At 44.7% G+C, this 115,343-nt stretch carries 98 protein-coding genes, 1 pseudogene and 3 riboswitches (1 of these 102 only partly in view); of the genes and pseudogenes, 79 read left to right on the top strand and 20 right to left on the bottom strand.

Annotated elements, in window-relative coordinates:
* The 3 genes in view from MKX34_RS22350 to MKX34_RS22340 are tightly spaced (at most 17 nt apart) and all read left to right on the top strand, a layout consistent with a single transcriptional unit that may run on beyond the window.
* Positions 1 to 43: the 3' portion of a hypothetical protein gene (locus tag MKX34_RS22350; protein WP_036676022.1), read on the top strand. It extends 188 nt beyond the left edge of the window; only the last 43 of its 231 coding nucleotides appear in the window; the start codon falls outside the window, past its left edge; it ends in the stop codon at positions 41 to 43.
* Between the two features lie 17 nt (positions 44 to 60).
* Positions 61 to 1,794: an ABC transporter ATP-binding protein gene (locus tag MKX34_RS22345; RefSeq protein WP_076297374.1), complete on the top strand. Its 1,734-nt coding sequence runs from the start codon at positions 61 to 63 to the stop codon at positions 1,792 to 1,794.
* Positions 1,775 to 3,634 (top strand): ABC transporter ATP-binding protein, encoded by a 1,860-nt coding sequence (locus MKX34_RS22340; protein WP_076297375.1) that lies wholly within the window; start codon positions 1,775 to 1,777, stop codon positions 3,632 to 3,634. Before MKX34_RS22345 ends, MKX34_RS22340 begins: the two co-directional genes overlap by 20 nt.
* A gap of 243 nt (positions 3,635 to 3,877) precedes the next feature.
* Here the strand turns inward: MKX34_RS22340 and MKX34_RS22335 are convergent, their stop codons facing one another.
* The gene (locus MKX34_RS22335; protein WP_038572486.1) at positions 3,878 to 4,183 is read right to left on the bottom strand and encodes a DUF2627 domain-containing protein; all 306 of its coding nucleotides are present in this window, start codon (positions 4,181 to 4,183) and stop codon (positions 3,878 to 3,880) included.
* Positions 4,184 to 4,350: 167 nt separating this feature from the next.
* Here MKX34_RS22335 and lpdA point away from each other — a divergent pair, with 167 nt between their 5' ends.
* From lpdA to lipB, 5 genes are all read left to right on the top strand, one after another.
* Positions 4,351 to 5,772 (top strand): dihydrolipoyl dehydrogenase, encoded by a 1,422-nt coding sequence (gene lpdA, locus MKX34_RS22330; protein ID WP_076273518.1) that lies wholly within the window; start codon positions 4,351 to 4,353, stop codon positions 5,770 to 5,772.
* Between the two features lie 141 nt (positions 5,773 to 5,913).
* Complete coding sequence (locus MKX34_RS22325) at positions 5,914 to 6,945, top strand: thiamine pyrophosphate-dependent dehydrogenase E1 component subunit alpha (protein ID WP_036676031.1); 1,032 nt, start codon at positions 5,914 to 5,916, stop codon at positions 6,943 to 6,945.
* Positions 6,946 to 6,948: 3 nt separating this feature from the next.
* Positions 6,949 to 7,935, top strand: a complete 987-nt coding sequence (locus MKX34_RS22320; RefSeq protein ID WP_036676034.1) for an alpha-ketoacid dehydrogenase subunit beta — start codon at positions 6,949 to 6,951, stop codon at positions 7,933 to 7,935.
* A gap of 145 nt (positions 7,936 to 8,080) precedes the next feature.
* Positions 8,081 to 9,451, top strand: a complete 1,371-nt coding sequence (locus tag MKX34_RS22315) for a dihydrolipoamide acetyltransferase family protein (RefSeq protein ID WP_076213641.1) — start codon at positions 8,081 to 8,083, stop codon at positions 9,449 to 9,451.
* Between the two features lie 54 nt (positions 9,452 to 9,505).
* Positions 9,506 to 10,225 (top strand): lipoyl(octanoyl) transferase LipB, encoded by a 720-nt coding sequence (lipB, locus tag MKX34_RS22310; RefSeq protein WP_076297376.1) that lies wholly within the window; start codon positions 9,506 to 9,508, stop codon positions 10,223 to 10,225.
* Between the two features lie 70 nt (positions 10,226 to 10,295).
* On the opposite strand, the gene prli42 is transcribed toward lipB, so the two are convergent.
* Positions 10,296 to 10,397, bottom strand: a complete 102-nt coding sequence (gene prli42 / locus MKX34_RS22305; RefSeq protein ID WP_094872112.1) for a stressosome-associated protein Prli42 — start codon at positions 10,395 to 10,397, stop codon at positions 10,296 to 10,298.
* A 94-nt stretch (positions 10,398 to 10,491) separates the two neighbouring features.
* On the opposite strand from prli42, the gene MKX34_RS22300 reads away from it, so the two are divergent.
* The gene (locus tag MKX34_RS22300) at positions 10,492 to 11,619 is read left to right on the top strand and encodes a tripeptidase T (protein ID WP_036676047.1); all 1,128 of its coding nucleotides are present in this window, start codon (positions 10,492 to 10,494) and stop codon (positions 11,617 to 11,619) included.
* A 1,223-nt stretch (positions 11,620 to 12,842) separates the two neighbouring features.
* Here MKX34_RS22300 and MKX34_RS22295 read toward each other — a convergent pair.
* Positions 12,843 to 13,016 (bottom strand): hypothetical protein, encoded by a 174-nt coding sequence (locus MKX34_RS22295; protein WP_155288161.1) that lies wholly within the window; start codon positions 13,014 to 13,016, stop codon positions 12,843 to 12,845.
* Positions 13,017 to 13,093: 77 nt separating this feature from the next.
* Between MKX34_RS22295 and MKX34_RS22290 the strand changes: the two genes are divergently transcribed.
* The 9 genes from MKX34_RS22290 to MKX34_RS22250 all read left to right on the top strand — a co-directional run bounded on the left by MKX34_RS22290 (position 13,094) and on the right by MKX34_RS22250 (position 21,375).
* Positions 13,094 to 13,666: an NUDIX hydrolase gene (locus MKX34_RS22290; RefSeq protein WP_036676048.1), complete on the top strand. Its 573-nt coding sequence runs from the start codon at positions 13,094 to 13,096 to the stop codon at positions 13,664 to 13,666.
* A complete protein-coding gene (locus tag MKX34_RS22285; protein ID WP_036676049.1) occupies positions 13,657 to 14,856 on the top strand; it encodes an endonuclease Q family protein in 1,200 nt (399 codons plus the stop codon). Before MKX34_RS22290 ends, MKX34_RS22285 begins: the two co-directional genes overlap by 10 nt.
* Positions 14,857 to 14,938: 82 nt before the next feature.
* A complete protein-coding gene (gene spoIIM, locus MKX34_RS22280; RefSeq protein ID WP_036676050.1) occupies positions 14,939 to 15,589 on the top strand; it encodes a stage II sporulation protein M in 651 nt (216 codons plus the stop codon).
* 90 nt (positions 15,590 to 15,679) lie between these two features.
* Positions 15,680 to 16,144: a Fur family transcriptional regulator gene (locus tag MKX34_RS22275; protein WP_036676051.1), complete on the top strand. Its 465-nt coding sequence runs from the start codon at positions 15,680 to 15,682 to the stop codon at positions 16,142 to 16,144.
* Between the two features lie 162 nt (positions 16,145 to 16,306).
* On the top strand, positions 16,307 to 16,540 hold the full coding sequence (locus MKX34_RS22270; RefSeq protein WP_036676052.1) for a DUF4227 family protein: 234 nt from the start codon (positions 16,307 to 16,309) through the stop codon (positions 16,538 to 16,540).
* Between the two features lie 159 nt (positions 16,541 to 16,699).
* Positions 16,700 to 17,593, top strand: coding sequence for a site-specific tyrosine recombinase XerD (xerD, locus tag MKX34_RS22265; RefSeq protein WP_076297377.1), 894 nt, complete (start codon positions 16,700 to 16,702; stop codon positions 17,591 to 17,593).
* 242 nt (positions 17,594 to 17,835) lie between these two features.
* Positions 17,836 to 19,014: a phosphopentomutase gene (deoB, locus tag MKX34_RS22260; RefSeq protein ID WP_036676054.1), complete on the top strand. Its 1,179-nt coding sequence runs from the start codon at positions 17,836 to 17,838 to the stop codon at positions 19,012 to 19,014.
* 49 nt (positions 19,015 to 19,063) lie between these two features.
* Positions 19,064 to 19,882 carry a purine-nucleoside phosphorylase gene (locus MKX34_RS22255; RefSeq protein ID WP_036676055.1) on the top strand — a complete coding sequence of 273 codons (819 nt, stop codon included), beginning with the start codon at positions 19,064 to 19,066 and terminating at the stop codon, positions 19,880 to 19,882.
* A 161-nt stretch (positions 19,883 to 20,043) separates the two neighbouring features.
* Positions 20,044 to 21,375, top strand: coding sequence for a pyrimidine-nucleoside phosphorylase (locus tag MKX34_RS22250; protein WP_076297378.1), 1,332 nt, complete (start codon positions 20,044 to 20,046; stop codon positions 21,373 to 21,375).
* Positions 21,376 to 21,484: 109 nt separating this feature from the next.
* Here the strand turns inward: MKX34_RS22250 and MKX34_RS22245 are convergent, their stop codons facing one another.
* Positions 21,485 to 22,498 (bottom strand): serine hydrolase, encoded by a 1,014-nt coding sequence (locus MKX34_RS22245; protein WP_051490898.1) that lies wholly within the window; start codon positions 22,496 to 22,498, stop codon positions 21,485 to 21,487.
* A gap of 373 nt (positions 22,499 to 22,871) precedes the next feature.
* Here MKX34_RS22245 and MKX34_RS22240 point away from each other — a divergent pair, with 373 nt between their 5' ends.
* The 13 genes from MKX34_RS22240 to MKX34_RS22180 all read left to right on the top strand — a co-directional run bounded on the left by MKX34_RS22240 (position 22,872) and on the right by MKX34_RS22180 (position 38,356).
* Entirely contained in the window at positions 22,872 to 24,008 is a 1,137-nt protein-coding gene (locus tag MKX34_RS22240; RefSeq protein WP_235219379.1) for a D-alanyl-D-alanine carboxypeptidase family protein, read from the top strand.
* 175 nt (positions 24,009 to 24,183) lie between these two features.
* Complete coding sequence (gene spoIIAA / locus MKX34_RS22235; RefSeq protein ID WP_036676057.1) at positions 24,184 to 24,537, top strand: anti-sigma F factor antagonist; 354 nt, start codon at positions 24,184 to 24,186, stop codon at positions 24,535 to 24,537.
* On the top strand, positions 24,534 to 24,989 hold the full coding sequence (gene spoIIAB, locus MKX34_RS22230) for an anti-sigma F factor (RefSeq protein WP_036676058.1): 456 nt from the start codon (positions 24,534 to 24,536) through the stop codon (positions 24,987 to 24,989). The genes spoIIAA and spoIIAB overlap by 4 nt, the downstream gene beginning before the upstream one ends.
* Before the next feature lie 11 nt (positions 24,990 to 25,000).
* Positions 25,001 to 25,756 (top strand): RNA polymerase sporulation sigma factor SigF, encoded by a 756-nt coding sequence (gene sigF, locus MKX34_RS22225; RefSeq protein ID WP_036676059.1) that lies wholly within the window; start codon positions 25,001 to 25,003, stop codon positions 25,754 to 25,756.
* Positions 25,757 to 25,852: 96 nt separating this feature from the next.
* Positions 25,853 to 28,783: a PAS domain S-box protein gene (locus MKX34_RS22220; protein WP_076297379.1), complete on the top strand. Its 2,931-nt coding sequence runs from the start codon at positions 25,853 to 25,855 to the stop codon at positions 28,781 to 28,783.
* 37 nt (positions 28,784 to 28,820) lie between these two features.
* Complete coding sequence (locus MKX34_RS22215) at positions 28,821 to 29,483, top strand: response regulator transcription factor (RefSeq protein ID WP_076104408.1); 663 nt, start codon at positions 28,821 to 28,823, stop codon at positions 29,481 to 29,483.
* Between the two features lie 208 nt (positions 29,484 to 29,691).
* Positions 29,692 to 31,290, top strand: coding sequence for a methyl-accepting chemotaxis protein (locus MKX34_RS22210; RefSeq protein ID WP_076104409.1), 1,599 nt, complete (start codon positions 29,692 to 29,694; stop codon positions 31,288 to 31,290).
* 41 nt (positions 31,291 to 31,331) lie between these two features.
* On the top strand, positions 31,332 to 32,435 hold the full coding sequence (cheB, locus tag MKX34_RS22205) for a chemotaxis-specific protein-glutamate methyltransferase CheB (RefSeq protein WP_038572469.1): 1,104 nt from the start codon (positions 31,332 to 31,334) through the stop codon (positions 32,433 to 32,435).
* A gap of 165 nt (positions 32,436 to 32,600) precedes the next feature.
* Positions 32,601 to 33,605, top strand: a complete 1,005-nt coding sequence (locus MKX34_RS22200; protein ID WP_076297380.1) for a helix-turn-helix domain-containing protein — start codon at positions 32,601 to 32,603, stop codon at positions 33,603 to 33,605.
* A gap of 199 nt (positions 33,606 to 33,804) precedes the next feature.
* Complete coding sequence (locus MKX34_RS22195; protein WP_076297381.1) at positions 33,805 to 35,220, top strand: MFS transporter; 1,416 nt, start codon at positions 33,805 to 33,807, stop codon at positions 35,218 to 35,220.
* 134 nt (positions 35,221 to 35,354) lie between these two features.
* Positions 35,355 to 36,122 (top strand): ABC transporter ATP-binding protein, encoded by a 768-nt coding sequence (locus tag MKX34_RS22190; RefSeq protein WP_076104412.1) that lies wholly within the window; start codon positions 35,355 to 35,357, stop codon positions 36,120 to 36,122.
* Positions 36,123 to 36,126: 4 nt separating this feature from the next.
* The gene (locus MKX34_RS22185) at positions 36,127 to 38,088 is read left to right on the top strand and encodes an ABC transporter permease (protein WP_339203422.1); all 1,962 of its coding nucleotides are present in this window, start codon (positions 36,127 to 36,129) and stop codon (positions 38,086 to 38,088) included.
* Between the two features lie 46 nt (positions 38,089 to 38,134).
* Complete coding sequence (locus MKX34_RS22180) at positions 38,135 to 38,356, top strand: hypothetical protein (RefSeq protein ID WP_042190339.1); 222 nt, start codon at positions 38,135 to 38,137, stop codon at positions 38,354 to 38,356.
* A gap of 88 nt (positions 38,357 to 38,444) precedes the next feature.
* On the opposite strand, the gene MKX34_RS22175 is transcribed toward MKX34_RS22180, so the two are convergent.
* A complete protein-coding gene (locus MKX34_RS22175; protein ID WP_036676075.1) occupies positions 38,445 to 39,452 on the bottom strand; it encodes an ABC transporter substrate-binding protein in 1,008 nt (335 codons plus the stop codon).
* A gap of 213 nt (positions 39,453 to 39,665) precedes the next feature.
* On the opposite strand from MKX34_RS22175, the gene MKX34_RS22170 reads away from it, so the two are divergent.
* The 9 genes from MKX34_RS22170 (at position 39,666) to MKX34_RS22130 (ending at position 51,537) form a co-directional block, all read left to right on the top strand.
* Positions 39,666 to 40,724, top strand: coding sequence for an iron ABC transporter permease (locus tag MKX34_RS22170; protein ID WP_036676077.1), 1,059 nt, complete (start codon positions 39,666 to 39,668; stop codon positions 40,722 to 40,724).
* Positions 40,724 to 41,761, top strand: coding sequence for an iron ABC transporter permease (locus MKX34_RS22165; protein WP_036676084.1), 1,038 nt, complete (start codon positions 40,724 to 40,726; stop codon positions 41,759 to 41,761). Before MKX34_RS22170 ends, MKX34_RS22165 begins: the two co-directional genes overlap by 1 nt.
* A gap of 42 nt (positions 41,762 to 41,803) precedes the next feature.
* Positions 41,804 to 43,519, top strand: coding sequence for an ABC transporter ATP-binding protein (locus MKX34_RS22160; RefSeq protein ID WP_076104415.1), 1,716 nt, complete (start codon positions 41,804 to 41,806; stop codon positions 43,517 to 43,519).
* A gap of 42 nt (positions 43,520 to 43,561) precedes the next feature.
* On the top strand, positions 43,562 to 44,602 hold the full coding sequence (locus tag MKX34_RS22155; RefSeq protein WP_036676089.1) for an NAD(P)/FAD-dependent oxidoreductase: 1,041 nt from the start codon (positions 43,562 to 43,564) through the stop codon (positions 44,600 to 44,602).
* Between the two features lie 144 nt (positions 44,603 to 44,746).
* The gene (locus MKX34_RS22150; RefSeq protein WP_076297383.1) at positions 44,747 to 46,372 is read left to right on the top strand and encodes a helix-turn-helix domain-containing protein; all 1,626 of its coding nucleotides are present in this window, start codon (positions 44,747 to 44,749) and stop codon (positions 46,370 to 46,372) included.
* 132 nt (positions 46,373 to 46,504) lie between these two features.
* Positions 46,505 to 47,530, top strand: a complete 1,026-nt coding sequence (locus MKX34_RS22145; RefSeq protein ID WP_256717662.1) for an iron-hydroxamate ABC transporter substrate-binding protein — start codon at positions 46,505 to 46,507, stop codon at positions 47,528 to 47,530.
* A 156-nt stretch (positions 47,531 to 47,686) separates the two neighbouring features.
* On the top strand, positions 47,687 to 49,201 hold the full coding sequence (locus MKX34_RS22140) for a spore germination protein (protein WP_094902289.1): 1,515 nt from the start codon (positions 47,687 to 47,689) through the stop codon (positions 49,199 to 49,201).
* Complete coding sequence (locus MKX34_RS22135; protein WP_038572463.1) at positions 49,198 to 50,403, top strand: Ger(x)C family spore germination protein; 1,206 nt, start codon at positions 49,198 to 49,200, stop codon at positions 50,401 to 50,403. The genes MKX34_RS22140 and MKX34_RS22135 overlap by 4 nt, the downstream gene beginning before the upstream one ends.
* 36 nt (positions 50,404 to 50,439) lie before the next feature.
* Positions 50,440 to 51,537 (top strand): GerAB/ArcD/ProY family transporter, encoded by a 1,098-nt coding sequence (locus MKX34_RS22130; protein WP_038572462.1) that lies wholly within the window; start codon positions 50,440 to 50,442, stop codon positions 51,535 to 51,537.
* 6 nt (positions 51,538 to 51,543) lie between these two features.
* Here the strand turns inward: MKX34_RS22130 and MKX34_RS22125 are convergent, their stop codons facing one another.
* From MKX34_RS22125 to MKX34_RS22115, 3 genes are all read right to left on the bottom strand, one after another.
* On the bottom strand, positions 51,544 to 51,774 hold the full coding sequence (locus tag MKX34_RS22125) for a hypothetical protein (RefSeq protein WP_036676096.1): 231 nt from the start codon (positions 51,772 to 51,774) through the stop codon (positions 51,544 to 51,546).
* Between the two features lie 143 nt (positions 51,775 to 51,917).
* The gene (locus MKX34_RS22120) at positions 51,918 to 52,934 is read right to left on the bottom strand and encodes an ABC transporter substrate-binding protein (RefSeq protein WP_038572461.1); all 1,017 of its coding nucleotides are present in this window, start codon (positions 52,932 to 52,934) and stop codon (positions 51,918 to 51,920) included.
* 103 nt (positions 52,935 to 53,037) lie between these two features.
* A complete protein-coding gene (locus MKX34_RS22115; protein WP_051490902.1) occupies positions 53,038 to 54,624 on the bottom strand; it encodes an AraC family transcriptional regulator in 1,587 nt (528 codons plus the stop codon).
* A 149-nt stretch (positions 54,625 to 54,773) separates the two neighbouring features.
* Between MKX34_RS22115 and MKX34_RS22110 the strand changes: the two genes are divergently transcribed.
* From MKX34_RS22110 to MKX34_RS22095, 4 genes are all read left to right on the top strand, one after another.
* A complete protein-coding gene (locus tag MKX34_RS22110; RefSeq protein WP_036676102.1) occupies positions 54,774 to 55,133 on the top strand; it encodes a (2Fe-2S) ferredoxin domain-containing protein in 360 nt (119 codons plus the stop codon).
* Positions 55,134 to 55,376: 243 nt separating this feature from the next.
* Positions 55,377 to 56,531: an AI-2E family transporter gene (locus MKX34_RS22105; protein ID WP_036676105.1), complete on the top strand. Its 1,155-nt coding sequence runs from the start codon at positions 55,377 to 55,379 to the stop codon at positions 56,529 to 56,531.
* Between the two features lie 19 nt (positions 56,532 to 56,550).
* A complete protein-coding gene (locus tag MKX34_RS22100; protein ID WP_076297384.1) occupies positions 56,551 to 58,023 on the top strand; it encodes a carboxylesterase/lipase family protein in 1,473 nt (490 codons plus the stop codon).
* 23 nt (positions 58,024 to 58,046) lie between these two features.
* Complete coding sequence (locus MKX34_RS22095) at positions 58,047 to 58,451, top strand: VOC family protein (protein WP_038572459.1); 405 nt, start codon at positions 58,047 to 58,049, stop codon at positions 58,449 to 58,451.
* Positions 58,452 to 58,499: 48 nt separating this feature from the next.
* Here MKX34_RS22095 and MKX34_RS22090 read toward each other — a convergent pair whose 3' ends face one another.
* Complete coding sequence (locus tag MKX34_RS22090) at positions 58,500 to 60,002, bottom strand: N-acetylmuramoyl-L-alanine amidase family protein (RefSeq protein WP_076297416.1); 1,503 nt, start codon at positions 60,000 to 60,002, stop codon at positions 58,500 to 58,502.
* 207 nt (positions 60,003 to 60,209) lie between these two features.
* The gene (locus MKX34_RS22085) at positions 60,210 to 61,382 is read right to left on the bottom strand and encodes a substrate-binding domain-containing protein (protein WP_076297385.1); all 1,173 of its coding nucleotides are present in this window, start codon (positions 61,380 to 61,382) and stop codon (positions 60,210 to 60,212) included.
* A 209-nt stretch (positions 61,383 to 61,591) separates the two neighbouring features.
* Positions 61,592 to 61,740, top strand: a riboswitch (FMN riboswitch).
* A gap of 126 nt (positions 61,741 to 61,866) precedes the next feature.
* On the opposite strand from MKX34_RS22085, the gene MKX34_RS22080 reads away from it, so the two are divergent.
* From MKX34_RS22080 to MKX34_RS22025, 12 genes and pseudogenes are all read left to right on the top strand, one after another.
* Positions 61,867 to 62,823: a DMT family transporter gene (locus tag MKX34_RS22080; RefSeq protein WP_076104422.1), complete on the top strand. Its 957-nt coding sequence runs from the start codon at positions 61,867 to 61,869 to the stop codon at positions 62,821 to 62,823.
* Between the two features lie 244 nt (positions 62,824 to 63,067).
* Positions 63,068 to 66,517: a glycosyl hydrolase 53 family protein gene (locus MKX34_RS22075; RefSeq protein ID WP_076297386.1), complete on the top strand. Its 3,450-nt coding sequence runs from the start codon at positions 63,068 to 63,070 to the stop codon at positions 66,515 to 66,517.
* A 139-nt stretch (positions 66,518 to 66,656) separates the two neighbouring features.
* A complete protein-coding gene (locus MKX34_RS22070) occupies positions 66,657 to 68,402 on the top strand; it encodes a histidine kinase (RefSeq protein WP_076297387.1) in 1,746 nt (581 codons plus the stop codon).
* An 18-nt stretch (positions 68,403 to 68,420) separates the two neighbouring features.
* On the top strand, positions 68,421 to 70,061 hold the full coding sequence (locus MKX34_RS22065; protein WP_036676122.1) for a response regulator: 1,641 nt from the start codon (positions 68,421 to 68,423) through the stop codon (positions 70,059 to 70,061).
* 107 nt (positions 70,062 to 70,168) lie between these two features.
* Positions 70,169 to 71,887, top strand: a complete 1,719-nt coding sequence (locus MKX34_RS22060; protein ID WP_038572454.1) for an extracellular solute-binding protein — start codon at positions 70,169 to 70,171, stop codon at positions 71,885 to 71,887.
* Positions 71,888 to 72,121: 234 nt separating this feature from the next.
* On the top strand, positions 72,122 to 73,012 hold the full coding sequence (locus tag MKX34_RS22055) for an ABC transporter permease subunit (protein WP_036676126.1): 891 nt from the start codon (positions 72,122 to 72,124) through the stop codon (positions 73,010 to 73,012).
* A gap of 27 nt (positions 73,013 to 73,039) precedes the next feature.
* Positions 73,040 to 73,918, top strand: a complete 879-nt coding sequence (locus tag MKX34_RS22050) for a carbohydrate ABC transporter permease (protein WP_076104427.1) — start codon at positions 73,040 to 73,042, stop codon at positions 73,916 to 73,918.
* Between the two features lie 318 nt (positions 73,919 to 74,236).
* Entirely contained in the window at positions 74,237 to 74,893 is a 657-nt protein-coding gene (locus MKX34_RS22045; protein ID WP_036676129.1) for a stage V sporulation protein AA, read from the top strand.
* A 2-nt stretch (positions 74,894 to 74,895) separates the two neighbouring features.
* Positions 74,896 to 75,321 carry a stage V sporulation protein AB gene (locus tag MKX34_RS22040; protein ID WP_036676132.1) on the top strand — a complete coding sequence of 142 codons (426 nt, stop codon included), beginning with the start codon at positions 74,896 to 74,898 and terminating at the stop codon, positions 75,319 to 75,321.
* Positions 75,322 to 76,017: 696 nt separating this feature from the next.
* Positions 76,018 to 77,556 (top strand): annotated as a pseudogene (locus tag MKX34_RS22035) (spore germination protein); the annotation flags it as partial.
* Positions 77,557 to 77,682: 126 nt separating this feature from the next.
* The gene (gene lysA, locus MKX34_RS22030) at positions 77,683 to 79,017 is read left to right on the top strand and encodes a diaminopimelate decarboxylase (protein ID WP_036676133.1); all 1,335 of its coding nucleotides are present in this window, start codon (positions 77,683 to 77,685) and stop codon (positions 79,015 to 79,017) included.
* Positions 79,018 to 79,162: 145 nt separating this feature from the next.
* On the top strand, positions 79,163 to 79,594 hold the full coding sequence (locus MKX34_RS22025) for a peptidylprolyl isomerase (protein WP_036676135.1): 432 nt from the start codon (positions 79,163 to 79,165) through the stop codon (positions 79,592 to 79,594).
* A 55-nt stretch (positions 79,595 to 79,649) separates the two neighbouring features.
* On the opposite strand, the gene MKX34_RS22020 is transcribed toward MKX34_RS22025, so the two are convergent.
* On the bottom strand, positions 79,650 to 80,405 hold the full coding sequence (locus MKX34_RS22020) for a TIGR02206 family membrane protein (protein WP_036676136.1): 756 nt from the start codon (positions 80,403 to 80,405) through the stop codon (positions 79,650 to 79,652).
* Between the two features lie 243 nt (positions 80,406 to 80,648).
* Between MKX34_RS22020 and MKX34_RS22015 the strand changes: the two genes are divergently transcribed.
* Positions 80,649 to 84,116: an LPXTG cell wall anchor domain-containing protein gene (locus tag MKX34_RS22015; protein WP_076297388.1), complete on the top strand. Its 3,468-nt coding sequence runs from the start codon at positions 80,649 to 80,651 to the stop codon at positions 84,114 to 84,116.
* Between the two features lie 428 nt (positions 84,117 to 84,544).
* On the opposite strand, the gene MKX34_RS22010 is transcribed toward MKX34_RS22015, so the two are convergent.
* A complete protein-coding gene (locus tag MKX34_RS22010; protein ID WP_076274152.1) occupies positions 84,545 to 85,648 on the bottom strand; it encodes a HAMP domain-containing sensor histidine kinase in 1,104 nt (367 codons plus the stop codon).
* Positions 85,645 to 86,355, bottom strand: a complete 711-nt coding sequence (locus MKX34_RS22005) for a response regulator transcription factor (protein WP_076297389.1) — start codon at positions 86,353 to 86,355, stop codon at positions 85,645 to 85,647. Before MKX34_RS22005 ends, MKX34_RS22010 begins: the two co-directional genes overlap by 4 nt.
* Positions 86,356 to 86,814: 459 nt before the next feature.
* Here MKX34_RS22005 and mscL point away from each other — a divergent pair, with 459 nt between their 5' ends.
* The 21 genes from mscL (at position 86,815) to MKX34_RS21900 (ending at position 105,937) form a co-directional block, all read left to right on the top strand.
* The gene (mscL, locus tag MKX34_RS22000; protein ID WP_036676141.1) at positions 86,815 to 87,210 is read left to right on the top strand and encodes a large-conductance mechanosensitive channel protein MscL; all 396 of its coding nucleotides are present in this window, start codon (positions 86,815 to 86,817) and stop codon (positions 87,208 to 87,210) included.
* A gap of 188 nt (positions 87,211 to 87,398) precedes the next feature.
* Positions 87,399 to 87,572, top strand: a riboswitch (FMN riboswitch).
* 219 nt (positions 87,573 to 87,791) lie between these two features.
* Positions 87,792 to 88,892 carry a bifunctional diaminohydroxyphosphoribosylaminopyrimidine deaminase/5-amino-6-(5-phosphoribosylamino)uracil reductase RibD gene (gene ribD / locus MKX34_RS21995; RefSeq protein WP_076297390.1) on the top strand — a complete coding sequence of 367 codons (1,101 nt, stop codon included), beginning with the start codon at positions 87,792 to 87,794 and terminating at the stop codon, positions 88,890 to 88,892.
* Between the two features lie 55 nt (positions 88,893 to 88,947).
* Positions 88,948 to 89,616 carry a riboflavin synthase gene (locus MKX34_RS21990; protein WP_076104433.1) on the top strand — a complete coding sequence of 223 codons (669 nt, stop codon included), beginning with the start codon at positions 88,948 to 88,950 and terminating at the stop codon, positions 89,614 to 89,616.
* 62 nt (positions 89,617 to 89,678) lie between these two features.
* Positions 89,679 to 90,932, top strand: a complete 1,254-nt coding sequence (locus tag MKX34_RS21985) for a bifunctional 3,4-dihydroxy-2-butanone-4-phosphate synthase/GTP cyclohydrolase II (protein ID WP_051490904.1) — start codon at positions 89,679 to 89,681, stop codon at positions 90,930 to 90,932.
* Positions 90,933 to 90,968: 36 nt separating this feature from the next.
* Complete coding sequence (ribE, locus tag MKX34_RS21980) at positions 90,969 to 91,436, top strand: 6,7-dimethyl-8-ribityllumazine synthase (protein ID WP_036676377.1); 468 nt, start codon at positions 90,969 to 90,971, stop codon at positions 91,434 to 91,436.
* A gap of 136 nt (positions 91,437 to 91,572) precedes the next feature.
* The gene (locus tag MKX34_RS21975; RefSeq protein WP_036676147.1) at positions 91,573 to 92,364 is read left to right on the top strand and encodes a segregation/condensation protein A; all 792 of its coding nucleotides are present in this window, start codon (positions 91,573 to 91,575) and stop codon (positions 92,362 to 92,364) included.
* A complete protein-coding gene (gene scpB / locus MKX34_RS21970; RefSeq protein WP_036676149.1) occupies positions 92,333 to 92,935 on the top strand; it encodes an SMC-Scp complex subunit ScpB in 603 nt (200 codons plus the stop codon). Before MKX34_RS21975 ends, scpB begins: the two co-directional genes overlap by 32 nt.
* 181 nt (positions 92,936 to 93,116) lie before the next feature.
* Positions 93,117 to 93,824, top strand: a complete 708-nt coding sequence (locus MKX34_RS21965; RefSeq protein ID WP_076297391.1) for a DUF2953 domain-containing protein — start codon at positions 93,117 to 93,119, stop codon at positions 93,822 to 93,824.
* 89 nt (positions 93,825 to 93,913) lie between these two features.
* On the top strand, positions 93,914 to 94,402 hold the full coding sequence (gene ytfJ / locus MKX34_RS21960; protein WP_036676154.1) for a GerW family sporulation protein: 489 nt from the start codon (positions 93,914 to 93,916) through the stop codon (positions 94,400 to 94,402).
* 250 nt (positions 94,403 to 94,652) lie between these two features.
* On the top strand, positions 94,653 to 95,852 hold the full coding sequence (locus MKX34_RS21955; RefSeq protein WP_178420405.1) for a D-alanyl-D-alanine carboxypeptidase family protein: 1,200 nt from the start codon (positions 94,653 to 94,655) through the stop codon (positions 95,850 to 95,852).
* A 36-nt stretch (positions 95,853 to 95,888) separates the two neighbouring features.
* Positions 95,889 to 96,554 carry a nucleoside recognition domain-containing protein gene (locus tag MKX34_RS21950; protein ID WP_036676157.1) on the top strand — a complete coding sequence of 222 codons (666 nt, stop codon included), beginning with the start codon at positions 95,889 to 95,891 and terminating at the stop codon, positions 96,552 to 96,554.
* 7 nt (positions 96,555 to 96,561) lie between these two features.
* Positions 96,562 to 97,095 carry a spore maturation protein gene (locus MKX34_RS21945; protein ID WP_036676158.1) on the top strand — a complete coding sequence of 178 codons (534 nt, stop codon included), beginning with the start codon at positions 96,562 to 96,564 and terminating at the stop codon, positions 97,093 to 97,095.
* A 60-nt stretch (positions 97,096 to 97,155) separates the two neighbouring features.
* Positions 97,156 to 97,500, top strand: coding sequence for an N-acetylmuramoyl-L-alanine amidase (locus MKX34_RS21940; protein ID WP_036676164.1), 345 nt, complete (start codon positions 97,156 to 97,158; stop codon positions 97,498 to 97,500).
* Between the two features lie 20 nt (positions 97,501 to 97,520).
* The gene (locus MKX34_RS21935; protein WP_036676166.1) at positions 97,521 to 98,279 is read left to right on the top strand and encodes a pseudouridine synthase; all 759 of its coding nucleotides are present in this window, start codon (positions 97,521 to 97,523) and stop codon (positions 98,277 to 98,279) included.
* A 120-nt stretch (positions 98,280 to 98,399) separates the two neighbouring features.
* Complete coding sequence (locus MKX34_RS21930) at positions 98,400 to 98,921, top strand: redoxin domain-containing protein (RefSeq protein WP_038572444.1); 522 nt, start codon at positions 98,400 to 98,402, stop codon at positions 98,919 to 98,921.
* On the top strand, positions 98,921 to 100,606 hold the full coding sequence (locus MKX34_RS21925) for a cytochrome c biogenesis protein ResB (RefSeq protein ID WP_038572442.1): 1,686 nt from the start codon (positions 98,921 to 98,923) through the stop codon (positions 100,604 to 100,606). Before MKX34_RS21930 ends, MKX34_RS21925 begins: the two co-directional genes overlap by 1 nt.
* The gene (ccsA, locus tag MKX34_RS21920; protein WP_036676173.1) at positions 100,603 to 101,865 is read left to right on the top strand and encodes a cytochrome c biogenesis protein CcsA; all 1,263 of its coding nucleotides are present in this window, start codon (positions 100,603 to 100,605) and stop codon (positions 101,863 to 101,865) included. The genes MKX34_RS21925 and ccsA overlap by 4 nt, the downstream gene beginning before the upstream one ends.
* Positions 101,866 to 101,941: 76 nt before the next feature.
* Positions 101,942 to 102,658: a response regulator transcription factor gene (locus MKX34_RS21915; protein WP_036676174.1), complete on the top strand. Its 717-nt coding sequence runs from the start codon at positions 101,942 to 101,944 to the stop codon at positions 102,656 to 102,658.
* A complete protein-coding gene (locus MKX34_RS21910) occupies positions 102,659 to 104,095 on the top strand; it encodes an ATP-binding protein (RefSeq protein ID WP_036676176.1) in 1,437 nt (478 codons plus the stop codon).
* A 118-nt stretch (positions 104,096 to 104,213) separates the two neighbouring features.
* Complete coding sequence (gene glpK / locus MKX34_RS21905; protein ID WP_076297392.1) at positions 104,214 to 105,707, top strand: glycerol kinase GlpK; 1,494 nt, start codon at positions 104,214 to 104,216, stop codon at positions 105,705 to 105,707.
* Between the two features lie 14 nt (positions 105,708 to 105,721).
* The gene (locus tag MKX34_RS21900; RefSeq protein WP_081384042.1) at positions 105,722 to 105,937 is read left to right on the top strand and encodes a DNA-binding protein; all 216 of its coding nucleotides are present in this window, start codon (positions 105,722 to 105,724) and stop codon (positions 105,935 to 105,937) included.
* Positions 105,938 to 106,013: 76 nt separating this feature from the next.
* Here MKX34_RS21900 and MKX34_RS21895 read toward each other — a convergent pair whose 3' ends face one another.
* The 6 genes from MKX34_RS21895 to MKX34_RS21870 all read right to left on the bottom strand — a co-directional run bounded on the left by MKX34_RS21895 (position 106,014) and on the right by MKX34_RS21870 (position 112,393).
* Positions 106,014 to 107,006 carry a ketoacyl-ACP synthase III gene (locus MKX34_RS21895; protein ID WP_076147335.1) on the bottom strand — a complete coding sequence of 331 codons (993 nt, stop codon included), beginning with the start codon at positions 107,004 to 107,006 and terminating at the stop codon, positions 106,014 to 106,016.
* 54 nt (positions 107,007 to 107,060) lie between these two features.
* Positions 107,061 to 107,516 (bottom strand): hypothetical protein, encoded by a 456-nt coding sequence (locus MKX34_RS21890; RefSeq protein WP_256717952.1) that lies wholly within the window; start codon positions 107,514 to 107,516, stop codon positions 107,061 to 107,063.
* Positions 107,517 to 107,618: 102 nt separating this feature from the next.
* Positions 107,619 to 107,987, bottom strand: a complete 369-nt coding sequence (locus MKX34_RS21885; RefSeq protein WP_036676184.1) for a carboxymuconolactone decarboxylase family protein — start codon at positions 107,985 to 107,987, stop codon at positions 107,619 to 107,621.
* A gap of 10 nt (positions 107,988 to 107,997) precedes the next feature.
* Positions 107,998 to 109,638: a thiamine pyrophosphate-binding protein gene (locus tag MKX34_RS21880; protein ID WP_094901695.1), complete on the bottom strand. Its 1,641-nt coding sequence runs from the start codon at positions 109,636 to 109,638 to the stop codon at positions 107,998 to 108,000.
* Positions 109,639 to 109,793: 155 nt separating this feature from the next.
* A riboswitch (cyclic di-GMP riboswitch) is annotated at positions 109,794 to 109,890 on the bottom strand.
* A 174-nt stretch (positions 109,891 to 110,064) separates the two neighbouring features.
* Positions 110,065 to 111,315 carry a HAMP domain-containing methyl-accepting chemotaxis protein gene (locus tag MKX34_RS21875; protein WP_036676188.1) on the bottom strand — a complete coding sequence of 417 codons (1,251 nt, stop codon included), beginning with the start codon at positions 111,313 to 111,315 and terminating at the stop codon, positions 110,065 to 110,067.
* 121 nt (positions 111,316 to 111,436) lie between these two features.
* The gene (locus MKX34_RS21870) at positions 111,437 to 112,393 is read right to left on the bottom strand and encodes a YafY family protein (protein WP_076297393.1); all 957 of its coding nucleotides are present in this window, start codon (positions 112,391 to 112,393) and stop codon (positions 111,437 to 111,439) included.
* A gap of 159 nt (positions 112,394 to 112,552) precedes the next feature.
* Here MKX34_RS21870 and MKX34_RS21865 point away from each other — a divergent pair, with 159 nt between their 5' ends.
* A complete protein-coding gene (locus MKX34_RS21865) occupies positions 112,553 to 113,386 on the top strand; it encodes an SDR family NAD(P)-dependent oxidoreductase (protein WP_076297394.1) in 834 nt (277 codons plus the stop codon).
* Positions 113,387 to 113,740: 354 nt separating this feature from the next.
* On the opposite strand, the gene serA is transcribed toward MKX34_RS21865, so the two are convergent.
* A complete protein-coding gene (gene serA, locus MKX34_RS21860) occupies positions 113,741 to 115,333 on the bottom strand; it encodes a phosphoglycerate dehydrogenase (RefSeq protein WP_076297395.1) in 1,593 nt (530 codons plus the stop codon).
* Positions 115,334 to 115,343 lie beyond the last annotated feature (10 nt).

Raw genomic sequence — 115,343 nt, 5'->3', positions numbered from 1 at the left:
TTCCACGATGTCAACTCGGTTAAGGGATGCACTGTACGAATAGAAAAAGAGGGTATGCGAATGGCTTTGATTTTCTCTTTTCTCAAAAAATATAAGGTAGCTGCAATAGCTGCCCTTGTAATGATGCTCATTGAATTGACGGTAGAATTATCACAGCCTTTGATCATTTCCAAAATCATTGACTTAGGGATCCGAGAAAAAGATACCTCTGTAGTATGGCTGTGGGGCAGTGTATTGATCGGCAGCGCGGTAGTTGCGTTTACAGCCGGGGTACTCAGTTCTTTTTTTGCTGCCCATGCAAGTCAGAGCTTTGCGTTCGATCTTAGGGACAAATTGTACGAAAAGGTACAGTCTTTTACGTATGAAGTATTCAATCGTTTTGCTACCTCTTCACTGATTACCCGTCTGACTGGTGATGTATCACAGCTGCAGGATACTATTTTTATGAGCTTGCGCTTTATGACACGGGTGCCACTTGTTGTGGTAGGCAGTGTGATTATGGCGTTAGTTGTTCATGTGAAGCTGGGATTACTGCTGACGGTGGCGTTACCTTTGTTGATTTTTTTCCTCTACTGGATTATGAGAAAAGCTTCCTTGTTATTTCGTACGGTCCAGCAGCGTTTAGACGGAGTTAATGGCGTGATTCAGGAGAATCTTACGGGTATTCGCTTGATCCGCGTATTTGTGCGTATGGGGTATGAGATTGAACGTTTCACGGTATTTAGCGGGAATTTGATGAGATCAACGGTGTCTGCCTTGCGTTTGACTGAGACGACGATGCCTTTTGTTATGCTTATTGTGAATGCGGCGATTTTGGCGATTTTATGGTTTGGACGGATAGCCATCTCCAATGGGGATGCTACTTTGGGTCAGACTGTTGCTGTTATTAATTACTCCTTGCGAACGATTGGAGCACTATCAGCTATATCTGGTCTTGTTGTAACGTTTTCCCGCGCTCGTGCCTCCTCTCAGCGTGTTTCAGAAGTTATGGAAGCGGGAGCTGGAGTTCGTGAAGGCGGGACTTTGCAAGGCGAGCCGATACAGGGCCACGTTAAATTTGAAGGCGTTTGCTTTAAGTATCCTAATAGTGATATCTCTGTCCTGGAGGACATTCATTTTGAAGTAGCTGCTGGTGAGCGAGTAGCGATTATGGGGGCCACTGGATCAGGAAAATCCTCACTCGTGAGTCTGATTCCGCGCTTGTATGAAGAGACAGACGGCACCATTTGGATTGACGGTGAAAAAAGTGCTGATATCGATATTTCCAGACTGCGGAGATCGATAGGTTATGTGCCTCAGGAATTGCAGCTTTTCAGCGGATCAATTCGCGATAATATTGCATGGGGCAATGAACACGCCACACTGGAACAAATCCAACAAGCAGCGGCGGCTGCACAAATTCACGAGACGGTAAAAGGGTTGCCGGATGGCTATGACACGATGCTTGGTCAACGAGGGGTTAATCTCTCCGGCGGACAAAAGCAGCGGTTAACGATTGCCCGTGCACTTGTTAGGAAACCGGCTATGTTGATCCTTGATGACAGCACCAGTGCACTTGATGCGGTTACGGAAGGGCTTTTGCTGGAGGCGCTAAAGGATATCTCCTGTACAACCTTTTTGATTACTCAGAAAATCAGTTCAACGGCATCAGCCGATTTGATCCTGTTGCTGGATGAGGGACGATTAATTGGCAAAGGCTCGCATAAGGAGCTTATGGCAAGCTCCGAGCTGTACCGCAAGATTTATGAATCACAGGTAGAGGAGGCGAAGCAGCATGTTCAAAGCATTAATTGAACCTTTTCGTCATCCTAAACCGAACTTTGAACTTGGCGTGGGACGAAGTCTAGGGACAGCATCTGGCGGCAAACCCAAAGCAACGGCGAAGGATTGGTCAGGGACGCTGATCCGGATCTGGAGTTATCTAGCTGAGCGTAAAGCCAAGCTTATTCTTGTACTGATCATGGTTGTCTTCAGCTCAGCGCTAGCGCTGCTGGGGCCATACATGATTGGCAGAGCGGTGGATAATTATCTGGAAGGTACCGGCGGGCGCTCATGGGTTGTTTTTCTGACAAGCCTTGCTTGTGTGTACATTTTTTATTCTCTGACTTCTTGGCTGCAAAACATATGGATGATCGAAATTGCTCAAGAAACTGTATTACGGATGCGTACGGAGCTATTCTCCCATTTACACCGTCTGCCCATTTCCTTTTTTAATCGGAGACAGCAGGGAGAAATTATGAGCCGTCTTACCAATGATATCGAGAACGTCAGCTCTACGTTGAATAGCTCGGCTATTCAGATATTTTCAAGTGTCTTAACCTTGCTGGGAACCGTAGGGGTTATGCTGTGGCTTAGTCCCTTGTTGACGCTGCTCACATTCCTCGTCGTGCCTTTGATGTTGTTAGGCATGCGCTGGATTACACGCCGTACAGGCCCACTATTTAAAGAACGTCAGCGCAATGTAGGGGAGCTTAACGGTTATATTGAGGAGACCTTATCCGGACAACGGATTATCAAGGCTTTTTCACAAGAGGAACGGGTCATCTCCGGTTTTCATGAACGCAACAAGCGAATTATGCTGTCAGGTTACTGGGCGCAGTCCATTTCTGGTTTCATCCCCAAGCTTATGAATGGTCTTAATAATCTCAGCTTCGCCATTGTTGCAGGAATTGGTGGTCTGCTTGCGATCCGTGGGTCGATTACAGTGGGTGTGATCATCGTATTCGTTGAATATACCCGCCAGTTTACTCGTCCGCTTAATGATTTAGCGAATCAGTGGAATACCTTGCTCTCAGCGGTGGCAGGGGCAGAACGGGTGTTTGAAGTGCTGGACGAAGAGACCGAGGCTAAAGATGAAGGTGCAGCCATATCACTTGAAACTGTACAGGGTGCGGTGAAGTTTGAAAATGTAGCTTTTTCTTATGATGGAGGTTCTAACACGCTGCAGGATATCAGCTTTGAAGCGAAGCCTGGTGAGATGATCGCTTTAGTTGGACCTACCGGTGCAGGCAAAACAACGCTAATAGGGCTGTTATCCCGTTTTTATGATCCTAATCAGGGGAAAATCACGCTGGATGGCTTAGATATCACTTCGATTCGGCGGGAAAGCTTGAGAAGTCATATGGCCTTTGTATTGCAGGATTCCTTTTTGTTCAAAGGGAGTATCCGCGATAACATCCGGTACGGGAGGCTGGATGCGTCCGATGAAGAGGTTGAAGAGGCGGCTAAGCTGGCCAATGCCCATTCTTTTATTATGCGAATGCCCGAAGGTTATGAACGGATGCTCTCGGCGGATGGCAGCGGTATAAGCCAAGGGCAGAAGCAGCTGCTCTCCATTGCGAGAGCGATTCTTGCTAACCCCTCTATGCTTGTGCTTGATGAAGCAACCAGCAGTATTGATACAGTGACCGAGATCAAGATTCAGGAAGGGCTGCAGGCGCTGATGAAAGGGCGAACGAGCTTCGTCATCGCTCATAGACTTGGCACGATTCGTGCGGCTGATCGAATTCTTGTGCTTCAGGGCGGCAGATTATTGCAGCAAGGCTCTCATGAAGAGCTGCTGAAGCAAGGCGGACTGTACAGTGAGTTGGTACAGGGGCGGCGGAACGAGGCACTTGATAAGGCTGGTATTTAAGAAAAAGGCGAGAATTTTCAGGGAGCGCAGATTGCGTCCTTGAAAGTTCTCGCCTTTATGTTATTTGTGATAGATAACGAGCACCAGATCGGGTGAGCTGGGAGGGTTTGAATGTGGGGAAATCTATTGTACAAATTACAATCAGCAGGGTAATAAGGCTTGATTGTGTGCGATTCGAGATTCATATGATCAGATGAACAAATGATGAGATGAAAATGCTGATTCTAAGTTTAGTATAGCATCTTAAGAGATCGTTTCCTGCGTTCCGGCTTGTTTCGCCTTTTGCTTCTCCTTGAACCTTGGACCTACGTAATTCTTCTTACGGTCCCTAGCCAGAATCCAGCCACCAAGGAAAGTCATGCCAGCTGCGAAGAGCAGCAATCCACCACCGAAATGCAGCCAAGCAAAGTGGGGCACAACGGTATCATCACCATGCATGGATATGTAATCAAAAATATCATCCTTCATCATGAGGAAGCCCTTCATTGCTATTAAGCCCGGAAACACAAGAATAAGGATGGCAATGAAGCGTGAAATTAACAGTTTCATAAGTGTCTCCTACCCCTCTTAGCCCTTTAGATTCACCCATATGATAACGCTTTAGCAAGAAAAAGTCCATTTGCATATGACGTTTATAAGTTTTGTAATAGAGCAAAAAGAGAGTACAATATACTAAGTAAAATGAACTTACGTGTAATGACTGGAGGATACATATCATGACAATTTCATGTGACGTGGCCATACTTGGCGGAGGTACTGGAGGGTATGTGGCGGCTATTCGCGCTGCACAGCTTGGAAAGTCCGTTGTCGTCATCGAAATGGACAAACTGGGAGGAACCTGTCTGCATCGGGGCTGCATTCCTAGTAAATCACTGCTCCGTAGTGCAGAGGTATATGCTGAAATCAATGAGAGTGAGAGCTATGGCATTGAGACAAGCGGTGTACAGCTGGTATTCCCAAAGGTACAGAAACGCAAAGAAGCTGTAGTTGAGCAACTTCATCAAGGCGTACAATATTTGATGCGCAAAAATAAAATACAAGTTGTCAAAGGTAAAGGGCGCGTAACGGGTCCTTCTATTTTTTCTCCGCGCAGCGGTGCTGTAGCTGTGGAACTGGAAGATGGGGAGATGGAAACAGTAGTTTCCAGCCATCTTATTATTGCTACGGGCTCACGCCCACGAGTATTGCCTGGTCTCGAACCAGACGGGAAAGTGATTCTTAGCAGTGATGAAGCGCTCATGCTCGAAGAGCTGCCATCTTCTATCATTATTGTGGGCGGCGGTGTAATTGGGGTCGAATGGGCTTCAATGCTGGCTGATTTTGGAGTGCAGGTGACTGTGGTTGAAGCGGCAGGTCAGTTACTGCCTCAAGAGGATGAAGAGGTAGCTAAGGAACTGCAACGGTTGTTGAAAAAGCGTGGTGTTAAGGTACTGACAGAAACTACAGTGGATGCTGCAACCTGCCAGGTAACGGAGGATGGAATTTCGATTGAAGCCCGTAAGGGAGAGCAAAGTCAAAGCCTGTCCGCAGAAAAATTGCTTGTATCCGTAGGCAGAGTGGCCAACATCGAGAATATTGGTCTGGAAAACACAGACATTCGCTTTGACAAAGGGATTATTGCTGTAAACGCTAGTATGCAGACGGCAGAACCGCATATTTATGCGATTGGCGACTGCATCGGCGGGCTTCAATTGGCTCATGCAGCCAGTCATGAAGGGATTATGGCGGTTAACCATCTATCTGGTGAGAAGCTACATCCTTATCATACACATTTAGTGCCACGTTGTGTCTATACTCGGCCTGAGGTAGCAAGTGTGGGTTACACCGAGAAGGAAGCTAAAGAGCTTGGACATGATGTAGTGATTGGCAAGTTCCCATTCTCGGCCATTGGTAAGGCAATTGTATATGGCCAGAAGGACGGATTTGTCAAAGTTGTAGCGGATCGTAGCAGTGGAGATATTCTTGGTGTGCAGATGATTGGTCCTCATGTGACGGATCTAATTGGAGAAGCGGCCTTGGCACAGCTTCTGGATGCAACACCTTGGGAGATTGGTGAAGCTATACATGCTCACCCTACCCTTTCGGAGATTATCGGAGAAGCAATGTTAGCTGTGGATGGAAGATCTATTGGATTTTAGTTTTTCTTAGCTTTTCTTTTTGGGTAGAAAGGGATTATAATATACTCAAGCCAAGTCTTAGTACCAGGTTTTAAGATCAGGGCACAATTGGTCTTAATTCCTGTAAGACTTCAGGCTTTATGAATAAGGAGGTATCTCTTTATGGAATCCCAAGGTACTGTAGAAACGATTAACAGACATAAGCAGCTTGGACTTAGTGACGGCCAGGTCATCGATATGTACAGATATATGTCGCTCGCTCGTAAATACGATGAGCGCAGTCTGCTGCTTCAGCGCGCTGGCAAGATCAACTTTCATGTCTCCGGCATAGGCCAGGAGGCGGGTCAGGTGGCGGCGGCGTTCGCGCTGGACCGGCAAAATGATTATTTTTTACCGTATTACCGCGATTATGCTTTCGTGCTCTCAGTGGGTATGACTACACGCGAACTTATGTTGTCCGTATTCGCAAAGGCAGAAGACCCAAACAGTGGTGGGCGGCAAATGCCGGGTCACTTTGGCAGCAAACGTCTGCGTATTGTGACAGGGTCAAGCCCTGTAACCACGCAGGTCCCTCATGCGGTTGGCTTTGCTCTGGCGGCCAAAATGCAGAAGAAGAAATTCGTCTCCTTTGTAACCTTCGGTGAAGGTTCCAGCAATCAGGGGGATTTTCATGAAGCTTGTAACTTTGCCGGAGTGAATAAGCTGCCGGTTATTATCATGTGCCAGAACAATCAGTACGCAATCTCTGTTCCTGTTCATAAACAGTTAGGCGGCAAGGTTAGCGACCGTGCGCTGGGTTATGGATTTCCTGGTGTGCGTGTAGACGGAAACGATCCGCTTGAGGTTTATCGTGTCGTTAAGGAAGCGCGGGAAAGAGCCCTCGCGGGTGAAGGTCCTACGCTGATTGAAGCGATGATGTACCGTTTGTCTCCACACTCCACCTCAGATAATGATCTGGCTTACCGGACCAAAGAAGAGGTTGATGAGAACTGGAAGAAGGACGGCGTAGCAGGATTCCGTAATTACTTGATCGGTCTGGGATTGTGGAGTGACGAGCAAGAACAAGATCTTGCTGCTGAATGCAATCTTGAGCTTAAAGCGGCTATCGAATATGCCGATAATGCTCCGTTCCCGAAACCGGAAGACACACTGCTGCATGTATACAGTGATTCCGACCTCAAAGGAGGGGCATAAACCATGGCTATAATGGAATATATCGATGCCATCAGGCTCGCGATGAAGGAAGAAATGGAGCGCGATGATTCCGTGTTCGTGCTTGGTGAGGACGTTGGTCTCAAAGGCGGCGTATTTACCACAACTAAAGGTCTACAGGAACAGTTTGGCGAAGAGCGGGTTATGGATACACCCCTCGCTGAATCAGCGATTGCTGGTGTAGCCATCGGAGCAGCTATGTACGGAATGAAACCAATTGCTGAAATGCAATACTCCGACTTTATGCTTCCAGCGACGAATCAAATCATTAGTGAAGCGGCTAAAATCCGTTATCGTTCAAATAACGATTGGAGTTGCCCGGTTGTCATTCGTGCCCCTATTGGCGGCGGGGTGTTCGGCGGTTTGTATCATTCACAGTGTCCAGAATCGATTTTCTTTGGTACACCTGGATTGAAGATTGTAGCGCCTTACTCCGCTTATGATGCTAAAGGTTTGTTGAAGGCAGCCGTACGTGATCCTGATCCGGTTCTTTTCTTTGAGAACAAAAAGTGTTACAAGCTGATCAAGGAAGAAGTGCCGGAAGGGGATTACACCGTTCCAATTGGCGAAGCTAATCTGTTGCGTGAGGGAACGGATATTACGGTGATTGGCTACAGTCTTCCGCTGCATTTTGCTATGCAGGCTGCGGAAGAATTGGAACGCGAGGAAGGAATTACAGCACATATTCTTGATCTGCGTACCTTGCAACCGCTGGATCGTGATGCGATTATTGCTGCTGCCCGTCAGACCGGTAAGGTATTGATTGTGCATGAAGATAATAAAACAGGCGGAATTGGCGGCGAAGTGGCGGCCATTATCGCTGAGCATTGTCTGTTCGAGCTGGATGCACCGATCTTCCGTCTCTGTGGTCCCGATGTTCCGGCGATGCCAATCAGCCCGCCAATGGAGAAGTTTTTCATGCTAAGTAAAGAAAAAGTGAAGGCGGAAATGCTCCGGCTAGCACAATATTAATTTGTTAAGTAGATGCGAAGCTTCCTAAAACTCAGGTGATGCTTACGAAGCTTCGTAAAACTTTAAGAATATGCTTACGAAGCAAGTTTTACTATGTAGTCTTTCTAAGAGTCAATGCTTCGTAAAACTTTTAAGGAGTGAAAAGATGTCTGACAACCAAAAGTTGACTGACGTGATCATGCCGCAGCTGGCGGAATCGCTAGTATCGGCGACGATCGGCAAATGGCTGAAGAAACCGGGCGATCCGGTAGAGCAATACGAACCAATATGTGAGCTTATCACTGATAAAGTAAATGCGGAATTGCCTTCGACTGTAGATGGAGTTATGGGTGAGCTTTTGGCGGAAGAAGGTCAGGTTGTTAATGTCGGCGAAGTGATTTGCCGTATTGCAGTTCCTGTGGCTGCCTCTGCTGCTGCTCCAAGTACGAATCAGACGACAATTGCATCGAATGCTTCTAATGATGTTGCAGGGCAGAAGTCCACTGCAAATGCTGGCGATTCGATGCGTGCTCGTTATTCTCCTGCAGTACAGACACTGGCTGCTGAGCATAACATTGATCTATCGTTGGTTACTGGTACAGGTATGGGTGGCAGAATTACCCGTAAAGATGTGCTAACCTTCTTAGAAAAAGGTGGAGCTACATCCGCAGCTTCAACTCCTGCTAGTCAGCCTGCCCCGTCTGTATCACAACCACCAGCTCCACAGTTTGTTCAAACCGAAGTGAAGAAAGCGGAAGAGCCTCTTCGCCATTCCGGGCTACATTTGAGCGAATCTCCGCGTATTCCAACGATAGAGGTTGAGGGTGGACGAGGAAGCAGTTCGGAATATCTGATTGATGTAACACCAATCCGAAACACAATTGCTACAAGAATGCGCCAGAGTGTCTCGGAGATTCCACATGCTTGGACGATGATTGAGGTGGACGTGACTAATCTGGTAGCGCTGCGCAATAAACATAAGGAAGAATTCAAGCGCAAGGAAGGCATCAATCTAACCTATCTGGCTTTCATGATGAAGGCTGTTGTGAGTGCGATTAAGGATTACCCGATTATGAACTCTGTCTGGGCTGTAGACAAAATTATTGTCAAACGTGATATCAATATCTCGTTAGCGGTAGGTACAGAAGATTCGGTTATCACTCCTGTGATTAAGAAGGCTGATCAGAAAAATGTCGCTGGGTTGGCTCGTGAGATTGATGAATTGGCACAAAAAACACGCGAAGGCAAACTTAGTCTGGAAGATTTGCAGGGAGGGACTTTCACTGTAAATAATACAGGCTCGTTTGGCTCCATTCTTTCTTATCCAATCATTAACTATCCACAAGCAGCGATTCTGACCTTTGAATCGATTGTGAAAAAGCCTGTGGTCATCAATGATATGATCGCTGTTCGCTCAATGGCTAATATTTGTCTGTCCCTGGATCACCGGATTCTGGACGGAGTCATTTGTGGCCGTTTCTTGCAACGCGTCAAGGATAATATAGAAGGATATACACCGGACACTAAGCTCTATTAATGAATAACTAGCCAAACTGTGCAGGCAGGAGACTGGAAAAGGGGACCTGACGGTATGAAAAATACGGATTTTCGTAAGCTGCAGATTTCATATGACCCCATTATGGAGTATGGGACTGCCTGGGAGCTGCAAAAAGAAAGTGTGCATGCCATTGATTCTGGCGAGCAGCCGGAGCGACTTATTCTTTTGCAGCATCCGCCTACCTATACTATCGGTTCACAAAATCATCCTGAACATCTTCTCTTGGATCAAGAGCAGCTCGAAGAAAAAGGAATCGCGCTGTTTGAAATCGATCGCGGAGGAGATATTACATATCACGGACCAGGTCAGCTTGTAGGTTATCCGATCCTTAAGCTCGGAGAGGATGGCAAAGTGGATTTGCATGGGTACTTGCGCAGTCTGGAGGCTGTTATTATTGATTATTTGGCATCCTACGGAATTGTCGGAGATCGTAAACCGGAGTATACCGGAGTATGGGTTGGCGATGAGAAGATCTGTGCTATTGGTGTGAAGTTTAATAAGAGTAAATTTCGAAGAGGTTTTATTACCAGTCATGGTTTTGCTTTTAACATTTCTGAGGGGATTGCGGCGCGCGGGTTTCAAGGGATTATTCCATGCGGGATCACCGATTTTGGAATAACTTCTCTAGAGGAATGTGCAGGTCGTCGATTTGAGCTTCAAGAGGTGGCTAGAGAGCTGGTCCCATATTTCTTGAAACATTTTCCATATGAAGAGCTGATGGATACTTTCTGTGATATAGCAAAGGCTGATTAAGAACAAACGTGCAGGCCAAATAGCGGCAAGGTGTTCCTAGCCGCTATTATTAATGCTTCCTGAGCAATGTTTAACCTGCAAGGAACGGCTCGATAACCATAAATAGCGTAGAGGCAATCATGGCAAACAACATGACGTAGATGAAGATCTTGAACCATTTATTACGTTGCATGGGTAACTCCTTTAGATTTAGTTTAAGTTATTAACATGAAGATGGTAATGCCGTACAACCATTGTACCGTATTCACGAAAGAGAGGGAAGTCCAGTGATTTCACAAGACCGATTGATTCAGGAGTTTATGGAACTTGTCCAAGTTGATAGCGAAACAAGAAATGAACGGCAGATTGCCGATGTCCTTAAGAGTAAGTTTAACGCACTGGGTTTAGAAGTGCTCGAAGACGATTCCCAGGAAAGAACCGGACATGGAGCAGGTAATCTATTCATTACCTGGCCAGCTGAGAATGGAGGAGCTGCTCCAAAGCTTCTGTTCACTTGCCATATGGATACGGTTGTTCCCGGACAAAATATCAAGCCTACACTTGGTTCAGATGGATGGATTACAAGTGATGGCACTACGATTCTTGGAGCCGATGACAAAGCAGGGCTTGCTGCGTTGTTCGAAGCCATTCGTGTTATCCAAGAGCAAAAGCTTCCGCATGGTCAGATTCAATTCGTGATTACAGCGGGTGAAGAATCTGGATTGCTGGGCGCACGTTCGATGGATCCAAGTAACTTGGATGCTGACTTCGGCTTTGCACTTGATTCCAATGGTGAAGTTGGAGCGATTGCGGTGGCAGCACCGACACAGGCTAAAATCACGATGCAAATCTTTGGGAAATCGGCTCATGCTGGCGTGAACCCTGAGGACGGCATCAGCGCAATTCAAGTCGCTAGCAAAGCGATTGCAGCCATGAAGCTGGGTCGTATTGATAATGAAACCACAGCGAATATTGGAAAGTTCGCTGGCGGCGGCCCAACGAATGTAGTGTGTGATCACGTTCAGTTGGATGCAGAAGCACGCAGTATTGTGCAGGAGAAGGTAGGCGATCAAATCGCTTCGATGCGCGAAGCACTCGAGACAACTGTGCGGGAATACGGCGCAGAATGCGAATTCCGCAGTGAAATCATCTACCCTGCTTTTAGCTTTAATGAGCATGATGCAGTAGTGCAGCTTGCACAGCGGGCCATTACTTCTATGGGGCTTACTCCACGTCTGTTCCACTCTGGCGGAGGTAGTGACGCTAATGTATTCAACGGTCTAGATGTTCCGACTGTTAACCTTGCAGTGGGTTATGAACATATCCATACTACCAAGGAACGGATTAAAGCCGAAGATATCGTTAAAGTGGCTGAACTCGTTGTGAATATTGTAAAAGAGAGCGCAAAGGGCTAATTGCCTTATAAAACAGCAGAGCAGCGATCTTACCGTAACGGAGGATTGCTGCTCTGCATTTTTTTATGGGGAGTTTAGTGTAGCAATATCAAGGTAAATCCAAAAAAAGTCATGCGACCTCTAACGCCGCTTTTGGCGAGTCTCGAAGTAGAAATTTTCGGAATGCTCCGATGAAGTCTTCATGCCAGTAGCGACACTGGGGTCCATAGGCATATCCATGTGCAGAGAGCGATAGCGTCAAGTCACCACCCTCTCTTGAGGCTAAAGGACCCAGATGACGCTATAAGCAAAATTATCGCCATTTGAGCAGAATTTCGGACACCAGTGCAGCTATTCCTTAGGAAGAGGAGCATATAGTGTGTTTTTCATGCTGATAGCGGCAATGGAGTCCGATAGCATAGCAAAAGGGGAAAAGGTGTGTTTAAGGGCAGCTGTGTCCGATAGCGTCAAGTCCGTCCCCTCTCTTGAGGCAAAAGGACCCAGATGACGCTATAAGCAATATTATCGCCATTTGAGCAGAGTTTCGGACACCAGCGCAGCTAATCCTTAAAAAGAGGAGTATATAGTGTGTTTTTTGTGCTGATAGCTGCACTGGGGTCCGATAGCATCGCAAAAGTACGAGAAAGGTGTGTTTAAGGTCAACTGAGTCCGATAGCACGAGTCACATCCGATAGTGCGAGACACATCCGACAGCGCGAGTCACATCACATAGTGCCGAGACACATCACACAGCAACGAGTCACATTCGATAGCACCGAGACACAACAGATAGCGTCAAGTCCGCCCTCTCTCTTGAGACTAAAGGACCCAGATGACGCTATAAGCAATATTATCGCCATTTGAGCAGAATTTCGGACACCAGTGCAGCTATTCCTTAGGAAGAGGAACATATAGTGTGTTTTTCATGCTGATAGCGGCAATGGGGTCCGACAGCATAGCAAGTGGGGAAAACGTGTGTTTAAGGTCAACTGAGTCCGATAGCGTACAAAGATAGGCGCAATAGCGATCTAATCAAACAAGTTGTGCTAGATATCAACATCGTAAGCGCGATAGTCGCTTAATCAAACAACTTGTGCCCAATACCAGCATCGTAAGCACAAAAGTCCCTCTAATCGGGGAGGACGCAAAAAGACTGGGGTGCCCCAGCAGCCATTTCATGGCTTTTGAGACACCCCTATAGTTGTGTGAACATGTATGGCTAAGTCCCAAAGGAGAGGATGAATTCATCCTGCCTTGGACGGAAGGATTGTAGATTGATCGTGCAGGGAAAGAATGTATGCCAGGGGCATATCGCGCCCATACTGCTGGATCCATCCAGCCAAGATGGCCTTTATTTCCTCCGGCTTACCTACCATCATAACTGCGGATGAGCTTGTACGGCTGAAGATTTCGTTCATCTGAAATTCCTTCTTTCCCTTTAAGTTTGCTATAATACACCGTATGCACAATAGAGAAAAAGGAGACCAGAAACTTTATGGGAGAACAACATTTGCACAGCAAACCCGAGCTTGATGAAGTGACATTGTCTACACAGCCTGTTTTTGATGGGAAGATTATATCTTTGCAGGTGGACACAGTGAGACTGCCTGATGGAAATACTGCGACACGTGAAGTTGTGAAGCATCCTGGCGCCGTAGCGGTGCTTGCTTTAAACAACAACAAAATGCTTGTTGTAGAGCAATACCGTCAGCCCATGCAACGCACTGAGGTAGAAATTCCGGCTGGGAAGCTGGATAAAGGTGAAGATCCATTAGTTGCGGCTGGTCGTGAACTTCAGGAAGAGACTGGATTTCACAGTGGAGATCTGAAATTGCTTAAATCCTTCTATACTTCTCCCGGCTTCGCCGATGAGATTATTCATTTGTATGTGACTACTAACGCTCAACCAGGGGATATGTCACTGGACGAGGATGAATTTCTAGAGGTTTCGGAGCTTACCCTGGAGGAAGCGTATCAATATATGGCTGACGGGCGCATCGCGGATGCAAAAACGATGATGGCAGTGTACGCTTGGCATCTATACACGCTGACAGGCCAATGGAATTAACAACTGAACTGAAGAGTTTCTATTGCGATTTGCATGTTCATATTGGACGAACGTCGGAAGGTCAGGCTGTCAAAATTAGCGGCAGCCGCGAGCTTACCTTTGCGGGCATTGCCAAAGAAGCTGCAGAGCGCAAGGGACTAGAAATGATCGGTATTATAGACAGTCATTCACCTGGCGTACTGCGGGATATTCAGCGCTCTTTGGAATCTGGAGAGATGACGTTAGCTGAAGGTGGAGGGATTGCTTACCGAGGGACTACGATCATTCTGGGGACAGAGATTGAAATCCGCGAGCCTGGGCGAAAAGAGTGCCATGTGCTCGCTTACATGCCGGACGTGGAACGCATGACCGACTTTAGTGCGTGGATGAGCCGCTATATGCGGAATGTGAATCTAAGTTCCCAGCGCCTGTATGCTCCGGCTAGGGAGCTTCAGGATGAGATTTACGGGCGGGGAGGCATTCTTATCCCTGCACATATTTTTACGCCTCACAAGGGCTTGTACGGCTGTGCAGCCGAGCGTATGGCGGACATCTTTGATCTGGGACGCATAGCTGCGGTTGAACTTGGGCTGAGTGCAGATTCCGAAATGGCTGGATATCTCTCTGAACTGGATGATTTCACGTTTCTAACCAACTCAGATGCGCATTCACTGGGTAAGTTAGGGCGTGAGTATAATGTGATGGAGCTGGCACGGCCTTCGTTCGCTGAACTGCGGCTTGCACTGGAACGTAAAAATGGGCGGAAGGTAAGTGCTAATTTCGGACTTAATCCGCGGCTTGGCAAATACCACCGGAGCTATTGCGGGGGCTGCGGCAGTATTATTGATGAGGCTTATGTCAACGCGGATCGTTGCCAATATTGCGGCAGTCTTAAGCTGGTTAGAGGTGTCTTCGACCGGATCCTAGATATTGCTGACCGCAAGACGCCGTTAGTGCCTGCTGACCGTCCACCCTATCATTATCAGGTTCCGCTTGAATTTATCCCGGGGTTAGGGAAGGCGAAGATGAACGCGTTACTGCAAGCATTTGGAACTGAGATGAACATTTTACATGGTTGTGGTGAAGCGGAAATTGCCAGCGTTGTAGGTGCGGATCTGGCGTCGATGATCGTCCAGGCCCGCTCTGGCATTTTGGAGCTATCAGCAGGCGGTGGCGGGACGTACGGTAAAGTGGTACAGCCCAGAAAGTAGAGTCATTACCTAAAGGACAAGTCATATCGCGGGACGTTTTCTCATATGGTGTAACATGTAACCGGAAAGGGGAACGTCCCAAATGCGTAATTTACGGCTGATGATGAAGGAACAGACGCCTCTGTATATTTTTGTCGGCGTATTATTTCTGGTAGGTGTTGTATTTGGAGCTCTTATCGTTAGTGCGCTTACGATGGATCAGCAGCAGGAGCTGGGGGATTATCTGGGGAATTTCTTTGTTACGGTTGATCAGCAAGGTCTGCCAGCCGCACCTGATTCGTACTGGAGTATAGCAGCCTTGAATCTGAAATGGATCGGACTGATCTGGATTCTTGGGTTGTCGGTCATTGGGCTGCCAGGAATTTTGATTCTTGATTTTTTAAAAGGGGTACTGATCGGTTTTACGGTTGGCTGTCTGGTCAGTCAATATTCTTGGCATGGGATGTTGTTCGCGTTAGTTTCTGTGGCTCCACATAATCTGGTGCTGATCCCTGTGCTGCTGGTTAGCAGTGCAGCTGCGATAGCTTTTTCCTTGCAGATGATCCGCAGCCGGGTGATGGGACAACGCCGGACGCCAGTGACTCGTCCTTTTACCATGTACACTATATTGTCATTTGTGATGGCGCTTTTGATCCTGGGTATTTCATGTTTTGAGACCTGGGTTACACCAACCATGATGCGTTGGGTCACGCCTTCACTTGTACAAGCGGTGACGACCTTGACTGTGCAGTAAAAGCGTTTGACTTCTGAAAGCGACACCCCCTATAATGGAAGAAGTGGTTTGAAGACCGGTGCGGTAATTATCCAAGGGGGAGGGAGACAGGTGGAAGCACGGATAGACAAGATTAAGCAACAGTTACAATCCCAAGGATACAAGCTTACACCCCAACGGGAAGCGACCTTAAGAGTGCTGCTGGAGAATGAGGAAGATCATCTTAGCGCGGAAGACGTATTTATGCTCGTGAAGGAGAAAGCTCCCGAGATCGGTCTTGCGACTGTGTATCGTACCCTCGAACTTCTCAGTGAGCTACATGTCGTAGAAAAGATCAATTTCGGCGACGGTGTAGCCCGGTATGATTTGCGAACAGATACTGCGAAGCATCATCATCATCACTTAATTTGTGTGCAATGCGGCAGTATGGATGAGATTCGCGAGGATTGGCTCGGTCCGCTGGAAGAGCGACTGGAGAAAGAGTTTAATTTCACAGTGCTTGATCATAGACTTGATTTCCATGGGATTTGCTACCGCTGTACTGATAAGAACAATACAGACGGAAATCCATCCTAAGTTATCTTATATTAAGAATTAACTTCACAAGTCCTCCCCGGTTCCTATACCGGAGGGGGCTTTTTAAATGATTAGTCTATTAGAGCCATACATATCAGCCTTTTTTGGAGCATAAAATGAAGGACGAGCAGAATTCATTTATATGTAATAGGAGGCGTCCTTATGATTGTTTCTGTGCCCAAAACAGTGCGCAAGCTGTATTTTATGATCATGTTTGTGGCTCTAAGCTATTTACTCTACTATGCTATGAGCTGGCTAGGGGAATGGCTTAGTCCGATAGAGAACTATGGAATTCCTGAAGGCACTGCTGTTCGGGCATTTGATCACGCCGAGGTTGGTGATGATGGTCTGGATGCAAGGCAGCGCTTACGTTTCTATTACTGGTTCGGAGAATGAAAGCTCCGCAGGAAGCAGGAACAAGCGAGAAGAATGTCGAAGAAAGCTAGGGTGGATTTATGCAGAGTAAGAGTTGTGTACACATCTGCTGAAGCCTCATGCTGAATGTGCTGCAGGAAGACACTAAGAGTAGCTGCGCCAGGACAGGAGCGTGAAATAATGAAGTCACACTTGCAGCCTTTTTTACATTATTTGTCCGGAGATAAAGGCTTGTCCCCGAATACACTGGAATCTTACGGTAGGGATGTATCGCAGTTTCTAGAGTTTGCTGAAGAGCGGGGGGCTGAACAGCCTGAAGAAATCCGAAGAGCTCATGTGATGTTATATCTTGGCTCCTTACGCGGAGCGGGAAGAGCCACTGCAACGCTCAACAGAAACGCGGTGTCCCTGCGGGCCTTTTTTCATTATTTGTTGAAGGAACGTTTAATTGAGCAGGATCCAACACTGGACATGGAAACCATGAAGCCTGATAAGAAGCCACCTATGGTGCTTGCGGTTTCGGAGGTTGAGCGGCTGCTGGCTGCTCCAGATGTGAGTACAGCACAAGGGATGCGCGATAAGGCAATGCTGGAATTGCTCTACGCAACGGGGATAAAGGTTTCTGAATTGATTTCTCTTAACGTAGACGATGTGCATACGGACATGAAGTTTGCGCGCTGTACAGGGACTTCGGGCAAGGAACGAGTGGTTCCCATTGGAACCATTGCTGCTGAGAGTGTAGCAGCTTACACTTCTCTTATGCGGGACAAGCTGCTTCGTGATCATCAGGAGGAGCCGGCCATGTTCCTGAATAGCCTAGGTGGGCGATTAACCCGCCAGGGGTTCTGGAAAATCATAAAAAAATACGCACGGGAAGCAAACATTGAGCAGGATATTACACCGCATACGCTTAGGCATTCCTTCGCCGCCCATTTACTGGAAGGTGGAGCGGATTTGCGTTCCGTACAACAAATGCTGGGTCATGCTGATATTTCGACGACTCAGATTTATAACGGTATCGCCCGTAAGAATATGAAGGAAGTATATGAGAGCCATCATCCCAGAGCTCGCTGATCATGCTTCAAAGATGCTTTTTGTGAGTAAGATAGTTATGATGGAATCATACTTATAGGATAGACTGGGGAATGGGTAATTTTCCACAGGTTATCCTTTGGCAGAAACGGATACCTGACAGGCGATACATTGTATCGCTAGCTACGGAAGCATCTGACTTCCGGGAGAAGGTACAGCCGTTTCTTCTTGTTGGTGCAAACGAATGAACTAACGATCTATATTAAAAAAGGAGTGAAGACAATATGTCCTCATTTAAACGAATTGGTTTTATTGTTCTGGATAGTGTAGGTATCGGAGAAGCTCCAGATGCTGCGAATTTTGGTGATGCGGGTTCACATACGCTTGGTCATATTTTGAACCGTGTTCCCGGATTGAAACTCCCTAACCTACAGCAGTTAGGATTAGCTAATATTGCTCCGCTGCCGCCGCTTGAACCTGTAGCTTCACCAACAGGATATTATGGCAAGATGCAGGAAGTATCTGTCGGTAAGGATACGATGACCGGGCACTGGGAGCTGATGGGGCTGAAGATCGAGGTTCCATTCAATACGTATCCGGATGGATTTCCGGCAGAATTGATTGAGAAATTCGAAGCAGCAACTGGTCGGAAAGTGATCGGTAATAAACCAGCTTCCGGTACGGAAATTCTAGTTGAATATGGCGAAGAGCAGATGAAGACCGGAGCTTGGATTGTCTACACCTCTGCGGACAGTGTATTCCAGCTTGCGGCACATGAAGATATCATTCCACTGGAAGAGCTATACAGCGCATGTAAAATCGCCCGTGAGCTAACTATGGCTCCAGAATTCTCCGTAGGGCGTGTTATTGCTCGTCCATATGTTGGCGAACCAGGAAAGTTCGTACGGACCTCAAATCGCCATGATTATGCCGTGAAACCACCGGAACCAACGGTAATGAACGCGCTGGCTGATATCGGAAAAGATGTTATCGCGGTAGGAAAGATCAACGATATTTTCACAGGTGAAGGGGTTACAGCTTCTTACCCTACGAAGAGCAATGAACATGGTATCGAAGTCACCATTGAGCAACTTCGCCAACCGTTCAATGGCTTGCTGTTCACGAATCTGGTGGATTTTGACTCTTTATATGGACACCGTCGCGATCCGGAAGGATATGGTCATGCACTGGAAGTATTCGATCAGGCGCTGCCTGAAATTCTATCCACGCTTGGTGAAGATGACCTGTTGATTATTTCAGCAGATCATGGGAATGATCCAATCCATAGCGGAACAGATCATACTCGTGAATATGTGCCACTGCTTATTTACAGCCCACGCCTTAAGCATCCAGATAGCTTAGGTATTCGTGAGACCTTCTCGGATGTTGCCGCAACCATTGCTGATAATTTCGGTGCGAAGGCGCCGCAGTATGGGACAAGCTTTTTAGCGAAACTGCAATAAAAGGATGTGGGTTGCGCCACAACATTCATTAAGGAGGATCATCCATAGCATGTTAACTCAAAAAGAAATTCAAGAAGCAGCCATTTATATAAAAGACAAATGTCCGGTGGCTCCGGAAATTGGATTGATCCTTGGTTCAGGACTCGGTGTGCTGGCAGACCTGATCACCGATGGAATCAGCATTCCATATGATGAGATTCCTCACTTCCCTGTGTCCACTGTAGAAGGGCATGAGGGAGAACTGCTGATCGGTATGATTGAAGGACGCCGTGTCGTGATGATGAAGGGCCGCTTTCATATGTATGAGGGATATGGACCGGAGGTAACGGCATTCCCTGTTCGGGTTATGAAAGAACTTGGTATAGCCAGCCTATTAGTAACTAATGCTGCTGGTGGAGTGAACACAGATTTCACGCCGGGCGATCTTATGCTCCTTACGGATCATCTTAATATGACGGGGCGGAACCCGTTAATAGGACCTAATGATCCTGCACTGGGCGTGCGCTTCCCGGATATGTCAACCGCTTATAGTCGCCGCCTAATCAAGGTAGCGAAGGAAACGGCAGCGCAGCAGAATTTCGAATTCAAAGAAGGCGTATATGCAGGTCTGCTGGGACCTTGCTACGAAACACCTGCTGAAATCGTAATGCTTCGTCATCTAGGGGCTGACGCTGTGGGCATGTCTACTGTGTCGGAAACCATTGTTGCCCGTCATGCAGGTATCGAGGTATTGGGTATCTCCTGTATTACTAACATGGCTGCGGGAATTCTGGATCAACCTCTCAACCATGAAGAGGTTATGGAAACTGCAGACCGTGTGCGTGAGCGTTTCCTGAAGCTGGTGTTGGGCTTTATTCCGAAAATGTAATTTCGGGTACTGCATTTTGAATTTTTGGGAGGTCCAATCTATGACACAAGTGAATGAACTTGAGCCATTGACGTTTGAACAGATAATGAAGGTAACTAATTTGACTAGACCAAAATTTATCGGACTTGCTCGCGCAATTGTCCGTGAAGTGCAGGTGTAATATGAGAGCTGTCGATATTATTCAGAAAAAAAGAGATGGTGGAGAGCTGAGTCGTGAGGAAATTTCCTTTCTAATTCAGGGCTACAGTAAAGGTGAAGTGCCTGATTATCAGCTCTCTGCTTGGGCAATGGCTGTTTATTTTCAAGGCATGAACGCGCGGGAAACCGGCGATCTAACGATGGAAATGGCGATGTCCGGCGATCAAGTAGATCTTAGCCCAATCGCAGGTATTAAAGTCGATAAACACTCCACAGGCGGAGTGGGCGATAAAACAACTGTAGTATTGGCACCCTTGGTAGCTTCTGCTGGAGTACCGGTAGCGAAGATGTCCGGTCGTGGACTTGGGCACACTGGAGGCACGCTCGATAAGCTGGAGTCCATCAGTGGTTTCTCTATCGAGATGGCTCATGAGCGTTTCTTTGACCAAGTAGGAGAGATCGGGGCTGCCGTGATCGGTCAGTCGGGCAACATTACACCCGCAGACAAAAAGCTGTATGCCCTTCGGGATGTAACTGCAACAGTTGAATCCATCCCCCTTATTGCAAGCTCTGTGATGAGCAAGAAGATTGCGGCAGGTGCGGATGCGATCGTGTTGGATGTCAAAACAGGCAGCGGTGCTTTTATGAAGACGCTGGATGATTCTATAGCACTCGCTCAGGCGATGGTTGACATTGGAACGCATCTGGGTCGCAATACCGTTGCAATCATCAGTGATATGGACCAGCCGCTTGGTTACGGGATCGGAAATGCGTTGGAAATTAAGGAAGGAATCGAGACCTTGAAGGGTCATGGTCCAAAGGATCTACAGGAGGTCTGTCTTATTCTGGGCAGCCAGATGCTTGTTCTTGGCGGCAAAGCCAAGGATGAAGCGGAGGCACGTTCGATTCTTATGACGCATATTGAAGATGGCAGTGCGCTAGAGAAGTTCAAACAAATCGTGAAGGCACAAGGTGGAGATGTATCGCAAATTGATTCTCCGGAGAAGCTCCCTACTGCTAAGCGATTCATTGAAGTGAAGGCGAAAACGAAGGGGTTCATAGAAGGTATTCAGGCCGAGGAAATTGGCGTTGCGGCTATGCTGCTTGGAGCTGGACGTGAAACTAAGGAATCCGTAATCGATCTGGCTGTGGGGATTCAACTCTCCAAAAAGGTTGGAGATGCTGTAGAGATCGGCGAGACGCTTGCAGTCTTGCATATCAACGATGCCAGTGAGAAGAAAGTTGAGGAAGCTGAAGGTAAGGTGTTAGAAGCCTACCGTATCACTTCTGAACCTGTTCCTGCCCAACCTTTGGTATTTGCACTTGTTACTAAAGATGGGGTAACACGGTACTAGTCAAGGTAATATAATTATTGTCATGGCTAAGGCCGAAAATAGACAGTAAGCAGCGATCCTCCCATAACGGGAAGATCGCTGCTTTGCGTTTTGTTCAATGGGTACATATTTATAACTGGTTATTGATCTTATTGAAAATCTGCGAAGCCCCGCTGCTTGTATTACATAATACGACCACAGTCTCGCCACTAGCTGGATAGATAGCCGACCGGAAGGAAACACCGGGATCATAGCCCATAATATGAAATTTGAACACTTTTTCTTCGCGGAGGGTAATCCATACACCATAACCATAATAGCCTTCGCCATCCACATGTACATGAGGAGTAAGCAATAATGAAGTGAGTACTGGACTCAATAATGTATGGTTCATTAACCCGCTCCAGAATAGCTGCATGTCGGGGGCAGTGACAAAAGCTCCACCGTCAGCGCCTCCTTTTACCGGGATTGAATAGATGTTGGTTCTCCAGTTCCCGTTCTCTTCCTCTATGTATCCTAGTGCACAGTTGGCAGGTAAGGCATCTAACGTAAAGTAACCGGATTGCTCCATTCCGCAAGGCTTAAAGATGTGATGCTCTATATAATCGGAAAAAGACATTTCACTCAGTTCCTCTACCAGAAGGCCTAGCAAGATATAGCCGGCATTGTTGTAGTGGAAACGTTCGCCAGGGGTCCACATCATGGGAAGGGTTCGGAACATCGGCACAAAATCCTCAAGCTGTCGCAAGGTGTACATAGGCCGTGCCTTCCACAGGTCCTCGAAATCATCCATAATTGTTTCATCAAAATAATCCGGAATACCAGAGCTATGCGTAAGTAGCTGATGAATGGTGATGTCAGGACTAAAGAGAGGGAACTCTACCTTTTTAAGATAATCTATTAGTCTACTTTCAAAAGAAATCAATCCCTGATCGACCAGCTGGCAGACAGCAATCGCGGTAAATATTTTACATCCGGAAGCAATGCCGAACCGGGTATGAATATTGTTTTCGCGCTTATCCGACTTATTGGCATAACCGTAACAGCTGCTGCTGACTTCTTTATCATGTTGTTGTACCAGCACTACACCAGAGAAATTGTTCTGTGTAGCTTCTGCTTCAATACAATCTGCAAGGTGGTTCATCTGTATATTCACTCCTCTATAAGCAGTTAAGTTCTTAAATAGCATTCGTTAAAATCTTCCATTTTCCTTTAAAGTGGATCAAATGAATACGAAAAAATTGGAAATACTTAAAATTTGAAATATTTTTTGATCTCCCCTATAATAAAAATGCTCTGCAACTACTGCTGGGCTTTTTTTAATTGACAACAACATTACTTCTTGGGATAAATTATTATAGTTATTTACTTAGAAATGGAATAATTTCCACCCTTTCTGACGAAACTGGAACACAGTACCTGTGATATGAAGGTTAACGTTCAGGAGGGGAACCATTGTGAGAAAAATGCGTTTTGCTGTGCTTGTGCTCTGTATCGTTGTGTCGGTTCTAGGACCGATGTCAGGTGCTTATGCTGAGGAAAAAAGCAAGGATTCTGGCAGTAATGCTGCCGCTGTAGATCTTGCGCCTGGTGCGCGTTCTGCGATTTTGATGGATGCAGGCACCGGCACTATTATTTATGAAAAGAACAGCCATGATAAGCTGCCTCCCGCAAGTATTACGAAGATTATGACGATGCTGCTTACGGTGGAAGCACTGGATGAAGGAAGACTGCAACTGACGGATAAGGTGCGCACGAGTGAATATGCCGCATCGATGGGCGGATCGCAAATTTTCCTGGAGCCTGGTGAAGAAATGTCGGTGGATGAGATGCTCAAAGGCATCGCTATGGCCTCCGGTAATGATGCATCTGTGGCGATGGCAGAGAAAATAGCGGGTTCGGAGAGCGCTTTTGTCGATCTGATGAATAAAAGAGCGGAAGAGCTGGGTCTGAAAGATACCCACTTTGCCAATTGCAACGGTCTTCCAGCTGCTAATCACTATTCCTCAGCCTACGATATTGCGGTAATTAGCCGGGAGCTTTTAAAGCATGATAGAATTATCAAATATACCGGTTCCTATCAGGATTATCTGCGTAAGGATTCCACCAAACCATTCTGGTTGGTAAACACGAACAAGCTTGTACGTTTCTATACAGGCGCTGATGGACTGAAAACAGGATATACCGCTGAAGCAAAATTCTGCTTATCCGCTACGGCTGCAAGAGACGGTCTGCGTGCTGTTGCTGTTGTGCTGGGTGAGCCGAACACGAAGACACGTAACAGTGAAGTGTCGGGCATGTTTGACTATCTCTTTTCGCAATATAAGATCCACACTATTCACAAAGAAGGGGACGCTATTGGTACCCTTAAGATTGAGAAGGGTGTGAAGTCCGAGCTGCCGATTACGGCGAAAGAGACGTATAGTGTTCTTTTGAAAAAAGGTGTGACGCAAGAAGGCATTCGTCACGAACTAGTACTTCCAGAAAGCGTGAAGGCACCAGTGGCTGAAGGCCAGTCCATAGGCAAGCTGGTTGTCTACCAAGGAACCCAAGTGATTAAAGAGTATGAACTTAAAGCAGGGGAAGCTGTGGCAAAAGCAGGCTGGTGGAAGCTCTTTAAACGTACAACAGGCTCGATGTTCGGCATGGATTAAAAAGAGCTTTTTTGTAGATTGCGCCCATGTGCTTTGTAGATTCATAGGGGTTTTCTTCTAGTTTTGTCGTGAGGCAGGATTCCTGATTTGCCACGTAGAAACCTTGTCCTTGAAGAGAATGGGTACTGTCTCTTAAGGCCAAGTTTTCAAAGCAACGAAGAGGAGAGTGGCAAGCATGAATTCTAATGTGGAAATGGAGCATCACAGGGGTGTGCTGATTGTCCGTTTATCTGGGGAACTCGATCATCATGCCGCCGATTTTGTAAGAATGGATATGGATGAAGCGATTATGCGGGGTCAGGTATCGCATTTGATCCTTAGTCTTAAGCATCTGCAGTTTATGGACAGTTCGGGTCTCGGCGTAATTCTGGGAAGGTATAAACTGATCCATAGTAAAGGCGGCAAAATGGTGGTGTGTGATGCAACGGCACCTGTGAAGCGACTTCTGGAAATGTCAGGCCTGTTCAAGATCATGCCCCTATATGACGACGAGAGCACTGCACTCTCGGATTTGGAGGTTGCGTTATGACAAATGGTAAGGCTGGTAACTTCATGAACGTGCAGTTCGCTGCACTCTCGGAGAACGAATCATTCGCGCGTGTAGTTGTAGCGGCGTTCGTTTCTAGGCTTGATCCTACAATGGACGAGCTGAATGATCTGAAGACAGTCGTGTCGGAGGCGGTCACCAATTGTATTATTCATGGGTATGATAGTGATCCGGAAGGTATTGTGACTATTTCAGCTTCGCTGGACAACGAAACGGTACATTTAACCATTGAGGATCAGGGACGGGGCATTGAGGATTTGGAGCTGGCACAACAGCCGCTATATACCTCAAAGCCAGAGCTGGAGCGGTCGGGCATGGGCTTTACCATTATGGAGAATTTCATGGATGAATTTGAAGTCACTAGTGAACCGGGACACGGCACTTCGATCTCAATGAAGAAAACCATCGTTTCGAAAAAAGCTTTATACAATTAGGGGTTGGAGCCATGGATGCAGAGTCAAAAAAAGCTCCGCCGACCTATTTGGACGATGCGGAGGTCAAACGTCTTATCGCGCTCAGTCAGGCCGGAGATAATCTTGCCCGGGACACACTAGTTAGCTGCAATATCCGGTTGGTCTGGTCGGTAGTGCAGCGGTTTATGAACCGCGGGTATGAACCTGACGATTTGTTCCAGATCGGTTGCATCGGGCTCTTGAAGTCCGTTGATAAGTTCGACCTCAGCTATGAGGTCAAATTCTCCACTTATGCCGTGCCGATGATCATTGGCGAGATTCAGCGTTTCCTTCGCGACGATGGAACCTTGAAAGTTAGCCGTTCTCTTAAGGAGATGGCTAATAAGGTCCGCAAGATGAAGGATGAAATGTCTAAGACGCTGGACCGTCTGCCTACCATCGGTGAAGTTGCTGAGGCACTGGGAGTTACGCCTGAAGAAGTGGTATTTGCTCAGGAAGCTAACAAGCCACCGACCTCGATTCATGAGACTGTGTTCGAGAATGATGGCGACCCGATCACGCTGATTGATCAAATCGCTGACGAATCACAGGAACGCTGGTTTGATAAGCTGGCACTGAATGAGGCTATCGGAGGTCTCAGCGAGCGTGAACGGCTGATTGTTTATCTTCGATATTACCGTGACCAAACGCAGTCAGAGGTTGCTAGTCGCCTTGGGATTTCTCAAGTGCAGGTATCCCGGCTGGAGAAGAAAATATTGCAGAATATCCGCGAGCAGATTGCTCAGTAGATAATGGCTAAAATGTAAAGACGCTTGCGAAATAGCGAATAGGAAGAAAAAGCCGCCCCGAAAAGGGGGGGCTTTTTATGTGGAGGGAATCTCAATATGCATTCACTTGGCGACAAGGATATGACCTCATGGTCTATTGACATGGAAGCAAATTTGCTGACAATGTCGAATGTTTTGGAGAATTGGGTGGACTGTTCAGATCATGCTTTACCGCATAACCCCAATTTTTTACGTGAATATGTGTACAGTGAGGATCTTGAACGGTTTGATGCGTATATAGATAAATTATACTCTGGTCACCTATGTAATCTTGAGTATCGTATGCAGTTACCTGCAAAAGCGCTGAAGTGGGTTCAAAGTATAGGCACGCCCGTTTTTAATCAAGAGCATAAGGTTTGTAGAATAGATGGCGTAATCATAGATATCACGGAACAAAAAAATGCTCAAGCCCAGTTAGAGAGTAGCTTTTCTCTGTATCAGCAGATGTTTGCTACGATCGATGTGGCGATTTGGTCTTACGATTACGTATCACGGAAAATGTTATTCATATCGGATGCCATTTTCAATATCACGGGATATTCACCAGAACAGGCGAAGGAAGATGACTTTTGGCTAAGAATTGCTCCTAAAGAAGAGCGGCCTTTAATTCAGAAGATTATAACTACAGTGGGGCAAGGAATAAGCAATCTTAGTGAATATCGGATCATCCATGCCAGCGGTGAACTCCGATGGGTCCAAGTCAGGATCATTCCCAGTATGGATGAGACAGGGGCAGTGGTACGGCTCAATGGGATCTTAATCGACCATACGGAAAAAAAGCAGATGCAAGAGGTTCTATTAAAAAGCGAGCAGCGCTACAAATCCCTGTTTGACCATAACCCAGATATCGTGTGTGAATTGGATCTGCAGGGCAGCATTGTAGCTATCAATCCAGCGGCAGATCAAATTACTGGAGAAGCTTTTAATAGATTCGGAGAAAACTTATCCATTGTGAATTTATTTGGTGCAGAGAATTCGCATATGATGTCTGATTATTTTGAGAAAACGGTTGGCGGAGTTCTGCAGCATTACACGGTTACTTCTGTCCGCGAGAATGGATTAGTTAACCATTGGTCGATGAAAAACATCCCTGTACATGAAAACAATCAAATTGTGGGTACCTTTGTTATCGCAAGAGATATCACTGCATCTGTGGAGGTGGAAAAGCGGCTGGCTCAGCGGGAGGCGGAGTACAGGCTTATTACAGAGAATATGGAGGATATGATTGGGGTTCTGGATCAGCAAGGGAACTTCATTATTGCTTCGTCCTCTTGTGAGAAAATTATTGGTCTTCCTGTTGGTTCAATAAAGAACACAACCATTTTGGAGTATATTCATCCTGATGAACAAGAAGTGTTGCGGGAACAGATCTTGGATATTTTTCGGACAAAAGTATGTAAGATGTTTTACAATCGGTTTATTCACATCAAAGGTCACATTATAGATCTGGAATGCTTGGGTACACCTGTTCTTGGTGAGGATGGAGAAGTAGTTAGTATTGTGATTGTAGCGAGAGACATTACAAAAAGGGTCCAGATGGAGAGTGAACTTAGAGAAAGCGAGGAACTCAATCGGCTGCTTATTGATATGTCACCTGAAGCGGTAGTACTCCATAGTGAATATAAATTCCTTTATGTGAATTTTTCCTGTTTAGGATTGTTTGGAGTTTGCAGTGAGGATCAATTGATTGGCACCTCTATTTTTAATTGGGCCCACCCAGACTATATAACGCTGGCTAGAGATCGGATGCGTGAAATCTATTATGGACCCAATCGGATATTAGCTCCTATTGAACAAAAGGTCGTGCGGTCAGATGGATCTATTATCGATGTAGAAGTAACAGCTAGCTCAATTCTATATAAGGGTAAGGTTGCATGTATCTCTATCTTTAGGGATATCAGTGATCGGAAAAAAATTGAGGTGGAAAGACAGCTTACAGAGCAGATCATTCGGAACAGCGAGGAAAGGTATTTCAACTTACAGATGAGTCTTGATCAATTCTCGCAAGATTTGTTTGGTGCGATGAAGATCAGTCACATGGAACAACGATTACTAAAAGAAGTTAGAGAGGTCTTGCGGGTTACCAATATTTGTATGGTTGAAGTTGAAGATAACCATGATAAAATATGCGAGATTATTGAGACCGAGCAGGGCTATTCACTTAAGATCGGAGAGTTCCGAAGAAAAAGCTATATTCTATCCATTAATGAGAAGTCTATTTTATTAGAAATAAGTTCTGTTCGAGTGTGGCTGAAGACGATTACCCGTTATGTTAGTGTGTTATTTGATAATTTTTTGCTCATAGAAGATCTAACTAAGGACCTTGAGTTAGCGGCTTCCGAGCAAGCTCCGACATGGTTACTACGCTTTATGTTTAATTTATCCGAGAATGAACGCAAACGGCTTGCTCAAGATTTACATGATTCAGCACTTCAAGAACAGATCATCTGGTATCGTAAGCTTGATAATTTTTTAAGTGATAAATCCGTTACGGGGGAACTAAAGGAGCAGTTAGAACAGATCACAGAAGGTTTACTCGATGTTATCTATGAACTGCGGATTATCTGCAATGAGCTTAGACCACCAGCATTAATCAATGAGGGGCTTGCTTCCTCACTTGAGACATTGTTTGAATTTGCTCAGTTGCGGAACGACTATCAGATTTATTTTGAGTCAAACGCTTTCAGGCATAAGTTAAAAGACGAGATTCTAATAGGTCTGTACCGTATTGTGCAGGAACTTTTGGCTAATGCAGCTAAACATTCCTGTGCCACAGAAGTACGTATCTCCTTAGCTAGTGAAGGGCAACAGGTGCTTTTGGATTATGAAGATAACGGAATTGGAATGAGCCTTTTAGGAGAGGATTCTATTAAGAGTATGGGGATTTATGGGATGAAAGAAAGGGTTCGCAGTATGGATGGGACCATACGATTTCTTTCGCCAGAGAATAAGGGATTAGCTGTCTTTATATCCATACCTGCAGATTAATCATGGGGCATAATAAGGGGATAGGGGTGTATTAGGCATGATTCAAATTTTGTTAGTGGACGACCATCCCTCTGTCATGGAAGGGACTAAGATGATACTGGAACAAGAGGGAGATATGGAGGTTACCCTAGCCAATTCAGCCCATGAGGCGCTTAACATGGTGGGTAGCCATACGTTTGACGTAATGTTATTTGATCTTCATATCGCTGATGGAAATGGGATTGATTTGGCGAAGGAAGTCTTAAATATAAGCGCAGATGCGATTATCTTAATCTACACCGGATACGAAATTACTAACAAATTTAACTTGATGATCGAATCGGGTTTGTTTGGATTTATTTCAAAAACGACCAATAGAGAGCAGTTGGTTGCAGCAGTGCGTTGTGCTTTAAGGGGAGATGTCATTTTGCCTCATGCCCTAGTTAAACAGTTAAGAAAAGTATCACCTAAAGGAATGGAGATTAATGTTGACCAAGCAAATCCGAAGATCAGTAAAAAAGAGCATGAAATGCTGACAGAGATTGCAAAAGGAAAAAGCAACAAAGAAATAGCAGAGATTGTACTTATGAGTCAACGATCGCTGGAATACAGTTTAACGAGTCTGTTCCAAAAGCTAAATGTGAAATCGAGAATTGAAGCGGCAATAAAAGCTAAACGTCTGGGCATATTGAAGGAGTCCGATTTCAACAATTCACTATGAAAATTCGTAACAAACAAATAGATCAAAATCCCGTTCACGGTTCTGTGAGGCGGGATTTTTTGGTCTGCGCTTTTTTTGCGGGATGACGCAATATTTTTGCGTGGTCGCGCTATTTTTTTTCGGTTACCTTAATCTGCTTACCGTATATGATGAAATAGTTCCTAAGAATTACTAAAAAATGACTAACGCCAATGAGGGGCTGAGGAAAATGAAGTGGTTTTATAATTTAAGAACAGCAGTGAAGTTAATCTCCGCATTTCTGTTAGTATCCGCAATATTGTGCTTTGTAGGATTCTATGGAATTACGAATTTGAGTAAGTTGGACCGGTCTATCGTGGACATGTACGAAAACCGCTTAACACCTATAGCTTATTTAGGAGAAGCGAATGAACTATTTTTAACAAATAGAATCAATATCCGTGACATAAACACGATGGCTAAAACAGTGGCAGAAAAGAAAGAATACGAAGATAAAATACATAAAAACGTTCAAAGTATTGAAGAGATCATGGGTAAATATAGCAAGACTGCGTTGAGAGCTGAAGAATTAGCCATAATGAAGGATTATCCTGAGATCTGGAAACGGTATATCACAAGCCTGGATGAGGCTATTGAATTAAATAATACAAATATTAGTAATGAGAAATATACAAATTTTTTGCTTGTAAGTGATTTGCAAACAGCTACAACAGAGCTGACTGACTTTCTGCAAAATTTAATAGACATCAATATGAAGCAGGCTCAAGGTTCGATTGTTAGCGCCAATGAACTCTATCAGTCCTCTCGTTTGATTACGTTTAGCGTTACTATTGTTGCGCTGCTCATCAGTATTGGTCTGGGTCTTCTAATATCGCAGATCATAGCACGGCCTCTAAATCAAGTAATGCGCTTGCTAGGTAAAGTGGCAAACGGTGATTTAAGCGAAACGTCGAATCTGGAATCCAAGGACGAGATTGGAATGCTAGCTCTTTCCGTTAATGAGATGGTTCTGAACCTAAGACGTACTGTGAGCGGCATTTCGTCTTCTGCGGAAAGTGTCTCAGCTGCTGCGCAGCAAATCTCAGCAAGTACAGAGGAAGTAGCTAGTGGAAGTATGAGTCAAGCTAGTGCAGCGCAAACGATGAATGAGTTGTTCCGAGAATTATCTGCGGCGATTAATTCAGTAGCCCAGAGTGCTGAACAGGCCTCTGAGCTGTCAGATCAAACGATGCGTATCGCTCAAGATGGAGGGATCGTGGTTAAGAACTCCGTACAAGGAATGGCAGTACTGGATACTCAAATGTCTAGACTTGCGGAAGATTCCGATAAGATTGGTGAGATTATTGCGGTGATTGAAGATATTGCCCAACAGACAAATCTGCTAGCCCTGAACGCAGCGATAGAAGCGGCCCGCGCAGGTGAACAAGGTCGAGGTTTTGCCGTTGTTGCGAATGAAGTAAGAAAGTTAGCTGAGCGGAGCAGTGGGGCTACGAAACAAATCACGGGCATTATCAAAGAAATGCAGAAGAATACGCAGCATAGTGTAAATGCCGTAGTAGAAGGAGTAGCTTTTTCACAAAAAAATGGAGAAGCCTTTGAACATATCCTTACGATGGTGAACGATACCGCTCATAAAGTAACAGAAATTGCGGCTGCCAGTGAAGAACAGGCTGCACAATCGTCTGAGGTGATGTTCTCAATTGAGAGCATATCCGCCGCAACTGAAGAAATGGCGGCAAGCAGCAGTGAAACGGCAACGACGGCCAATGCTTTGGCTCAGCTAGCAGAAGAGTTAAATAGTCTGGTATCAATTTTTAAAGTTAAATAAACAGTGTCAGGGGTATTATCATTGATAGGAGAGGAGAAGTAGTGCAAAAAATAAAGGTGCTCGTTGTAGCTGCTTCAGTAACCATGCGTAAACAGATCTCGAACCTAATTTCGGAGGATTCAACCCTCGAGGTCATTGGAGTAGCACGAAATGCATCCGAAGCGATCAGCATGGTTCAAAAACTCAGGCCCGATGTCGTGGCTATAGATATAGAAATGCCGGAATTGAACGGTTTGGTAGCACTCACAAGCATAATGTCACAGCGGCCAACACCTATACTTATCCTGAGCTCAGCTACAAAGGAAGGTATAACTGCAACCATTACTGCTCTACAAAATGGTGCAGTGGATTTCATCTCCAAGCCAGCTCAATCTTATGGACCTGGTCTATACAGCATAAAAGATGAGTTATTATTCAAAATTAAGAAAGCCGCTGAAATTCCTTTAAGAACTCTTATTCTTAACAATATAAACATCTCCAAAGTGAAAGCTCGACAAGAGAAACAAAAAAACGATAAGAGTGGATGTACAGAAGTCATTGAGCAGATCGTGGGAATTGGATGTGGAGTAGGAGGGCCGAAGGCATTAGAAATCTTAATTACCTCACTTCCAGCGAGCTTCCCGTATCCCCTGCTAATTGTGCAACATATGCCGCCTAAGTACACAAAAGCATTGGCGGAACGACTGAATCGGTTCTCAAGTGTACGGGTGGTGGAAGCCAAGGACAAGCAATCGGTGCTCGGGGGAACCGTCTATATCGCTCCAGGTAATTTTCATATGACCATCATTCAGGAGGGGCAAGATCTCAGAATAAAACTTATGAAAAAGCCTGCAGTGAATGGGCACTGTCCTTCGGTCGATGTCTTGTTTGGGTCTATATCTGCATTAACTGGTCTACAGCAGCATTTAATCCTAATGACCGGAATGGGAAATGATGGCGCTAAAGGGATGCTGGCTGCCAAACATGCTGGTGCCCAATCAACGCTTGTAGAATCGCAAGAAACTTCTATTGAAAGTGAAATGCCTGAAGCAGCGGCGAAGCTGGGTTGTGTGGATTACGAGCTGCCCTCGCATTTGTTAGCCTCGAAGATTATGGAGGTTACGGGGGAGCTGAGATACCGAAGGGACACATTTCCATCAGTTTGAACGGTCTTATTTTACTTCTGAAAAAGCGTTGGCAGGATAAAATCCGCCAATGCTTTTTTGTATTTCAGGTTGACACTTTCAAGTGATAACAATTATCATTTACGGAGCTAGAGTAGAGATTATGTAACTCATCGTATACAAGGAGCGAAGAAGGAGAGGTTTGCGATGACTTTAAATATATTGAATATGGAAATTCATGATCTTTTTGATCAATTTACAGAACGGTTAGAGGGGCATGTTGAGCATAACCAATGGGAACAACGGCTTACTATCCCTTCACATATTGGCAAGGGAAGTGTCACCCGTACACGGATTCGTCCAGGTATGGAGATTATGTATACGGACATAACTTACGAACAAGATATGAAGCTCTACATTCAAGAAGCTTGTCCGTTGTTTGAACTAAGCTATAATCTAAGCGGAGAAATCTATTGCGAATGGAACGGCAAGGAAAGTTACACGGATAAACAAATGGGCAATGTCCTTTTTCTAGAGGATGTTCAGGTGTATGAAGAGAAAAAAGCAGGTGTCCCCAATCAATTGCTGGAAATACGGTTAGCTCCTAGTGAACTGCTGAATTACGCCGGAGATTTATCGGAGACACAGCAAATGGAAACCTGGCTTAGACATCATCGTGGCAATATTGATCGTTATCCAGATACTGCGGCAATCCGAAAATGTGTCTCCGAAATAATCCACTGTACCTATCATGGAACATTGAGACGTTTATATATGGAGAGCAAAGCCCTTGAATTTATTGCTTTGTTTGGTGAGTCTGATGGTTACGGTTCTATTAGCGATAGTATGACACTGCGGCATGATGATATTACTAATCTGAAGCGGGTACATGAATTGGTGCAAATCCATTTCGAACAACCGTTATCTATACGTGAGTTGGCTAAGCGGGTAGGTATCAACGAATTCAAGCTAAAAAAAGGCTTCCGCGAATTATTTGGCATGACGATCTTCGAGCTAGTACGTATAAAAAGGATGGAGAAAGCGCTCTGGTATATGGAGGTTGAAGGTTTGAATATAGGGAAAACAGCTGTTTCGGTCGGATATAGCAATGTCAGCAATTTCACGACGACCTTTCGTAAGCATTATGGCTGCAATCCAAGCGAATACTTAAAACGTATCGAACAACAGAGTTTGGAACGAAACAGGCTGTAGGAAGATTTGTAAATGCAGAAAGCTTAAAGCTTCAAGTGTTAGAACATAGGGTTCGGAATCGAACGTTATTTTCTGTCTGCTTGAGGTTTTTTTGTGTTTGCTCCCTTATCAAGGAGTGAACCTCCCTTAACAGGTAGAGAAAAAGACCACTCTAAATGATAATAATTACATAGATTGCAGATAAAAAGGTGGTTATACAATGGAACAACAACAAGTAGATTCGCGCCGGTGGTATGCGCTGGGGGTTATTTTACTGCCAACATTACTTATTTCATTAAATACTTATATGATTCAAGTTGCGCTTCCATCTATGCAATATAGCTTGAACGCAAGCTTTTCGGAAGCACAGCTTATCGTTACCGGATTTTCGCTAGGATTAGCTGTGGCGTTGATTATTAGTGGAAAGCTTGGAGATATATACGGCAGGAAACGGATGTTGCTGATCGGGGTGAGCGGGTTTACGGTCATGGCAGTATTGGGCGGATTGACCTCAGATCCGGCTCTTCTGATTGTTATTCGGATTGTGCAGGGATTGGCTGCGGCGCTTATTCAACCTCAGGTTCTATCTACGCTGCAGGTCAGCTTTCTGCCAAAGGAAAAAGGGCTTGTTTTCGGCATTTACGGCGCCATGATTGGTTTTGGATTTGCATTCGGATGCATCCTCGGAGGCACTATTGTGAATTGGAATCCGTTCGATCTCGGTTGGCGGACGGTGTTTTTTTTCAATGTGCCATTTGGACTTCTCGTCCTGCTGTTAATGCCGATTGTACCTGAAACACGGGCTGAGCAGGCGCACAGTATTGATTGGACTGGAAGCTTCCTTCTGCTGATCGGTTTGTTCCTGCTGATCTATCCGTTGTCAGAGGGACAAAAACAAGGGTGGCCGTTGTGGATTTTTGGCTGTCTAATTTTAGCTCTTTTCGTGTTGTTTACTTTTATCTGGGTTGAAAATCGAAAGGGAAAGCAGGGGGCGTTACCGTTAGTCGATCTGTCTATTTTCAGAGATCGAACATTTAGCGCTGGTCTGGCAACCGTTCTTGTCCTTTATCTAAGTATGTTCTCTTTCTTTTTTATTTTGAGCTATTATATGCAATTTGGTTTGCACTATAGTGTTCAAGATACGAGTATGGTTTTCTTGCCTATAGGGATAGGCTTTTTTCTGACTTCCTTAATCTCGTCTCGAATGGTCAAAAGATGGGGGATGAGTGTTCTTAAGATAGGAGCGCTGATGATGGGTAGCTGTAGCCTGCTGCTTATGTTAGAGCTAAATGTGGACGTTACGCAGCTGCTGGACCCTCGTAATATCCTAATATTATTGATATATGGTTTCGGTCTCGGAATGGCTACTACGCCCCTAGTTAACGTCACGCTTAGTTCAGTACCCACAAAGATCACGGGCACGGGTTCAGGCTTGATCACTACCTTTATGTATTTTGCGAATTCGTTAGGAGTGGCGTTAATCGGTATTTTATTCTCCGCTTCGCTAAAGCATTCTCTTTTGGAAGCAGATCTGGCGGATTATGTAAGGGCGTTTTCCTTCTCATTAGCAGCAATCGGAGGACTTGCTTTTACTGGTTTTCTTTGCCTTTGTTTTTTGCGGGAGCGGAAATTATAGAGGAGGTATCCTGCTTTTTTTGCGCTGTGAGCAATCTAACAAACGAACGCCCTTCTTAGCTTTATAGTAATACCGAGTGATTGAATTCCATTTAATGTAACTCAATCCAAACCTATCAATGAGAAGGTGCTAGGATGTCCATACTGCAAGTAGAGAATCTCTCAAAAGAATACAAAGGAAAAGGCAAAACGAATCGGTATCGAGCGCTGAACGGGATTAGTCTTAGTGTGGATAGCGGCGAGTTTGTGGCGATTATGGGACCCTCGGGGAGCGGAAAAACGACACTTTTAAATATACTAAGCGGAATCGACACGGAGTATAGTGGGGTTGTAAGAATTGCAGAGACTAGTATAAATGAGATGTCCAAGAACGAGCTTGCGCTTTTTCGCCGGCAGCGTATGGGATTCGTTTTTCAGGATTACAATCTGCTGGATAGTCTGACCCTACGGGAAAATATCATGGTGCCCATGGTGCTGGATGATCAAGAGGTAGAAGATATCAATGCCAAGACAGATGAGACGTTATCGCTATTTGATCTGGATGAGGTGAAGGACAAATATCCTTATATGGTTTCAGGGGGGCAACAGCAGCGGACGGCGATCAGCAGGGCGATTATTAATCATCCAGATGTGATTTTTGCGGACGAGCCGACAGGGAATTTGGATTCTAAATCCTCGAGTACGGTGATGAAGACCTTCGACAAGCTCAACACTCTAAAAGGAGCAACGATAGTGATGGTCACACATGATCCTTTTGCGGCCAGCTATTGTAATCGCGTGCTTTTTATCAAAGATGGGAAGGCTCTACTAGAGATTGCTAGAGAGAATAAAGAGCGCAGAGCATTTTTTGATCTGATTCTGGAGAACCTGGCCTTTATTGGAGGGGGAGAAGATGACCTTTAGGAGAATGGCATTTCAGATATTTAAGGCGAATCTTAGAAGATATTTGTTGTTTTTCTTATGCAGCAGCTTTACAGTCATGATCTTTTTTACATTTTATTCGCTGTACAGTAATCCTGATTTTAATGACCCTTATCAAGTGAATGGGATGGTGTCAGGTAATTTATATGCTCCTTTTTTGGTGATAAGAGTGTTTGCTGTTCTGTTTATTGTATATGCGCAGATGGCCTTTTTGAAATTCAGAAAAAGCGACTTTGGGCTATTAATGGTACTTGGAATGACAAGCCACAATATCCGCAAAATCATTTTGTTCGAGAATAGCATGATCGCTTTAGCCTCGATTCTCACTGGTTTAGGTGCAGGGACGGTTTTCTCCGGTATTTTTTTCTTCATTGTTTCGCTGTTAGTTAATATTGGGGACAGTGCTTTTATACTGACGCTGGATAGTTATCTGTATACCATTAAATTCTTCGCGGTGATTTACATAGTTGTGATTGCAATCAATTTGCTATTCACTTTGAGATACAGCATTTTACGTCTTTTAAAAGAATCCAGAACCGCAGAACGCAACCTGATTCATGGGAAAATCACCGGAGTCATCGGAGTTTTACTGTTGGGAATCTCCGTTTATAATATGCTCACTCATTACAACCCTTCCGATGCTCGCATGATGTTAATAAATCTGGGAATTAGTATGTTGGGCGTTTATTTGCTGCTGTCAGGACTTGGGGACTGGATGAAACTTTTTATATCGCGATCAAGCAGAGCATATCACAAGCACCTGCTGTTTAGTTCCAATTTGATCTATACCCTTGGTCGCTCCAAAGTAGTGCTTTCTCTCATCACCTTTCTCGTCTTCATCACGATTTCTCTAAGCGGGATTATTTTTTATTTGACCTGGAATGCTGAGGAAATTCCGGTTGCAAACAATCCATATGATATTGCCTATTCAGAAGTATTCGGAAAAAATAGCATCTCACCAAAAATACTAAGTGAGATCACGGATCATGGCGCTACGCCGCTGCTTTCACACCAAAAGCTGGAGTATATCGACTTGTTTAATTTTAAAATATTTCTGGACCAGAATATAAACGCATTAATCGGCTCTGATTATCATGTGGAGAAAGATCACTTTCTAAATCTGGCCACAGTTGCACAAGGAGAAGAGTGGAAGAATCAAAGACCGGAAATGCCCACCTTTGACCTGACGCTTGCTTCCGGGAAGCATACGCTGTATTCACAAGGTATCCTATTTAACATGGTATTTAACCCTGTGCCGAATTTAATGAATGGTCTTCATATCATTGTAAACGAAGAGGATTATATGGCGCTGAAAGCGGAAAATAAAAAAGCGATCGGTATCCTTCAGCTCCTGAATTTTAAGGATTGGAAAAAAACTGCGGATATAGATGCTAAGTTAAATGCCGCTTTAGCCAAATATAACAAAGACAATACAGAGTCCTGGTATGGCAATGAGCGGCAAGAGGCCCTCGTATTTTCTACGAAGTCTAGAATAAGTGACTATCTACAGTTACAGGAGTCTGGCCGATTTGGAATCTTCGTAATTTCATTTGTTGGTTTAATATTTTTCGGCGCCTCCGGGATAGTGCTGCATTTCAGTATTCAGACCGATTTAGAGCGTGAGCGGATCAAATTCAGGAAGCTGAACAAGATTGGAATTACTACTAAGGACGTGGCTCGTATTATAGGCGGCCCTTTAAAAGTGCTGTTTTTTCTCCCTTATGCATTAGGTATTGCATTGTCTTCTTTTTATGTTGTTGGTTCTTCCAGGGTTGAAATGTCTACAGCTCTGGAGCCGATGTGGTTTTGTTTGTTAGTAGGCGGAGCGTATCTTTTATTTCAAGTCCTTTTTTATCGTATATACACCAAAATATACACTCACAATATGCTGGCACATATTAAGCTACTCGATATTCCCTTAATAGAACAAAATGAGATTTCAATTTAATCCCAAATATGATAATATTGGTGCACAAAACGTGGGGGGATTCCATTTGAAAAAGATTTTTTCCAGAATTGCAGTCGCATTAATGATCTTGACCCTTGTTGCGATAGTCACTTGCTTTTATATTGGTGAATTCACCTATGCGTATGGATTAATTTTGGTGCTGTTTTTCGTATTTGCGGGGATGGGGCAGCTCTATAAGCTTAAAAATGATGAGTATATGTACAAAAAATTAAATAACACCGATGAGTATAATGAATATACTAGATGATATAAATTTAACAGAAGCTTATTATGTATAGCCAAACACCCCACTTTAGACAGTGCCTAAAGTAGGGTGTTTTTGTATGTGCCTATGTTTATTTCTTACCGTTGCGTTCAAGAATCATATCTACGAACAGATCAATCTGTGCGGTAATCGCAATCGGATCATAGCGGTAGTAGGTATCAAAATCATTGTAGAATAGATGATCGTTCTTCGCAGCATCAAGTCCGTTCCAAACTGGAGATTCCTTCAGTTCTTTCAGCTTATCTCCTTTTTTGTCAGGATCATAAGTGGTGAGGAACATGTAGTCAGCTGCATATTCTGGCAATAGCTCCATGGACAGCTGCAACGTTTGGTTGTCATTGCTGTTCTTAGTAGGCATTTTTAGCTTAAGTGCGTTATAAAGGGCTTGTCCACCCCGGCCAGCATTATTTCCGAAGGTCCATAGCTCACCTTTATCAGTCAGCTCATAGATTCCAAAAGTATCATTTTCATTTACGACACCTTTAAGCTTCTCGCGGCCTTCAGCAGCCTTTTTCTCAAAGTCAGCAATAAATTGTTCAGCTTTGTCAGGCACACCTACAATGTCACCGAACAGTTTAACAGTTTCATAGATATTTGTAGCAGTTCCGTATGGAATATGAATGGTTGGAGCAATTTTGGATAAAGCATCGTAGTTATCATCATACATAACGACGATTAGATCAGGTGTAAGTTCCAGAGCTTTCTCGGCGTTAACTGGAGCACCGACATCTTGTGTGTTTGTGAGCAGGTCTTTCAAGAAGGGATTATCAAAGGTACTAGGTTCGACACCTACAACATTTGCTCCTACGGAGAGCAACTCCCCACCATAATAATCTGTAATAATCCGCTGTGGTTTTACAGGTATTTGCACAGTACCTTTAGTGGTTTCATAGCTACGCATTTCAGCAGCTGAAGCCTCAGGAGCAGTCGTTGGCTCTGTGCTCGGTGCTGTAGTTGCTTCTGTTGTTTCTGTTGGTTTATTAGATGAAGCATTGTTTGTTCCCCCGCAAGCTGTCACAAATACAGACAATAACATTATGAGTGCCAGGATGGGGAAGAGGGTCTTTCTTTTTAGCATGATAAACCTCCCTATATATGTGTACCAACAAATAATAATGAGAATCATTATCATTATTATTTTCAATTTGAACTTTATCAAATCCTAGAATTCCTGTCAATGCAATAAAATAAATGCCTCCTATTAAATCTATCTATTGCCAAACCTAGGAAGGCTCATTTACAATAGCATAGTGATAATGAGAATCAATTTCATAGAAATAGGGTGGCATTCATGAATCAACAGATATCTTCCAAGATTAGACCTAATAAAGGGTCAGCCATACAAGAGTTCCGTTCACGTCCTTGGGCTGCCACGTTAATCTTGGTTGGCGGTCTGGTACTATTAGCACTAGGTATCGCTGTTTCAGTCTCCTTTGGAGCGGCTGATATTAAACTTTCTGTGGTGTGGGCAGCTGTGTTTCACTTTGATCCGGAGATCATGGATCATCAGATTATTAGAGAATTACGATTACCCCGTGTACTTGGCGGGGCAATGATAGGGGCCAGCTTTGCAGTTGCGGGTGCCATTATGCAGGGAATGACCCGAAATCCACTCGCAGATTCAGGTTTGATGGGCATCAACTCAGGCGCAGGATTTGCGCTGGCGCTTTGTTTTGCATTTTTCCCGAATCTATCGTTTATGTATTTAATCCTATATTCCTTCATTGGTGCCGGAGTAGGGGCTGGGGTTGTGTATGGGGTCGGATCATTGGCCAAGGGAGGGCTGACTCCTGCTCGTCTGGTGCTGGCAGGTGCTGCTTTTAGTGCACTGCTGTCAGCGCTGAGTGAAGGGGTAGCTTTATATTTTCACATTGGGCAAGATTTGGCTTTCTGGTATGCGGGAGGCGTGGCTGGGACGAAATGGATTCAGCTTAAAGTCATGTTCCCTTGGATAGGAGCAGCGTTAATTGGGGCTATGGTAATATCCCGATCGATTACAATGCTCAGCCTAGGTGACGATGTTGCTAAAGGGCTAGGCCAGCGCACAGGGCTTGTTAAGCTGGCAGGGACTTTAATCGTATTGATTCTGGCTGGATCATCAGTTGCAGTAGTAGGAGCCGTTGGGTTCATTGGACTAATTATTCCCCATTTGACCCGTTTTTTTGTAGGTGTGGATTACAGATGGATCATTCCATGTTCAGCTATTCTTGGCAGTCTGCTTGCAGTATTTGCAGATTTAACAGCACGGATGATTAATCCCCCTAATGAAACGCCGCTTGGAGCAATTATTGCACTGATCGGTGTACCTTTCTTCCTTTATCTTGCACGTAAAGAAAGGAGGGAACTGTAATGATAGAGAAAACTTCATTCGATTCCTTCCAAGCCGCCAAAAATAAACGTGGCTTAGTTATAATGATTATTTTAGCTGTACTGATTGTTATTGCTTTTATTATTAGTATGAATACAGGATACATACGTTTGACACCTATGGAGCTGCTTAATACGTTATTCGGTAAAGGGACGGATAAGCAAGAGTTAATCTTGTTTCAATTTCGGCTACCGCGTATTGTGATCTCCGTTCTGATAGGCGCAGGTTTGGCTGTATCCGGAGCTGTGATGCAGGGCGTCTTTCGTAATGCTTTGGCCGACCCCGGCATCTTAGGGATTAACGCTGGTGCAGGAATTATGGTTATGCTGTTAATATCTTTTTATCCGACGGCAACCGCGGCTCCGGTGTATCTGCTGCCTATGGTGGCGTTTGTTGGTGCGGGAATTACTGCTGCCTTGATCTATGTCTTAGCTTATAAACGGCATGAAGGAATAAAACCCATGCGACTGTTGCTGACCGGTGTAGCGGTTGCAGCTGGAATGAGTGCAGCGATGATCGTGCTGACTCTTCGGCTGGATCCGGAGAAGTATCAGTTTGTGGCTACTTGGCTTGCGGGAAGTATTTGGGGCACAAGCTGGAAGTTTGTACTTTCTTTACTACCGTGGATCGTAATTCTCGTGCCGTATGTCATCTATAAAGCAAGGGTAATGAACGTCCTTAATTTGGGTGAACAGACAGCTGTAGGACTTGGGGCTGCTGTAACGAAAGAACAATTCCGGCTTCTTGCGGCTGCGGTTGGTCTAGCTGCGGCAAGTGTTGCTGTGAGTGGTGGGATTGGCTTTGTCGGTCTTGTCGGCCCCCATTTGGCGAGACGACTAGTTGGACCCAAACATCAGCTCATGCTGCCAACCTCAGCGCTGCTCGGCTCACTGCTAGTCATTATAGCGGATACCATTGGGCGCTGGATCTTACAGCCATCTGAGATCCCCACTGGAATTGTTGTTGCTGTAATTGGAGCGCCATACTTTTTGTATTTGCTAGCCCGTACTAAATCTTGATGAAAGAGGATGGTCAATCACCGGAAGGAGCGAATTTTTACAATGTTGCGTCGTTTTTTTGCTTACTATAGACCCTATAAGGGATTGTTTATTCTTGATTTCTCCTGTGCTATTGCTGCTGCACTGCTGGAACTAGTCTTCCCGCTGGCGGTTAACCGGGTAGTGGATGATATGCTGCCAAGTGGGAATTGGAAATGGATTCTCTATTCTTGCCTCGGTTTGCTGGGGATATATATCGTCAGCGCCTTTATGCATTTTGTCGTTACTTATTGGGGGCATAAGCTGGGGATCAATATCGAGAGTGATATGAGAAAAAAGCTATTTGATCGTGTGCAGAAGCTCTCTTTCAACTTCTTCGATAATAACAAAACAGGCCATTTGGTCTCGCGGATGACAAATGATCTGATGGACATCGGTGAGATTGCCCACCATGGTCCTGAAGATTTATTCATAGCAGTGATGACGCTGCTTGGTGTATTCGGTATCATGCTTAGCATCAATTGGCAATTAGCTATTCTAACCTTTGTAATTGTCCCGCTGATGATTTATTTATCCATGTACTTCAGTCGCAAAATGTCCAAAGCGTTCCACATCATGTTCGCGGACATTGCTGACTATAACGCACGCGTAGAAAACAATGTAAGTGGGATCCGTGTTGTGCAAGCTTTTGCTAATGAGAATCATGAAATTTCCCGTTTTGCAGTTAATAACGAACGCTTCCGTATTACGAAGCTTATGACCTATCGAATTATGGCTTGGAATTCATCCTTTAGCTTTGTGCTTATGAAACTGGTCTCATTATTCGTACTCGTGTGCGGAACCTACTTTGTAATCCAGAAGCAAATGACTTACGGTGAATTTATTGCTTTTGTGATGTTGTCTAATGTCTTCTTAGGACCTTTGCAACAGATTAACTCGGTCATTGAGACCTATCCTAAAGGGATCGCTGGTTTCAAACGTTATCTTGAACTGCTGGAGACGGAGCCAGATGTTGATGACGCAAAAGACGCTAAGCCAGTGTCTCATCTGTCAGGGAATATAACCTTCCAGGATGTAGCTTTTGCTTATAGTGATAAAGAAAAGGTGCTAACCAATGTGAACTTATCGATTTCGGCAGGAGAGACGGTTGCACTTGTGGGTCCATCCGGTGCTGGTAAGACAACACTTTGCAGCTTGCTGCCACGCTTTTACGATGTAAGCGAAGGCAACATCTCTATTGATGGAATAGATATTCGCTCCATGACGTTAGAATCACTTCGTTCCCATATCGGGATTGTACAACAAGATGTATTCCTGTTTGACGGAACCATCCGTGAGAACATTGCTTACGGCAGATTGGGAGCTTCCGATGAAGAAATCTGGGAGGCTGCGGGACGCGCTCAGCTGGAAGAACTGATCAAATCTCAGCCTGCTGGGCTGGATACAATGATTGGTGAGAGAGGCGTCAAGCTTTCTGGCGGCCAGAAGCAGAGGTTGTCCATCGCCCGGATGTTCTTGAAGAATCCGACGATTCTCATTTTGGACGAAGCAACCTCTGCATTGGATACTGAAACGGAGTCCGCTATACAAGAGGCCCTCGCCGAGTTGTCTGAAGGACGCACAACACTTGTTATTGCTCATCGCCTTGCAACGATTAGAAATGCGGACCGTATTGTTGTCGTTGCGGAAGGCGGCATCGCAGAACAAGGTAAGCATGAGGAACTGCTGCAGACTGCCGGAATATACAGCCGATTGCATGAAGCGCAGTTTGGAGCTTAAGTAGCTGAAGGGATCACTAGAATATAATTTTGGAGGGACACGATGAATAAACAACTGGAATTATACGATGTAACCATTATTGGTGGCGGACCTGCTGGGATGTATACAGCTTTTTATAGTGGAATGAGAGACTTGAAGACAAAGTTAATTGAAGCGAAGGATGAGCTCGGAGGAAGAATGCTTATTTATCCCGAAAAAATGATCTGGGATGTAGGAGGCGTAACCCCAACTCTTTGCCATCAACTGATCGGTCAGCTCAAGGAGCAGGCTCAAACCTTCGATCCGACTATTGTGCTGGGTCAGCAAATTATGAATCAAGAGAGACAAGAAGATGGGACGTACATCTTGACCTCTTCTACTGGGGAACAACATTGGACCCGCACAGTCATTTTGGCAATTGGTTACGGAATTCTACAGATGGCAAAGCTTGAAATTGAAGGTGCAGATCGTTATGAGGTGACGAATCTTCATTATACCGTTCAAGAGCTGGAGCCGTTCCGCGGTAAAAGAGTGCTAATCTCCGGTGGAGGCAACTCCGCAGTAGATTGGGCGAATGAATTGGAGCCCATCGCTGCAAGTGTGACGATTGCGCATCGCCGCGAACAGTTTGGCGGACATGAGAAAAACATTGTGCGGATGAAGGAATCCTCAGTCAATGTCCGTGCGCCATATGCAGTAAGCCAATTACACAGCAGTAATGGTGAAACGATAGATCAGGTTACGATCAGCCATATAGAGACAGGTGAAACAGAGCAGTTTGAAGTGGATGCTGTCATTGTGAATCATGGTCTGAAGAGCGATTTTGGTCCGTTAAAAGAATGGGGCCTTGATATGGGCGAGTGGTGTGCGAATGTAACTGATAAGCTGGAGACCAATCTTCCGGGTATATTCGCAGCAGGTGACTTTGTGGATTATGCGAGCAAGGTTCGTTTGATCGCAGGCGCTTTCACTGATGCGGCTCTGGCGCTTAATAGCGCAAAGCTGTACATTGACCCGACCGCGGCCAAAGTCGCTTACGTATCTTCTCACAATGAACGGTTCAAAGAGAAGAATAAAGCGCTTGGAGTCGTTGACGACCACTAAGGATAGAGGCTTCTCAAACCATAAAATCTGAAGTTTTATATAAAGCGTATAGGGGATCTTATCCATTTCGAGCGGAGAGAACCCTTATACGCTTGCTTTCTATTTTATGGGTTATTAAGTCTAGCAGTCTGGAAGGGAGCAGGAATGAAGCTATCAAATAATAACCCGGTTCATAGAATTTATCTGTTAAAAGAGGCAGGGAAACGCCAATGCGGCGGCGGTCACATCAATAAACCCCAGATTGCCCAGTCCCCACTCTTCCTGACACCAATAGAAGCTATCGTTCAAATAACCATAGAAGGAGAGACAGTAGCTCTGAAAAATGGTGAAATTCTTTTTCTAAGCGCAGGTGCGACTTATCAAATTAATGCTCCATTAGAGACTGTTATCTCTGTTCTAGCAATTTCCTATGAGGTATATGGGCTAAGCAATAGCACGGAGCAAGAATTGGTCTATGGACTTTGCCGTGAAATTTTTCCGGTCAATGGGATTTCACCTATACGTACGACGAATAAAATAACCCGCTTATTCAGCGAATTGGAAGATGTTGCTGCCAATAATTTAGAAGCACAGGCAGATAGAATTCAATCCTTGCTGTATCAGCTACATCAACTGGTCGTAGAGGCTGACGCTGAAGCAGACATTACGGATAGTTCATATTTCAGAATGCTCTCTTATATCCACCAGAATTTTCAAAGGGAGATTACGCGGGAGATGATGTCTCGAATGATGGGCTTCAATCCTCGTTATTTCTCAGTATGGTTCCGCAAGCAGACGGGTTGGAGCTTCACCGAATATGTAACTCATTTAAGAGTAAATAAAGCGAAAAAACACTTGATGTCCAGCAAAGCAACAATACAGGAAATTTCGCAAAAAGTTGGCTATACAGATGGACTATATCTGAGCCGCAAATTCAAGCAAGTCACCGGGATGACCCCAACAGAATTCCGTTTACGTCCCAAACCGAAGCGGATAGTAGCGTTACAATTTTTAGGGGATTTACTTGCGCTGGGAGTGAAGCCTGTCGCGGTTGAAGAAGATGTGATGAACTACTCATTGCTTTTGCTGCCGGAACTGGCGGGTGTGCGATCATTTGAGTTGCAGGGATGTCCGGCGGAAGCGGACTGGTCTGGGCTAGAAGCCGATCTAGTTATTGCACCGACCTATCTGAGCCCTCGTCAGCTTAAATGCATGGAAAAGTTGGGTCCACTAGTTACTGTGGAGTGTGATAAAATGGACCGCCTGGAACAGATTCGTTTATTCGGCAGACTGCTGGGAGAAGAGGAGCGGGCAGAGGCATGGATAAGGCACTATCATTTGAAAATAGATTTGGCTAAGCAGCGCTTGTCCTCATTAATTGAATCTGGTGAAACGGTAGCGGTGTATGAGATTAGGCAAGATAACAGTATTTATATCTGGAATTATACAGCCCGAGGGGTGTACAATCTGTATCCAATGCTGGGGTTAACTCCACCGGACAAGGTAAGGTCAGATGTTCTGGAGCGGGATGATCATTTATGCATCTCACTGTCGGAATTGCCAATATACGCGGCTGACCATATGTTTGTGGTTGTATCAGGACAAGAGGACTGGATGTCGAGAACACGTAAACGGATTAGTAAAAGCGCGGTTTGGCGCAATCTTTCAGCATTCAGGAATGAATGCATATATTACCTGAAGCTTGAGGAATTTTGGGGCAGCGAAGGGCTTGCGCTCGAACGCCAGCTGGAGATACAGACAGATCTGTTAACCGGCCATAAATTAAGCTGACAATCGTCCATAGCTAAATTGATGTATTAGCGTGTATATATGTTTTCCCGCGGAGACGGTATATTAAACAAAGATCTTAATGATATTGATTATCAATATCATAATAATATAAAGTCTCAAGGGGGATTTACATTGTACAGAATTATATCGTTAGGAAAAACAAGCATGATAGCTGTTATGCTTACGCTGGTGCTGCTGTTGAGCGCATGCGGACAAGCTGCTAATCAGGGGAATGCTCCAGCTAGCACGTCGGCTGAAGTGGCTAAAAGCACTAATGATTCTGTAGTTGCCAGCACGGAGCCGGCTGCTGATACAGAGTATTGGACATACGAAAGCGACAAAGGCCCGGTGCAGATCCCACGCAATCCACAAAGAGTTGTGATTCCGGTACAAGACTTTATTGGTGATCTTCTGACGCTTGGCGTGACGCCCATTGCCGTTGCCGGGAATGACATCTTGAACCATCCATATTTCAAAGAGGCGCTGACAGGTGTAGAAGTAGTAGGCGATGACATGACGGTGTCCCTGGAGAAAATAACGAGCCTCGAACCGGACTTGATTATCACTTATCAGGAAGATACCTATGAGCAAATCTCTAAGATTGCTCCGACTGTCTTTATTCCTTGGGGCAAATACGACTATAAGGAACGATTGATCGAGATCGGGAAAATCTTGAACAAGGAGCAGCAGGCTGTAAAGTGGGTGGCGGATTTCAATCAGAAGCTGGAAGCGAAAAAAGCGGAATTGGCTGATCTGATCGCAGCTGACAAAAAGGTGGCGATCTTTGAAATTGCCGGTAAAGAGCTGTATTTATACGGTTCGTCATATGGGCGCGGTGGAGAGATTATATATAACGGATTGGGGCTGCATGCACCTGATCTTGTCCAAGAGGCAGCCTTTAAAGAAGGCTGGGCTTCCCTCTCACTTGAAGCGTTGCCCGAGTACTTAGGTGAAGCTGATTATATCTTCCAAGGCTTCAGCCGTGGTGTGGAGCAGGATAAGCTGGACATTCTGGACAGTGTCTTCTGGCAGAACCTACCTGCTGTCAAGTCGGGTCATGTATTCACCTACGATCTAAAAACTTATTATCTATCCGATGCTTATGCGCTGGACAAGCAGCTGGACGAGATAGTTACGTTGCTGAAGTCTCTTCAATAAGTTAATTTCAAAAGAGTAAAAGGGGATGTTCGCTGAGCTATAGTAGTTCAAGGACATCCCTTTTGCGTATTTATATTCCAAGTTAAGGGAGGTTATAGATTCCATTTGTTGCATAAAAAAGCGGTGTAGAACAAATAGTATGAGCAGGAGGTGTTAATGATGGACCCCTTTAACTCTACTATTTTGGACGATAATCTTAAAGAGCTTCAAGAAAGGCTTGGCCATAGCCCTGATATTGTTATTCGTAGAATTAAATCCACTACCACACAGGTTGAGGTAGCTGCCGTATATATTGAGGGATTAATAGAAAAATTAATGGTCAACGAGTTTGTGGAGCATGCGATGTCGTTCGATAAGCTAAGTGAAGAAAACCCGGTGGTAACATCCGCTGAAGATATCTTTTTGTATATGAAAGAAGTGGCGAGAGGGATCGGAGAAGAACAGACACTTGAAGATTGGGATGTGCTTTTTGAGGCTTTATTCTCTGGTGATACCATTCTTTGGGTCAACGGGATAAGGGCAGCTATCAGAGGGAATACAAGCGGCGGTGAGGTTAGAGCGGTATCGGACGCTACAACTCAAGTAGCCATTCGTGGCTCCAAGGAAGGCTTCACAGAATCTATTGGGACGAATATCTCTCTGGTGCGCAGGAAAATAAAAAGCCCTAATCTCTGGGTGGAGTCGATGAAGATAGGTGACGTCACGCAAACGAATGTATCTATTATGTATATTCATGGAATCGTCAATGATAATACCTTAAAGGAGCTCAGAACTAAGCTGCAAAGCATTGATATAGACGGGATTCTGGAATCTGGATACATTGAGCAATTTTTAGAAGATACTCCCTTTTCTCCATTCCCAACATTATATAATACGGAACGTCCTGACAGTGTTGCAGGAAATCTTTTAGAAGGTCGAGTTGCTATTTTTGTGGACGGGACCCCGTTTGTGCTGATTGCACCTACAACCTTTTTTATGTTTTTACATGCCGTAGAAGATTATTACCAGCGTTATGATATCACGACTTTGATCCGATTATTGAGATTTATTTGCCTTGTTATTTCGTTATTTGGCCCAGCGTTATTTATTGCAATTCTAAACTTTCATCAAGAAATGATCCCAACGGCCTTACTTATTAATTTTGCTTCACAAAGGGAGGGGGTTCCATTTCCGGCTTTTATTGAGGCTATGCTGATGGAATTTACCTTTGAGATTATACGTGAAGCAGGAATTCGTATGCCATCCCCTATAGGCCAAACTGTGTCGATCATTGGGGGCTTAGTGTTAGGACAGGCAGCCGTACAAGCCGGTATTGTCTCTCCTGCAATGGTTATTGTAGTTTCACTTACAGGAATATCCAGCTTTGCTACTCCCGCTTTTAATATGGCTCTTTCCATACGTATCTTGCGTTTCATCATTATGTTTATCGCAGCCTTTATGGGGCTTTATGGAATAACGATCTTTACTTTTATTTTGGTTGCTCATATGTGTAGCTTGAAATCGTTGGGTTTTCCGTATATGTCTCCATTTGGTCCTTTTATCGCTGAGAATCAGAAGGACTCGATCTTGCGTGTGCCCTTGAAATATATGAAAACTCGGCCGCGTCTTGTTAGCCAAAAAAATAATACTCGACTTAAGGTGAATGATGGGAAGCCGGGGAGTGGCAAATGAAGGTCGGATGGATGATGCGTTCATTTATTTGTATATGCTGCTTAATGTTGCTGACAAGCTGCTGGAACAGTCGGGAATTAAACAATTTAGGCATTGTGACTGGTATAGGTGTGGATAAGGTGCCGAATAAAGAGGAATATCATGTTACTTTTCAGATTGTGAATCCATCCTCAACAGCCACAAGTGCAGGAGCTAGCACCGGACAACCCACGGTCACTATTTATTCTTCTACGGACCGTACGATCTTTGGCGCTTTTCGCAAGACTTCAAAAAAGGCGGCAAGACAGATGTTTTTTGCACACACGCAGCTATTAGTTTTAGGCGAATCTACAGTGAAGAGCGGTATTGATGGGATTTTTGACATCTTTGAAAGGTCCCATGAGCTGCGGCTCAACACGAATGTTATTGTAGCCAGAGATACGGAAGCATCCTCTATTCTGAAACTATTGCTTCCCGTAGAAAGCCTGCCTGCAATTGGGATTATTAAAAAGAGTAAAAATACCGCTAGAATATATGGAGAAAGCCGGGATATCAATGTTTTTGAGCTAATTAATGGTCTCAGTGGAGAAGGGTCAGTGGTGATATCCGGAGCCAGAATTCTTGGAGACGCTGAAGAAGGAACTAAAAAATCCGGGATGGAGCAAACTAAAGTAAAAGCACTTGTCACAATGAGCGGGCTTAGCGTATTGAAAAAAGGGGTTTTTCAGGGGTGGCTGGATGGCCCTCTTGCTCGGGGGGCACTATGGGTACAGAACGAGATTAATGAAACCAGTATTAATGTAGATTCAAATGAGGTTAAAGATTCGATAGCCGTTAACATTAATTATTCAAAAACAAAAATTAAGATTGAACTCCGCAATAAAGTACCCGTCATTCATGTAAATGTTGTGGAAGAGGGGACGCTTAGTGAGGCACAGAGTTATATTGAGCTAAGTGATAGAGAGGTAATCGTTCAGTTGGAACAACAAGTGGCTCTTAAAACTAAACAGGAAATAACCCAAGCCTTACAGGCTGCTCAAACTATGAAATGCGATATTTTCAATTTCGGGAATGAACTGAAGCGCACAAATCCAAAAGCATGGGAGACTGTTAAGGACGATTGGGAGTCAGTGTTCGCGGAAGCGGAAGTGGATGTTTCTGTAGAAGCCTATATTCGCAGTGTTGGAATGAGATTAGAGCCGAAATTGTTAAAGGAAAAATGAAAGTGTTCAGTGAGAAAGGTGGGAGAAGGCCACTTTATGAAAAAAGAAACCATCAGCGCGAGTCAATTATTTGCTTTGATTTTTTTGTTTGAATTGGGAACGGCCCTTGTGGTACCGATTGGACTTGAAAGTGGCCATGCTGTCTGGATTGCTATTCTGTTAGCTTTGCCTGGTGGACTTCTTTTGTATTTGATTTATGTTTATTTATACCGGCAATATCCGGGCATGATTATTAGCGGGTATACAAGAAAGATACTGGGCAATGTTATAGGCTGGCCGTTAAGCTTAACATATATTCCAATCCTTCTCTTCAATGGCTCCCGAAATCTGCATGAATCAGGTGAGTTGTTAATAGCTGCTTCTTACGACAGAACACCCGTGTTCATCATTTATGCAATGATGGTTGTTGCGGTAATTTACATCTTAAATAAGGGGATTGAGGTGTTTGCGCGGGCGGCTGAGATTTATATGCTGATTATAATATTATTGGGCTTGACCAGTTGCTTTTTGGTTATTGCCGCCGGACTTGTAAAACTAGATAACTTGTTTCCGTTACAGGCCTCGGATTGGAAGAATGCATTGAAATCAGCCTATCTAAATATATGGCTATTTCCGTTCGGGGAGATGGTATGTTTCACTACGATTTTACCTCATATCAAAAAAACCAAGGTAGCAAAAAGAACCGGAATCATCGCAATTACTTTATGCGGATTATTACTCAGTTTTACCCATGCCATCGAAATATCCGTTCTAGGAACAGAAATCTACAGTAGAGCCAATTTTCCGATGTTCACTACGATAACGTTAGTAAACCTGGCCAATTTCATTCAACGTTTGGACGCGCTTGTGCTCTTAACCTTAATCATTGGAGTCTTTTTTAAAATGTCAGTATATTGCTACGCTGCAATGGTAGTCACCGCGGATCTATTCAAGGTGCAAGACAGCAGAAAGCTCGCCGTTCCCGTTGGTATTGTTGTTTTGTTCGGGGCTTTTATTAGTTCAGCGAATTATCCGATACATATGGACGAAGGAAGGATATTTCTGAAATATATTTTGCCGTATTTCTGTGCCGCTGTACCTATTCTCTTGTGCATCGTTCATTACATCCGCAGAAAATTAGGGAGCATAGGTTAGTTTATTTTATTTGATGGATTTATTGCTTCTATTTCGGATAGAGGATGTAATTGTAATAACAAAAGGTAAGGAGATAAAAACGAGCATAGTTATTGATTCCTGTATGCTTGTAGCTGCAAAGGAGTCATAGATCGTCCGCATTGAAGCGGTGAGGTTTTCTCCTGATAAAAGGTCGATGATTACTGCCATCAGCAACCCCATAAAAGCAAGCATGAAATATAGTAATAGTAATTTCATATTGATCAACTCCATTTGCTAGATTAACCTTAGGCTAAATGTATTATTACCTCTTGAGTGTGTTTGTAGTCAAAAGAAAATAACAAATCCCCTATTGCTCCAACGTTGTTGGAAGCAGTAGGGGATTCTAATTTAAGCGAATTTTATTGTGTAAGCCAAGCAGCCAGCTCTTCGGTCTGGGATAACACGGCAATTGGATCATAGTACCAGGACCGTTCTTCTTTCCATACATAGAGATGGCCATTTTTTACAGCGGGTAGGCTACTCCAGATTGGATCAGCTTTGTAATCAGCTTCTGTACGGTTATTGGAAGTTAAGATAATATAATCTCCTGCGTATTTAGCGAGTGCCTCTGTAGAGATTTCCGCCCATTGCTTCTCCATAATTTCTGCGGCCACAGCTGTAGGGGGCTTACGACCCAGCGCCTGATAGACAGGCTGTCCGCCTCGGCCAAAGTTATCGCCATAGGCCCAAATGGATTTTCCGCCGTCTTCCATGATGGAAAATGTTGCATCTGCAGGGATTACTTTGTCTACTTTGGCTTTAGCTTCAGCTATCCGTTTGTCGTAATCTGCAAGCCAGCTTTTGGCTGCCTCTTCCTTACCAAGGAGTTCTCCGAAATAGGTTAATTCGGCATGAGCATCTTTCAGATCACCATATGGCACAACGATGGTTGGAGCAATTTTGCTTAGTGCTTCATAGCTTTCAGCTTGTCCAGAAATAATCAAATCAGGATTAAGTGCGATGATTTTTTCAGGTGACATTTTGCCGTAAGTTCCAGTGTCTGCAACTCCAGTAAGTGCCTCCTTAAAATACATATTCTCCAGTGTTAATCCGGGAGCACCAACAGGAATGGTATCTAGCGCAATCAGACTGCCCAGATATTCCTCAGCGACAATCCTTTTAGGTTGAACAGGGATTTCAATATCACCATTTATAGTAGTGACCTTTTTAAGAGCAGCTGTTTCCGTAGTTTCTGTTGGTTGACTAGTTTCGGTAGGTACTGCAGTTGCCGATGATGTGTTGCTGGTGTTACTGCCTGTATTCCCCACAGAATTATTGGAATTCCCGCAAGCTGATATGACTAGAATTAATGCCAGCATGAAGGGAAAAAGAAGCCAATGGGTTTGTTTGGAGCTATTTTTTCCTGGATTATGCAATTTGTTGTTCCCCCTATGTATATTGATTATCATTCTCAATAAGAACTTTACAAGCTTCACCGGGTATTTACTATGGACGGATATGATCTCAGCTTATGCAAATTTATGATGTCATTACCCGTAGCAATTCTTGAAGCTGTGCCTGTGAGGACAGTGGGTCAAATCCGTAGAACATATCAGCCTGGTTCAGAATATATACCCGTCCGTTTCGGACTGCATCTAATTGCTTCCAAGCTTTAGAATGTAGTAGGCGAGTAAAACGTTGTCTTCCCTCAGATGATGAAGGGATGCTAGTGATAATAATATGGTCAGCAGGAAACGATACGATATCCTCAATAGATGCCTCTAAGTACCCGGAATCTGTGATCCCTTTTTCAATAATTACGGAGGGGGGCTTGAAGCCAAGATCACCGTATAGAATTTGGCAACCTCTGCCGAAGCTGCTACTGAAACAGTAGGCGGATCGGGAGCTAACCTCCCACACGATAGCCGTACCTCTCTCCATTCCTATTGCATGGTTTAATAACCCGTTGGCGGTAAGACAAAGTCTGTCATAATGACTTAGCCACTGTTCAGCACGCTGTCGTCGATTCACAACCTCGGCAATCAGAGCAAATTGCTCTCGCCAACTCATTTGCATAAAGGGCAGCTCAATAACCGGAGCAACAGGAGTCAGAATCTTATTGTCGGGTAGACTGTAGCCGATAATGACATCTGGTTTTACCGCAGCTACTGAGTCATAGAGTAATGAAAATTTACCTTCGCTCATTTGAAGCTGTTTGGAAGCGGGAACTTGTTCCAAGCTATGTTGCCATTCGGAATAAACCCCGAGTTGAGGCATGATTTCCAGTACTCGCAGGCTAGCGGTGTGATTATAGTTCAGGGCAACGACCCGTTTATTCTTATTCTGGTAGGCTGTAGGTGAAACGCCAACAAGCTGCTTGAATTTTCGGCTCAAATAAGTTCCCTCTTCGTAACCAACCTCATGTGCCAATGTAGTTAGATTAGGAGAACTGGTGAGGATTCGTTGCTGGGCTTTACGGATTCTTAGTAGTGTAATATAAGCACTGAAGGATAGACCTATTGATTTGCGAAAGGTTCGCGAAAAGTGCTCGGGGCTCACTTCAGCTAAAGCAGCCATTTGATCCCGCGTGATATCTTCATTGTAATGAGCTTCTATATACTCAGTCACCCGTTCCATCCAACTGCTTGATCTTTCTTTATGGGATGTCAGTTCACCATGAAGCTCCACGATGAACTGGGTGAATAGCTGCTGGACCCTAAACGGCTTTTGTTTATCAGCGTCTATCCAGGCACTGTAAAGCTCACCTGCCAAGGCTATCAAACGAGTGGAGGCATGGTGGACAGGGGAGTTGTCATTTATAAAAATGTCCTCATTTTTACTCTGGGGTATACAGGAATACTCAATCCATATCCCCTTTAACTGTAATTCAGGTTCCATCTTCAATAAAGAAGAACTACTAAGGGCTATTAAGCTTCCGGCCATGACCTTGTGTATCTTACCGTCTATTTCAAGAAAACCTTTCCCATCCCAGATCATCATAAGGCTGGAATTAGTAGAAGAAATGTTTGAGGCTGAGTAGTTGGTTATTCCCGATAAGCTGATGACCCGAAGGGGCATATAAAAAGGATGGGATGGATAAGGCATCCCGTCAGATTGGATCTGCATGTAGTAATCCCCTTCTTTTCATTGATAATCATTCTCATTTATAGTATAACAGTCTTTCTTACTATTGACTATAATGATGCTTATGATAGTGTTTAAAATAATCCACGAACGGAATAGGGTTAGCTGATAAGAAGGGGTTGAAGTCATCCATGACGACCTGGAATTTACAAGGAACTGTAAGTCACTTATTAATATGTAACGGTAGCAGCTGCAAGAAACACAAAGGTGAAGAGGTAGCTGAAGCGATAGAAGACGAGATTGAGAAGCAGGGCGCACAAAGTCTTATACATACGACTGTGACCCGTTGTAATGGAAGATGTTCAGATGCTTGTGTGGTGATCGCTTATCCCGAAGGTGTGTGGTACAAAGAGATTACACCTAAGCTGGCGAAATCATTAGTGCGGAAACATTTGCAGGGGGAGAAGCTTGAAGATCACTTGTTATACACCTATGATGGACAATTGATTGCTTCAAATGAAAAGGGCGCTAAAGGGAAAAAGAAAAAATAGCAAGGCTTGTAAGTACCTTTTAGTTGCGGTTCTAACCCTGTACAGAGGAATATCTCGTGCAGGGTTATTTATTTATAAACAGGGGAGGATTATGATTGAATTGGATTATAACCAGACTCGTAATAGGACTGTGTGCTTAATTAAGGACATCAAATTTGACTTGCAGGGCTAACGTTGACTATGCTATTAAAAAGTGAATGAAATAACACAGTATATATGATGGTTTATAGGGGAGAGGGTACGATGGAGAGGCTGCAGGTGTGGCCAGAGAAGTTCAAAAAATTTTTTCTGAATAATAAATTTGTAGTAGTGCTGCTCATTATGCTGCTGGTTGGAATTAATATTCTGGTATTCTCCAAAATACCGTTTATTTTTAAGCCGATATCAGTATTGCTGCACACCGTGGCCGCACCATTATTACTGGCAGGTATAGCTTATTATTTGCTGAATCCGTTGGTAGATCGGATGGAGAAAAGATCCCGAATAAAACGTGTATATGCAATAATCATCCTATATTTGTTGATTGCTGGTCTCATCACGCTGGTTTTGTTTATGGTCATTCCAATTATACGGACTCAGCTATCAGGTTTGATCGACAATTTTCCAAGGTATAGTGAATTAATTCAAGAACGGTTTATGGATTTGACCGGAACGGAGTTCTTTGGGCAAGTTCAAGATAGTATCGGAACGAACCTTAGTGAGATAACATCTAAGATTACGGCGTGGGGCAGTTCTTTTCTGAATAATGCCTTGACGGGTGTTGGCAGCTTTGTAGGAGCCCTTACAGAGATTGTCTTGGCGGTTGTAACGACGCCATTTATTTTGTTCTACTTGCTTCGCGATGGAAAAAAATTGCCGGATTATATTCTGAAGTTTGTACCTACTTCTCTGCAGCCGCAGACTCGTATGGTCATGTCGGAGATGAACAGTCAGGTATCCTCTTACATACGCGGGCAAATTATTGTCAGCTGCTGTATTGGTCTGCTGCTCTATATTGGCTATTTAATCATTGGTTTGGAATACTCTCTCGTTCTGGCTATTGCTGCTGCTTGTACAGCAGTTGTTCCTTATCTGGGCCCGGCAATCGCGATTACACCTGCCCTAATTGTGGCGATGGTCACTTCTCCATTTATGTTGTTGAAGATGATTATCGTGTGGACAGCTGTTCAGCTGATTGAAGGGAAATTTATCTCACCACAGATCATGGGCAAGACGTTGAAGATTCATCCGATAACCATTATTTTTGTAATTATATTCGCAGGTAAAATGTTTGGAATTCTGGGGATTATCCTTGCAGTTCCGGGTTATGCGGTACTTAAGGTGGTATTTACACATCTTTTTGAATGGTTCCGGTTTCGATCCGGCTTATATAAACAGATTGAAGAGAATAAGGAATAATGTGGAAGGGTGAAATGTAATGGGAGCACCAATAGCAGTAACCTCTTATGGTAAGCTTCAAGGAATACAGGAGGGCGATGTGAACATTTGGCGTGGGGTCCCTTTTGCAGCTCCACCTGTTGGAGAACTTCGGTTTCGTGCACCACAGCCACCAGAAGCCTGGGATGGGGTTAGAGATGCTTCTGAATTTGGTCCAGTTAGTCATCAGCCAGCGGATACGAGAGGTACTCGGTTCGGTGGCAAGACGCCGCTTCATTCCGAGGATTGTCTGTATTTAAATATTTGGGCGCCAGCAGTTCATGATGAGCCCCTGCCGGTTATGTTCTGGATTCACGGGGGGACGTTTGTGACCGGGGCTGGAAGTCAGCCGCAGTTTGACGGCACAAGCTTCGCTGAGCGTGGCAAAGTAATTTTAGTGACCATTAACTATCGGCTGGGTCCATTTGGATTCATGAATTTGTCTCCATTTGGTCATGGGCTTGCTTCTAATCAAGGATTATTGGATCAAATCGCCGCGCTGGAATGGGTAAAGCTGAATATTGCTGCTTTTGGCGGGGATCCGCAGCGGGTAACTGTATTCGGAGAGTCAGCAGGGAGTATGAGTATCGCAGCCCTTTTGGCCATGCCAGCAGCGAAGGGGTTGTTCGCTGGTGCGATTATGCAAAGCGGGGCTGCTCAGACGCTGCCTTCCGAGCAGGGGAAGTACATTGCAGCTGCACTACTAGCTGAATTAGGGATTGTTCCAGATGGAGATGCCAGTCTTCTGCAAACATTTTCTTCTGAACAAATTATCGATGCAGCCGCAAGAATGACTAAAAAGTTAACGGGTGGCTCAGTAGGTATGTTATTTCAGCCTGTCATTGATGGGGATACACTTCCTGTAGAACCTGCACAGGCTGTGGCAGAAGGATCGGCACAGGGTATTCCGCTATTGATCGGAACCAATCGTGATGAGGGCAACTTGTTCTTCAGAGAAGAATCGCCTGAGGCAGACTTTGACGATTCACTAAAGGCGCTGGAGCAGATGATGGGTACTGGGAGTCTGAAGGAGATTGCGAACCATTATTCATCCTCATGGGAGGGACAAGCCGAAATTCTAACGGATCTTTACTTCTGGGGAACCTCGGTGTCCCTGGCAGAGAACCAACTGAAATATGCACCTGTCTGGATGTACCGTTTTGACGGCACGATCCCAGGTCATCCATTGTTAAATAAAGCTGTGCATAGTGCAGAAATCGTCTATGCCTTTAATAATCTATCTCATCTAACCCATCTTAGGGCAGAAATTAATCCAACGATGCAGAAGTTGGCTGAAGTTATGCATGATGCTTGGATTGCTTTCGCTCATCAAGGAAATCCGGCTACAGCAGAGAGGTTATGGCCGAAATACAATCTGGAGGAACGGGCTACCTTGATCTTTGATGAAGATACGCATGTAGCTTATGATCCTGAGTCAGAGAAACGCAAAAGAATTGTCACTATGCTGGCTTAAGAAGATTGAGAGGCTGAATAAAGATGCAGGTAGAAGGCTTTAACCATGTGACCGTAAATGTCAGTAATTTAGCGAATTCCCTGAATTTCTACACAGGAGTTCTGGGCCTTCAGCTAGTTCATAGAGGTAAAACTGATGCTTATCTGGAATGGGGAAGTGCCTGGATATGTCTTCTTGAAAAGCCTGATTATATGGCGATTGCAGATAAAGTAGTTGGGGTAGACCATATCGCTTTTAGTATTGCAGAGGAACATTTTGAGGAAGCCGTCCAAGTATTGCAAACCCAGAATGTGCCCATAATTAGAGGGCCAATCAAACGGGGAATAGGCTGGACGGTCAATTTTCTAGATCCGGATGGTATACAGCTAGAGCTACATACCTCGAATCTGCGGGAACGAATGAGTGTTTGGAACACAACTACCGAATAAAAGATGGGTGTCCTATCAGCCTGCATGGCTAATGGGACACCCATTTTTTTAACGACCTAAATATTCTTTGATTCCTAAAACTACTGCTTCGGCTATTTTATTCTGGATGTCCGGGGTAAAGAGTAATGCTTCATCCTTGGTATTGCTTAAGTAACCACATTCTAATAATATTGCAGGCATTTTGGTTTCTCTTGTTACATGATAGTTAGCTTGACGAACCCCTCGGTCCTGCAGTCCTGTAGCAACTGCGAGGTATTTGTGAACGGTTTGAGCGAATAATAAGCTATCATTACGTGTGTAATAGGTCTCTGTGCCACTAGGATTACTTTTACTGCCCGCCGGAATACTATTGGCATGAACAGAGATAAATAGATCGGCTTTTACATTGTTGGCGAGGTTAGATCTGTCCTGTAGAGTTGGGTATGTATCGCCACTGCGCGTGAGTATAACCTCGATATTTGGTTCTTTCTTTAGTAATTCTGCAATTTTCAGTGCTGTCGGCAAGGTGAAATCTTTCTCTTTAAGCTTGTTAACACTTGAACTCCCTGGATCTTTCCCTCCATGTCCTGCATCAATGACGATTATCTTCTTGTCTGTGTTGCCGGTAGAAGGTGGAGGAGTTATAACCGGTACTTCTGGTAAGGTGGGTTCAGGAAGCGTAACGCTAGTCCCATTAAGATCCACAATAATAAGTCCATCATTAGCATTTATCAGACTGTAGCTATTAGCGCTGTTTAGATCAATGACGATCCGAATGGTCGATGGGGAACTGCTGAACAATGAATAGCGAACGGCAGAGACATTAGGATAGTCGGTAACCGTTAACTGTCCGCTTTGGTTCTTTCCTACGGAAAGATTCTGATGGAAGTCGGTTCCAAAGCCAGTATTCGGTAAATCCACGACAATTCGGTCTTTGTCTGTCATAGTGAACACGGTAGGTTTTATACTGCCGTTCACTGCAATAACCAGCTGGTTATTGATGAAGCTAAGATTGGTGACTGCAGCCACTGAGCTATTCCCTTCAGTTGCTGTATTCCCGGTTGATCCGCTCTCCGAAGGTGCTGTTGGAGTGGGTTCTGGAACCGTAACTTCCGGATCGCTTCCCCCAACCTCAGGCACTGGAGAGGTTAAATATACGGTTTTGGTTACATTGTCCCAACCGACAGTAGTTCCTGTCTGTTCCCCAACAAATCTTAAAGGAACAAGGGTTGTGCTGCCACTGAGAAACGGAGGGTTGTCCAGTTTGACTTGTTTCCCTGAAGCTTCTGCCATCGTATTATCCACGATCAGTTTTAAAGTAGTTCCCTTTTGCTCAATGATCGCTGTCTTGGCCACATTATCCCATTTCACGGTATAACCAAGCTGTTCCGCAACAACGCGAAGAGGAACCATTACACTGCCATTTACAATTTGTACCTGTGCTTCTTTGGAAATCTTAAGATCGTTGCCGTCTAGGTTGATGTGTGTTTCCGTAGAGCCGGCATAACCAGTTCCTGGATGAACCAGCACCAACAAAAGCAGCAGTAACGCCAAAAAACCAAACTTTTTCATCTGCAATCCCTACCATCCCCGTTTATTGGTCTCTAGCAATTCTTACTTTTTCTTCCTTTGATGCCGTTTAAGGCTCGTATAAAGTATAAACGACAATAGTTTCCAAAAGTTGCGCTCTACAAGCGATAAAAAGGAAAATTTTCGGTATAAAAATAGAAAAAGAGCCTTCCCAAACATTTGGGATAGCTCTCATTCGCTAGAAATATGTTATTTTAACGATGTATAACCTGTTTTCTCTACCAATTTCTGACCTTGAGAAGATTGAATCCAATCCAGAAAGGATTGAATATTAGGGTTGTCGCTTCCCGCGGTCACTGCATAAAATTCTGTTGCCAATGGGTACTGTCCACTACGAATACTTTCCTTATCTGGTTGGATACCATCGATGGCCAGCAGGGCTATTTCCCCGTTCCGATTCATTTCTGAGGCGTAAAATAAGAAGCTGTAGCCCAGTGCATTTTTATAGTTTCGATAGCTGGAGGTTTGTTGAATGATACCGCTCATAATATCCGCTACGTCTTCTTGAGGCGGCTTCATGAGTGGAGTGTCCTTCATAAACTTTTGCAACATCGTCTGGCTTCCACTATCTTCAGGCCGTTGAAAAGCACGGATTCGGTTATTAGCTCCGCCTACATCTTTCCAATTTGTGATCTTGCCTGCGTAAATATCTTTAAGTTGAGCGGTGGAAAGTCCGGTTACGTCGTTTCGTTTGTTTACAAAAAATACGAAGGCCTCGCGGCCGATCGGCGTAAGCTTCAGTTCGACACCTTTGCGCTTAGCTTCTTTTTGTTGTGCGATTGACGGAGCCGCTACAAATATAATATCGGTTTCTCCTTCAATTAATCTCTTGTAAGCTTCAGGTGTGCTGCTGCAAATTACTTGACTTGTTTGAAAATCATACGGATTATAATAACCCTCAGGATAAGTAGTTTGAACGAAAGCTGAATACAGTGGATAAAGTGCGGTTGCACCGTCCAATCTTGGAAGATTGCTAGCGATATGATAGGAAGAAGGTTCATCCAGATTCACTGCTTTGGTCTTCTCAGCAAAGGGTTCATATTGTAGCAGATTAACCTCCCGATCATCGACCATGGCAATTCTGTTGACGTACGCTTGCTTGATCTCATATCCTGCGGTCGCGAGCAGACTAAGTCCGAGGATAGATAACAATACAATATAGCTTGTTTTTCGTGACAACACATTAAATATGATAAGTACAACATAGATGGCTAATACGATCGCTAAGATTGCCACAAGTGGGGTATAAAACAGCAGTCCTCCGTAAAGCGCAGTAATTATAGCACCTATGAATCCTAAAAAAGCTATTCCTCCAACGGCAAAGATGGAGAACAATAACTTCGTCCAGAATGCTTCTTTCATAACAACCTCCTCGACATGATTACTAAACTATGGAAAAATCAACATATTTTCATTATACAGAAGTTTTTTGGATGAAGCAGTAGAACAATTACGAACAAACATGTAATAAAATGCTGCGAAACATGAAAGTAATGTGTACATTTTCATAAAGTACTGGACGAATGGCAAGAAGAGGTTTATTCTGAGATTGTGAAAAAAACAACGGAATACAAGATTCTCGGGGTAGGGTGAAATTCCCGACCGGCGGTAATGTTCAAAGTGAACTGAGCCCGCGACTCACTTGTTCTGCTTGCAGAGAAGTGACTGATCTGGTGTAAATCCAGAGCCGACGGTAAAGTCCGGATGGGAGAGGATCATAAGATAAAGACGCTAGGAGTCTATCCTTGTACGTCTTTATTGATAATGCCCCCGAGTTTACCTTTTTGGTAATTCGGGGGTTTTTGGTCTCTTATCGAGGGTTTGTATCGACAAGGAGAATGAAATTATGAGTAATGTTACAGCTTCATCATCAACTAAGGTTGGCAGTACATCAGCGCTACGCAGTGGATTTTGGCTCGTTGTGATTGGTGCAGCATTATGGGGCGTTGATCCGCTCTTTCGTATCATCCTGTTAAAATCTTTGACCTCCTCGCAAATTGTTCTTCTGGAGCATGTGGTGCTTTTCTTGGCTGCTTCACCTGTTCTTTGGCGTCACCGGGCGGAGCTTAAAGGAATTGGATTTCGCCAGATTGGTGCTTTATTGATTGTTTCATGGGGAGGTTCTGCCGGGGCGACAATCCTATTTACGATGGCACTTTCCAGTGGGGATTTGAATGCGGTGCTGTTACTGCAAAAGCTTCAGCCAATATTCGCGATCGGTCTCGCTGCTTTAATTCTTAAAGAACGTTTGCCTAAAAATTTCGGACCACTCATTGTGTTGGCACTGGTAGGAACCTATCTGCTGACCTTTGGCTGGAGTATCCCTTTCGGACATGTGAATAACTTTATTGGGGTTAGCAGTCTGATGGCCTTGGGAGCAGCTGCACTGTGGGGCGGATCGACAGTCATGGGACGTTATCTGCTCGGTTCTATGAAATATGAGACAGTGACTTCGCTGCGGTTTATCCTTGCGCTTCCTTTACTTTTCGTTATCACTACGCTAGAAGGTGCACCGTGGCAGATTCATGGCGGGTTTGGTGCATCGGCAGCCATTGCGGTTAATCTATTGCTGCAAGCTTTGCTGCCAGGACTTCTTAGTATGTTGTTGTATTACAAAGGGCTTAGCACGACCAAAGCTTCCTTCGCCACATTAGCTGAACTCAGCTTTCCTATGACGGGAGTAATCATCAACTGGATCGTGTTCCAACAGCTGGTCACTATCCCGCAGATTCTCGGATTTGCCTTGATCTGGGTCGCTTTATTCTTTTTATCTAATCAACAGTCCAAACCACAAACGCTCTGATCAGATTGAAGTGGAATGGTTCTACCTATATAAAGATGATTCGTAGCCGTATGGCTTTCGGATCATCTTTTTTTGTATGTGATTTTACTCCTTGCTTTGATCATATCGACTGCAAAAACTGCTGAAATGTTTCTAACGTAACATATAGCGGAATTAATAAAGCGTTTACAATAAGGAAGGGCACAAAATGACTGTGCCACTGAGTACATAATCCATTATTAAATTATTTAGGAGGAAACAGACATTGAAGAAATCATTTGTATTATTTATGATTCTGACCTTTCTTATTTCCCCTTTTACGTTTGGGCAGTCTGCTCAAGCGGCAGGAGATGAGAATATTGCCCTAGGTAAGCCTGCAATATCAGATAGTGAGCTTGCAGGGTATGAAGCGGGGAACGCAGTGGATTCCGATGAATGGAACACACATTGGACGGCGAATGACGGGAGTTTTCCTCATTGGCTGGAAGTAGATTTGCAAGGTGCATATGATTTGTCAGGTGCAACCGTCATCTGGAATGCATGGAGTTACATTAATCAATATACGATTGAAGTATCACGTGATCATAAGGTATGGACAACAGTTGTGGACAAAAGTCAGAGCAGCAGTGTAGAGCAGACTCAGTACAATGCTTTTAAGCTGCGGAATGTTTCTTATGTAAGGGTCAACCTGACCGGCATCAACGGCGGAAAATGGGCAGCCATTAATGATCTGAAGGTCTGGGGTGTTCCCGCAGACAGCGCGCCGCATGAGCCGGCACAGGGTGAAATACAAACTGTACTGCCAGTACGGTTGGACACGGAAAATGGGCAAGCCCCTGAGCTTCCAAGTGTTGTAACTGTGGTATATAGCAATTCTGACACGGAGGATGCTCAGGTTGCTTGGGATGTGATCCTGCCAGCAGAGTATTCCCGTCCCGGAACCTTTACAGTAAGCGGTTCTATCTCAGGTACTGTGCAGAAGGCAGTGGCGAAGGTAACAGTAGTAGGTGACAGCAGCACGCCTATTGTCGGATTTGAGAGCATAAATGTCAGCACAATTACGGATGTGCCTGCTTTATTGCCATCAGCGGTAACGGCTATATACGAAGATGGGTCAAGCAAACAGCTGCCTGTAACCTGGGATGACCTTATTGAGGCGGAGTACGCGGTTGAAGGAACTTACAGCGTAATGGGGAAAGTTGCAGGGACAGACCTACAACCCACAGCTGATATTCAGGTTACTCCGCTTGTGCTGCAATCCGGGTTCATAAAAGGTGCGGACATTTCCACACTGGAAGCGATTGAGGATGCCGGTGGAAAGTATTACGACAATGGAGTAGAAAAGGATTTGCTGGATATTCTTAAAAGCCGGGGTGTAAATTACATTCGGCTACGTTTATGGAATGATCCTCAGGAAGCTGGCGGCTATAATGACCGTGAGCATGTTGTGGAAATGGCGCAGCGCGTCAAAGCCAAAGGGTTTAAGCTGTTGCTTGATTTCCATTATTCTGATTTCTGGGCTGACCCCGGAAAGCAAAACAAGCCGGGAGCATGGGCGGATTACTCCTTTGATGAATTGAAGCAAGCGGTATATGACTATACCAAAGATGTTATGGATGAGCTAAAGGAAAAGGGAGCTTCACCCGATATGGTCCAAATCGGAAATGAGATTAATGGTGGCTTGTTATGGCCTGACGGCAAATCCTATGATCAAGAGAATGCTTTTGAGAAGGTTGTTCCGCTTCTAGAGAGTGGAGTGAAGGGAGTTAGAGACAGCCAGAGTGCAGGTCAGGATATCAAAATTATGATCCATCTTGCTGAAGGTGGCAAAAATGATATGTTTCGTTGGTTCTTTGACGAATTAACGAAGCGGAATCTTGATTATGACGTGATCGGCGCGTCCTTTTATCCGTATTGGAGCGGAACGATGGATAGCCTGCAGTTTAACTTGGACGATATCTCTAAACGATATGGTAAAGAAGTGATTGTGACGGAAACCGCATATCCTTACACGTTGCAGGACGGCGACAACTTTGAGAATAACATCGCTCGTCAGGATCAGCTAGACGGCAGTGGCTTCCCAGCTACGGTTGCAGGTCAAATGGCTGAGGTCAAAACAGTAATGAATGTATTGTCCAAAGTACCCGATGGTAAAGGAACAGGCTTGTTCTATTGGGAACCAGCTTGGATTCCAGTGCAAGGTGTAGGCTGGAAGGTAGGCGAAGGAAATGCTTGGGAGAATCAGGCAATGTTCGATTTTGCAGGGAATGCACTCTCTTCATTAAATGTCTTCAAAACCCCGGTGGCCGGTGAGGGGGGCGAAGAGGAACCGGGAACGGGAGGAAATCCCGGCACTGGTGGGGAACCCGGAACGGGAGGAAATCCCGGCACTGGCGAGGAACCCGGAACGGGAGGGAATCCCGGCACTGGTGAGGAACCCGGAACGGGAGGAAATCCTGACACTGGCGAGGAACCCGGAACGGGAGTTAATCCTGATCCTGTCATCACGGTCAGAGATTCAAGCGTTGTAAATTCAGCAAATAAAGCAGTGGTCGAACATACAGCGGCAGGACAACTTCAGGTGAAGGCACAAGCAGGAATTTCCGACATAGCTGATATCACGCTAGGTATAGAGGATATCAATAAGGCGCTGTCGACGCTTCCGGCGGATGAAAAACTGATTATTTCTGTTCTGCCATCGACGGGAGAGCTTAAGGGAGCAGTCGTTCATCTTCCGTTGAGTTCTATACTAGAGCAGGGCAAACATCCCCAAATAGTAATTGTATATGGTGCGGCATCTGTTACGGTTTCTACGGAAGCTAGTGCAGGAATTATAAAGACGGGAGCTAAGGAACTAACGCTCTCACTGGTTCAGGTAGCTACGCCAACCTTGCCTTCACCATTGGTAACTGGAGCAAAAGACTACCCGGCCTATAACATCCATGTGTCAGTAGACGGGACTTCTATCGATGTTTTCAAAAAAGGAGCAATATCGGTAGCCTTCCACTACAAGCTGAAGCTCGGGGAGCAGAGCCAGCGGATTGCTGTTTATTCGATACTTGCTGATGGAAAACTTGAAGTTATCAAAGCTGTGCGGTACAACCCAACCGCGGAACAGATTGTGTTTAATCCAAGTCATTTCAGCATTTATGCTGCGGGGTACGCAGAGGTGGGGTACACAGATTTAAAAGCAGCAGATTGGGCCACGTTAGCGATTGAATCCTTGACGGCTAAAGGGATCGTGCAAGGAATAGGAAACGGGATCTTTAATCCGCAAGGGGAGGTTACACGCGCTGAATTTGTCAGCATGCTGCTGTCCGCACTGGAGCTAAATACAGAAAGAGGAACAGGCAGTTTTAAAGATGTGAACCTTGATGCGTGGTATAGCTCTGTTGTGATTACTGCTGGGAAATTGGGTGTTGTACAAGGACATGCGGATGGCACTTTTGGCCCGAATGATAAATTGTCCCGTGAAGAAATGGCAGCTATTTCGTATCGTGCGCTTAAGTTGGTGGAGAAAGTGAACGATCAGACGGATGTGAACGTTATTTCTTTTAAAGATAAAGACCTGATCTCGATGTATGCCAGTGAAGGGATAACAGCGCTTGCGCAGACTGGGATTATCAATGGATTCGAAGATGGCAATTTCCGCCCGCAAGCCCATACAACACGCGCTGAAGCAGCTTACATCATACTCAATCTTTTGCAGCAATAATAGGCAGACAGGCAATAACTGTGCTCGAAAAGGCAGTTAGGGCCTGTCTTTACCACATTTTTTAGATATTTATCTTTTCGCAAGTAGGGATTGTTTGTACAATAGGGGCTATGACATTTGAGCCGGAGAGTGAAGGAACGTGTATAGATATAATTTATTTACCAAAATCGTGAGTATCATGGTCATTATGCTGATCCCGATAACCATCCTTTACTTCTATTCCAATAAAACGACCACGGATGTGCTGCGTACGGAGTTAAATACTTCGAATAATAATCAGCTTAGTTTTTTTCAGAATCAGGTAGAAAGTAATATGGAGTTATTGTCCTCGTGGCCGATTCTGCTGATCCATGATCCTGATATCCTCAGCCTTAAGGACACTTATCTGGAAAAAGGGCGTTTGAATCTGGATACGATAAACCTGATCAAACGGATTCAGACCAAAATCAGCATTCAAGAAAGCTCCTCCAATTGGAAAAGTAAGCTGTATTTATACTCCCCATCCATTCACCGTATGGTATCTGAAAATGATGCGAAGTTATACGAAGATGAGGATCTGAAGCGGGAAGTGAAGTCGGGCTGGCATGTGGAGAAGATTGAAGGGCAGGAGGGTGACCGCTTCGTATTCTCGTGGTTTTCTTTTACACCTTTTATGTCAGAATTCGCTCCGGAAAAAGTCAAAACGGTTATGAAGGTAGAGTTCGACAGCCGGAACATAGAAGATATGCTGGATAAATTCAAGAGTGATGGCAGAAGAGATCCTTTTTATTATAAGCAGGGAACAGGACTTATTTTTAACCGCAGTGCCGACAAGGTATTAGCCAAAGAATTGGTAGACAGGCTGGAAGAGACCCAGCTGAAGCCTAGTGAGAATCGCACGGTCAAAATAGAAGGTGAATCCTACAGTGTAAATATCGTCTATTCGGACAAAATGGGCTGGTATTTGATCGACTATATGCCGCTAAATGAAATCTTACATCCGATCCTGACCTCTAATCGTTTATTTTATTTTGCGATCAGTGCTTTGTTGTTAATGAGCTGTCTCGTAGCTTATCTGTTATATGTTCAAGTGCAGGTACCTATAAGGTTATTGGTTGGAGGCTTTCAACGGTTGAAGCAAGGGGACTATTCTACGCGAGTGGAGATTAAAGGGAAGAATGAATTCAGCTTCCTGTCCGGCCGGTTTAACAGTATGGTAGAACAGATTCAGATGCTGATCGAGAATGTGCTGATGGAGAAAATCCACGTTCGCGAAGCCCGCTTAAAGCAGCTTCAATCACAGATTAATCCACATTTTTTCTATAATTGCTTCTCCTTTATTACAAGTATGGCGAAGCTCGATAATATGGGTGCGGTCGTTGGAATGTCGCATAATTTGTCCCGATATTACAGATACACCACTCGTCAGGAACGTGATTTGGTTGCGCTGTCTGAAGAGGTGGAATTTGTGAATCATTATCTGGAGATCCAGAAGATGAGGATGAGCAGACTTCGTTATGAGATCAATATCCCACCGCAAATGCGCAAAAGAGAGCTTCCGCCGCTCGTACTGCAGCCTCTGGTGGAGAATGCGGTTATACATGGAATTGAGCCCATCGCCAAAGAGGGACTGGTGCGGATTACGGGTTCATGTGTAGGCAGAGAAATGACGCTTACGGTTGAGGACGATGGTCAGGGAATGACGACAGAGGGAATTATAGAACTGGAAAATAAACTAAGCAGGGCGATGGATGAAGAAATGGGCTGCGGTTTATGGAATGTGCATCAGAGAATGCGGCTGCGTTTTGGGGAGACGTCTGGTTTGCGCATCTCGCCTTCTCCACTCGGAGGGTTACAGGTGACACTGCAGTGGTTGCTGCCCTACACAGACAATGAAATGGAATGACATCTAGGAGGGGAAAGAATGATAGAGCTGTTGTTAGTTGATGATGAGCCCTATGTTACGGAAAGTTTAGCTCGTACTATTCCATGGGCTGAAATCGGGGTGAAGCAGGTGCATCAAGCGGCATCGGGTGCTGAAGCTCTGCAAATTATGGAACAGCAGGCTATAGATATTATGGTTACTGATATTTCAATGCCAGGAATGACTGGCCTGCAATTAATCGAAGCCGTAGGCGAGAAATGGCCAAATATTCGGTCCATTTTATTGACGGGTTATTCCGATTTTCAATATGCGAAAAAAGCTATTCAACTGCAGGCATTTGATTATATTTTGAAGCCGGTAAGTGATGATGAGTTTATCAAAAGCGTATCCGGTGCGATTGAATCTTTGAAAGATGAATGGGAAGCCCATGATAGATATCATTTGCTGCTGTATAATCGCAAAGCCGATTACAGTGTTTTGCGGGCTAATCTGATGCACGAATTGCTTCTCGGCAGGGTGCTGTCCGAGCGGACGCTGGCCATTAAGCTGAAGGAATATGAAATCTCCTTCCAGCCGGACGCTGAAGCAGCGATGCTGCTGATTCAGCTTGGTAAACATTATGCCGCCATGGATCACCATTCGGTTTCTCTAATGGAATATGCGATCGGTAACATTGCCGAGGAGCTTTTTAAGGAGCAGTTCCATGTCTGGTTCTGCAAAGCGCCGCATGATTGCTTGATTCTGCTTGTTGAATTAAAGCCGGCAGTTCAGCAGGGATTGGAGCAAATGGCTAACTATGAAGCTGCAAGGCAGCAAGTCCTAAAAGCGGTGATCGCGAATTTCCAAATTAGTGTAAGCAATTACCTCAAGGGTGAGATTTCACTGATTGTAACGGAGTGGTTCACCTTTCCAGAGGGGATGACGGCTGCCTATCGAAGCGGTCTTAGCTCGATGTATTTGGCAGCACATGATGAATCCAGCTCCGTGCTGTTTTTGGATGATCGCCAGCATCAGGAGACGATGAGCATCAAATCGCTCGAATGTCTTTATCGTCCACCTACACTCATTCATCTGCTGGAATCCAAACAATGGGATACAGCAAGGCAAAAAATTGCTGACGTGTTCCGGGATATGGAGAATGCACGGTTTTCTAGTGAACATCTGTACGAGGTCTTTCTATCGATAACGAATGCATTTATGTATATAGCGCATAAGAGTGGCCAGTTCATCTCCAAGATTGACCAATACGCTTTAGATCCGTTGTTGACGCAGAGTATTATTGTTTCTTTTGATAAGCTTAAAGAATGGGCGTTTGATATGCTCGATAAGCTTCAGAAGGAGCTATCCGAAAGCGATCAGAATACGAAAAGTTATATCATCAAGCAGGTCCATGAGCTGGTAGGAAACCATTCGGGTCATGAGCTGTCCGTCAAAACCATTGCCGATCATGTATATTTGCATCCTGTCTACTTGTCCAAGATTTATAAGGCTGAGACTGGGGAAGGGCTTGGGGACTATATTATTCGGATGCGGATGGAACGGGCACTTTATCTGCTTAAAAATACGAATAAAAAAATCTATGAAATCACCTCTGAGCTTGGATATCAAAATCCGCAATATTTCAGTAAGATGTTCAAAAAACACTACCATATGACACCAAATGAATTCCGGGACGGATAGAGGTTGAGAAAGGTGCAGAAACCTTGTTTAAATGACGTATTCGGGCTTAGAATCGTTCCCTATAATTAAATTGTAACCAACACTTATGGAATCCAAGGGGGAACAAAATGAGCGCGATGAAGAGAAAAAGATGGCTGCCGCTCCTGTGTATGAGCATGCTTTTGGCGGGTAGCCTTGCGGGCTGTTCAGGCAATAACGCTGCTAATAGTAAAGACACTGCTGGAGATAAAACAGCTGGTGAAGCGACTGCAAATACAGCTTCCAATTCTGAAAACGCCTACAAGGATAAATACGATCCTGAGGTGACATTTACAACCGCATGGGGCGTGGACCCTGAGCTTAAATTCAAAAACGGTGAAAGCATTGAGAATAACGTGGCTACAAAATGGGCTAAAGAAAAATTCGGCATCAACATTAAGTCCCTTTGGTCCATCACAGATACGAACGGCGCATTTGGTACGAAGCTGCGTTTATCCATGTCTTCAGGTCAGGACATGCCTGATGTCGTAACCATCGGTACAGCCGACAACACAATTGCACAGGATTTGATCGATTCCGGCATGTATGCTGATGTAGGAACTTTGTTTGATAAATATGCTTCAGATACATGGAAAGAAGCGATGGCACAGGATCCTAACGTTTGGAACCAATACAGCCGTGATGGAAAAAGAATGGGTCTGCCTGTTCTCGATTATGCATATAACCATGATTACATTCTGTGGATCCGCCAAGATTGGCTGGATAAGCTGAATATGCAAGCACCGAAGACGATCGATGAGCTGGAAAAAGTGATGGATGCGTTCAAGAATCAGAACCCTGATGGCTTGGCACCAGACAAGGTAACTCCACTTAGTATCGGCTTTAAAACAACGATGAACACTTGGATGGGAGACCCTTCTTGGATCTTTGGTGCTTACGGAACCTTGCCACAGCAATGGAATCTAGATGCTGATGGTAAATTAGAATACGGCTCTGTAAATGCTGGCATGAAGCAAGGGCTCGAAAAACTGAAGGAATGGTTGGCTAAAGGTTATATTCCTCAGGAAGCGGCTCTTTGGGATGAGAACAAAACTGCCGAACCAGCAGTTGCGGGTACAGCAGGTATTCTCCCGGGTCCTTACTGGATGAGCGGCTGGCCGCTTCAGGATACCGTGAAGAACTCTCCAGATGCAGTATGGGCTCCAATTGAAATTCCAGCGGGTCCAGATGGAAAGGTTATGCGTCATGGTACACAATTCACTAACGGTGTAACTTTGATCAGCACGAAAATGAAAAATCCTGAAGCCTTCTTTACTTATCAAAACTACCTGTTCGATAACTTTGCTAATCCAACGCCAGGCAGTGAACTGGATAACGGCCTTTTTGCAGGATACGACTATGAGCTAGATGCGAACGGTAAGATGATCGAAAATGATAAAATTGCTGGCGGTTATGTGAATAGCGTTCGTTATATGCTGGTTCGTGACGGTGCCCGGATTCCGGATGCCCAAATGAAAGCACTCCTTAACCTGGCAGATGGCGCAGAGCCAACAACCCGCCTGGAGAAAGACGTAGCTGTGAATTATGGTAAAGATACCCCAGCTGCTGCAAAAGTTCTGCTGGCGCAAGAGGATAAATCCTTTAAGAATATGTTCACAGGTCCTACGACCGAAACTATGAAATCGAAGATGGACTATCTGAACAAAATTGAGAACCAAACGTTTAATGAAATCATCTATGGCAACAAACCGCTGGATGCATTTGATTCCTTTGTAGCGACCTGGAAATCAGGTGGTGGCGATCAAATCACTAAAGAAGTTAACGAATGGTATGACAGCGTAAAATAAGGTTTGGATTTAGTTTGGCTAGGTAAAAAGCAGCAAACGGGACCGTCTCTTCAGCCGTAGTATTAGGCTTTAGGGAGGGTCCCTGTTTGCGTTTGGAGTCCTCTTTTTTCTATGTGATAAAGAGATTGCTTTTGTACCATATATATTGGTTTTGCTCGCTATTTGAGGAATTCGGGCGTTGTTATAATTTGAGTATGGTTACAGAAGAACTTGACACGATATGGGGGACCAAGGATGAGAACACTAAAAAAAACATGGCCTTTTCACTTGATGTTATTGCCGGCGATGATATTCCTGATCATCTTCAGCTTTATTCCAATGGGCGGAATTGTGATGGCATTTCAGGATTATAAGCCATGGCTGAAAATTTCAGGCTCGGCATGGGTTGGATTGGACAATTTCCGTTATCTGTTTGAACGTAATGACAGTATGCAGGTCATTTGGAATACATTGATTATTGCTGTTCTAAAAATGATTTTCAATCTGGCTGTACCGTTTGTGTTCGCCATTTTGTTAAATGAGATTCGCAAGGTATACATACAGCGCACTATTCAGACGCTGGTTTACTTGCCTCACTTTTTATCTTGGGTTATTCTCGGCGGGATATTGCTGGATTTGCTTGCTACAGATGGTTTTGTCAATCAGATCTTAGGCAGCATGGGCTTCAAACCCATCTTTTTCTTAGGGGATAACAACTGGTTCCGGTTCACAGTTATTCTCACAGATGTGTGGAAGGAATTTGGTTATAATACGATCGTCTTCCTAGCTGCTCTAGCAGGAATCAATCCTTCATTATATGAGGCTGCTGAAATAGACGGCGCTAACCGCTGGAAGCAGACACGTTTTATCACAATGCCATCTCTATTGCCAATGGTTGTGGTGGTAGGTACCTTGGCTCTCGGAAATGTATTGAACGCAGGGTTTGACCAGATTTTTAACCTCTACAATCCACTGGTCTATCAGAAAGGCGATATTATTGATACCTTCGTGTACCGCACGGCTATTCTGAATGGTGAGATGGGCTTTGGTACGGCAATCGGACTGTTTAAGTCGGCCATTAGTATGATCCTAATTCTCGTCTCGTACAGTTTGGCTAAGAAGTGGGCAGGATATCGCATTTTCTAATTTACCAAAGGAAGAGGGAGACAACTTATGTATTACAAAACAAGAGGTTATCGTATATTCAATGTGTTTAATACTTGCTTTCTAATCCTGCTCGCACTGATGTGTATTGTACCTTTGATTCACGTGCTGGCTGTATCCTTTAGCGCGAAGTCGGCAGCTGATGCCAATTTGGTAGGATTATGGCCAAAGCAATTCTCTCTGGAAGCTTATAAAAAGACAGTAAACAATCCAATCTTCCTACACTCCATCTGGGTATCTGTACAAAGAACCATACTCGGGACTGGACTTACACTTTTAATTACTTTTCTGGCAGCCTACCCGTTGTCCAAAGAAAACTCAGCCTTCAAGGGCCGTAATGTCTACTCTTGGTTGTTCGTTTTCAGTATGGTGTTCAACGGCGGATTGATTCCATTTTACATTGTGATTCAAAAGATTGGTTTGATGGATTCCTTCTGGGTACTTGTTCTGCCAGGTGCGGTAAATACGTTCTTGGTGATTCTGATGCTGAACTTCTTCCGTGGTATTCCAAAAGATCTGGAGGAGGCCTCGCTTATAGACGGAGCCGGACATTTCCGTACGTTGTTCAGCATTTACTTGCCGATTTCTTTACCATCGATCGCTACGATTGCCTTGTTTAGTATGGTGTTCCATTGGAACTCCTGGTTTGATGGACTATTGTATTTGAATAATTCCAAACAATTTCCACTGGCGACATTCCTGCAGACGGTTATCATTCAACGGGATATGAGCTCCATGAGCATCAATCCAAAGGAAATGGAGCTGATCTCGCAGACGACGGTGAGAGCCGCGCAAATATTTATCGGAGCCGCTCCAATTTTGATCGTATATCCTTTCCTGCAAAAATATTTTGTTAAAGGGATGACACTTGGTTCTGTAAAGGAGTAGCAATGATGACAACCACATTTATCAATGGAATGGATATCTCGTTTCTGGATGAAATTGAACAGGCACGGTATGTTGGATTACTTGCGATCTAACTGATGAATTGGCAGAAACAAGAAGACAGCTTAAGGTTAATTACCTTGAGCTGTCTTCTTTTTAATTTCCAGAAGAAGGATTGGCCTTTCCTGATACATATAAACAAGCAACATTTCAGTATTTCAGGAAATTGATTCAGAGCAGCAAGAGTAAAAATAAGGCTTTACTCCCATACTACCGTTATCTTGGACCTGAGCTTCACCATAACCTTTAGGAGGAATGCGGATGAAACAACATTCTGCTCCCACCATCTATATACAGCTTAAAAATCGGGTGATGGTTCCCAAGGGTAAAGGTGTCACATTGGGTGATATTGCTTTTTTGATAGCGGAGCCTGAGCTGAAAGAGTCGTTGGAGACAATTCTCTTAATGAAGCCGGAGCAAAGTGACGGCAATCTGATTTTGATTGATCTGTTGATGGTTATCCCCCGGATATATGAACTTATACCGAATGCGGACATTGAACCGATCGGTGAAGGGAGGACGATTGTGCAGATTGAGAGTCAGGTGGAGAGACGGAAACCTTCGGTGGCGATGTTTGTTTTAGTGTGGCTGCTGCTTTTCTTTGGGTCTGCTCTGACAATTATGAACTTTCATGCTGATGTAAATATGCTGGAGGTACAAATTCGAATTGTGGAGATGCTAACGGGTCATCGGGATGAGCATCCCTATATATTTCAGATTGCTTATTCTCTGGGCATCGGGTTTGGGATGGTCATTTTTTTCAACCATTTATTTAAAAAGAAGTGGAACGAGGAGCCTACTCCGCTGGAAGTGGAAATGTATCTGTATCAGAAGAACATCGACCAATATGTCATCAATGAGGAATACAGCAAGATGAGGCGCCGAAGTGAAAACCAATCTGAGAATACGGAGGACTGAAGATGACGGCACCCATAGCACTGGGACTAAATTTGCTGCTGGGCATTGCGGGTGGTATTGCTGTAGGCGGCGGAGTGATCGCTCTATTTGTTGTGCTCGATATGGTGCCGCGTCTGGCGCAATTAACCTCTTCTTACGATAAAGTTCATTGGTACGAAGGCGCGATGGTAGGTGGATCTTTAGTAGGTACTGTTAGTGATTTTTGGAATTGGAAAATTACCTCAGGTCCTCTAGTTGAACTTGGTGTAGGACTATTTGATGGGATTTTTGTCGGGATGCTCGCTGCAGCATTGACCGAGGTATTAAATGTGCTGCCGATACTCGCTAAACGCTTGAATATGACACATTATCTATTCGGTCTGTTAATGGCGATGGTGAGTGGGAAGGTCGCGGGTTCTTTGTTCGACTGGTTTGTATACCGACAGTAAACAGGGGGTTAGGAAATGAGCAAGTTTATTCACAGCGGTGATTCTGCACCGGAAGATGATCATCTGGAAGATAATGCTGCAGCTGCTGCAGCAATGAAGACAACTGCAGCGGATCTAGTTGCAGATCACACAGAACCTGTAGGAGCTTCAGCTATCGGGGAAAGTGAAGATTCAGCGGAAAATTCTACAACAACTGAAACTAGCCAAGACCAGGAGGATGCAGAGGCGTCAGCTGAATTAGGCACTGAGCTGCAAGACGCAGATGCAACTGCGGAGCAGGGAACAGAGCAGCAGGATGCAGCAGATGCCACTGCGGAGCAGGGAACAGGGCAGCAGGATGCGGAAGCCACTGCGGAGCAGGGAACAGGGCAGCAGGATGCGGAAGCCACTGCGGAGCAGGGAACAGGGCAGCAGGATGCAGCAGATGCCACTGCGGAGCAGGGAACAGGGCAACAAGATGCAGAAGCATCGGATGAGCTTGGCAATCAGGAGCCCAATGAGCCGAGTAAAGGTTTTTTTGCCAGGTTATTTGGTATGGATTCAGAGGATTCGGAATCAGATGATGAGGCACAGGATCAGAATGCTCAGGCAGCAGGAGGCACAGATAACGGTACCGGAACCGGGGAGGGTTCTCAAGCTCAACCGAAGCCTTCGAAGAAGCAGGCGAAGCAGCAGACTCAGAACAAAGGGAAAAATAAGCTGCAAGACAAACGCGATAGTGAGCATTCTAACTCATTAAAGGAATCCGTTATTTATTGGCAAGGCAATGATCATATCCCATGTTCTCTACAAGAAACAAAAAACACGCTGACCGAAGTGATGGGACTGGGATCAAGTTTTGATGTGACGTTTAGAGAAATGTCCTTTGGGGGACATAAGACAGCTTTACTCTGTTTAAGCGGATTCACCAACGAAGATGTAACGGATGAAATTCTGAAACGACTAACCTACCTTTCTTCAGAAAATTTGTCCGCAGGTGTGTTAGGTAGCTTTATGAACGAATACATCCCTCATATTCAAGTTGAAGAGGGTAGTGTATTAAGTGAATGTTTCGATAAAGTATTAAAAGGAATGAGCGCACTATTTATTGAGGGTGAGAACAAAGTTATCCTAATGGATACTCGATCTTACCCAATGCGAAGTCCTGATGAACCCTCGATTGATCGGGTGGTACGTGGTGCGCGTGATGGTTTTACAGAAACCCTGCTTAGTAATATTTCACTTGTAAGAAGACGGATACGTGATCCGGGGCTGAAGCTTGAAATGTTTCAAGTGGGACGGCGGACACGGACAGATGTCTGTGTGGCTTACATCGATGATATCGTTGATAAAACACAGGTTACGTCTGTCATCGATAAAATCAACAGCATCGATATCGATGGTATTCCACTGGCGGATAAGCAATTGGAGGAAGCGATTATCGGCGGAGGGTGGAACCCTTATCCTATGGTGCGTTATTCTGAACGCCCTGACGTTGTTGCCTCCAATTTATTGGAGGGACGGGTCATATTATTCGTGGATACCTCACCCATTGTAATTGTTCTTCCGACCACCTTTTTTGATCTTTGCCAGCATGCGGAGGAGAATCGCCAGACTCCTTTTATGGGGACATATCTGCGGTGGGTCCGTTTCATCGGCATCTTCGCTTCCATGTTCCTGCTGCCGTTATGGATGCTGCTTGTTATCCATCCTGAGTTAAAGCCTGCTATGCTGGATTTTATCGGGCCGCAAAAGACAGCCAGAATTCCTATTCTCGCTCAGTTTCTGATTGTAGAGCTTGGGGTTGATTTGCTGCGGATGGCCGCCGTGCATACCCCAACACCTTTAGGCTCAGCGATGGGTCTGATTGCAGCCATATTGATCGGTGATATAGCGGTGCAGAGCGGTCTGTTTGTAAACGAAGTAGTACTGTATATGGCGGTAGCCTCAATCGGTATGTTCGCGACTCCGAGTTATGAGCTGGGTCTGGCGAATCGTATAGTCAGGCTTGTGTTATTAATTGCCGTAGCGGCGTTCCAGGTACCAGGCTTTATGATTGGCACGACGTTACTGACTATCTTCTTAACCACTCATCGGTCCTATAACTCCTCATATATGTGGCCGTTTATACCCTTTAATGCAAAGGCAATGAGTGAAATTCTATTGCGTAAACCGGTCTTAAGTTCGAAGGAAAGACCGTCTTTTAACAAAACCAGAGACAATACCAGAATGCCGCCATCTCAAGAGAATGAGTAACAATCGTAGGAAAATACAAAACTACTGCAAATTAGTCCATTCAATGGAGTTCCCACTGTCTGTTATACTGAATACACTAAGACAGGGTGGAACCTTGATATTCCACAGAAATTGGAGGACTAAAGAATGTTTCTACACGGTACTAGCCGCATTAACGATGCTGGGCATTTGGAGATCGGCGGATGTGATGTAACTGAATTGAAGGCGGAATATGGAACCCCGCTATATATATTGGACGAGCAATTGGTTAGACAACGTTGCCGGGAATATATGGATGCTTTTAAAGCCTCCGGCCTTGGTTTCCAAGTAGCTTACGCAAGCAAGGCGTTTTCAGTAATGGCAATGGTTCGTTTGGCTGATGAAGAAGGTTTGTCACTGGATGTTGTATCTGACGGCGAACTATATACAGCTTTGCAAGCTGGCTTCCCGGCAGAACGTATTCATTTTCATGGCAACAATAAGACATCTGAAGAGATTGAAATGGCGATTGATGCCAAAATCGGCTGCTTTGTAGTCGATAATCTGGTAGAGCTTAACCTTTTGCAGTCCATTGCCGCACGTAAAGAAGTTAATGTGAACATCTTATTGCGGGTGACACCAGGTGTAGAAGCGCATACTCATGAATATACCGCAACTGGCCAGACGGATTCCAAATTCGGTTTTGATATCGGTAATGGATCGGCCTATGAAGCAGTGAAAGCAGCAGTCAGCAAAAAGAATATCACGCTGCTTGGTGTGCATTCCCATATTGGTTCGCAGATCTTTGAAACCGATGGTTTCCAGCTGGCTGTTGAGCGTGTGGCAACTTTTGCCCGCAGTGTTAAAGAAGGCTTGGAAGTGGACTTCCGTGTAGTCAATCTTGGCGGAGGTTTCGGCATTCGTTATGTTGAGGGAGATACCCCACTACATGTTTCTGAATATGTTGCAGCGATTACGGATGCAGTGAAGACTCATTTTGCGGGAATTTATAGTGCTTTGCCGGAAATTTGGGTGGAGCCGGGCCGTAGTATTGTTGGAGATGCAGGTACTACATTGTACACTGTAGGATCTAACAAGGACATTCCTGGCGTGCGTAAGTACGTTGCTGTTGATGGTGGAATGACCGACAATCCACGCCCTGCTTTGTATCAGTCTAAATACGAGGCATTGCTTGCTAACCGTGCTAACGAAGACGCAACTGAGACTGTCTCCATCGCTGGTAAATGCTGCGAGAGCGGAGATATGTTGATCTGGGATGTAGAGCTGCCGAAGGCTGAAAGCGGCGATTTGTTGGCTGTAGCCTGCACAGGTGCGTACAATTACTCCATGGCCAGCAACTATAACCGTCTTCGCCGTCCGGCTTTAGTATTCGTACAGAACGGACAAAGCGATCTTGTAGTGCGTCGTGAAAGCTATACTGATCTTATTGCCAACGATATTGTTCCAGAGCGTATCGCCAAACAGACAGTTGTTGCTAAGTAATAGCCTGCTGCTGTAAGGTGGGTAAAGTTGAGCAGCATACAGAGCAAGCAGGAAAGTCTCCTGCTTGCTTTGCTTTGTGCGTGGTTTCATAGTAATATAATTGAGGTATTCTAAATTTGTTAATTTTGAAAGGGGTCATTTACATATGGCAAAGCAAGCGAAAATCACTCTAGAAAATGGCGGCGTAGTGCTGCTGGACTTGTTCGATCAAGATGCACCTAACACTGTAGCCAACTTTGAAAAGCTGGCAAAAGAAGGTTTCTACAACGGATTAACATTCCACCGTGTTATCCCTGGTTTCGTTGCTCAAGGCGGATGCCCTAACGGAACTGGATCTGGCGGTCCAGGATACACAATCAACTGCGAAATTAACCCAAACAAACACGAACGCGGAACACTTGCTATGGCACATGCGGGTAAGAACACAGGCGGAAGCCAGTTCTACATCTGCTACGCTCCACAACCACACTTGGATGGAGTACACACTGTGTTTGGTAAAGTAGTAGAAGGCATGGATCTTGTTGATGCTTTCAAAGGACGCGACAAAATGACTTCGGTAGAAATCATCGAAGCTTAAGATTTAATAGTTAAAAAGCCAGTCTCCGAATATCGGGGCTGGTTTTTTTGTGTTGTTAAAGAATCCGCCTAACCTGTGTACGCCGCGAATTGCGCCGTTCTGGCAGCCAGAAGAATATCAAATACATGGCAAGAAACACAGTGAAGGCAAACAGCTCTTCAACAAGCAGGTAATAAGGATAAGGTCCAAAATAATCCAATACGGAATAGGTGCTAGGCTTCTGGGATAGGAACATGTAGTTTGAGCCTAGGAAGTAATTAGCAGTCCAGATGCAGGCAGCCACAATATTGAGGCCAAGCATGGTGATGAGTAACGATCTCCAAGTCGGCTTGTAGCCCTCAATCCAGGTCATATAAAGAGACGCCAGAATAATAGAACCATGAGCTATAAAAAACAGGAGAAAGCGGAAATGAGGGAACGGATAAACTAGGTTAGGGGTAAGCAAAGCAATAAATGCTCCGCCGATCCCGGCAAAGTAGAGAAAGGAATAAAGGGTTCGACTGCGTGAAATTAACATGATAATAGACAGCAGTAGAGTGATTCCACAGAGCTCGAACGGTAATGAGGAGCTGGAGCGCCAGATGTTCTGAGAGATGTACCACATTTGCAGCCCGGCTTCTGAGACTACAAGTAGAATGATTAGCAGCAAACGCACACTTTGCCGAAGTCTTGAATCTGCACGAATTTCAAACCGTAAGCCATAGAGCAGTAGACAACTTAACGTAATGATAGACAGCGCAACCCAATGCGAAGATGAGAACATGATGAAATCCTCCGCGTGCTGGCGATCAAAAAAAGATGAAAGCTGCATAGACATACCTCCTTTGAACGTGAAAACATCCATCAAAAATAAAGTTTGAGAATTTTAATAATATTGATTCTAGATATCCATAAATTGGGTATATATGTATATGTTCTGTCAACTCCACCACATAAGGAAGACTTTTCATTATATTAACATAAGATGGGGCGCTGGGTGCGGAATTACATATGAAGCTTTTGAACAAACAGGGGTGGAAAACAATTAGAACAAGAAAATGGAGGCAAAAAGAACATGTTTAAGAAAAAAATAAGTGTAATGGTCATTATTTTGATGCTTGTGGCACAATATGCCTATGGCATCGGATTTGCTCCGCAAGTAAAAGCGGCTGCGATTGATGACGAAAGAAATATCATCACCAGTGTTTCGATGGCTGTTTACGGGCCAGATGGAATCACAGTCACGAATAGCGTATACGAACAAGATGCTAATGTTACCTTGGATTATAATTGGTCTCTTCCTAAAAATCATAATTACAAGCAAGGTGACACTTTTACTTTTCAGCTTCCAGAACAGTTCCAGCTATTTAATGATTTTAACGGACCGTTGGTCTCTGAGGATGGAGATGTAGGGAGCTTTGAAGTCAGGCAAATTTCACATGAAGTGATAATGACTTTTAATGACTACATAGAAACGCATGATGACGTGCAGGGAACGCTGCGGTTAAATACTAAATTCGATAAACAGAAAATCTCGGGCAGTACTATTCAGAATATTTTATTTCCCGTGAGCGGCGGTATTCAGACAGTGACAGTGAATTTTAAACCAAGTGTTGGATCGACTATAGAGAAGAGAGGTATTCCCGAAGGCTTCAATGCGAACCAAATATTATGGACTGTTGATGTCAATAAGTCTTTGGAAGCCGTGGGGAATGCCATTGTGACGGACCCCATCCCTTCAGGCTTATCATTAAATACTCCAGTCACTGTGAGCGTGTATCAACTGAGCATTCAATTGGATGGTTCAGTAACGGAAGGAGCATTGCTCGACACAAGCAAATACTCTGCAGAGCTCTCCGGAGGGTCACTGATTGTCCGTTTTACGGAGCCTGTGATTAAAGAGGCTTACCGTATTGTATATTCCACAGGGATTACTAATGACCATCAGCTAAGCTTCACCAATACTGCAACTTTTTCAGGAGATGGGCAAGAGCCTGCCAGCTCCTCTGCCACAGTGAGTGTAGAACGTGGAGGAAGCTTGAAAAAGTATTCCACAAGCTATGATGGGGGCAAGCAGATCATTTCCTGGGCAATTGAATATAACTACAGTGAAAAGAACATCCCGCAAGGAAACGCTGTGTTAACAGATTTGTTCGATGATTCTCAAGAGCTGGTAGCCGATTCATTAAAAGTATATGCTGTGCAGCTGGATTCTTCCGGTGGTGCAACGTTAGGCAATGTTTTGACAAAGGATGTTGACTACACGGTTGTTTCCACCTCAGACGTTCATAAGGCTGGATTTGTATTGCAATTTGTACACGATGTTACTTCACCATATCGAATCGAATATAAGACAAAAGCGATAAAGCGCGTGTTTGAGGATGTCACCATAACTAATACAGTCTCCGATAGTACGTATAGTAATCAGGCTACCCGATTAATCCGGTCTTCCATTCTTTATAAGACTTTATCAACCGTAGATTATCAGAATAAAACATTGGGCTGGAAGGTCACATTGAATAGTGACAATTACCCGATGAGCCATGTTGCAGTTACCGAATCCTTCCCATTTGGCGGCCTAAAGTTTATTCCGGAATCACTGGTGATTAGAAATCTGAATGGAAATGTTTTAAATCCGAATAACTATAATCTAGTATACAACTTACCTGTCGAGCCTAATAAAGGCTTCAAGGTAGTGTTTAATTCACCAATATCTGGACTTTACACGATTAGCTATTCTACAGAATTTAACAAGGATTGGATTTGGGCTAAAACTGAAAATTTCAACAACAAAGTTCGCTTAGACTGGATGGACTCTACTGAAGCCTTACGCACGATAGAAGCAGAAGGGTTATTCATTCCTAGACCTGAAGCGAAAAACAATGGATTTAAAGGGGGAGCCTACGATGCTTCAACTAAAGAAATTACTTGGACGATAGGCGCCAATTATAACGGCAAAACCCTCGAAGCTCCGGCGCTTGCAGATATTTTAAAATCAGGCCAGACCTTGGTTCCTGGTTCACTTAAAGTTTACACTATGAATATTGCAAATAATGGTGATCCTACCAAGGGTGGAGAAGTGAATCGTAATAAATATACCTATAGCTTAAATAGCGATAATGAATTAAAGGTCATTTTTACAGATACGATTAGCTCCGCTTTCTACATTGAATTTAACACAAGTCTTGAAGGGCAAATAATAGGCACTACTATTGATAATAAAGCTAATCTCTATGATGGAACAAAAGTGGTTTCCAAAGATTTGACCGCCTCCGTAAAAATTCCTTTTGGAGAGGATTATGTGCTGAAGGACGGCACACAAAACGGGGATAAAATCGACTGGAGCCTGCAAATTAACCGGGGGCAGTCTACTGTAAAGGATGCTTTAATCAAAGATACTCCTAGTGCTAATCAAATTTTGCTGCAGAATTCATTCCATCTATATCCTACGGCTGTAGCTGTGAACGGAGATATCACGAAAAGCGGCCCTGAATTGATTCAGGGTATTGATTATAGCGTAGTTATTACAACGGATGCCGATGGAAAACAATCCTTTGAGTTAAGCTTTGCCAAGGAAATCAGCAGGGCTTACATTCTCGAATATCAATCCCTGATTGTGGCTAACACTGGAGACAAAGTAATAAATACTGTACATTTCAGTGGTTTTAACGGCAGCGAAATAAGTAAAGAGACCTCCAAAGAAATTATTGTCGGGGTCTCCAGCGGTTCTGGCACAGGCAGCGGGGTTAGAGGCACCCTCAATATTAAGAAGCTAGATGCTGAAGATAACTTAAAAGCGCTTGGTGATGCGACTTTTGCATTGTATCGACTAAATGGAGCGGAACGTGTATTGATTAACAGTCTAACTACAGATGCAGAGGGTACAGCTACATTCAATAAAATATGGCTGGGTAGCTATGTATTGGTGGAGACAGCAGCTCCAAATGGTTACGTGCTCGATACATCCGAGCATCCAGTGGAGATTCGTTCCTCGTCAGCGATTCAACTGGTGATTACGAATCAAAAAGCAGTGGAGCCAACGCCTACGGCAACACCAGAACCAACCGATGCTCCAACAACAACAACAGAGCCAACCGTAACACCTGCACCATCAACAACGCCAGAACCGACGGTTTCTCCATCACCAGAAGCGACTGCTGCACCTACACCAATCCCTACAAGCAGCACATCTGGAGGTTCGGTGGTACCCACGTCTACAAGTTCGCCCGTACCAGGGGTAATTATTAATGATCCAGCTGTTCCTGCTGGTCCTGGAATTGCCGCCGATCTAGGATCCGCGACATCAACCGATGAGGGAATTCCTGAGCAAGAGATAACCGAAGATGAAATTCCTTTAGGAGAAGTTGATATCGCCGATGAAGAAGTACCAAAGGGTACGGTGAACAATAGCACTTCGGTTGCTCCTCAGCTGCCGAAGACAGGTGAGAATAGTCCAATGCCACTGTATCTGTCGGGAATTGGGTTGATAACGATAGGTTTTGTTTTGAACCGAGTATTTAGACGTAGGGGTAAGACGGAGTGATTGAGATTAGTGTGATTTAAGATTTTATGCAAAAGCACCCAGCATGATAAATGCCGGGTGCTTTTATGCTTTTTTTGAAAAATTTATGGCTGATTCTTAAGTGTACCGGGACTGAAACTTTTCTTCCTGGCAGTAGTGGCGCAGCATCAATGGTGAGAGCTTTCCCGTTCACGAGTGCTTTGACACTGCCCACAGTCATAGTAACGGTGTTCTCGGCGTGCTTAAGCTAAAGATCAGTAGCGGTCGGCGATGCTTAGCTTCGCGGTATGAATGAAATGGCCCCTAGCATAGTTAAATAAGATGGATAATAATATTAGAGGAATTCCTCACTTATAGCAGAGTTGGTATGAAATGATCTTAAGGCTTTATGTTATGAAATCTTATCATTTTCTTAATGGATGAGATTGTACAAAAAATCCCTGCAAGCATCATTCGCTCACAGGGAAAGAGGTTTCAAATTCAGTTTGTTTGCGTGTGCTTTTGGCTGTAATGGTTCCGCCGTGAAGTTCTGCAATACTCTTGGCTATGGCGAGCCCTAAGCCACTTCCGCCTGTCTCTCGGGAGCGGGATTTATCGACACGATAAAAGCGTTTAAATAAGTGGGGGAGGTCGGATGCAGGGATAGGAGTACCATAATTCGTACATACAGCAACTATTCTATCGTCTTTTCTAACAACAGAAATGTCTAGAATTTTTCCTTCCTTTCCGTATCTTACGGCATTGGTAAATAGGTTCTCATACAATCGCACCAGCTCGTCCGCATCTCCGTTGATGATCAGAGGAGCTGTATCCGTATGAATGCGGTAGATCATATCTGCTTGTTCCAGTACGGGTGCAAATTCCTCAATCAGCTGTTCGAGCAGCTTGCCGAGATCTACAGGCTCAATATTTAGCGGTAATCCGCTGCTGCTGACGCGTGTGTATTCAAATAAATCGTCGATTAGCTTTTTAAGAGTCAGAGATTTCTCATAGGCAATATTCACATAATAACGCAGCTCAACCTCGTTTTTATAACGATCCTTCTCCACATATTCAAGGAATCCGAGAACAGAGGTTAGTGGGGTTCGGAGGTCATGGGACACACCTGTGATTAGGTCATTTTTGGCTTTTGCAGCGGCTCGTTCTTCCTCTATAGCAGATTTTAGCTTGCCAGCCATTGTGTTCATATTTTCAGCGAGCTTTCCGAGTTCATCCGTACCTGATACCGGCACCTTGAAAGACAAATTGCCATCCGCAATGGCCTGAACTCCGCTCGTAATGTTATGAAGATTCTTAGTTGTATTTCTGGACAGTTTTAGGATGAAAAAAATAAATAAAGGAATCCCTATAAGAATTACAACTGGCGTCGATCCAATTGTATTGATCACCCAGAGAATGAGTCTGACTCCCCAAAAGGAGCGCGAAGGATTTAACCACAGCAATAGTGAAGTGCCATAATAGCTGCCCATTAAGATTAAAGCGGTGAGTGCTAGGCTTGTTAAGCTGAAGCCAACTATTTTCCAGGATAGGGTATCGAATCGTTTAAAGTTCAACTAGAAGGACCTCCTTTTTCCAGTTTGTAGCCAACGCCCCATACCGTTTTTAAGTATTGTGGTTTACGCGGATCTTCTTCTATTTTTTCTCTGATTTTACGAATATGCACCATGAGTGTATTGGTGCTTTCCAGGAATTGTTCTTTCCATACTTTGGCGTAGATCTGCTCCATGCTTAGGACTTGTCCTCTATTACGGGCGAGCAGCTCTAGAATCGCAAATTCTCGCGGGGTAAGTTTAACTGGCTGATCATCCACACTAACTTCATGCGTAACCGAATTAATAACCAAGCCATCAATGATGATTTCATCCTGTTTGGCGTTTAGATCTGCCATGTAATTTCGAGTTCTGCGCAGCTGGGATTTAACACGGGCAACTAACTCCAGCGGACTAAAAGGTTTCGTAACATAATCATCTGCACCTACGCTAAGTCCGGTGATTTTATCAAGTTCCTGTCCTTTAGCAGATAACATGATGATCGGAAATTTTTGCGTTTCACGAATTTTAATACAAGCCTCAATGCCGTCCATATTAGGCATCATGATATCAAGAACCATGAGGTCTATAGTCTCTCTATTGATAATTTCGAGTGCTTCCAGCCCGTCTTTGGCAGTTAACAGCCGATAGCCCTCGTTCTCCAGATAGATTTGCATTAGTTTAATAATCTCGGCTTCGTCGTCCACCAATAGCAGCGTTCCGTTGTGCATTTCTCAGCGTCCTTTCTTGCTTGTAAAGCAATCTTGCTATAAGAAGTATACAACATTTTCTTGTTTGGAAGCCTCATTTGAAGACCGGTGAAGGCAAAGGAACTGTATAGCAGCTCATAAATTAGTGGAATAAAAGACCAAATCGCCCACAGCATTATGCCAGTTTGTTTTTTCTTTTAGCTTGCTCTGATCGCTGTGCCTCAATTCATGTGGTGATCTGTGGATAATACATTCTCAGCCATGGCTCTAACATGCAGTTCTGGAATCTTTTTTAAGAGTTGTCATGATAGAAATCTTCCTTTCTTGTAGTGCTTAAATCCTATTTAACAGGAGACTTCTTAACAACGCTGGCAGATAAAAGTAAAGGGAAACTTAATAGTTTCTTAACAAGTCTTAAGAATTAGGAAGCTACTATGCTATAATAATTTCAAATTAAATATGTTGGGGGTAATTTGGAATATGTGGAAGGAATTTAAAGCTTTTGCCTTGAAAGGAAATGTTCTTGATTTAGCGGTTGCGGTCATTATTGGAGCTGCATTCGGAAAGATTGTAACTTCATTAGTAAATGACATTATTATGCCAATTGCAGGTTTGCTTACTGGTGGGATAGATTTGAAGGATCGGGTGCTTGAAGTCAGTACGGACCTGAAAATACCTTATGGACTATTTTTACAATCGGTTGTGGATTTCTTTATTATTTCATTTTCCATTTTTCTGGTTATCAAGCTGGCCAATAAATTTCAGCGTAAAGAAGCCGTTAAAGTTGAAGTGGTGGAGACTCCAGCACCTGCAGAGGATATCGTGCTGCTTACGGAAATTCGTGATCTTTTGAAACAACAAGAACGTGGTTTGTAATCATGAAATATAACCAAGAAGCGCCAGGAGTCCTTGTCCTGGCGCTTCTTGGTTTCCTTTTATAAACTCAGTACAATCTATAATCTAGTTACAAATTTTAAGTAAATATAATAAACGCACTTGCATTTCGCTGGTGTAAGTGATAATTTTGTTAGTAAGGAAAACTTGAACCTCAATTAAATAAAGGATCAATCCTTCAGGGCAGGGTGTAATTCCCTACCGGCGGTGATGCTGTTGTAGAAGTAACTTATTAAGTTCATCTACAGTGCTCAGTCCGCTACCCGGCTCGCGTTGTTGACGCGAACGGTGGACCTGGTGAAATTCCGGGACCGACAGTATAGTCTGGATGGAAGAAGGAGAGGTTGACCGCTTGTCTGCAATGGACTGGCGGATCGCAGTGTTTTCATATAATTATGTGCGATATTTCACAATACCCGTCGATTGACGGCTATTTAAGCACACTTTTATTTGGACTGCCGATTAACTCTCGCATAACCCATCTTGAACTCCTCCTGGAGAATGAGATGGGTTTTTCTGTTTTTTTTAGCTTAAGAATAGACAGCAGTGGATAGGAGGAAGAGATGGACAACATGAATGATGAGTTTTATATGTCGCTAGCACTGGACATGGCCGAACGTGCCCAAGGGCAAACGGGAATTAACCCTGTTGTTGGTTGCGTTGTGGTGAAGAATGGAGCAATGATTGGACTCGGAACTCATTTGCAGCGAGGTACGGGGCATGCCGAGGTGCACGCTTTGAATATGGCAGCTGGGCAGGCACAGGGCAGTACGGCATATGTCACACTAGAACCGTGTAGCCACTATGGAAAGACTCCACCTTGCAGCCAAAGGCTGATCGATGAAGGGGTAGCTAGAGTTGTGGTTGCTTGTGAAGACCCCAACCCACAGGTGGCAGGAAGAGGAATCCAAATGCTGCGAGACCAAGGGATTGAGGTCGAAGTTGGTTTGCTGCGTGATCGCGCGTTTCGATTGAATGAGCGTTTTATCAAATATATTTTGACAAAACAACCTTTTGTTACGCTGAAGAGTGCTAGCACGCTTGATGGCAATCTGGCTACCAAATCTGGTGACAGTAAATGGATTTCGAATGGGGAAGCGCGGGAGATCGTACATACGCTGCGGCATCGGCATCAGGGCATCATGGTCGGTGTGAATACAGTGATTGCTGATAATCCCTCTCTGACAACAAGAACAGAAGTGCCTGGCATTAACCCGACGCGGATCATCATTGATTCCGGGCTACGTATTCCTCTGGATTCGGCAGTTGTATGTGATGGTCTAGCGCCTACACTTATTGTAACAACCGATGCTGCAGATCCTGCTAAGAAGGCTGCACTGCTGAAAGCAGGTGTTCAAATCGTTGTATGCGGAGCAGGTCCAAGAGTGGATCTGAAGGCGGCCATGATATCCCTTGGCGAAATGGAAATTGGCTCTATTTTGCTTGAAGGCGGGGGAACGCTGAACGGTGCGATGCTGGAATGCGGGCTAGTGGATCGTGTGATTCTCTTCTTCGCTCCAAAAATTGTCGGTGGTGGTACAGAAGCGAAAGGGACTTTCGTATTCCCGGGTGTAGAGCTGATGAAGGATGCGATCTCACTTGAAGGATTGGAAGTAAAAGTGCTAGGAGATAATGTATGTATCAGCGGTACTCCGGTACGCTAACAAAAGCTATGCAAGAAGTGAATTTGAGGAAGTAATGCTTTTTAGGAGGGATATCATGTTCACCGGATTAATTGAAGAGGTTGGTGTTTTGCGCAGTGTCTCCGCCGGTGGGGAAATGATGGTGCTGAATATTGCCGCTTCGGTCATCATGGATGATCTAAAAATCGGTGACAGTGTGTCCGTCAATGGGGTTTGCCTTACGGCGACAACTTTGGGCGATCATTCCTTTACAGTGGATGTAATGCCGCAGACCTACCGGAATAGCAACCTGAAGGAACTGAAGCCCGGCAGCCGGATGAATCTGGAACGAGCGATGGCAGCTGGCGGGCGTTTTGGAGGACATATTGTTCAAGGACATGTTGATGGCACTGGCATTATTAAGAGTGTAAAACGTGATCAAAATGCTGTCGTATTCGAGATTGCACCGGATCGTAAATCACTATTTAAATATATTATCCCTAAGGGATCGATCACGATCGACGGCATTAGTTTAACTGTAGTGAAGACTACGGCCTCATCGCTGGCAGTGTCCATTATTCCGCATACGTTAGGGGAAACAGTACTGACGCACAAACGGGCCGGGGATAGTGTGAATATCGAGTGTGATGTACTTGGCAAATATGTAGATCATCTGTTGCATTATGGCTCAGCCGCCCAAGATGAAGAAGGCGAGAGCAGCTCCGGGATTAGTCATGATTTTTTGGCGGCGAACGGGTTTGTTTAAATAAAGAGTTTGCTTACGAAGAAGGGAATAATCTTTCGTAAAGCTTTTAGGAGGATAGGATCATGAGCGAGCAATCGAAAAAGGAAAGTGTCTTGGATCCGATTGAAGATGCGATTTATGACTTAATGCGCGGTAAAGTCATCATTGTAGTGGATGATGAAGATCGTGAGAATGAAGGGGATTTTATAGCCCTTGCTGAACGGGCGACACCAGAGGTCATCAATTTTATGATTACTGAGGGACGTGGATTGGTTTGTATGCCTATTACCCAGGAGCGTGCGGCAGAACTTGAACTGCAAGCCATGGTAACCCACAATACCGATAATCACGGTACGGCTTTTACCGTATCTGTTGACCATATTGATACAACCACTGGGATCTCTGCGGGGGAAAGATCTTTGACCGTTAAGGCCATGATCGATCCAAAAGCAAAACCTGCTGATTTCCGCAGACCGGGGCATATGTTCCCGCTGATTGCGAAAAAAGGTGGCGTTCTGCGCCGCTCCGGACATACGGAGGCTGCTGTTGATCTAGCGCGGATGTGTGGCGCTTATCCAGCCAGTGTCATTTGCGAGATTATCAAGGAAGATGGCTCAATGGCCCGCTTACCTGATCTAATCGAAATTGCCCGCAAGCATGATCTTAAGCTGATCAGTATCAAGGATCTTATTCATTATCGCAATGAAAAAGAACAACTCGTTACTCGCGAGGTTTCAGTACGTCTTCCTACCGATTTTGGGGATTTCCAGACCATTGCTTATACAAATGAAGTCGATGATAAAGAGCATGTAGCTTTGGTAAAAGGCGATATTTCCGGCGATGAGCCAGTGCTTGTACGTGTACATTCCGAATGCCTGACTGGTGATGTATTCCACTCCCATCGCTGTGATTGCGGCCCGCAATTTGAAGCTGCACTGCGGCAGATCGAAACTGCCGGAAGGGGCGTGTTACTCTATATGCGCCAAGAAGGCAGAGGCATTGGCCTTATCAATAAGCTTCGGGCTTACAAGCTGCAAGAGGAAGGACTTGACACTGTAGATGCGAATCTAAAGCTTGGTTTTCCAGCAGATCTGCGTGACTATGGAATTGGAGCACAGATTCTGAAGGATCTGGGTGTGCGCCAAATCCGTCTGCTCACGAACAACCCACGTAAGATCAAAGGGCTGGAGGGTTATGGATTGGAAGTCGTTGAGCGCGTGCCGATACAAATGCCGGAGAACAAGGACAACACCAACTATCTCCACACGAAGCAAGCGAAGCTTGGACATATGCTGTCTTTTGACGATATTGAACAAAATGAGGATTCGAAAGCTTAACCATACATTATAAAAAACGAAGGGTAGATGATGGATATGCCGAAATATTTAGAAGGACACTTAGTTTCTGAGGGGTTAAAATACGGAGTTGTTGTAGGACGTTTTAATGAATTTATTACCAGCAAGCTTTTGTCAGGTGCACTCGATGCCTTTAAACGCCATGGTGTCGGTGATGATGAAGTGGATGTTGCTTGGGTTCCAGGGGTATTTGAAATTCCATTGATCGCGCAAAAAATGGCTGAAAGCGGCAAATACGACGCTGTAATTACCTTAGGAACGGTTATCCGTGGTTCCACTACACACTATGATTATGTATGTAATGAAGTTGCCAAAGGAGTAGCCGCTATCAATCTTAAGACCGGCGTGCCGACCATTTTTGGCGTAGTTACTACTGAAAATATTGAACAGGCCATCGAGCGTTCAGGAACTAAAGCAGGCAATAAAGGTTGGGATGCTGCGACTGCTGCGATTGAAATGGCGAATCTTAACAAACTGTTTAAGTAAGTCAGCTATTGACGAATCAGTCGAATTCGTGCTTATTTATAGTATAAGAAGAAAGCATGGATTATAAGAGCCCTTTCTACTTGTGTAGCGTCCAGACGGGCGCTGCACTTTACTTTTTTTGGCGGGAGGATGCTTCGTGACTGTATTGTACAAGCTGGAGACGTTTGAAGGTCCGCTGGATCTGCTCTTGCATTTAATTGATAAGGCGGAAATCGACATCCAGGACATTCCGGTCGCCGAGATCACCGAACAGTATATGGAATACCTGCGTAGCATGCAGGAGCTTGAATTGGATATTACGAGTGAATTTCTCGTGATGGCCGCTACCCTTTTATCTATAAAGAGCAAGCTATTGCTGCCCAAACCACCGGTCATTGAGATCGATGATTTTGAATATTACGAAGAGGATGAATTTGATCCACGAGCTGAACTTGTTCAGCGACTGATTGAGTATCGTAAGTTCAAGAGTATTGCTGTACATCTAATGGATATGGAGAGCGAGCGGAGCTTGATTTTTACGAAGGAGCCTGAGGATTTGGGTCCATTCGTGCCAGAAGAGATTGATCAAACGCTAAAAGGACTACATACCTCAGACTTAATAGCCGCTTTTCGTAAAGCGCTAAGTAAGGCTGCCAGAAGGTCTTCTTACCAGCGGATCACCCGGGATGAAATATCGGTAAAAGATCGTATACGTGATGTATCAGATGCGCTGCAGCGCAGAGGAACAGGCGGTAAGCTGCATTTCTCCGCACTGCTTCACGATGAAATGGCACGGCACGAAATCGTAGTTACTTTTCTTGCGATTCTGGAACTGATGAAAATGAAGGCGATTTTTTGCTACCAAGAGAAATTGTTTGATGACATCGTAATGGAGTGGAGAGGAGGAGAACACTTCAATGGATTACAAAACGCTGAAATCGATTATTGAGGGCCTGCTGTTTCTATCAGGGGATGAAGGAATCTCTGTACGCCAAGTGGCTGAAATTACGGAACAGCGCCCAGAGCTTGCGGCCGGAGCATTAGAGGAACTGAAAGAAGATTATGTAGCACAGGAGCGGGGCTTACAGGTAGTGCAAATTGCCGGGAACTATCGGCTGGCTACATTGCCTGATCATGCCCACTATTTTGAGCGTCTGGCCTATTCACCATCCAGATCAACCTTGTCTCAGGCTGCCTTAGAGACTCTCGCAATCGTGGCTTATCGCCAACCGATTACGCGGGTGGAGATTGAAGAAATCCGGGGTGTGAAGTCGGAACGCGCAATTCATACGCTGAATAACAAGGATTTGATTCATGAGGTTGGTCGTGCGGAAGCGGTAGGCCGGCCAATTCTGTACGGGACGACTAAATCCTTCTTGGAGAGCTTTGGTCTTGCCAGTCTAAAGGATCTGCCGGAACCAACGAACTTTGAGTCCACGGATAATTTGGAAGAAGAGACGCAGCTATTGTTCAATAAGCTGGATACTCAAATGACGTTTGAGGATGTCGAGCTGCCTTAGTTCGTACGAGAACGCTAATAATTGTATTGAAGGGACTGCCCTTAAACCATTTATGTGGTTTGGGACAGTCCCTATTTTTATTTAAGCTCATATTTTTTATGCAAACCCCGAATTTTTTCCAGCTTAAATTGCCATACTAAACCAAAGGTTCCCATTATTAAGGTTTCTTGGAGGTAAATTCGTGACGTTATGGCTTGCAATTCCCCTCGTTTTGCTTGTGCTGGCACTGATCCTGGTCCTGTCTTCATCTATCGATTTCCGCATACGGTGTTATAAACATGGAATAAATGACCTGCTCGAATTAGATATTACCTCTCTTTTTGGTCTGATAAAGCTTCACTATGAACTTCCCCAATTGGTTTTTAAGGGATTGGAGCAGGGTGTGTGGGGAAAGTTTAAAGAGACAGGGACTGCGACGACAGGTGTAGATACCGTAAAAGAAGAGATATTCGATAAAGAAAGAGTAATGCACTGGCGCGACAATGTTAACCAAGCTGTAAAATCTACACGCGGGTTGAAGGAATGGTTAAAAGAGACTGTAGCTCATGTGAAAATATCAAAGCTCGATTGGTCTACGGATTTCTCTCTTGGTGATGCAGCAGATACTGCGACCGCATCGGGAGCGGTTTGGGGCCTGAAGTGGAGTATTGTTGGTTTTATTTCACAGTGGGTGAAATTGCAGCAGCACCCTCGAATTTTTGTTAAGCCTGTTTTTGAAGATGAGCTTTGTTTTGCAATGGAGTTTGTCTGTAAGGGGAAAATCTCAGTCGGCTATACTTTGTATGCCTTAATGCGGCTATCTCGGCGTGTCTTGCGTGAAAAAGGTGGGATCGGCCATTGGAGAAATCTGCTGAAACAGATGCGTCAGGAGCCACATGGGAAAGTTTAAAATGAAAGTTACATACAAATGGGCGGAAGTGGGGATGATATACGCTGTAGAAGAAAGAGAAATCGTACTCAATTAAAGGAGGAAACAATATGAGCGACCATCCTATTCAAGGCCTAATGCAAACAGCGATGGAAAATATCAAGGGCATGGTAGATGTGAATACCATTGTCGGAGATCCAGTACAAACTCCTGACGGCAGCATCATCCTGCCTATCAGTAAAGTTGCCTTTGGATTTGCTGCTGGTGGTAGTGATTATCGAGTAGAAGATTCTATAAGTGGTTCAAGCTCCCAAGGTGGAGTCAAAATGCTTCCATTTGGTGGAGGTAGCGGGGGAGGCGTCTCCATTCGACCGATCGCTTTTTTAGTGGTAGGTAAGGATGGAGTGAATATTGTCCCTCTGGACAATCAAACACACCTATTCGAAAAAATCATCGACGCAACACCAGGGCTCATCGACAAAATTCAAACCATGTTCCAAACCAGCAATGCTGCAGCTCAAACGCCGCCAACACCTGCCACACCAGCAGCAGCACCTGTTAAAACCGATCCAAGTACATCTCAATCTTCAACTCATTAGGTACACATAATTCTACAAATAGCCTCGGGGATATCGCCATACATCAGGCGGTGTCCCTTTTTTGACGTATCAGAAAGTATATTTTGGTCCCCGCAAATTACCTGAAAAAATATCGAAGCAAGGCCTCACATTGTGGGGATATTTTGTGTGGAACATCCCAAGGAGTGGACATACCCTAAGGCTGGTCCGCATACACTTGTACAACATAAACACTTTTACTTAAGATCCGATAAGAAGCCGGAGGATGAACATGAAGACAATAACCCGTAAATGGCCATTCGCCTTAATATTGTGCCTTTCGCTGCTGCTTCTGGCGCCGCTATCTTCAATTCAGGCCGAGAACAGCTCTATCTCTACACATGCAAGAGCAGCGGCACTGATTGATGTGGAATCCGGGCGTATTTTGTACAGCAGCCGTGGGGATGAGCCTATGCTTATTGCCAGCTTGACCAAAATTATGACCGCCCTCGTCGCCATTGAGAATGGTGATTTAGCCTCTAAAGTCAAAGTAGGAAAAAATGCCTATGCGAAAGAAGGCTCTTCTATTTACTTGCAGCAGGGAGAAGAGATGACGCTGGAAAATATGCTGTATGGCCTGATGCTGCGCTCAGGGAATGATGCAGCAACGGCGATCGCAGAGCATATCGGTGGTTCTGAAGAAGGTTTTGTATACCTGATGAACGCTAAGGCTGAGGAGCTAGGGCTAACCCATACTCATTTTGCTAATCCCCATGGTCTTGACGCTGAAGGGCATTATTCAAGTGCTAACGACTTGGCTGTTCTGACCGCTTATGCTCTTCATAATCCTGTATTTAAAGAAATTGTGAAGACGCAGGAGAAAACTGCAGACAATCCCAATGAGAAATGGGATTACAAATGGAGAAACAAAAATAAGATGCTGTATTTATACGAGGGAGCGGACGGTGTGAAGACCGGTTATACCAAAAAAGCTCTGCGCTGCCTTGTCAGCTCTGCCACCAGAAACGGCCAGCAGCTTGTCGCAGTAACTATAAATGACGGCGATGACTGGAATGATCATGCTTCCCTGCTAAACTTCGGGTTTAATCACTATCCGCTCAAAACATTGATCGAACGTGGGGATGCCGTGACGGGCTATAACTTTGTAACCTCCAAAACCTTTGCCTATCCACTTGGACAAGGTGAACAAAATAGAGTGATCACGAAACTTGTTTTGAATCAGAAGGAAACGGTCTCAGCCGAAGCTACGCGAGCAAATTTTGGATTGCAAGGGGCGCTTGTGCTGGAGCTGGGCGGAAAAGAAATAGGTCGCGTGCCGGTGTATACTCCTGAGAATCTGCCTCCTGAGCAATCTGCTTATATGAAAAAGTATAGTCCCACACTAGCCCAGTCTTATCCGGCAAACAATTGGTTCCAGGCGCTGGGCAGTGCGCTGAAAGCTCTATTTGAAATGGGAGCGAGTTCGAAATAAGAAAATGGGCTGATGAATGAAGAAGGAGGCGTATCCATGATTAACGGGATTTGGCTAGGAATGATCATCATCGGTTTTCTGTTCGCCGCCGTTAACGGCAGAATGGATGAGTTTACAGCCGCCGTATTCGACGGAGCCAAGAGTGGGGTAACGGTTAGTTTTGGCTTAATCAGTGTGCTTGTGTTCTGGCTTGGAATCATGAAGATAGCAGAAGATGCAGGTTTGCTTAAAAAGATTGCCAAGGTGCTTGGCCCTGTCGTAGCTTTTTTATTTCCTGATGTGCCGAAAGGGCATCCTGCCATTGGATATATTCTCTCCAATATGAGTGCTAATCTGCTGGGACTAGGCAATGCCGCAACGCCAATGGGCATCAAGGCGATGCAGGAGCTGCAAAAGCTCAACCCTGATAAAGAGACCGCCACACCAGCCATGTGTACTCTTCTAGCACTTAACACAGCAAGCATTACGCTTATCCCAGCCACACTGATTGCCATCCGGTTAAACTATGGTTCAGCCGATCCCGCAGGCATAGTAGGTACAACACTTGCAGCAACGGCCGTGGCGACACTTGCAGCGATTGCGGCAGACCGGTTTTTCCGAAGGCTGACTTTACTGCGCAAACCGCCGAAGCCCCCTTCAGCAAAGTCTGGGGTTCCTCCTTTGACGAAGACAACACTCCCTAATTCCTCATTGAAAGGGTGAACGTGATTTGTACCAGTTCATCAGTCTCATATCGGCATGGGCGATTCCGGTCATGATCACGTTCATCCCGCTCTATGCTTTTACGCGCAAAGTGCCAGTCTACGAATCCTTTGTTGAAGGCGCGAAAGATGGGTTTGGCACGGCCATTGCGATTATTCCCCATCTTGTGGGGATGCTGGTTGCGATCAGTGTTTTTCGCGCTTCTGGTGCGCTGGACTTTTTCATGGGTTTCATTTCCCCTGCCCTGCGTGGGCTTGGTGTTCCTGCCGAAGTATTGCCGCTTGGTCTTCTGCGGCCGCTTACGGGGACTGGGTCGCTTGCCTACACTACGGATCTGATCCGTGTGCATGGCCCGGATTCTTTAATTGGTATGATTGCTTCCACCATACAGGGGAGCACAGATACAACGCTTTATGTTTTGACCGTTTACTTTGGAGCTGTAGGCGTACGGAATGGCCGTTATGCGCTTAAGGTTGGCCTGTTCTCCGATGTTGTCGGCTTTGTCGCTGCGATCGCTGTGTGTCTCCTATTATTTGGATAGTCACCCCATTGCCCCCCTGAACATATGCTATTGCAGCAATGTGGAGGGGGGCATTCCGCAATGAACTATAAAGGTTTTATTCTGCATCATTCTAGCTGTACATCCATTAACGGTAAAGGTTTTGACTTCTGGGTAGGAGTGGATGGCGCAATTTATGCAGCACCGCTACTGACAGATCCGGAGTATATTCATATTTGTTTGGAAGGTGATTTTGGTAAGGAAGTGGGCGATCCTCCAATATCCGGAAGGAAGGAGCAGCTTTTTGCAACGGCTAAACTCGTTTTAGAATTAGTAGAACGCTACCAAATCTCCCCTTTAATCATCGAACCCCACAATAATTCCTGCCCAGGAGCATTTTTTCCTTGGAATGAACTTGTGATTTATCCCTCTGATGGTTATCATTGATCTGAGGTGACTAGTCGAATATGGAAAGATTACAGAAAATTTTGGCGCAGGCCGGTGTGGCGTCCAGACGTAAGTGTGAAGAAATGATTTTGGCCGGTAAAGTGGAAGTCAACGGGGAACTCGTAACTACGCTTGGCACGAAGGTGGACCCCGCAACAGATATTATTAAAGTTTCCGGTAGACTGATCCGGGGCGAGAACAAAATCTATATTATGTTCAACAAACCTAAGGGAGTTATCACAAGCGCTTCCGATCCAAAGGGTCGTAAGGTTGTAACTGACTACCTAAAAGGAATTACTGAACGGGTTTACCCTGTAGGCCGGCTCGATTACGATACGGAAGGTTTGCTGCTGCTGACAAATGATGGGGACTTTGCTAACTTGCTAACCCATCCGAAGCACCATGTACCTAAGACGTATCATGCTACGGTCAAGGGTATACCGCATGGTACTGCATTGGACAAGCTGAAAGCTGGCATTAAGCTGGAAGATGGCATGACAGCGCCTGCGGAAGTAGAGTACAAAGATATTGATGAAGCAAATAAAGAAGCGGTAATCAGCATCACGATTCACGAAGGACGTAATCGTCAGGTACGACGCATGTTTGATGCGATTTCACACCCCGTACTCCGTCTGAAACGGATTTCATTCGGGGATATTATGCTGCAAAATCTCAAACGTGGCTCATACCGTCATTTGACCAAGGATGAAATTAACCATCTGCAGCAAATTGCCAAAGCAGGATTGCTTAAAGAAAGAACTCCACGTAAAGAGTCATAAAGTCACAGAATATTCACAATTAAACCCCCTAAAGCTGTGACGAAATTCGCTATAATGTTCATAGGATGTTCACACCTTACAACATAAGTATGAGTTGCGTCACAGAAGGGGGCTTTACGTGTGGGTAAAGCAAGAAAACCAATTCAAATCGTGATTCTGTTTCTAATTGTTATAGTGGGCGGTTATGCCATCGGTTCCTCTGTATTTGGGGGAAGCGGCAAACCAGAGGAAGGGAGCAAAGCACCTTCCTTTGATTTGCTTGGGCTTGACGGTCTGGCTCATACCCTAGACGAATATAAGGGCAAGACTATTGTGCTTAATTTCTGGGGCTCTTGGTGTGCACCTTGTGTCAAAGAAATGCCGGCTCTCCAAGCGCAATGGGAGAAATGGAAGGACAAGGACGTAGTGGTCTTAGGCATTAATGTGGGCGAAGACCGGATGACTGTCGAGAATTTTGTGAAGCAAGTAAACATCGATTTTCCGATTTTGATGGACACTGGACGTGATGCTGTACGAAGTTATGGTATTTCTCCGCTGCCAACTACCTTATTCATTAATTCCAAGGGTAAAATTGACAACATTCATATCGGCCAGCTTGATTTGAATTCACTTGATGATCAAATTGGGAAGCTGGTGGATTGATGAGTGAACGCGAGGCATTTATAACCAATACCAAATGTGAATGTGGTCACCAGAACCCTGTAGGCACTGTTTTATGCGAAGCATGCGGGAAGCCGTTGGGTAAAGAATCAGACTGGGGCGAGAATTTGGAAATGCGTTACGATGGCGTAGCTCGCCGTTCTCAGCGCGTTAACCCGGGGATTATTGATCGGGTGTGGAACTTTTTCTCTTCCGTCAAAATAGCGATCTATCTGATTGTGTTGACACTTATAGGCTCTATGTTAGGGACGATTTTCCCGCAGGAGAGTACTTTTCTTAATATTGATGCCTCAATTTATTACAAGCAAGAGTACGGAACAGCCGGATATATTTATCACAAACTTGGACTTTCACATACATACGAATCCTGGTGGTTTGTAACTCTACTCGTAATGATCGGCGCTTCACTTGTGATCTGTAGCTTGGATCGAGTACTTCCGCTCTATAAGGCCTTAACCAGGCAGAAGATTCGGAAACATCGCCAGTTCTTAACTCGGCAAAAAGCTGTGTTAGTGACTGAAGTACAAGAGGAACCAGAAGCTTGGGTAGCCCGGGTAATTCAGCCAATGCGTAAAAAGGGCTATCGCGTGAAGACGGATGGAGGGGCTCTGCTGGCAGAGAAACATCGCTTCAGCCGCTGGGGACCTTATGTAATACATATTGGCTTAATTATTTTTTTACTTGCTGTATTAGCAAGAGGATTGCCGGGACTGAACATGGATCAGCATCTTGCTTTCCCGCAAGGGGAGATCACACAGATTCCGGACACCACCTATTATTTGAAAAATGAGAAATTCACCGTGGAGTTTTATACGGAGGAAGAGATGCCTGAGGAATTTCGTGGCAAAAAAATACTTCCAAAGCTATTCCAGACCCAAGCTGTGCTTTATGAATGCACCGCGGATTGTGGAGACCCATCGAAGGAACCACAGCTATCCGAGGTGACGAAACATGATATCCAAGTAAATTCACCTTTGGATTATAAAGGATTGAAAGCGTATCAGTTTGATTATGATCTGACCCCGGTGCTGCGTTCGGTACAGCCTGAGCTTAAGAATTCCACCACTGGCGAGGCGTTCGGCAAATTTAAGCTGGACATGAAGAATCCTCCGCGGGCAATTCAGGCGGGTCCTTATACTTTAACTTTGAAAGAAAAGTATATGGATTTTGGTCTAAATGAGGATGGACAGCCGATATCCAAATCACCTTATCCGAATGCACCTGCTTTTTTGTTCCTGATACAAGGTCCGGATCTCCCGGCGGAAGGGCAGCAGTATTTCTATTTTCCTAAACAGGTGGATAAGGCGCAGTTTCAACAGGCTGCCATTAACGATAAGCTTGGCGGGAGCAATAGATTTCTTGAGCTTGAAGTGGACAACATGAGCGACGTTGATTTTTCGGAATCGACTACTTACTTGAATATACGTATTGATCGTGCAATGCCGTTTGTATGGCTAGGTGCAGCAATCGTGATGCTGGGTTTAGTGCTTGGCTTCTACTGGCAGCATAGACGTATCTGGCTTACCGTTGCTAACGGGGAGCTTATCCTCGGAGGACATACGAACAAGAACTGGTTCGGGTTCCGCCGTGAGATCGTTTCTATTTTAGAAAAAGTAGATCTGGTAGTCGATGAAAAATCATTAGATAATGGAGGAGGCCTTTCATGAGCTTGCTCGACATCAGCAGCGCTGTCTTTATTGCCGCATTTTTATTATACAGCGGTTCGTTTATGTTATTCACTATCGCCATCATGGGTCGCAAGTGGTCAGGCCGCAAGCCGGAGGAACATACCGCACGTTGGGGCAAAATTGCTTTTATTTTCTCTTCAATAGGTCTTATCTTTCATCTTATTTATTTCTTTACACGTTGGGCGGGCTCAGGGCATATTCCGGTCAGCAACATGTACGAGTTCATGACTTTTTTATCGATGATGGTCATGGTTGCCTTTACTGTGATGTACGCTATTTATCGTAAGGTAATCTTGGGTCTCTTTGCAGTTCCAATCAGTATTATTGTGATGGCTTATGCCGCAGTATTTCCACAGGAAGTACAGCCGCTGATTCCATCTCTTCAATCGAACTATTTAAAGATTCACGTAACACTGGCTGCACTAGGTGAATCCTTCTTCGCAGTAGGGTTTGCGGCGGGACTGATGTATCTGCTGCGAACAGTCAATTTTTCCAGTAAAGAGAAGGCGGATCGCAAGCAACAGAGGCTGGTCGAATTTACTCTCTTTTCAATCATTGTTATAATTGGGTTTCTGGGTTCTGTTTTTGCATTCCGCGGAGCAGGCTACGAAACTGTTTTTGTCCGTCCGAACGTTACGATTGACAGCCCCGGGCAGGAAAATAGTACAATAGAGAAAGTGAGTTATCGAATGCCGCCGATTGTGGCACCTCACAATAGCGAAATTGAGAGCTTCCAGTCGTTTCTTGGCATAAAAGAACCACTCTTTGAGGCACCATCTTGGATGAATGGTGTAAATGCTGGACGGAAGTTTAATACTGTAATTTGGTCACTCCTTTCCGGATTAATCCTCTACGGAGTTCTTCGCTTGATCGTACGTAAACCGCTGGGCACTGCTTTACACCCAGTGATGGACGGAATTGATGAGGGCGATCTAGATGAGATTACGTATAGGGCGATAGCCATTGGCTTTCCTATTTTCACATTAGGCGCTTTGATCTTTGCAATGATATGGGCGCAAATCGCTTGGGGAAGATTCTGGGGATGGGATCCTAAGGAAGTCTGGGCGCTTGTCACTTGGCTCTTCTATAGCGCTTATCTTCATTTACGTTTGGCTCGTGGATGGCAAGGAAGAAAATCTGCCTGGCTGGCTGTGCTTGGCTTCCTGGTCGTAATGTTTACTCTGGTTGGCGTTAATTTAGTCATCGCCGGACTTCATTCTTACGCGGGGACGGACTGAGCATAGTTTACCTGTTAACGTTGCACAATGGTTTAAAGATTACGTTCTACTGTATTGATGAAGGGGTTGTAGTGAAATGGCAGATCATTTAAACAGAATTCTGGTAGTGGATGATGAGGAACGTATTCGCCGCCTGCTAAAGATGTATCTTGAAAAAGAAGGTTATGAAATCGATGAAGCGGAAGACGGAGAAATCGCTCTTCGTAAAGCAACAGCAAATGACTACGGTCTAATATTGCTGGATGTTATGCTGCCTGGCATCGATGGGATGGAAGTGCTGACAAGACTCAGAGGAGTGAAGTCAACACCGGTGTTAATGCTTACAGCTAAAGGCGAAGAGATCAACCGTGTTCAGGGCTTTGAGATGGGCGCAGACGATTACGTTGTGAAGCCCTTCAGTCCACGTGAAGTCATTTACCGGGTGAAGGCTATTATGCGCCGTTCTTCGGCAACTGCTTTCTTGTCCAAGGAGAGCAATTCCAGCAATAACATTGTATTTACTCATCTTATTATTGAGCATGATGCTCACCGTGTGACTGCTGGTGGTGAAGAAGTGAGTTTGACACCTAAAGAATATGAACTTCTGCATTATTTGGCTATTTCGCCGGATAAAGTATTTTCTCGTGAAGAACTGCTTAAGGATGTCTGGAATTATGAATTTTTCGGAGATTTGCGTACTGTAGATACTCACGTAAAACGCCTTCGTGAAAAACTGAATAAAGTATCACCGGAATCCGCAGCGATGATTACGACCGTATGGGGCGTAGGCTACAAACTAGAGGTACCTAAATAAGTGAACTTCTGGAGAAGTCTTGTCGGCAAACTGTGGGTTACGATCATCTGCCTGGTCGCTGTCGTACTTATTACCTTGGGGTTATTTTTGCTTCCCTACATAGACAGTAACTTTGCCAATTCCGGAGATATCAAACGTTTATTTATGTATACTTGTATGATCGGATTTTCTTTGACTACATTTTTTGCGTTATTTTTGTTTACCAAAATCACTCAGCCGATGCAGCGTGTCATTGAAGCTGCGAATAACATTCGCCGGGGAGAATACGGAACAAGGCTTACGCTTGTCACAAGTGATGAAATTGGCCAGTTGGCGACTTCCTTTAACCATATGGCTGAGGAGCTTGAAGAGAATATTCGCAGTCTGCATCATGAGAAGGGGCATTTATCTAGCGTACTGCGCAGTATGAGCGATGCTGTGATCACCTTTGATATTGAAGGGCAGATTATTTTGACCAATCCGCACGGCCAAGCTCTGCTAGAGAGCTGGAGCGATTTGCAGTGGGAACATGCGAGTGATGCTGAGCTCCATCCCGAAACGTCTGAGAGCAGTGTTCCGCCTCCCCTGCGTCCTTTATTTTTAAGCACCCTTAAACAAGGTGGCGATGACCGCTCCAATGTACATGTGCGGCAGGGCGTCTGGTCTGTTCATATGGCACCATTATATTCTGAAGGCAGCATCCGGGGAGTAGTTGCTGTACTGCGGGATGTGACGGAAGAGGTGCGTCTGGAAAAGATGCGCAGAGACTTCGTTGCTAACGTCTCCCATGAAATACGCACTCCATTGTCGATGATGCAAGGGTACAGTGAGGCTTTATTGGACGGGATGGCTTCATCCCCCGAAGAAAGCAGTGAGCTGATCCAGGTCATTCATGACGAATCACTGCGTATGGGGCGTCTGGTTAAGGATTTGCTTGATCTTGCCCGAATGGAAGCCGGACATACGGATATGATGAAAGCTCAGGTGGACATGAATGAACTGCTGGAACGAGTCTACCGTAAATTTTCTGTACGTGCCAAAGAGCGCGATATCCATCTTCACTTGCAGCAACAGAGCGATATTGCTGTTCTGAAGGCAGCGGATGAGGATAAACTGGAACAAGTCCTAACCAATTTACTCGATAATGCTTTCCGCCACACACAGGGTGGCAAAAAAATCACAGTTCATACAGGAACTTGTGTATTAGAAGGTCGTCGTTATCTTGAGATTAAAATTCAGGATGAAGGGGTGGGAATTCCACCAGAGGATCTGCCGTATATATTCGACCGCTTCTACAAAGCTGATAAGGCGCGTGTACGGGGAGAATCAGGTGGAACAGGACTTGGGCTTGCGATTGTTAAAAATATTGTAGAGTCGCATCACGGGACCATCTCCGCTTCAAGCAAACTAGGCGAAAGTACAACCTTTACGCTAAGACTTCCTGTCGAAAAACAGTAATTCCAAACACAATGTGTGATAGCGCCTCTGACAGCAGAGGTGCTTTTTGTTGAAACAAACACATTAATCTTGTTCATCGTGGAACATATCTTGTAGGTTTTGCTTGGGAGGGCATAGAATGATTTTATCTTTAGACCAAGGTACTACCAGCTCACGAGCCATATTGTTCGATACGGAGGCTAAATGGGTCTCACAAGGTCAATATGATGTTAAGCAATCCTTCCCCCATCCAGGCTGGGTAGAGCATGACCCTGAGCAAATCTGGGAGTCACAGCTCGCAGCGGCAAGAGACGCGATTGCGCGGGGTGGCATAGCGGTTGAGGAGATCTCTGCCATCGGAATAACCAATCAGAGAGAAACGGCTTTAATCTGGGATAAAACAACGGGCAAACCGATATACCCTGCGATCGTGTGGCAGGACAGGCGTACTGCAGAGCAATGTGAAGAACTTAAAAGTAAAGGGCTGGAGCAAGTTATTGCGAGCAAGACGGGCCTTGTTGTAGATGCTTATTTCTCAGCTACCAAAATCTCCTGGATACTGGATCACGTGGATGGTGCCCGAGAGCGGGCGAATCGAGGGGAGCTTCTGGCAGGTACGATCGACAGCTGGCTAATTTGGAGACTTACTTGCGGAGCCGTACATGTCACTGATGTTACCAATGCCTCACGTACGATGCTGTTCAATCTTCATGAACGGTGCTGGGATGAAGAGCTAATGCAAGAGCTTCGTATTCCGCGTACCATTCTGCCAGAAGTAAGAATGTCTGGCGGCGAATTTGGAATAGCAGACAAACAGTGGTTTGGGGCGGATATTCCAATTCGCTCTGTACTTGGAGATCAACAGGCCGCATTGTTTGGACATACTTGTCTAGAACCCGGCAGTGCCAAAAACACCTATGGTACAGGCTGCTTTATTCTAATGAACACAGGCACAGAAGCTGTAGCCTCCAGCCATGGCTTGTTGACCACTGTAGCTTGGGGTATGGGAGATGAACTCTATTATGCTCTCGAGGGCAGTGTGTTCGTGGCCGGAGCGGCCGTTCAGTGGCTGCAGGAGGGGCTTGGTCTTATAGAGGAGCCATCAGGCTCAGAAGATAAAGCACGGGAAGTAGAGGACAGTGAAGGGGTTATCGTTGTGCCTGCGTTTACCGGACTGGGGGCACCCTATTGGGATATGTATGCCCGTGGAGCCATATTTGGCCTTACTAGAGGCACTACCTCAGGACATCTGGTACGAGCTACATTGGAGTCCTTAGCCTTTCAATCTAGAGATGTAATAGGAGCTATGGAAAAAGACGCAGGCATGCCATTGACCGGCCTTCGTGTGGATGGCGGAGCTGTGCGTAACGATTTGCTGATGCAGTTCCAGTCTGATATCCTGGGCAGTGAGGTTACTAGAACCACATATGCGGAGACAACAGCGCTAGGTGCAGCGCTTCTGGCCGGGTTAACGTCCGGAGTCTGGACACGTGCCCAGCTAGAGAGCTTCAACAAGGCTGAGAGGGTCTTCTCGCCTGAGATGGGTATTACTGAGCGGGAAGGTCGTTACAACGCCTGGAAGGACGCTGTAGCGCGTACCATGGGTTGGGAGAAGCATGAAGGATATCAGTGATAAAGGGGCTGTATATGTCTATGGTTAACGGAAACGAATCTGATCTGCCGGGCGGACTATCTAAGCCGGCGCTTCGAGCCCTGCATGGGGCTGGATATGTTCAGCTTCAACAATTCAGCAAGCTTACGGAGGCAGAGCTTCTGCAGCTACATGGATTGGGGCCAAAGGCGATCGTTCTACTGCGGAGTGCTCTCGCGGAAAAGGGGCTCACCTTTGCAAGTAAGTCCTGATGTTGCGTTCATATTTATAACAAAAAGCGGCAAGCTTAGGTGAATCCCTAGCTTGCCGCTTTTTGTTATATAGCTCCTAATATTCAATAACAAATGCTACATTTTGCCAACCGGCGCCCACTGTCCAGAACAGGACTTTATCACCACGTTCGATCTTTCCAGTAGTTACAGCTTTATGTAGAGCAATAAATGGGCTGCTGGTAGAGGTATATCCGAATTCATCCCCTATGTATACCGCTACATTGCGATCAATACCGACTTTCTCACACATCTCTAAGATATTAGGCAATGAAAACTGTGAGAAGCAGGCTGCTTTAATGGCTTCAGGCGCGATATTGTTGTTAGACAGTAGAGTACGAATAGACTCAGAAGCAGCATCTATGCAAATGGAATCATCAAAAGGAATAAACTTCACATTAAACTCTCCAGCCGCTACACCTTGTTTACCCAGTTTAGCCAGGCCTGCGCACGGGAACTTGGATTTATCGCAAACACAAGGATCCGTTTGGTAGATAGAGTCAATGAAACCGACTACATCCTCAGCTTGTTCAAGAATGACTGCCGCCGCTGCATCACCGAAGTTAGCGTAGTAGACTGGATCATTCTTATCGGCATGAGGGGTAACATAATCGGAGCCGATTACCAACGCTCGTTTAATCCTAGGATTCGCTTGCATCTGACGGCTAACCTGTTCCACTGAAGCCGTCATACCCGCACAATTAGCATTGCTGTCAATGCAGATCGTATGGGATGCGCCTTTGATCAAACGGTGAATCATTAATGAGTTGGTAGGAAAGATATACTCAGGAGTTTGACTTGCATAGGCAATAAGGTCGATATCGGCACCTGTGAGACCACTTTTCTCCAGAACATTCCGGGCAGCCTCAAAAGCCATCGTAAGGGAATTCTCCTCCGCATCCTTAATACTATACCGTGTAATACGACCTAATGCGGATAATAGACCTCGAATATCAATGCCTTTTTCGTCAAAATGCTTAATGAAAAAGTCGTTACCAACTATATTGCTGGGATGATAGATATCAATGCCTTTAATACGAATTCCGGTCATAATACGCCTCCAGGAAAGCAGTAAAATGTGGCCTACATATTAAGATTAAAAGATCTAGACTGTAACCGCAGAAATGATCTCGATGTTATCGAGTCCAGCTTTACGGCCAAGACGGGAAAGCTGCATTTTGAGGATCGGGTTATTTTCAAGCGTTAGATTTACTTTTACAAAACCATCATTCTTAAACATTACAAAGCAGCTTTCTAAAAGAGGTACCACATCTGGTGCAGTTACATTTAGCTTTCTGCAGTCGATTTTTAGTTCATAGTCAGCTGGAGTAATTGGATTGATAGTTTGTTGATAAGCTTGAATAGATTTTAGACCATCTTCTTCAGAAAATGTTCCATCCAACTCAATGTTAATAACCTTGTTTGCAGTGTCTGTCTTCAAAATGAAACTTCCCATGCCTAAATCTCTCCCATAGATTGAATTTGTCCAAAACAGTTCGACTGCAATATCCAGCCCTTTATATATCCACTTAGCTGTTTTATAAAAGTCAAAATTCGACACTATACAGCAAGTATTGGGATATTCCGACTCTATTATAGGCATATTTTTCAAGTGCATGCAATAATAAAGTCGAATTTTGTATATTGTTGTCGAACTGTTGGGTTATTGGATTTCTTCTATGGTTGCAAGCAGGATATTAAAAGCTGTGATGATTCTAGGTGCCCCTATAACGGGTACTAAGTGTAATAGAATGCCTTTAAGCTGTTCTACGGTGACTCCAACACGAAGGGCCATAACATAATGAACACCCAGCTGTTCGAATTGACCCATTGAAATTAAAGATGAAATGACTGCAATTTCCTTCCAGTCAGGGGCTATAGTATTACGTTGAAAAATATCGCCATAGGCATTCCCCATAATAAATTCAGCCAAGTCAGGGAAGTGGTCTTTAATTGGAGCTAGTGCTTTTGCGCCATAGTCTCCTGATAGATTCGTGAAGTGGTTGAGACCACTGTTGATATTTTCCTTCATGGTTAGCCTCCTAGTTTAGGTTCAAAGTACGGTGTGCAGTCGGAGGGACTTCATCACGGTCTGTTAGTAGTTCAATAACGGCAACATGGTTTAGAGCTACCGCATCTTTAATTGCAGCTGTGAATTCATCCGCAGTCTCACATTTGTAGCCTTTAGCACCTAGAGATTCAGCGAATTTCACGGCGTCCATTGGTACTTCATATAGAGTTCCATCGATACGACCTGTGGTTTTCTCCATACCCTTAAGAGCCATATCTAGTTGCTTATTATTGACCACGATAAAGATGACAGGGATATCTTTGCAGACAGCGGTGTTAATCTCAGCGCCGAGCATCATGAAACAACCATCACCTGTAATGCAGAGGACAGTTTCTTCAGGAGCTGCAACTTTTGCACCAATAGCCATGCCGATCGAATTACCCATGCAAGCAAAATAAGCATCAAAAACAAAGCTGCCCGGTTTCTTAACCTTGTACCATTTTGCAGCGTGGAATCCATGGCTTCCATCATCAACGAAAATTGAATTATTATAAGGGATCAAATCACTTAAAGTGCTCATTACTGAAGCCAGTGAAAGATTCTTGAGGGTTGGAAGCTCTTCTGAATAATCAGCATCGGCCAAAGCCTCACGTTTGGTGATTGTGCTGGGGTCAATATGATTTAGGCAGTGCACCAAATTATCGCGCAGGTCCCCAGTGACCGGTATCGTTTTGGACAATAGGATTTTTCCGACAAAGGTTGGATCAATATCAAATTGAATTAAAGTTGCTGGATGATTCTCCCGTTTAAGATTACAGATGGTCATATCACTTAAACGTGATCCAAGCACTATAAACAGATCGCTTTTATTCAATAAATCATCCCCGTGGGTCGAACCGCCAACGCCAATAGGACCATGATAGAGCGGGTGATCCCAGACTATAGCCCCTTTTCCACCAGGAGATGTTACTACAGGAATATTAAAAGTTTCTGCGAGTTGAACAAGCTCTTTATGTGCTCCGGAGCGGTTAATTCCTTTACCCGCAATAATCAAAGGATTCTTAGCAGCTTGAATAGCATCGATGACTCTATCGATATTTGCTTGACTAATTAGAGACTCTCTTTCAGGGATTACAATATTGCATTCTTCCAATACTTCAGTTTGTACATCAAAAGGAATACAAAGATGAACAGGACCCCGTTTGGCCAGGGCCACAGAAATCGCATGATTAAAAATAGTACCAAAGTGATCCCCACGTTCAACCAATTTACTGAACAAGGTGGCAGGTCTGAACATATCAGCTAAATCAGCCAGAAAAGAGGTGGAGTCCTGACATTGAGGAATTCCAAGCTCTGTAATGGATTGGTGGCCAGTAATAAACAGGACAGGTAGGTTGTTAGCTTTCGCATGAGCTGCTGCTGTGAGCAGGTTAGTTCCACCAGGACCAGAAGTACCAAATGCTACGCCTAGGTTACCCGTTTTCAGCGCATACCCTGCTGCTTCGAATCCGGAGCTTGCTTCATGTCTACCGGGAATAAATTCAATACCGTAATCGACCATCTTTAGAACTATTGGACAAATCGATTTGCCAATGATCCCAAAAGAATGGGTGACTCCTAGGTTACGTAGTGCTTCCGCCATGTAATCTGCGACTGTCTTCAAAAGAAACACCTCACAAGTTTTTTGATATATATTAGTTATTAATCTACCGAATAGATACGATAGATCAATATACTCAAAAAGTAAAAACCTGTGCTCTATAGTAAGCACAGGTTGGTGGCATAAGGCGCCGCTAAGACTGAACAATAGTTCAGCCGTCCTGGTTCCTCTGCAACCTGGCAATCATGGCCTCAAACGAAAAAATGAGGCTGTAGATCCATGGTTTTGCGTCATCCTCTTTCGAGGATTTTGCCAATATTAATTTATAGTTGATAAGAATAATTTTCCTTTACAATATATTCCTCATTAATTTTTGTCAACATAATCCGCTAAAAAAACTCGAAATTTGACGAAAGTCTTGTCCAAGAGATGAAGTTTTGCCTCGCGAAAAAAACTGCCACCTAAGACTCAGCTTAGGTGGCAGTTGATAGTTTTGAACTAGAATTTAAAGATATGAATGGTTTTTTGCAGATTAAATACGGCCTGGGTCATTTTTTCCGTTTCTTCTGCAACAGACTGCAGGGCATTAATCTGTTCATTCATAGCCGCCGATACCTCTTCAGTGCCTGCAGCGGTTTCTTCGGTGATTGCTGAGATATTCTCAATTGCACTGGAAATTTTCAAGGCACTTTCTAGCATAAGATCACTCTCCGCAGAGAATGAAGAGATTTGCTCGGTAATGTACTGCACGCTTTGTACAATTTGTGCGAAAATATGGGCAGATTGAGTGATCATTTCATTCTGAACCTGCACAACCTCTTCATTGATGGCGATATTATCGATGGCTTGTTTAATATCTGACTCAATGCTGCGGACCAAACCGAATACTTCTTTTGTGGAAGCCGTAGATTCCTCAGCAAGCTTGCGAACCTCTTGAGCGACAACGGCAAAACCCCGACCATGCTCTCCGGCACGAGCAGCTTCGATGGAGGCATTGAGTGACAGCAGGTTGGTCTGCTCAGCGATCTCTGTGATGGTCTTGGTGATCATCGTAATCCCGCGGGCATTTTGTGAGAGAGCTTCAATAGTATCAGCCACTTTTTGTGTAGCCTCTATGTTTTTACGCATGCCTTCAGCCTGTGTATCTACGGATTGGCGCCCTTGCTCAACAAGTTCTAAGGTATGTATTGAACGTCTGTTCATTTCTTTGGTGGAGTTCGTATAATTGGATACTTTGGTCTCAATGTCTTTAATGGATTCTGTCATATCAGCGATATCCGTAGATATTTCATTTGCACCAAGAGCGAGCTCGGTAGAAGAAGAGGCTACTTGTGCCATAACAATTTTCAGGTTCTGGTTCTTATCTTCGATTCCGCGGCTTGCATCCATTACTTGACGGGTGATCTGCGATGCATCGGTCAGAATCTTCTTGAGCTTATCAATCATTGTGTTAAAGGAGCGGCTTACGTCACCCATTGAACCATTTTCGTCCGCTCTGCTAGTGAAATCCCCCTTCGAAATACTGTGAGATACATTAGCAATATCATCAAAAGATGATGTAAGCGTTCTCTCCACGAAGCGAGCAACAGGTAAAGTCAGACCTGCAAGAACAACTACTAGTATAATTCCTACGAGAAATTGACCTAGAATCATTAACGTAACTAAGACAGGAATAGCAAACAGTGCGGCAACGAGGTAACATCCGGCAACAATTCTTTGTTTTAACGGAAGTTTGTGCATCCAGCTCATTGGTAAAATGTCCCCCTTATTAAATTTTATGTAATGGTGTTATTATAGGGGATTTATAGGTCATTGGTCTATAGAGAAGTGTCATAAATCTTCTTTAAGTAGTAGATATTTAGAATTCATGTCAAAATTCCTCATATATTGTGGAAATTGTTTTAATAGCAGACTTTACCATCCCTACTAGTTCGGTAGGAGCTAAAACAATAACTGAAGGAGAAAAAGAGAGTACGATACGACAGGCAGATTCTATAGTATTAAACTCGGCCTCTACGTTCATCCACCCAGTATTAGCAGAGGGTTCTACTAAAGTTATAGTTACATATCTTTCACGTTGTAATTCTTTAAGAATAGACTCATTCACCTTTAATTTCACTACATATTTTGGCAGAGCTGCTTTAAAAGCTAAAGTCGACTGTTCCCAGTAGCTTTTTAAATCAAAAGTCTCAGGTCTGACAAATGATTCATTAGTTGCTTCAGCTTGTATTAATCTTGACACGCGAAAAGTCCGCATTTCACCCTCGGTTCGTGCCACTACATACCAAACTCCACGTTTTGCGACTAACCCAAGAGGTTCAATAAAACGTTCCTTCGTCTCGTCATTCCATGGGTAAGTGATCTTTACTTTACGATCTTCCCAAACAGCTTCCTGCAGGATAGATAGGAACGGATAGGTCTCGTCGGAAGGGTGCCAGCTGGCACCATCAATATGGATGCGCTGGCTTAGGTAACTGGCTGGATTATTCGTCCTAGATGGCGAAGCAGCCTCCAGCTTGAGTACGGCAGAAGAAAAGTCGTTTTGTATACCCAGATCTTTTAAAATCGAGGAGTCTGCGGACAGCAGCAGAGTAGCAATCTCTGAGGGCTTCATACCCGTTAACGAGGTTCGGTATCCTTCCGTGAGCATCCAGCCCCCTTCGCGTCCCCGTTCGGCAAGAATCGGTATTCCTGCTGTACATAAGGCTTCCATATCTCTAAACACAGTTCGTTCAGACACTTCTAAGGTCTGGGCTAGCTCACGGGACGTCATCTTTCCACGATTTTGCAGCAAAAGTAAGATGGATAACAAACGATCGGCTCTCATTAAGGGAACATTCCTCCTCCTAATAAATGTTAGTCAGTTCTTAATTAATTATTATATTATATATGTCAGTTGATGTCATATTAAAGAATTATACTTATATAAGGTAAGGATTAAATACAGAACATTTAGAGAAAAACAAGTGTAGAAAGGATTGAGAACATGACTTTAAAAGGAAAAGTAGCATTGGTCACCGGGGGCAGCAGAGGTGCTGGTAGAGGAATTGCATTGGAGTTGGCAAGGAAAGGTGCATTCGTTTATATTACGGGCAGAACGACAGAGGCTTCTGGCACAGAGCATAGCAAGCGGAGCATTGATAACGTACTTAGGGAAATAAAAGCAGAGGGAGGGTCCGGCAGCGCCATACGATGTGATCATACAAAAGATCAGGAGACAGAGGCAGTCATTCGCCAGATTGCTTCAGAGCAAGGGCGGCTTGATGTTTTAGTCAATAATGTATGGGGCGGGAATGACTTGCCTATTGAGCAGAAGTCTTTTTGGGAGCTTCCTACAGCGCACTGGGATAATATGTTTAATGCGGGTGTGAGGGCACAATTGGTAACAAATTATTTCGCAATACCTTTAATGCGCGAGGCAAAAGCTGGCGGTCTAATCATCCATACAACCTTTTGGGATCATTACAAATATCTAGGAAACTTCTATTATGATCTTTCTAAAAATACACTTGTGCGCATGGCCTACGGGTTATCGAATGAGCTTAAAGAGGACAACATTGCAGTTATTCCGCTCACTCCGGGCTGGATGAGGACAGAGGCGGTGCTGGAGAGCATGAACACGGATGAGGAGCATTGGCATGAGGTTGAAGAATTGCAGATGACTGAATCCACAACCTATATCGGTAGAGCAGCCGCTGCTCTCGCAACCGATCCTGAGGTTATGTCTATGACCGGTCAACCGCAGCAGGTTGCTAAGCTGGCTGAAAAGTATGGATTTACCGACATCGATGGGCGGACTGTTCCCGCATTCTTAGTCTAAACAGCAAACTTGATCTGTTTGATCCCATTTCTGTGTACGAAGCAGTAAAGGACAGAGCTGATCTTAAATGCAGCATTTTCGTATATTTAGGACGCTATCGGTCCCCATAGACGCTATTGATAGGCAAAACACCTGATTTAGCTCTCTTTTTGAGGAATAGCGGCACTGGAGTCCGAAACACTGCTTCAAAGGTGAAGTTATTGCTTATAAGGCCATCTGGGTCCGTAAGTCTCCAGGGGAACTCGATTCGGTGTTGTAAATGAAGCCGAAATAGGTCGACGATCAACAACAAAAGCAGCGAAACTCCTATAAGGGGAGAGTCGCTGCTCTGTTGTTTGATTTCTATCTTATTGCTTACAGAAGAATGATTTCTTCGGCAGTGTTGATTTCTGGCAGGCCAGCAAGCTTCACAAGCACATGAGTAGGTACAGCTTTATCAACGGTCAGCAGCATGATTGCTTCGCCACCAACGATTTTACGTCCCACTTGCATGGAGGCGATATTGACATCATTTTCACCCAGCAAAGTGCCCACAAGTCCGATAATCCCTGGTTTGTCGTTATGGGATACGACGATTTGATGTCCTTCAGGAGCGATATCAACTGGGAACTTGTTCACTTGAACAATTCTTTCTCCATAACCTTGCAGCAATGTTCCGGCTACGAGACGTTCTTGGTCGTGATCTGTTTTAAGGGTCACGGTAATCAGATTAGTGAACCCTTTAGTTTTGGAAGCTTTAGTTATTACTACATTAACGTCGCGTGTTTTTGCCAAGTGCATGGAGTTAACGATGTTAACATCCTCAGCGAAGTGGCGGGAGAGCACGCCTTTCACAATATAGCGAGTAAGTGGTTGGGTATCGACATCTGACAGATCACCCGCATACTCAACATGGATTTCACGAATAGCACTATCTGTAATTTGGGTAACAAAGCTGCCCAGCTTCTCACCAAGTGTGAAGTAAGGCTGGAGTTTGTTCATTACGCTTGGAGCAACTGGAGGAATATTTACAGCATTGATGAACGGTTCATTACGCAGAATATGCAGTACTTGTTCCGATACATCGATCGCTACATTCTCCTGAGCTTCAATTGTAGAAGCGCCCAAGTGAGGAGTCACGATAATTTTTGGATGCGACAAGAATGGGTGATCTGCTTGTGGCGGCTCTTTTTCGAATACGTCAAATGCAGCGCCAGCAACAATACCGCTATCAATAGCTTCTACTAACGCCATTTCATCAATTACACCACCACGGGCACAGTTGATGATGCGCATTCCCTTTTTCATCACTTCAAATTGCGGGCGGGAAATCATATGGCGTGTTTCCGGTGTAAGTGGAGTGTGTACAGTAATGAAGTCTGCTCCGCGGACTACATCGTCAACGGAAGCTAATTTTACTTCCAGTTTCTCAGCACGCTCAGCAGTTAAGAAAGGATCAAAAGCAAGGATTTCCATGCCGAAAGCTTTGGCACGTTTAGCCACTTCGCTACCGATTCTGCCCATTCCCAGTACACCTAAAGTTTTGCCGCGAAGCTCTACACCCACGAAGGTTTTTCTATCCCAGGTTCCACCAATTGTTTTTGCATAAGCTTGTGGAATGTGACGGGCCAGTGCCATCATCATTGCAAAAGCATGCTCACAAGTTGTAATGGTATTTCCATCAGGAGCGTTGATAACAACAACCCCACGTTGAGTAGCAGCTTCCAGCTTGATATTATCTACACCCACACCTGCACGACCAATGACCTTTAAGTTTTTTCCAGCTTCGATAATTTTTTCAGTTACTGTAGTTTGACTGCGGACGAGTAGACTATCATATTCACCGATGATTGCAACGAGCTCATCTTCACTGAGACCTGTTTTTTTGTCTACAACTACATCTGTTGCGTCCATCAATTGCTGAATGCCCAAATCACTGATTGGATCCGATACTAATACTTTAAACATGGTTTCTTAT

This window comes from Paenibacillus sp. FSL R5-0636 (genome assembly GCF_037974255.1).
In the GTDB taxonomy this organism is placed as follows: Bacteria; Bacillota; Bacilli; order Paenibacillales; family Paenibacillaceae; genus Paenibacillus_AQ; species Paenibacillus_AQ odorifer.
The sequence above is the reverse complement of the archived record's forward strand: the minus strand, read 5'-3'. Positions and strand labels throughout refer to the sequence as shown.

Excerpts from the sequence above, each read along its gene's own strand:
- MKX34_RS21915 (WP_036676174.1), top strand. The coding sequence starts at position 101,942 with ATGGCAGATCATTTAAACAGAATTCTGGTAGTGGATGATGAGGAACGT.
- MKX34_RS22085 (WP_076297385.1), bottom strand. The coding sequence starts at position 61,382 with ATGAAAGAAGCATTCTGGACGAAGTTATTGTTCTCCATCTTTGCCGTT.
- MKX34_RS21955 (WP_178420405.1), top strand. The coding sequence starts at position 94,653 with ATGAAGACAATAACCCGTAAATGGCCATTCGCCTTAATATTGTGCCTT.
- MKX34_RS22160 (WP_076104415.1), top strand. The coding sequence starts at position 41,804 with ATGTTGCGTCGTTTTTTTGCTTACTATAGACCCTATAAGGGATTGTTT.
- MKX34_RS22040 (WP_036676132.1), top strand. The coding sequence starts at position 74,896 with ATGACGGCACCCATAGCACTGGGACTAAATTTGCTGCTGGGCATTGCG.
- MKX34_RS22185 (WP_339203422.1), top strand. The coding sequence starts at position 36,127 with ATGGCATTTCAGATATTTAAGGCGAATCTTAGAAGATATTTGTTGTTT.
- MKX34_RS22045 (WP_036676129.1), top strand. The coding sequence starts at position 74,237 with ATGAAACAACATTCTGCTCCCACCATCTATATACAGCTTAAAAATCGG.
- MKX34_RS22270 (WP_036676052.1), top strand. The coding sequence starts at position 16,307 with ATGATTGTTTCTGTGCCCAAAACAGTGCGCAAGCTGTATTTTATGATC.
- MKX34_RS22190 (WP_076104412.1), top strand. The coding sequence starts at position 35,355 with ATGTCCATACTGCAAGTAGAGAATCTCTCAAAAGAATACAAAGGAAAA.
- MKX34_RS22100 (WP_076297384.1), top strand. The coding sequence starts at position 56,551 with ATGGGAGCACCAATAGCAGTAACCTCTTATGGTAAGCTTCAAGGAATA.
- MKX34_RS21990 (WP_076104433.1), top strand. The coding sequence starts at position 88,948 with ATGTTCACCGGATTAATTGAAGAGGTTGGTGTTTTGCGCAGTGTCTCC.
- spoIIM (WP_036676050.1), top strand. The coding sequence starts at position 14,939 with ATGCGTAATTTACGGCTGATGATGAAGGAACAGACGCCTCTGTATATT.
- MKX34_RS22015 (WP_076297388.1), top strand. The coding sequence starts at position 80,649 with ATGTTTAAGAAAAAAATAAGTGTAATGGTCATTATTTTGATGCTTGTG.
- ytfJ (WP_036676154.1), top strand. The coding sequence starts at position 93,914 with ATGAGCGACCATCCTATTCAAGGCCTAATGCAAACAGCGATGGAAAAT.
- MKX34_RS22080 (WP_076104422.1), top strand. The coding sequence starts at position 61,867 with ATGAGTAATGTTACAGCTTCATCATCAACTAAGGTTGGCAGTACATCA.
- MKX34_RS22135 (WP_038572463.1), top strand. The coding sequence starts at position 49,198 with ATGAAGGTCGGATGGATGATGCGTTCATTTATTTGTATATGCTGCTTA.
- MKX34_RS21940 (WP_036676164.1), top strand. The coding sequence starts at position 97,156 with ATGAACTATAAAGGTTTTATTCTGCATCATTCTAGCTGTACATCCATT.
- MKX34_RS22170 (WP_036676077.1), top strand. The coding sequence starts at position 39,666 with ATGAATCAACAGATATCTTCCAAGATTAGACCTAATAAAGGGTCAGCC.
- MKX34_RS22210 (WP_076104409.1), top strand. The coding sequence starts at position 29,692 with ATGAAGTGGTTTTATAATTTAAGAACAGCAGTGAAGTTAATCTCCGCA.
- MKX34_RS21950 (WP_036676157.1), top strand. The coding sequence starts at position 95,889 with ATGATTAACGGGATTTGGCTAGGAATGATCATCATCGGTTTTCTGTTC.
- MKX34_RS22340 (WP_076297375.1), top strand. The coding sequence starts at position 1,775 with ATGTTCAAAGCATTAATTGAACCTTTTCGTCATCCTAAACCGAACTTT.
- ccsA (WP_036676173.1), top strand. The coding sequence starts at position 100,603 with ATGAGCTTGCTCGACATCAGCAGCGCTGTCTTTATTGCCGCATTTTTA.
- MKX34_RS22195 (WP_076297381.1), top strand. The coding sequence starts at position 33,805 with ATGGAACAACAACAAGTAGATTCGCGCCGGTGGTATGCGCTGGGGGTT.
- ribE (WP_036676377.1), top strand. The coding sequence starts at position 90,969 with ATGCCGAAATATTTAGAAGGACACTTAGTTTCTGAGGGGTTAAAATAC.
- MKX34_RS21925 (WP_038572442.1), top strand. The coding sequence starts at position 98,921 with ATGAGTGAACGCGAGGCATTTATAACCAATACCAAATGTGAATGTGGT.
- MKX34_RS22105 (WP_036676105.1), top strand. The coding sequence starts at position 55,377 with ATGGAGAGGCTGCAGGTGTGGCCAGAGAAGTTCAAAAAATTTTTTCTG.
- MKX34_RS22335 (WP_038572486.1), bottom strand. The coding sequence starts at position 4,183 with ATGAAACTGTTAATTTCACGCTTCATTGCCATCCTTATTCTTGTGTTT.
- glpK (WP_076297392.1), top strand. The coding sequence starts at position 104,214 with ATGATTTTATCTTTAGACCAAGGTACTACCAGCTCACGAGCCATATTG.
- MKX34_RS22055 (WP_036676126.1), top strand. The coding sequence starts at position 72,122 with ATGAGAACACTAAAAAAAACATGGCCTTTTCACTTGATGTTATTGCCG.
- MKX34_RS22025 (WP_036676135.1), top strand. The coding sequence starts at position 79,163 with ATGGCAAAGCAAGCGAAAATCACTCTAGAAAATGGCGGCGTAGTGCTG.
- MKX34_RS21885 (WP_036676184.1), bottom strand. The coding sequence starts at position 107,987 with ATGAAGGAAAATATCAACAGTGGTCTCAACCACTTCACGAATCTATCA.
- MKX34_RS22215 (WP_076104408.1), top strand. The coding sequence starts at position 28,821 with ATGATTCAAATTTTGTTAGTGGACGACCATCCCTCTGTCATGGAAGGG.
- mscL (WP_036676141.1), top strand. The coding sequence starts at position 86,815 with ATGTGGAAGGAATTTAAAGCTTTTGCCTTGAAAGGAAATGTTCTTGAT.
- MKX34_RS22005 (WP_076297389.1), bottom strand. The coding sequence starts at position 86,355 with ATGCACAACGGAACGCTGCTATTGGTGGACGACGAAGCCGAGATTATT.
- spoIIAB (WP_036676058.1), top strand. The coding sequence starts at position 24,534 with ATGACAAATGGTAAGGCTGGTAACTTCATGAACGTGCAGTTCGCTGCA.
- MKX34_RS21865 (WP_076297394.1), top strand. The coding sequence starts at position 112,553 with ATGACTTTAAAAGGAAAAGTAGCATTGGTCACCGGGGGCAGCAGAGGT.
- MKX34_RS22255 (WP_036676055.1), top strand. The coding sequence starts at position 19,064 with ATGTTAACTCAAAAAGAAATTCAAGAAGCAGCCATTTATATAAAAGAC.
- MKX34_RS21900 (WP_081384042.1), top strand. The coding sequence starts at position 105,722 with ATGTCTATGGTTAACGGAAACGAATCTGATCTGCCGGGCGGACTATCT.
- MKX34_RS22020 (WP_036676136.1), bottom strand. The coding sequence starts at position 80,405 with ATGCAGCTTTCATCTTTTTTTGATCGCCAGCACGCGGAGGATTTCATC.
- MKX34_RS21985 (WP_051490904.1), top strand. The coding sequence starts at position 89,679 with ATGAGCGAGCAATCGAAAAAGGAAAGTGTCTTGGATCCGATTGAAGAT.
- MKX34_RS22065 (WP_036676122.1), top strand. The coding sequence starts at position 68,421 with ATGATAGAGCTGTTGTTAGTTGATGATGAGCCCTATGTTACGGAAAGT.
- MKX34_RS22130 (WP_038572462.1), top strand. The coding sequence starts at position 50,440 with ATGAAAAAAGAAACCATCAGCGCGAGTCAATTATTTGCTTTGATTTTT.
- deoB (WP_036676054.1), top strand. The coding sequence starts at position 17,836 with ATGTCCTCATTTAAACGAATTGGTTTTATTGTTCTGGATAGTGTAGGT.
- MKX34_RS22095 (WP_038572459.1), top strand. The coding sequence starts at position 58,047 with ATGCAGGTAGAAGGCTTTAACCATGTGACCGTAAATGTCAGTAATTTA.
- MKX34_RS21935 (WP_036676166.1), top strand. The coding sequence starts at position 97,521 with ATGGAAAGATTACAGAAAATTTTGGCGCAGGCCGGTGTGGCGTCCAGA.
- MKX34_RS22200 (WP_076297380.1), top strand. The coding sequence starts at position 32,601 with ATGACTTTAAATATATTGAATATGGAAATTCATGATCTTTTTGATCAA.
- ribD (WP_076297390.1), top strand. The coding sequence starts at position 87,792 with ATGGACAACATGAATGATGAGTTTTATATGTCGCTAGCACTGGACATG.
- prli42 (WP_094872112.1), bottom strand. The coding sequence starts at position 10,397 with ATGCAACGTAATAAATGGTTCAAGATCTTCATCTACGTCATGTTGTTT.
- MKX34_RS22155 (WP_036676089.1), top strand. The coding sequence starts at position 43,562 with ATGAATAAACAACTGGAATTATACGATGTAACCATTATTGGTGGCGGA.
- lpdA (WP_076273518.1), top strand. The coding sequence starts at position 4,351 with ATGACAATTTCATGTGACGTGGCCATACTTGGCGGAGGTACTGGAGGG.
- MKX34_RS22115 (WP_051490902.1), bottom strand. The coding sequence starts at position 54,624 with ATGCAGATCCAATCTGACGGGATGCCTTATCCATCCCATCCTTTTTAT.
- MKX34_RS22140 (WP_094902289.1), top strand. The coding sequence starts at position 47,687 with ATGATGGACCCCTTTAACTCTACTATTTTGGACGATAATCTTAAAGAG.
- MKX34_RS22345 (WP_076297374.1), top strand. The coding sequence starts at position 61 with ATGGCTTTGATTTTCTCTTTTCTCAAAAAATATAAGGTAGCTGCAATA.
- MKX34_RS21870 (WP_076297393.1), bottom strand. The coding sequence starts at position 112,393 with ATGAGAGCCGATCGTTTGTTATCCATCTTACTTTTGCTGCAAAATCGT.
- MKX34_RS22315 (WP_076213641.1), top strand. The coding sequence starts at position 8,081 with ATGTCTGACAACCAAAAGTTGACTGACGTGATCATGCCGCAGCTGGCG.
- MKX34_RS22295 (WP_155288161.1), bottom strand. The coding sequence starts at position 13,016 with ATGAACGAAATCTTCAGCCGTACAAGCTCATCCGCAGTTATGATGGTA.
- serA (WP_076297395.1), bottom strand. The coding sequence starts at position 115,333 with ATGTTTAAAGTATTAGTATCGGATCCAATCAGTGATTTGGGCATTCAG.
- lysA (WP_036676133.1), top strand. The coding sequence starts at position 77,683 with ATGTTTCTACACGGTACTAGCCGCATTAACGATGCTGGGCATTTGGAG.
- lipB (WP_076297376.1), top strand. The coding sequence starts at position 9,506 with ATGAAAAATACGGATTTTCGTAAGCTGCAGATTTCATATGACCCCATT.
- MKX34_RS22110 (WP_036676102.1), top strand. The coding sequence starts at position 54,774 with ATGACGACCTGGAATTTACAAGGAACTGTAAGTCACTTATTAATATGT.
- MKX34_RS22290 (WP_036676048.1), top strand. The coding sequence starts at position 13,094 with ATGGGAGAACAACATTTGCACAGCAAACCCGAGCTTGATGAAGTGACA.
- MKX34_RS22090 (WP_076297416.1), bottom strand. The coding sequence starts at position 60,002 with ATGAAAAAGTTTGGTTTTTTGGCGTTACTGCTGCTTTTGTTGGTGCTG.
- MKX34_RS22175 (WP_036676075.1), bottom strand. The coding sequence starts at position 39,452 with ATGCTAAAAAGAAAGACCCTCTTCCCCATCCTGGCACTCATAATGTTA.
- xerD (WP_076297377.1), top strand. The coding sequence starts at position 16,700 with ATGAAGTCACACTTGCAGCCTTTTTTACATTATTTGTCCGGAGATAAA.
- sigF (WP_036676059.1), top strand. The coding sequence starts at position 25,001 with ATGGATGCAGAGTCAAAAAAAGCTCCGCCGACCTATTTGGACGATGCG.
- MKX34_RS22250 (WP_076297378.1), top strand. The coding sequence starts at position 20,044 with ATGAGAGCTGTCGATATTATTCAGAAAAAAAGAGATGGTGGAGAGCTG.
- MKX34_RS22050 (WP_076104427.1), top strand. The coding sequence starts at position 73,040 with ATGTATTACAAAACAAGAGGTTATCGTATATTCAATGTGTTTAATACT.
- MKX34_RS21895 (WP_076147335.1), bottom strand. The coding sequence starts at position 107,006 with ATGACCGGAATTCGTATTAAAGGCATTGATATCTATCATCCCAGCAAT.
- MKX34_RS22285 (WP_036676049.1), top strand. The coding sequence starts at position 13,657 with ATGGAATTAACAACTGAACTGAAGAGTTTCTATTGCGATTTGCATGTT.
- MKX34_RS21875 (WP_036676188.1), bottom strand. The coding sequence starts at position 111,315 with ATGAGCTGGATGCACAAACTTCCGTTAAAACAAAGAATTGTTGCCGGA.
- MKX34_RS22060 (WP_038572454.1), top strand. The coding sequence starts at position 70,169 with ATGAGCGCGATGAAGAGAAAAAGATGGCTGCCGCTCCTGTGTATGAGC.
- MKX34_RS22220 (WP_076297379.1), top strand. The coding sequence starts at position 25,853 with ATGCATTCACTTGGCGACAAGGATATGACCTCATGGTCTATTGACATG.
- MKX34_RS22125 (WP_036676096.1), bottom strand. The coding sequence starts at position 51,774 with ATGAAATTACTATTACTATATTTCATGCTTGCTTTTATGGGGTTGCTG.
- MKX34_RS22150 (WP_076297383.1), top strand. The coding sequence starts at position 44,747 with ATGAAGCTATCAAATAATAACCCGGTTCATAGAATTTATCTGTTAAAA.
- MKX34_RS22325 (WP_036676031.1), top strand. The coding sequence starts at position 5,914 with ATGGAATCCCAAGGTACTGTAGAAACGATTAACAGACATAAGCAGCTT.
- MKX34_RS22245 (WP_051490898.1), bottom strand. The coding sequence starts at position 22,498 with ATGAACCACCTTGCAGATTGTATTGAAGCAGAAGCTACACAGAACAAT.
- MKX34_RS22240 (WP_235219379.1), top strand. The coding sequence starts at position 22,872 with ATGTCAGGTGCTTATGCTGAGGAAAAAAGCAAGGATTCTGGCAGTAAT.
- MKX34_RS22165 (WP_036676084.1), top strand. The coding sequence starts at position 40,724 with ATGATAGAGAAAACTTCATTCGATTCCTTCCAAGCCGCCAAAAATAAA.
- MKX34_RS22320 (WP_036676034.1), top strand. The coding sequence starts at position 6,949 with ATGGCTATAATGGAATATATCGATGCCATCAGGCTCGCGATGAAGGAA.
- scpB (WP_036676149.1), top strand. The coding sequence starts at position 92,333 with ATGGATTACAAAACGCTGAAATCGATTATTGAGGGCCTGCTGTTTCTA.
- spoIIAA (WP_036676057.1), top strand. The coding sequence starts at position 24,184 with ATGAATTCTAATGTGGAAATGGAGCATCACAGGGGTGTGCTGATTGTC.